Raw genomic sequence first — 111,671 nt, 5'->3', positions numbered from 1 at the left:
CCCGGTTCGCCGCGGGCGAAGTTGTTGTTGTTCAGCACCACCGGCAGGCTGGGCGTGCCGTCGGCGCTGTTGCGGTGCTGCACCGCCAGCGTGCTCATCCAGGCGCCGCTGCGCTTGGCCGGGCGGGAGAAGTTGTCCTGCAGGAACAGCCCGATCGGCGTGCCGGCCGCGTCATCGACCTGGTAGACCGCCACATCCGGGTGGTAGCCGGCCAGGTCGGTGCGCGGGGTGAAGCGCAGGCCGAACAGCCGCTGCGCGCATTCCAGCGCCGCGGCCACCATCGCCGGCAGCGGGAAGTAGGGCTTGAGCTCGGCATCGTCCAGCGCAAAGCGGGCCTGGCGGACCTGCTCGGACCAGTAGCGCCAGTCCCAGGCTTCCAGCGGCTCGGTGGCGCCGGCGGCGGCCATGGCCTCGCGCAGCATCGCGCGCTCCTTGTCCAGCGCGGGCAGGGCGCGCTGCCAGACGTCGTCCAGCAGCGCCCACACCCGGTCGGGCGTGCCGGCCATGGTGTCGCCCAGCTTGAAATCGGCATAGCTGGCGCAGCCCATCAGCGCCGCCTGGCGCTGGCGCAGTGCCAGGATCTGCCGGGCCAGCGGCCGGTTGTCGTGCGCGCCGGCATGGGCGCCGCGGCTGACCCAGGCCCGCCAGGCCTGCTCGCGCAGGTCGCGCCGGCGCGAGAAGCCCAGGAACGACAGGATCAGCGAGCGGCCCAGCGTGATCACCGGCTGCGGCAGGCCGCGCTCGGCCGCGGCCTGGCGGGCGGCGGCGCGCACGAACTCCGGCAGACCGTCCATCGCCGCCTCGTCGGGCAGCGGCAGGGTGAAGGCGTTCTCGTCGTGCAGCAGGTTCTGCGCGAACCGGGTGTTCAGCTCGGCCAGCTGGCCCAGGATGGTGGCGTACTCGGCCCGCGCCGCGGGCGCCAGCTGCGCGCCGTGGGTGGTGAAGTCGCGGTGGGTGCGTTCGACCAGGCGCACCTGCTCGGCGCTCAGCCCCTGCTGGTGGCGGGCCTGGTGCACGGCGTCGATGCGCTGGAACAGCGCCGCATCCTGGTAGACCGCGCTGAAGTGCGCCGCCAGGGGGGCGGCCAGTTCACGCTGCAGCGCCTGCAGCGCCGGCGTGGTGGCCGAGGCCGCCAGGTTGTAGAACACCGGCAGCACCCGGCCGAGCAGGCGGCCGCAGCGGTCGAAGGCGGCCACGGTGTTGTGGAAATCGGGCGCGGCGGGCTGGGCAGCCAGGATGGCCAGCTCGTCGCGGTGCAGCTGCATGCCACGCTCGATGGCCGGACGGAAGTCATCCACCCCGATGCGGGCGAAGTCGGGCAGCGTCAACGGCTGGTCGCCGTCGATCAGCAGGGCGTTGGTGGTGGCATCCATCGGTGGGGGCGGCGCTTGGCGGGTGCAGGGGCGCCGATGATGCCACCACGCCGCAGGCATGGAATTGCAAGCAGACGTTTCCGCAGCCGCTGCCAGCGGCCCGCATGCTGCCGCGGCTTCGGGTTCGCCCGCATACTTCGCTCCCATACAAGAACAACGCCCGAAGCGGGCCGGCGTCGCGGCGGAGGCCGGGCGCGCTGCCCCCCGTCTGCTGCAGGGAGCTGCACTGTCATGTTGCGATCACTCTGGTCAGGCCAGTCCGTCCTCGAGCGCGCCGCGCACGAGATCGGCCTGCGCCTGCAACCCGCGCACCGCGTGCAGATCGCGCATGAGCAGACCCGCATGGTGCTGCTGCACACCCGCCTGGGCACGCTGGCAGCCACCGCCTTCGCCCTGGTGCTGGCCTGGTACCTGCACGGCAAGCTGCAGCCCGGGCTGCCGCAGGAGCTGCTGACCGCCTGGGTGGCGGTGAAGCTGCTGGTGGCCGGCGCGCGCATGGTGCTGGCCGCGGCCTGGTCGGCACATGGCGGCGGGGGTGACTCGGCCGGCCGCTGGCAGGCGGCGATGTTGGGCCTGCTGGCGCTGGACGGTGCGGTCTGGGGCGCCCTCGGCTGGGCCATGATGGGCCAGAGCGTGCCGATGGTGGCGCTGATGGTGGCCGTGCTCGACGGCGTCAGCTGCATCGCCACCTTCGGCCTGCAGGTGCGGCTGGCGGCCACCGCGGCCTATGTGCTGCCGATCCTGCTGCCGCTGGTGGTGGGCCTGGCGCAGCGCGACGACGACATCGCCCACATGGCCGCCGCCGGCCAGCTGGTGCTGGCGGTGCTGCTGCTGGCCACCGCCCGCGCCACGTCGCAGCGCCTGACCACCGGCATGCTGCTGCGCCTGCAGGCCGATGCACTGGCCGCCGAGAAGGATGCGGCGCTGCGCCTGGCGCATGAGCAGAGCGCCGAGCGCAAGCGCTTCCTGGCCAAGGTCAGCCATGAGCTGCGCACGCCGCTGCACGGCATGCTGGGCCTCACCCGCCTGCTGCACCTGGAGGCGCGCGACCCCACGCTGAGCCACCGGCTGGAGCTGATCGAGAGCTCCGGCACCCAGCTGCTGGGGCTGATCAACGACCTGCTGGAGGTCTCGCGCATCGATGCTGGGCACTTCGCGCTGAAGGTCGACAGCTTCGACCTGGCCGCGCTGCTGGACCAGCAGGCCGAGCTGTTCGCGCTGCGTGCCGCTGACAAGGGCCTGCACTTCTCGCTGCAGATGCAGCTGCCGAGGCCCTGCTGGGTGCGTGGCGACGCCGCTCGGCTGCGCCAGGTGCTGAACAACCTGCTGGGCAATGCGGTGAAGTTCACCCGCAGCGGGTCGATCACGCTGCAGGCCTGGCCCGGCTCCCGGCCGGAATGGGTGGGCCTGTCGGTGGCCGACACCGGCGAGGGCATCGGCCCGGCCGAGCTGGCCCGCATCTTCCAGCCCTTCCACCAGGTGGCGTCCAGCGGCGCGCCGGGCACCGGCAGCGCTGCGGCCACCACCGACGGTGTCGGCCTGGGGCTGACCATCGCCCGCGAGATCGCCATCGCCATGGGCAGCGACATCCGCGTGCGCAGCGTGCCGGGCCAGGGCTCGGTGTTCAGCTTCGAGGCGCTGCTGCCGCCGGTGTCCGCCAGCACGGATGCCCGGGCCGCGCCGCCGGTGGCGCAGCGCCTGCCGCGCCTGGTGCTGGTGGCCGAGGACGACGAGGTGAATGCGCTGATCGTCGGCGCCTACCTCGACAGCCTGGGCGTGCGCTACGAGCGGGTGGCCGACGGCAAGCAGGCGGTGAGCCGCGCGCTGCGCGAGACCGACCGGCCCGAGCTGGTGCTGATGGACTGCCGCATGCCGGTGATGGACGGCCTGGCCGCCACCGCCGACATCCGCCGCCAGGAGCGCACCCTGGGCCTGCTGCGCCTGCCCATCGTGGCGCTGACCGCCACCGCCACCGACACCGACCGCCAGGCCTGCCTGGACGTGGGCATGGACGACGTCATCGCCAAGCCCTTCACGCCGGTGCAGCTGGCCGACGCACTGCGCCAGGCCGGCCGCGCAGCCTGACGCCGCGGCTCAGGCGGCCAGGGCCAGCGCAGCGGGCGCCGGCGCCGGCTCGGCCAGCAGCTGCAGATCGGGGTGCCAGGTCTCGACCATGAAGCTGTAGAGCGCATGGCGGGCGCTGTGCCAGCGGCGCTCGGCCCCCACCACGTCGAAGGCCAGCACATGGTGCGGCAGGTTGCCGGCATGGGCCAGCGGCACCGGGCCGCTGTCGTCCAGCGCGTCGGTGAAGCCCAGGCCGCGGTAGATGCGCACCAGCGCTGGGCTGCGCGCGCCGATCACCAGCAGCCGCACCTGGCTGGCCACGGCGGCCAGGTAGCAGGCCTTGACCAGCATCGGCCGCACCAGGCTGGAGGCACCCGGGGCGATGGCCAGGCGGGTGATCTCGGCCCGCGGCAGCGCCGCCAGCGCCGGCGGCAGCGCCAGGCTGGTTTCGATCGGCAGCTGGCGCGGGTGGTTGCGCTGGATGCGGGCGCTGCCGATGGCGCGGCCGCTGGCCTTGTCGCGGCACAGCAGCACGGTGGTGCCGGGCGCGGTGTCGGCCGCATCGGGCAGGGCCATGGTCTGCGCCAGGCCGGGCAGGTGGTGGCCGTAGGCCTCGGCGCGCAGCGTGGCCAGGTCGGCCAGGTCGGTGGCCGGGTTGGCGATGCGGACGGTGAAATCGAGGTGGGCGGTGGTCATGGCGGCAGTGGGTGGAACAGCGATTTCCCAGCGTGCCGCGTGTGCGGCCAGCATGATCGGCGGAACAAGCGGCGTTTTGTCGACAGAAGCGCACCGCTACCATTGGCGCCCCTGCACCCACCAAGCCCTTGCATGCCCGCTGCCAAGTCGTCCACCCGCGCCGCCGTGCGGCCCGCCCCCGCCCGCGGCCGCGCCGCGGCGCCGTCGATGGGCCTGTGGCTGGGCCTGGCCCTGCTCATCATCGTGGCCGACCAGCTCACCAAGACGCTGGTGGCCAGCCGCTTTGCGCTGGGCGACAGCGTCACCATCACCGGCTGGTTCAACCTGGTGCGGGCGCACAACCCGGGCGCGGCCTTCTCCTTTTTGGCCGATGCCTCGGGCTGGCAGCGCTGGTTCTTCGTCGGTCTGGGCGCGGTGGCCTCGGCCTTCATCGTCTGGATGCTGCGCCGCCATCCCGGCGAGCGGCTGTTCTGCCTGGCCATCAGCCTGATCCTGGGCGGTGCGGTGGGCAATGTGATCGACCGCCTGCTGCACGGCCATGTGATCGACTTTCTGCAGTTCCACTGGCCGTTCCTGGCGCCGCTGTTCCCCGGCGGCTACTTCCCCAGCTTCAACATCGCCGATGCGGCCATCACCGCCGGCGCCATCGGCCTGATCCTGGACGAGCTGCTGCGGGTGCGCCGCGCGCGCTGAGCGCCGCGGGACTGCCCGCATGGCGCCGCCACCCGGCTGGCGCTACCCTGGCAGGCCATGCAACCCTCGTCGCCTGAATCCGCCACGCTGGCCGAGCCCAGCCCGACCGAGGGCAGCCCGGCCGGCACCGAGGCCGAGCGCAGCACCTTGCTGCTGCCGCTGCGGCCGCTGGGCTTCGCCGATCCGCTGCGCTGGCTGGCCGCCGGCTGGCGGGATTTCATCCGCTGCCCGGGCATCGGCCTGTTCTACGGCGGCTGCTTCATGGCCATGGGCTGGCTGCTGATGACGGTGTTCCAGCATGCGCCGGCCTATGTGCTGGCGCTGTCGGCCGGCTTCCTGCTGACCGGCCCGTTCTTCTGCCTGGGTCTCTACCAGGCCAGCCGCCACCTCGAGCGCGGCGAGACGCCCGACCTGGGCGATTCCCTGCTGGCCTGGGACCAGCGCACCGGCACGCTGGCGATCTTCGGCTTCGTGCTGCTGGTGCTGGAGATGCTGTGGGGCCGCGCCTCGCTGATCGTCTTCGCCGTCAGCTTCGACGGCATGCCCGATTTCAAGGGCTCGCTGGTGGCCCTGCTCGACCCCGAGAACCTGCAGTTCATCATCGCCTACCTGCTGGTGGGCGGCTTCTTCGCCGGGCTGATCTTCGCCGTCAGCGTGGTGTCGATCCCGATGATCCTCGACCGCCCGGTCGACGCCATCACCGCCGGGCTGACCAGCCTGCGCCTGGTGCTGACCCAGCCGGCGGTGCTGCTGTGGTGGGGCGCGCTGATCACCGCCATCGTGGTGCTGGCGATGCTGCCGTGGTTCGCCGGCCTGCTGGTGGCCGGTCCGGTGGTCGGCCATGCCTCGTGGCATGCCTACCGGGCGGCAGTGGGCGACTAGCGCCTGCCACCATGGCGGCGGCCGCCTTGCTGTCCTGGGGCGATCTGCGCCACTACGCCTGGCTGCAGGTGCCGATGTGGGTGTTCGACGTCGACCGCATGCGGGTGCCCTGGGCCAACGAGGCCGGCGTGGCCTTCTGGCGCGCGTCGGATCTGCAGCGCCTGCAGGCGCGCGACTTCGCCGATGCGTCCACCGCCACCCGCGCCCGGCTGCAGGCCAGCATGCAGCAGCATGCCGCCGGCCGCGTGCTGCGCGAGACCTGGACGCTCTACCCGCTGGGCCAGCCCCTGAGCACCGCGCTGCTGTCGCGCGGGCTGCACCTGGCCGACGGGCGCCAGGCCATCCTGTTCTGCTCGGAGCCGCTGGCGGCCAGCTATGACGCCGACATGCTGCGCGGCATCGAGGCGCTGCAGCACACGCCGGTGCGGGTGCTGCTCCACCAGCTCGACAGCACCGACGCGGTGATGCGCAACCCGGCCGCCATCGAGGCCTTCGGCCCGCTCGACGACCGCCCCGGCGCCAGCCCGCTGGCCGCGCTGTTTGCCGATGCAGCCGACGCCGAGGCGCTGCTGGCCGCCGTGCGTGCCGGCCACACCCATGCCGGCGATGCCCTGCTGCTGACCAGCCAGGGGCCCTGCTGGCATGCGCTGGACGCCCGCAGCGCGCGCGACCCGGTCAGCGGCGATGTGCTGCTGCTGGTCAATGCCCGCGACATCAGCGACCTGAAGGCCGCCCACACCGCGCTGGAGCTGGCCCGCGATGCCGCCGAGGCGGCCAACCGCGCCAAGACCACCTTCCTGGCCAACATGAGCCACGAGATCCGCACGCCGATGAACGGCGTGCTGGGCCTCACCGAGATCCTGCTGGCCAGCCGGCTGGACGAGCGCCAGCGCCACCACCTGCAGCTGGTGCAGCAGTCGGCCCAGACGCTGATGCAGATCATCAACGACCTGCTCGACATCTCCCGCATCGAGGCCGACAAGATGACGCTGCGGCCCGCGCCGCTGCGCCTGCGCGATGCCCTGCACGACAGCCTGGCGCCGCTGCAGCTGCAGGCCGGGCAGCGCGGCCTGGCGCTGGACTGGCAGGTGGCGCCCGAGGTGCCCGACACCGTGCTGGCCGATGGCCTGCGCTGGTGCCAGGTGCTGCTGAACCTGGCCGGCAATGCGCTGAAGTTCACCCATGCCGGCCGCATCGACGTGCACCTGGCCTGTGCCGGCGAGGACAGCGCCGGCCTGCAGCTGGCCTGCCGCGTCACCGACACCGGCATCGGCATGACCGACGCCGAGCTGTCGCAGGTGTTCGAGCCCTTCGTGCAGGCCGACGACAGCATCACCCGCCGCTACGGCGGCACCGGCCTGGGCCTGTCGATCGCCCGCCACCTGGTGCGGCTGATGGGCGGCGAGCTGGAGGCCGGCAGCCAGCCGGGGCAGGGCAGCTGCTTCCGCTTCACCGTGCCGGTGCAGCGCGTTGCCGCGCCCCCGGCACCGCAGCAGGCACACTGAGCCACCCGCCACCCGAGCCGCCCACACCGTGCCACTGCCAACTGTCCATCTTCCCGCGCGCCGCGCGTTGCTGCTGGCCGGCCTGGCCTGGGCCACGGCCACGGCGCCGGCCCGCGCCGGCCTGCCCGAAGTGGTGGCCGCCGCCCGGCCGGCGGTGGTGGCCATCGGCGTGTTCGATCCGCTGGCCAGTCCGCGCTTCACGTTCCGCGGCACCGGCTTCGGCGTGGGCGACGGCCGGCTGGTGGCCACCAACGCCCACGTGCTGCCCGACGATCCGCAGGCGCTGGCTCAACTGGCCCTGCTGCCCGCCGGCGCCCCGCGCACCGGCAACGAGGCGCAGCTGCCGGTGCGCAAGCTGGTGGTGGTGTCGGTCGACCGCCTGCGGGACCTCGCCGTGCTGCGGCTGGAGGGCCCGCCGCTGCCCACGCTGACGCTGGCCACGCAGCCGGCGCGCGAAGGCCAGGCGGTGGCGCTGATCGGCTTCCCGCTGGGCGGGCTGCTGGGCTTTTCGCCGGTCACCCACCGCGGCATCGTCGCGTCGATCGCGCCGTTTGCGCTGCCGCCGCCCGATGCCGCCCGGCTGGATGCGGCTGCCGTGGCCCGGCTGCGCCAGCCGCCGTTCGACATCTACCAGCTCGATGCGACCGCCTATCCCGGCAACAGCGGCGGCCCGCTGCTCGATGCCGAGACCGGCCAGGTGCTGGGCCTGGTGAACATGGTGCTGGTGAAGAACGGGCGCGAGAGCCTGCTCAGTTCCCCCTCGGGCATCAGCTACGCCATCCCGGTCAGCCACCTGCGCGCGCTGATCGACCGCCCCTGACGCCACCCCCGCCGGAGACCCGCCGATGCCCACCGCCAGCCGCTTTGCCGTCAGCCATGCCCGCGATGCCCGGTTCACCCGCGGGCTGCGGGCGTTCTTCGAGTACCGCGATCTGGGCATCCACGCCGCCACCGATGGCCGGGTGGTGGCGCATGTGATCCGCGCCGCCGACGGCGCCGACTTCGCCAGCCAGCCGCACCTGCACCGCACCAGCTTCCAGCTGGTCTATGTGCTGCAGGGCTGGATCGCGTTCGAATACGAAGGCCAGGGTGCCGTGCGGCTGGAGGCCGGCAGCTGCGTGCACCAGCCGCCCGGCATCCGCCACCGCGAGCTGGGCCACAGCGACGACCTGGAACTGCTGGAGATCGTGATGCCGGGCGACTTCGCGACCGAGCTGGTCGACAGCGTTGAAGAAGGTGATGCCGCTCAGGCCACGGGGTAGGTGCCCGGCAGCAGGATGCGGGTGTCGACGTTCTGGATGTCGGTGTGGCCGCAGAAGGCCATGGTGATGTCCAGCTCCTTGTGCAGGATCTGCAGCGCCTTGGTGACACCGGCCTCGCCCATCGCGCCCAGGCCGTAGACCATCGCGCGGCCGATCATCGTGCCGCGGGCGCCCAGGGCCCAGGCCTTCAGCACGTCCTGGCCCATGCGGATGCCGCCGTCCATCCACACCTCGATCTGGCTGCCCACCGCCGCCACGATGGCCGGCAGCGCGCTGATGCTGCTGGGCGCGCCGTCGAGCTGGCGGCCGCCGTGGTTGCTGACGACGATGGCATCGGCACCGCTCTGCACCGCCAGCTGCGCGTCTTCCACGTCCATGATGCCCTTGAGGATCAGCTTGCCGCCCCACTGCTGCTTGACCCACTTCACATCGTCCCAGTTCAGCCGCGGGTCGAACTGCTCGTTGGTCCAGGCGGCCAGGCTGCTCATGTCGGACACGCCCTTCACATGGCCCACCAGGTTGCCGAAGCTGCGCCGGCGCGTGCCGGCCATGCCTAGGCACCAGCGCGGCTTGGTCATCAGGTTGACGATGTTCTTCAGCGTCGGCCGCGGTGGCGCGGTCAGGCCGTTCTTCAGATCCTTGTGGCGCTGGCCGATCACCTGCAGGTCCAGCGTCAGCACCAGGGCGCTGCACTTGGCGGCCTTGCAGCGGTCGATCATGCGGGCCATGGCCTCGCGGTCGCGCATCATGTAGAGCTGGAAGATGAACGGCGCGCTGGTGTGTTGAGCGATGTCCTCGATCGAGCAGATGCTCATCGTGCTCAGCGTGAACGGGATGCCGAACTTCTCGGCCGCGCGGGCGGCGTGGATCTCGCCGTCGGCATGCTGCATGCCGGTCAGACCCACCGGGGCGATGACCACCGGCATCTTGGCCGGGATGCTGCCCACCAGGGTGGTGGCGGTGCTGCGGTTCTCCATGTTCACCGCCACCCGCTGGCGCAGCTGGATGCCCTGGAAGTCGGCGGCGTTGGCGCGGTAGGTGCCTTCGGTCCAGCTGCCAGAGTCGGCATAGTCGTAGAACATGCGCGGCACGCGCTTCTCGGCCAGCTGGCGCAGGTCTTCGATGGTGGTGATCACGGGCACGGGGGTCTCCTGGTGTTCTGACGGCCGGCGCATCGTAGCGGCCCGCCTGCCGCGCCGGGGAGGTGACGCCGGAAAGCTGGGCCGGCCTGGGCGGAAGCTTGTTCCGGCCGGCAGCATCAGCGCCGCAGCGCCGCCAGGCCCTCGGTGGCCGCGGCCTGGCCCACGTCCACCAGCCAGCGGCCGAACTCGGCCGCCAGGCCGCCGCCGGCCACCGGCAGGTGCAGGTACTGGTGGGCCGGCCGGGCCGTCAGCGCGAACAGCGGCACCAGGCTGCCGTCCGCCAGCCAGCGCCGGGCCAGCGCCGGCCGCGCCAGGGCCACACCCTGGCCGCCCAGCGCGGCCTCCAGCGTCAGGCCCAGGTCGACCAGGCGTGGGCCCTGGTCGGGCTCCGGCCAGGGCAGGCCGGCGGCACGGAACCACGGCGCCCAGGGTTCCACCGGCGTGCGAAGCAGCGGCAGGCGGGCCAGATCGGCCGGCGTGGCCGCGGCGGCGGGCCAGTCCAGCCGCTGCAGCAGGGCGGGCGCGGCCACCGGCAGCACCACGTCGTGCATCAGCACCGTGCCGCCCAGGGCCTGCGGGTCGCCATGGCGCACCGCCACATCGGCCTGGGCGGCGCTGTGGTCGGGGTTGTCCAGGAAGGGGATGGACAGCACCACCTCCAGGTCGACGCCGGGGTGGGCACGGCTGAAGTCCTCCAGCGCCGGCACCAGCACCAGGCGGGCGAAGGTGGGCGGTGCGCTGATGCGCAGCCGGCGGGCGCGGGCATGGGGCCGCTGGTGCTGCGGCATCTGCGCCAGCAGGGCCAGCGCCGCCCGCACCGGCGGCAGGTAATCCAGGCAGGCGGGCGTGGGCTGCAGCGCGCGGCCGTTGCGGATGAACAGCGGTGTGCCCAGCAGGTCTTCCACCGCCGCCACGCGCTTGGCCACCGCGCTGGCGGTGATGGCCAGCACTGCGGCGGCACGCTCGAAGCTGCCCAGGCGGGCGGCGGCGTCGACCGCGCGCAGGCCGTCCAGGCTGGGCAGGCGCAGATCGCTGGCGCGGTCTGCCATCGGCAGCTGTGGCGGCTGGTGGCTGGTCAGCTGCAGCTGCTGCCGCCGCAGCCGCTCTGGGCCTCGGCCGGCAGGGCGCGGGCGCACTGGCCGGTGGCGGGGTCGAACTGCAGGCTTTCCAGGTGCTGTGCCAGGGCGGCATCCATGCTCTGCGCGTGCTGCGGGAACCAGGTCGCCAGCTCGCCCACCGCCAGGCGCAGCGGCTCGAAATCACCACCTTCGCGGGCCCGCTTGACACATTCCTGCATCACCGCCAGCACGGCCTGGTGCTGGTAGGCATGGCAGTTGGCCGGGGCGAAGCCGGTGGCAGCCATCCAGCGGTCTTCCTGCGCGAAATGCTCCACCGTGTGCAGCGTGAGCAGGTCGAACGCCTGCAGCAGGTCGGCATCGGGGCCGGGCAGGGCGGTGGCGCAGGCGGCCAGCAGGTCCACGAACTCTTCATGGGTGCGGTCCATCTGGGCGTTGTTCAGCGCGAGGGATTCGTTCCAGGTCAGCGCGGTCATGGCGTTGTCGGGGTCAGTCTCGGAAGGCTGGAGCGTAACCCGGCCGCGCGTGGCGGGTCTGCGCGAGGTCAAAGCGTGGCGGGCCGCGCAGCTAGCATGCAGGCGATGCACCGGCCCGATGACGCCTTCCCTGCGCCTGCGCGCCCGCTGTGGCAGCGCATGCTGTGGGGCACGGCCGGTGTGCTGGCGTTGGCCGCTGGCATTGTCGGCATCTTCCTGCCGCTGCTGCCCACCACGCCCTTCGTGCTGCTGGCGGCGTTCTGCTTCTCGCGTGGCAGCGCCCGGCTGGACGCCTGGCTGCTGGCGCATCCGCGCTTCGGCCCGCTGATCGCCGACTGGCGCAGCCGCCACGCCATGCCGCTGCGGGCCAAGCAGCTGGCATGGGTCATGATGGCCGTGGGCAGCGCCTGGGCGGCCTGGGTGCTGCCGCTGCGCTGGTGCTGGCTGCCGGCGCTGTGCTGCCTGGCGGTGGGCCTCTGGATGTGGCGCTTGCCCACGTCAGCGCCGCGGCGCTGACGCTTGCAACCCTCCAGCGCCGCGGCGCTGACCGCGCTGGTCAGGTCAGCCCCGGCGCCCGCTGCAGCGTGCCCACCCGCACGCCCAGCAGGCGGATGCGCCGCGTCAGATCCACCCGCTTCAGGCACAGGCCGGCGGCCAGGCGGATGGTGGCGGCCTCGGCGGTGGGCAGGTCCACCGTCATGTCGCGGGTCACCGTCTTGAAGTCCTCGAAGCGCAGCTTGATGCCGATGGTGCGGCCCTGGTAGCCCTTGCGCTGCAGGTCGGCGGCCACCTGTTCGGCCAGCCGGGTGAAGATCGTGCCCAGCTCGGCCTTGTCGCGGCGGGCATGCAGGTCGCGGTCGAAGGTGGTTTCGCGGCTCATGCTGACCGGCTCGCTGTGGGTCACCACCGGGCGGTCGTCGACGCCGTGGCTGGCATCGTGCAGCCAAACGCCGTGGTGCGCGCCGAAGTGCTGCACCAGCCAGGCGCGGTCTTTCGCCGCGATGTCGCCGATGGTGCTGATGCCCAGCGCCTCCAGCCTGGCGCCGGCCTTGGGGCCGATGCCGTTGATGCGCCGCGCCGGCAGCGGCCAGATGCGCTGCGGGATGTCGGCCCGGGTCAGCAGGGTCAGGCCGTCGGGCTTGTCCAGGTCGCTGGCGATCTTGGAGAGCAGCTTGTTCGGCGTCACGCCGATGCTGCAGCTCAGCCCGGTGGCGCGCCGCACGTTGTTCTTCAGGTCCAGCGCGATGGCGCGCACGCCGCCGTTGGGATCGTGCGCCACCGCTTCCTGCGCACCGGGCAGCTCGCTCAGGTCGATGTAGATCTCGTCGATGCCGCGGTCCTCGATCAGCGGCGCCAGCTCGGCCACCGCGGCCTTGAAGCGGCGTGAGTAGGCCCGGTACTGCTCGAAGTCGGTGGGCAGCAGCACGGCCTGCGGCGCCCGCAGCGCCGCCTTCATCAGGCCCATGCCGCTGTGCACGCCGAGATCACGCGCCGGGTAGGTGGCGGTGGTGATGACGCCGCGGCCGGCATAGCCGGCCAGTGTGGCGAAGCGGCGCGTGCCATCGGCCAGCTGCTCGGGCTGGTGGCGCCGGCCGCCGCCGATGACCACCGGCATGCCCTTCAGTTCCGGGTAACGCAGCAGCTCCACCGAGGCATAGAACGCATCCATGTCCAGGTGGGCGATCCAGCGGCGCGGCGGCATCGTCAGTCCCGCGCGGCCGTTCCGGAAGGACTGACAGCCCCCTCGGGGGGCAGCGAGCGCAGAGAGCGTGGGGACGCCATGCCCGGATTGTGCGGCGCCGCAAGACGGCGCCCGGTCCGCAGGCCGCGCTTGCGAATCGTCACACATCGCTGTTTCATAAAATGTGCAAGTTGCACATATGATGCAAACACACGGGCTTCACGCCCGGTTGACGGAGACCCACCATGCACCCCATTCACCACCTGTTTGCCCCCCACCGCGGCCTGCTCGCTGCGGCCTTGTCGGCCCTGCTGCTGGTCACCGCCTGCGGCGGCGGCGGCGATGCCAGCACCGCATCCGACACCACGCCGTCCACCACCACGCCGTCCACCACCACGGCGGCCTTCACCCAGGGCACGATCACCGGCTTCGGCTCGGTGATCGTCAACGGCGTGCGCTTCGACGACAGCGCCAGCACCGTCACCGACGACAGCGGCACCGTGCGGACCGTGAGCGCGCTGCGCCTGGGCATGCGGGTGGAGATCGACAGCAGCGCGATCGACAGCGCCAGCGCCACCGCCCGCGCCCATGCGGTGCGCTTCGGCGGCGAGGTCACCGGCCCGGTGGAGGCGGTGGACGCCGCCGCCGGCACGCTGACGGTGCTGGGCCAGGGCGTGGACGTGACCGGCACCACGGTGTTCGACGACAGCCTGGCCGGCGGCCTGGCGGCGGTGGTCAGCGGCGCGGTGGTGGAGGTGCACGGCCTGCTCGACAGCGCCACCGGCCGCATCGTGGCCACCCGCATCGAGCGGGAAGACAGCCCCACCAGCTACAAGCTGCGCGGCACGGTCAGCGCGCTGGACAGCACGGCCAGGACCTTCCGCATCGGCGGCGCCAGCATCAGCTACGCCGCCGTCACCACCGTGCCCGCCACGCTGGCCGATGGCGTGAGCCTGCGGGTCACGCTGGCCACCACGGCGGTGGCCGGCGTCTGGCAGGCGCAGTCGCTGGGCGCCAAGGTGCGCAGCACCACCACCGCGGCCCAGGCCCATGTGCGCGGCGCCATCACCGCCTTCACCTCGGCCACCGCCTTCAGCATCGACGGCATTCCGGTCGATGCCAGCGCCGCCAGCTTCCCCGACGGCAGCGCCGGCCTGGCCCTGGGCGTGCAGGTGGAAGTGCAGGGCACGCTGACCAACGGCACGCTGGTCGCCAGCAAGGTGGCGCTGGAGAGCCGCCACCGCGGTGACGACGACCGCCAGTTCCGCCTGCACGGCAGCATCACGTCGGTGGATGCCACGGCCAGGACCTTCGTGCTGCGTGGCATCACCGTCAGCTTCGGCGACGGCGTCATCTTCTCCAATGGCACTGCCGCCGGCCTGGTGGTGGGCGCCAAGGTGGAAGTGCGCGGCACGGTGGGCAGCAGCCGCACCACGCTGGCGGCGGTGCGGATCAAGTTCGAGTCCTGACCGGCCGCCGAGCCCGGGTCCGCCGCCGGCGGCCCGGGCCTGCCGCGTACCATCCAGCCCGCATGTTGCGCCGCCCCACGTGAGCACCGACCCCGCATCGCCGGACGCCCTGGCCACTGCCATGCGCCAGCTGCTGGCGCCGCTGGCACGTCTGGCGCTGGCGCAGGGCGTCACCCATGCCACGCTGGACGAGCTGATGAAGCAGGCGCTGGTGGACGCCGCCGACCAGGCGCATGCGGCGCTGCCGCCGCACCGGCGGGTCAGCCGCATCACCACCGCCACCGGCATCCACCGCCGCGAGGTGACGCGCCTGGTGACGGCGCTGCGCGACGGCGCCGCGCAGCAGCCACCGCCGGCACGCAGCCATGCCAGCGAGCTGTTCGCCCACTGGCGCAGCCAGCCGCCCTATCTGGGCACCGATGGCGCGCCCGCCGCGCTGCCGCGCCAGGGCCCGGCGCCCAGCTTCGAGAGCCTGGCCCAGGCCATCACCCGTGATGTGCACCCGCGCAGCCTGCTCGATGAACTGCTGCGCCTGGGACTGGCCCAGCTGGATGCCGAGGCCGACACCGTGCGCCTGGTGCGCGACGGCTTCGTGCCGCTGGGCGACCAGGCGCGCATGCTGCAGGTGCTGGGCCGCAACGTCGGCGCCCACCTGGACGGCGCAGTCGACAACCTGCTGCACGATGCCGGCGTGCCTGGCACGCCACGCCACTTCGAGCAGGCGATCTTTGCCGGCGGCCTCAGCGAGGCCTCGCTGGCCACGTTCCGCCAGCTGGTCACCGCGCAGTGGCAGGCCACGCTGCAGGCCCTGGTGCCGGCGCTGGAAGACCTGATCGCCCGCGATGCCGCAGAGGCCGCCGACCCACCGTCTGCCCCGGGGCCGCATCCGGAAGACCGGTTGGCGCGTACACCAGTGCGCCATCAGGTGCGCCTGGGCCTCTACACCCACACCCGACCCCAACACCTGCCCGCGGCCCCTGCGCCCGCGGCCCCCCCGGAGAGCTCCGATGACACCGACGCTGCATCCTGATTCGCGCCCGCCGCGCTGGCGCTGGCTGCGGCCGCTGCTGGCCTGGCTGCCCGATGTGGGCGCCTTCTGCGGCGCCCTGGTCTGCGCGGTGCTGGCCGCCCTGCTGGTGGGCAGCATCGGCGGCTGCGGTGGCGGCGTGGGCACCGAAGGCACCGGCACCTTCACCTCGGTGGGCAGCGGGCCGATCACCGGCCTGGGCTCCATCGTGGTCAGTGGCGTGCGCTACGACGACAGCAGCGCCACCGTCAGCGACGACGATGGCAACGGCAGTGACCGCAGCAAGTTGGCGCTGGGCCTGGTGGTGGATGTGGAAGGCGGCGCCGTGGCCACCGCCAGCGATGGCGTCACCCTGACTGCCACCGCCACCCGGGTGCGCACCCGGCGCGCGCTGCTGGGCCCAGCGGCCGGCATCGACCTGGCGTCCGGCAGCCTGCGGGTGCTGGGCCAGCTGGTGCTGGTGACCGGCGACACCGCCTTCGACAGCAGCCTGGCCGGCGGCCTGGCTGCGGTGGCCGATGGCCAGCTGCTGGAGGTGTGGGGCCTGTACGACGCCAGCCGCACCGGCTGGGTGGCCACCCGCGTTGCGCCGGCGGCGGCCGGCAGCACCTACAGCGTCAGCGGCCCGGTGGCCTCGGTCGACGGCAGCCAGAGCTTCACCGTGGGCAGCCAGCGCTTTGCCGGCAGCACCGCGGGGCTGGCGGCCGGCACCATCGTGCAGCTGAAGCTGCAGAGCGCCAAGGACGCCAGCGACCGCTGGCAGGTGAGCACCCAGCGCGCCGACGACCGCCTGCCCAGCCAGAGCGACGGCGCCGGCCTGGAGGGCCTGGTGTCGGCGGTGGCCTCGGCCACCCGCTTCACCGTCAACGGCACCCTGGTGGACAGCAGCGCTGCGCGGGTGGACGGCACGGTGGCCGTGGGCGCGCGGGTGCAGGTGCGCGGCAGCCTGCAGGCCGGCGTGCTGGTGGCGACCCGGGTGCAGGCCAGCGCGCCGGAGACGGTGCGCGGCTTCGAGCTGAAGGGCACGCCCAGCGCGCTGGACACCGCGGCCCGGCGCTTCCTGCTGCGCGGCGTGACGGTGGCCTATGCCGGTGCCGTCTTCGACGGCGGCAGCGCCGCCGCCCTGGTGGGCTACACCGGCACGCTGGAGGTCAAGGGCCGTCTGTCGGCCGACCGCCAGGTGCTGGAGGCGACCAGCATCCGGTTCAAGGACTGACCGGCCGGCTAGTTGTTGGTGGCCTGCACCTGGCGGCGTGCCTCGGCATAGCCGCTGCGCACCGCGGCGGTGGCATCGGGGCAGTTGCCGCCGCTGTTGCAGGCCACCGCGTCGATGGTGAACAGGCGCACCGTGCGGTTGGCGCCGGTGCTGTCCAGGCCCTCGTTGTAGAGGGTGGAGCTGCAGCTCACGGTGACCCGCATGCCGCCATCGGCGGCCAGGTCCAGCGTCTGGCTGGTGGCGCTGCAGCTGGTCCAGCTGCCCTTGAGCGCCTGGAACAGGCCCCATTCGATGCCGGCGCGTGCGGCGGCGCTGGCGCGCAGGGACTGCACATCCTGCTGCACCATGGTCTGCCCCTGCTGGCCGAAGCGCACCACCGCCGCGGCCACCGCGGCCAGCAGCACCAGCACCACGATGACGGCCACGGCGCCAAGACCGCGTGCGGGAAGGGACAACCGGGGCGGCGTCATGGCACGTTGCTCACATGCGCCCCCAGCACCAGGCTGGCGGTCTCGTTGCTGCGGGTCAGCTCGATCTGCAGCGAGACGAAGCCGCTCTGCTGGGTGGCGCCCTGGTTGGCGTCGTAGAGAAAGCGGCAGCTGCGCACGCCGGTGGCCAGCACATCGGCGCCGGCCACCGACGGGCAGCTGGCCGGTGCGCCGGCGTTGAAGCCGTAGTTCTTCAGCCGGTAGAGCACGCCCGGCGCGTCGCCGCTGCCATCCAGCGTGCTGCTGGCGCCGCTGCAGACATAGAACACTGCCTTCTGGCTGTCGGGCACCCAGGTGAAGCGGCCGCCGTCGTAGCCCAGCGGGAACTGCAGCGCGTTGATCGACAGGCGGTGCCGGCCATGCGCCGCCGCCGGCGTGGACAGCGCGGTGATGGCGCTGCGGTTGCTGCCGCTGTAGACATCGCCCGGGTTCTGGTTGTCGACCACCACCCAGTCGCCCACCGCCGGCAGCGGGGCCAGGGTGTTGAACACGTCGAACTGGCTGGTGGCGGCCTGCGGGTCGACCGCGGCGCTGCCGGCGGTGACGGCATCGGCCGCGGTGCGGTAGCGGCCGCCGCCACCGGTGGGCACCAGCTCGAAGCACTGCGTGCCCGGCGTGCGGATGGAGTTGGGCACCGCGGCGCGCACGTCGCGCAGCATGCGGCGCAGCGCATGGTCGGCGTCCGAGGCGAGGGCGGCGCGGGTGCGCACCGCCAGCCAGCTGTCGATCGCCGGCTTGAGGAACACCACCAGCGTGGCCGCCATCAGGCCGAACAGCACCAGGGTGACGATCAGCTCCACCAGGGTGAAGCCAAGGGGCGGCGGGCGGCGGCTGCGGGTCATGAGGCGTAGTCGGTGCGCCAGCCCACCAGGGTCAGCGTCTGGCCGGCGCTCTGCACGGTGACGGTGATCTTCAATGCCGCCGCCACGCCGCCCAGCGTGCCGCTGGCCACGGTCACGCTGACGCCCAGGCCGGCCAGCGCCGGGATGGCCACGCCGTCGACGGTGCACACGCCGGTGCTGCCGTAGCCGTTGTAGTCGCGCACGTCGTTGAAGGTGTCGCGGGCGCAGCCGGCCGGCGCGGTGTGGGCCGCCACCGCATAGGGCTTGAGCTGGATCTCCTCCAGCAGCTCCTGCGCCACCGCCACCATCTGCTTGTGCACCACCGGGTCGGCACTGTTGCGGGTGACGCTGCCGAAGGCTGCCAGCACGCCGGTGAGCCCGACGCCGATGACCACGATGGCCAGCAGCGCCTCGGGCAGGGTGAAACCACGGCGGGGGCGGGGGCGGCGGCGGCGCTCAGCGCACATGGCCGGTCTCCCCGGTGATCTGCAGCGTGGTCTCGCCGGCGATGGCCACGCTGGCGTTGACCGCCGTCAGGCCGGCGCCGTCGCTGGTGATGCGGCCATCGGGCTGCACGAACAGCGTGCCCGCCGGGCTGACGGTGACGGCCAGCGACTGCGGGTCCACCGCCCAGCGGGCATCGCCGTCGGGGCCGGGCAGGGTGGTGTTGCAGCTGCTGGCCGGGTTGGCGCTGGCCATGGCCAGGCGCACCGCGCCGATGGTCACCGTCACGCACACCAGGCGGCGGTGGCCGGTGGCCAGGCTGCGGGCCTGCAGCAGGCCGGCCTGGACCTGGTCGCGCCAGGCGGTGCCACGCAGGCCCAGGCTGCCGTCCAGGCGCGGCAGCGCCACCACCGCCAGCACGCCCACCAGCAGCAGCACCGCGATCAGCTCGACCATGGTGAAACCGCGGTGGCGGTGGTGGCCGGAGCCGCGGGCCGGACGCTCAGAAGAGGTCGCGCACATGGATGGTCTTCCGGGTTTCCGGCGCAAAGATGCCGAAGCTGGCGCGGGCGGCGGGGTCGCGGTCGGCGGTGGCCGCGCAGCTGCCGTTCTGTGCCCGCAGCCAGGGCAGGCCGGCGCCGGTGCTGGCCGGGCGCAGGCTGTTGCAGGACTGGTCGGCGCCGGTGCTGCCCAGGTTGACGGCGATGTCCAGGCTCAGCGTGCTGCCGGCCGGGCTGGGCGCGGCCAGGGTCAGCAGCCCGCTGCCGCTGCTGATGGCCACCGCGCCGGCGCTGCTGGTGGCGGTGCTGGCCGCGCCGGTGGCGCCGCGCGGGTTGCTCAGCACCACGCTGCTGGCGGCCAGGGCGGTGCAGCTGTCGGCGCTGTTCAGCAGCCAGGCGCTGCCGCTCCAGTGGTCGACCGCCACCGGCATCTGCAGCGCGGACGTGGCCCGGCCGAAGGCATTGCCCAGCCGCAGGCGGCCGCTGCGCAGCGGCAGCGTGGGCTCGGCGTGGCCCTGCGAGCTGATCAGGCTGCTGCCGCTGCCACCGTTGGTGGCGCGCAGCACCAGGCTCTGCGGCGCGGTGGTCTTGCTGGTGAAGGCGTAGCTGGGCGTGGCGCTGGCCACGCCGGCGCTGAAGCCGCTGGCCGCGATGGTGTGGCCCGACAGCGTGCCGGTGCCCAGGCCGGCGGCATCGGCCAGCGTCACCGCCTGGGCGAAGGCCGGCGTGGTGGTGGCCGTGCCATTGAAGTTGACCGTGGTGTTGCCGGCCGCGTTGCGTGCCGTCACCGTGGTGGCCATGGGTTGGCCGGCATAGCTGAAGCTGCCGCAGGCGTTGCTGGCCGCCACGGTGAAGCGGTGGGGGATGACATCGCCCACCGAGCCGTTGGTGGCGCTGGTGGCCACGTACACGCACTTCTTGGGCACGCCCGGCAGCGGATCGCCGAAGTTGCCGTTGGTGCAGGACACGGTGCCGGTCTGGCCGGTCTTGGCCGCCCAGGTGCTGCGCTCGCCGTAGTACACCGTGGCGGTGGTGCCGCCGGGCAGCACGCAGTTGACGTTCTCGTTGGAGCAGACCACCGCCTGCCCGGCGCTGCTGCCATAGGCCAACAGGCCGCTGCCCAGGTAGCCGGCGGCATTGAAGCTGCGCAGCACCAGGTCGCCCCGCCCCACCTCGGTCCAGGTCAGGTTGCTGGCGCTGGCGCTGCCGCCGCTGAAGCTGCCGAAGCTGCCGCTGAAGCTGCCGTTGATCGCGCCGCTGCCGGTCGGCTGGATGCGTGTCCAGCCGACGTACAGCGTCTCGGCGCTGGTCTCGCGGCCGAAGTTGGGCGTGGCGTTGCCGGCGCTGTTGCGGGCGGTGGCGGTGGCGGCGAATGCGCTGCCGGCGCGGATCGGCCCGCTGGTGACGCCGGACACGGTGAGGGTGGAAGGGGCGGCGATGAAGCTGTCGCTGCCGGTCATCACCAGGCCGGCCTCGCTGCTGCCGGCGGCGCCGGCATAGCGGGCCGACAGCAGCAGCTGGCCCACGTCGGCGTACTGCACCGTGGTGCTGGCCACGCCGTTGGCGTTGAAGGCCAGCGTCACTGCGCGGCCGGTGCTGTCGCAGGCGGCTGCGGCGTTGTTGCCGCTGTTCAGCGCCGCGCCGCCCACCCGCACGGGCAGCGTGCCGGTGGCGGGGTTGGTGTAGCCGCAGGTGAAGGTGACCGCCTTGCTGGTGCTGGCGAAGGCCGGCGTGCAGATGGTGCTGCCATCGCTCCGGCGCACGGCGCTCACGTTCACCGTCTGCGAGGCCTCGCTGCGGTGGTCGGGCACGTTGAACACGAAGCCGGCATCGGCCGCGGTGAAGGTGCACACTGGGCTGCCGAAGTTGCAGGTGGCGGCATTGCTGGCCGCCGGGCTGCTGCTGGCCACGCCCAGCACGGTGGCGGTGGTGGTGGTCGGCTGCACCCGCACGGTGGCCGTGCTGCTGCCCGCGGCGATGCTGAAGCTGGCGCCATCCGGCCAGTTGACGCTGCCGCCGGTGCTGTTCAGCGTGCCGGTGACGGCGCCGCTGGTGTAGTTGCTGCTGCAGTCGGCGCTGGCGCAGGCGCGCACGGTCAGCGTGCTGGGCGTGCAGGTCAGTCCGCTGCCGCTGGCATGCTCGATGCGGATGCGCGCCGGACCGGTGACGCAGGTGCTGGGGGTCTCGGCCAGCAGGCTGGCCACCTGCGACGGCGACGGTGCGCCGTTGTAGAGGCGTACCGAGTCCACATCGCCGATGTAGCGGTGGTTGGTGTCGGCGGTGTAGCCCGACACCTGGAACGAGGTGCTGGTGACCATGTTGCCGCTGTTCGGCGTGCCCAGGCGCTGCGTCAGCCGCTGCCGCACACCGTCCACATACAGCTCGTTGGCGGTGATGTCGCCGTTGACGAACACCGCCACCACATGCTTCCACACGCCCGACAGCCCGGTGCTGGCGATGCCGTACACATCCGAGGCGTTGGTGTTGAAGCCGAAGTGGCCGCCCAGGAAGCCGAGGTCATAGGGCCCGAAGCTCACCACGATGTTGTCGTCGGTGCCGCTCCACTTCATCCAGAACGCCACCGTGGTCTTGGCCCCGGCCGTGGTGGTGGTGGGCAGACCGGTGGCCAGCAGGCCCGGGCCGTTGGCGGTGGGGCCGGCAAAGCTGGCATAGCGGCAGGTGCCCGGGCTGCCGGTGCGTGCCGGGCTGGCCGTGGCCGTGCCGGGCATGCTGGCGCCCACGCCGCGGCCGTGGAAGCTGGCGGTGCTGTCGCGCCACTCGCCGACGGTGCCGGCGTAGCTGGTCTCGTCGAAGTTGTAGCTGGCGCGCAGCGTGCCGCCGCAGCTGCTGCCGAGCTGGCGCACCGCGTCGATCTGGGCTGCGCTCAGCACGCTCTCGTACACCCGCACCTCGTCGATGTTGCCGGCGAAGCCGAAGCTGGCATTGGCTTCGCCTCCCGCGGCGCTGGCGGTCTCGCCGCCGATGGAGGCGCGGCCGCTGTCGCTGCCGATGCTGGCCTGGCTGTAGCCGACGCTGATGTTGGCCACCACCGTGCCGGCCGCATCGGTCAGCCGCAGGAACTTCGTGCGGGTGGCGACGTTCACGCCGAAGGCGACGTGGTACCAGGTGTTGTTGGCCACCACCGCGCTGGTGATCAGCTCGTCGGTGCTGAAGGTGGTGCCGCGGGTCAGGAAGGTGAGGGTGCCGGTGCCCCGGTCACCCAGCGACAGGATGAAACCGTTGTTGGAGGTGGCATGGCCGTTCTCGTCGTCGGCGAAGATGCGCTGGTTGGGCTGGGTGTTGTCGGTGGTGCGGAACCAGGCCGTCAACGTGAAGCTGGCTGACGCGCCCAGGTTGCCGAACGATGCCGGCAGCAGCACATGCTGCAGGTTGCTGCGGTTGAACACGCCATAGCCGCAGGTGCCGGTGCTGGTGCCCAGCGCCGGGGTGGCATCGGCCACGCTGGCAGTGGTGGACGACAGGCCCGCCGCCTGCGCATGGAAGCTGCCGCTGCTGTCGCGCACCTCGCCGGCGCCGCCGCCCCAGCCTGCCTCGTTGAACAGCCAGCTGGCGATCGGCGTGGGCACGCTCGCCGCGCTGGTGCACGCCGCCGGCAACGTGCGCCCGCTGCTGTTGGAGACGCAGCTGCGGCTGCAGCTGCCATTGGTGGCCGTGCCGCAGCACACCGCACCGATGCGGGCATTGGTGCCCAGCGTGATGCGGTCGGTGTCCACCGAGCGCACGCAGCCGCCGGCCACGCTGTCCTGGAGGAAATCGACGGTGCCGTTGGTGGTGGTGATGTCGCCCGTCACCTGCGCGGCATAGCCGATGCTGATGTCGCCGATGTCCGACAGCAGCGCGCCGGCGGCGGCATTCTGGGCCAGCGTGATCGATTCCTGGGCGTACACCGTGCCGCCCACGATGGCGGCGTAGCCCAGGTTGATGTCGTCATCCCGGCTGCTCAGGTTGCCGTCGATGCGGGACTCCTGCGCCATGTTCACGGTGAAGTCGATGTCGGCCGAGCCTCGGATGCGGCTGCGGAAGGCCATCTCCAGGTTGTTGTCGGCGTTGTAGACGTTGCCGCCGACAGTGGCCTCCTGGTTCAGGGTGATGGTGCTGGCGGCGCTGAGGTTGCCGCCCACGTTCACGTAGTTGCCCAGGGTCAGCGTCGATGCCGAGCTGATGCTGCCGCTGACGCTGCCGAACTGCCCGACCGTCACCGCGCCGACGGTGCTGGTGATGTTGCCGGTGACGGTGGCATAGCCTTCGGCATCGGTCACCGTGCGGGCCTGGATCGTCGCGGTGATGCGGCTGTTCATGCGCAGCGTGAGCGTGCCGTTGACCACCAGCGTCAGGTCGCTGGCGCTGCCCGCGGCATTGATCACCGTGCCCTGGCCCACGTCCACGTTGCCGTTGATGGTGATCGTGGCCGGCCTCGGGCTGTTGATCACCACCGCCGTGTTGTTGGGCAGCGCACCGGCCGCGCAGCTGTAGTTGGGCCCGCTGCCGCTGCAGCCCGGTGGCAGGCTGCCCGGGAAGGTGTAGGTGACCGACTGGGCCCGCAGTGCCAGCGGCCACAGCAGCAGCAGCAGGCAGGCGCAGGCCAGCGTGTGCCGCCACAGCCGCAGCGCCGGCGTACTGTGCAGCCCGCTGCAGGCATGCCGCAGCCATGCAGTGGGCGCAGCGGCGGGTGGCGTGGGACAGACGGCGCGCATCGGCTGGTATGTTGCCGCTGCGGCCCGGGTGGCCACCGCGTGAAAAGCGCCGCCGCTGCGGCCTTGTTCCCGTCAGTAGAGGTCGCGCACATGCACCGTCTTGCGGGTCTCCGGCGCAAAGATGCCGAAGCTGGCGCGGGCGGCGGGGTCGCGGTCGGCGGTGGCCGCGCAGCTGCCGTTCTGCGCCCGCAGCCAGGGCAGGCCGGCGCCGGTGCTGGCCGGGCGCAGGCTGTTGCAGGACTGGTCGGTGCCGGTGCTGCCCAGGTTGACGGCGATGTCCAGGCTCAGCGTGCTGCCGGCCGGGCTGGGCGCCGTCAGTGTCAGCAGCCCGCTGCCGCTGCTGATGGCCACCTCGCCGGCGCTGCTGGTGGCGGTGCTGGCCGCGCCGGTGGCGCCGCGCGGGTTGCTCAGCGCCACGCTGCTGGCGGCCAGGGCGGTGCAGCTGTCGGCGCTGTTGAGCTGCCAGAGGCTGCCGTTCCAGTAGTCGGTGGTGGCAGCCAGCTGCAGCGCGGCCGTGGCCTGGCCGAAGGCGTTGGCCAGCCGCAGCCGGCCGCTGCGCAACGGCATCGCCGGTTCGGCGTGGCCGCTGGAACTGGTGCTGTCGGTGTCGGTGGCGCGCAGCACCAGGCTCTGCGGCGCGGTGGTCTTGCTGCTGAAGCTGTAGGCCGGCAGGCCACTGCCCACGCCGGCACGGAAGACGCTGGCCGCGAGGCTGCTGCCCGACAGACTGCCCAGGCCCAGGGCGGGCACATTGGCCAGGGTCACCAGCTTGGCGTGGTTGGGGCTGGTGGTGCTGCCGCCGTCGTAGTTGACCGTGGTGTCGTTGAAGGCGTTGCGGGCGGTCACCGTGGCGGTGAAGGGCTGGCCGGCGTAGCTGAAGGCGCCGCAGGCCGGCGTCAGTGCCACATCGAAGTGGTGCGGGATGAAGCGGCCCACCGCCCCGCTGCTGCCGGTGCTGCCGGTCACGGCCATGCCGGTGCCCAGGTAGCTGCCGCTGACCAGCGCGGCGCTCAGGTCGAGGCTGCCCACCTCGGTCCAGGCCAGATCGCTGGCTGTCGCGCTGCCGCCGGAGAAGCTGCCCAGGTTGCCGCTGAAGCTGCCGTCGCTGGCGCCGCTGCCGGTGGGCTGGAAGCGGCTGAAGCCCAGCAGCACCTCCTGCGGCGGTGTCTCGCGGCCGAAGTTGGGCGTGGTGCTGCCGGTGCTGTTGCGCGCCGTCACGTTGGCGGCGAAGGCATTGCCGGCGCGGATCGGCCCGGCCGTGATGCCGCTGAAGCCAAAGCTGGCCGGTGCGGTGATGAAGCGGTCGGAGCCGGTCATCGTCAGACCGATGTCGGCGGTGGCGAGACTGCCGGTGTAGGTGGCGTTCAGCTGCACCTGCCCGGCATCGGCATACAGCAGCGTCGCATTGGCCACGCCGCTGGCGTCGAAGGCCAGGCTCACGTCGCGGCCCGTGCCGTCGCAGGCCAGGGCGCTGTTGTTGCCGCTGTTCAGTGCCGTGCCACCCACCCGCACCGGCAGCGTGCCGGTGCCTGGATTGACGTAGCTGCACCGCAGCCGCAGCGTGCGGGTGGACGAGGCGAAGGCCGCGTTGCAACTGCCGCCCGACGAGCCCACGGCGCTGACGCTGAACGGCTGCGCGCTCTCGGCGCGGTGGTCGGGCACGTCGAAGCGCAGCGCGGCTGCGGCGGCGCTGAAAGTGCACTGCGGGCTGCCGAAGTTGCAGGTGGTGGTGCGGGTGGGGGCCGGCGCCAGTCCGTTGGCGCCCACCACCACGCTGCCGGCGGTGGTGAGCTGCATGCGCAGCGTGGTGCTGCCGCTGCCCGCCGGGATGCGGAAGCTCTGGCCATCGGGCCAGGCCACGCTCATGCCGGCGCCGGTGGCGGTCAGGCTGCCGGTGAGGCCGCCGTCGTACAGGGCGCTGCAGCTGGCATCCTTGCAGGCCACCACCGTCAGCGTCGCCGGTGCGCAGGTCAGGCCGGTGCCGCTCTCGAGCCGGATCTCGAGGTGGTCCGGCGCGGTGAAGCAGGGGCGGGTGCGCTGGTACAGGCTGGTGACCTCGCCCGCCGACAGCGCGCCGTTGTAGACCACCACCTCGTCGATGCGGCCGGTGAACCGGTAGTTGGTGTTGTTGCCGTAGCCGCCGATGGTGAGGTTGCTGGTGACCACCGCATTCGCGTTGACTGGCGTACCGGCCACCTGGCTGAGCGACCGCAGCGAGCCGTTGATATAGAGCCTGTTGGCGGTGACGCCACCGTTGGTGAAGACGGCCACCACATGGTGCCAGCCATTGGCCAGGCCGCTGGCCGACGTGCCGTAGAGATCGCCGTTGTCGGTGTTGAAGCCGATCAGGTTGGACGCCATGCCCACCAGGTAGCGGTTCCAGCCCACCGCCACGTTGCTGTCGATGCCGTTCCAGTACATCCAGAAGCCGATGGTGGTCTGCGCGCCGGCGGTGGTCACCACCGGCAGGCTGTTGACGACGAAGCTGCCGCCGCCGCTGGTCGGGCCCGGCAGGGTGGCGTAGCCGCAGGTGCCCGGGTTGCCGGTGCGCGCCGGGCTGGTGGTGGCCGGGCTGGGCAGGCCGCTGCCCTGGGCGCGGCCGTTGTACGGACCGCCGCTGGCGAGCCCGCTGTCCTTGAGTTCGCCGGCCGTGCCGTTCCAGGCCGACTCCTCGAAGCGGTACTCCGCCACCAGCGTGGCGGGCGTGCAGTTCGTGGTCAGCAGCCGCACGGCGTCGAGCTGGGTGGTGCTCAGCGCCGCACCGAAGATCCGCACCTCGTCGATGTTGCCGCCGAAGCCGAAGGCATTCGAGGCCTCGGTGGCCGCGTTGTTCTCGCCGCCGACCGACATGTCGCCCGCATCGCTGCCGAAGCTGGCCTCGGTGTAGGTGGCGCTGACCGCTGCCAGCTGGCTGCCGGCGCTGTTGTAGACCAGGAGCCGCTTGGTCCTGGTGGCGGTGTCCACGCTGGCGGCGACGAAGTACCAGGTGTTGCTGGCGATCACCGAGGGGGAGTCCAGGACCACCTGGGAGGGTGTGCCGCGGCTCAGGAAGCGCAGGGTGCCGGCACCGCCGTCGCCCAGCGACAGGCCGTAGCCGCCGTTGTTGTTCTGGTCATCGACCACGATGCGCTGGGCGGGCAGGCTGGCGTCGGTGGCGCGGATCCAGGCGCTGATGGTGAAGCTGCCGCCGGCACCATGGTTGGGTGCGTCCGCGGGCACGGCCACATGGTCCTTGTTGCTGCGGTTGAACACGCCATAGCCGCAGGTGCCGGTGGCACCGCCGAGCGCCGGCGTGGCCGAGGCGGTGGTGGGCTTGGTGGCCGACAGGCTGGCCGCCGTGCCGTGCAGGCCGCTGCCCGAGGTGTCGCGCACCTCGCCGCTGCTGCCGTTCCAGCTGGCCTCGTTGAACAGGTACTCCAGCACCGGCGCGCCCGGGTCGCGCGACCACAGGATGGTGGTGCCCGAGGGCACGGCCGCGGTCTGTCGGGCGTATTGCACGAAGTCGCTGTTGCTGACCTCCAGGCCCACCACCGCGCCGCGCGGGTTGCTCATGCTGCCGGCGGGGCTGTGGGCGCCGCCGCTGCCGTCCACGGCGCCGTAGCGGTAGACGATCTGGCCCTGCTCGTGCAACTGCACCTGGAAGGTGGCCCGCTGCGCATTGCCGCCACCGTAGTACGGCACGTTGATCCAGGACACGATGAACACCCGTGCCGGTGCCGTGCCCTGGGTGCGGTAGCGCACCTGGCCGCTGCCGGGCAGCAGGTCGTCCCACAGCGGCAGCAGCACCGCGTCGATGTTGGGCTTGCCGGACGTGCCGTCCAGCGGCAGCGTGGTGTTGGTGAAGACGCTGGTGGCGCTGGCGAACTGCAGCGTGCCGTTGCTGTCCACCCGCAACGTGGTATAGCTGCGGTTGCCGAGGGCGAAGCTGAAGCCGATGGGGATGCTGCCGGAGACCGCATCGTCCCCCAGGTTCAGCGCGGTGCCGGTGGTGGCGATGTCGATCCACGGGTAGGCGCTGGCGGTGTTGGCCGATGCCGTGGGGATGTAGCTGGCGGCCAGCGCGGCCGGGCCTTGCAGCAGCACCAGCAGCAGCCAGATCCAGCGCCAAACCACCGCCCCGCCGGCGGCGCCCCGCCTGGCTGTTGCCGTCGACAGCAGGTGTCGCGGTCGGGGTGGGTTGCACAGGACCATCCCGCTGGATGGTGCCCGGTGCGCCGCCGGATCAGGGGCCGAAATGAACCGGACCGCGCGGCCTGTTCCCAGGCACTGGCGCGGTCCGGTGGGGGATCAGAGGCCGTTGCCTGCCGCGATGCCGGTGAAGGTGCCGGTGGCGCTGCCTTCGGTCTGGGTGATGGTGCAGGTGGCTTCCACGCCGTTGCTGCCGGCGGCGCCGGTGCCCAGCGCGCCATCGGCCACGGTGTAGCCGGCGGGCAGGCCGCCCTGCATGATGGTGCCCAGGTCGTTGCAGTTGTCCACCTTCACGCACTTGCCGCTGGTCGCGGCCTGTGCCGCCACGGCGCAGCCGCTGTAGTTGATCGTCATCGCGCTGGCCGCAGCGCCGACCACACCCTTGAGCGCCGCGCTCTTGGCGTCGCTGTTCATGTCGATGAACTTGGGCAGGGCGGTGGCGGCCAGAACGCCCAGGATGACGATGACGACGATCAGCTCGATCATCGTGAAGCCTTGGGGACGGAATTTCATGGGGGGACTCCAGGGGTGTGGCAGGGCTGAGGTTTCGGGGGACATCCCGCAGCCACAGGGCATTGGGTTCAAGGGGTTATCGGTGCGGTGCGCTCACTTCTTGAGGGTGACCCGGCCCAGGTCCCACAGCGGCAGGAACACGCCCAGGGCCAGCACCAGCACCAGCACGCCGAGGAAGACGATCAGGATCGGCTCGATCTGCTGCGACAGCGTCTTCAGTTCGTACTGCACGTCGCTGCCGTAGAGCTCGGCCACCTCTTCCATCAGCTCGTCGATGGCGCCGGTCTCCTCGCCCACGGCGATCATCTGCAGCACCACCGGGGTGAACACGCCGCTGGCCACCGCGGCGCGCAGGATGGTGTCGCCGCGTTCCACCGCTTCGCGCATGCCGTCGATCTGGTGGCTGATCCAGGCGTTGTCCACCGTCTGCGCCACCACGCTCAGTGCCTGCTCGATGGGCACGCCGCTCTTCAGGGCCAGCGCGAAGCTGCGCGCAAACCGCGACAGCGTGGCTTTCTGCACGATCCGCCCGGCCAGCGGCAGGCGCAGCAGCAGCCGGTCCCACACCCGGCGGCCGGATGGTTGCGCAATCCATTGGCGCAGCGTGAAGAATGCCGCGACCGCGCCGCCCAGCAGCAGCCAGCCGTAGGCCAGCGTGAAGTTGCTGCTGGCCACCAGGATGCGGGTGGCCAGCGGCAGCTCGGCGCCGAAGCTCTTGAACACGTTGGCGAAGGCGGGCACCACCAGCGCATTGATCACGCCGATGGCCACCATCATCGCCAGCAGCACGAAGCCGGGGTAGCGCAGCGCGCTCTTGACCTGCTGGCGCATGAACTGCTCGAACTCGATGTGCTTGAACAGCCGCATGAACACATCGTCCAGCCGGCCGGTCATCTCGCCCACGCGCACCATCGACACATAGAAGTTGTCGAACACGCCGCCCTGCTGGGCAAAGCAGATCGACAGCTCGATGCCCGATTCCAGGCTGCGACGCACGTCGCCCAGCACCTGCCGGAAGCGCTGGTTGACCGCCGATTCCTGCAGCCCCGCCAGTGCCCGCAGGATGGGCACGCCGGCGCGCAGCAGGGTGTGCAGCTGGCGCGAGAACAGCATCAGGTCGGCCGGCTGCACCTTGGGCTGGAACAGCGCCAGTGCGCCGCCGCCGGCCGCCGCGTCGGCGCTGCCGCCGTCGCCGCTGGCGGCGATCTGCAGCGGCGTGACGCCGCGCGACATCAGCAGCGTGGCCACCGCGTTGGCGTCGGCGCCATCCAGTTCGCCCTGGACGGCACCGCTGGCACCGCGGCCGGTGTAGGCAAAGCGTGGCATGGCTCAGGCGCTCACAGCGGTTCAGTCATCGGCCAGCTGTGAGCCCACACGCAGCGCCTCGTCCAGCGTGGTGCGGCCTTCCAGCGCCAGGCGCAGGGCATCGCGCCGCAGGGTGCGGCCCGCCATCTGGCGGCGCCCGGCCTGGGTGAAGCGGATCGGGTCGCCGTCGTTCATGGCTTCCACCAGCTCCTGCGTCATCTCGATGAATTCATAGACGCCGGTGCGGCCGCTGTAGCCGGTGTGGTTGCAGGACGGGCAGCCGCGGCCGCGCCGCAGCGGGCGGCCGGCCAGCGTGGTGTCGAAGGCCTCGCCCAGCGCCTCGCGCAGCCAGCCCAGGTGGTGGTCGTCGGGCGCGCAGGGTTCGGCGCAGTCGGCGCACACGGTGCGCACCAGGCGCTGGGCCAGCACCAGGTGCAGGCTCAGCGCCACCATGTAGCGCGGCACGCCCATGTCGATCAGCCGCAGCGGGGTGGACAGCGCATCGTTGGTGTGCAGCGTGCTCAGCACCAGGTGGCCGGTCAGCGCGGCGCGCAGGCCGATCTCGGCGGTGGTCTGGTCGCGCATCTCGCCGATCAGGATCACGTCCGGGTCCTGCCGCAGCGCGGCGCGCAGCACCCGCTGGAAGCTGAGGTCGATCTTGTCGAGCACCTGCACCTGGTTCAGGCCCGGCAGGCGGTATTCGATCGGGTCCTCGACGGTGATGATCTTGCGCTCGGTGTCGTTCAGCGCGTTCAGCGCGGCGTACAGCGTGGTGGTCTTGCCGCTGCCGGTGGGGCCGGTGACGACGAACATGCCGTTGGGCCGCTGCAGGCAGCGGTCCACCGCGGCGGCCACGTCGGCCGGCAGGCCCAGGTTGTCGAGCTTGAGCAGGCCGGCGCTCTGGTTCAACAGCCGCATCACCACCGATTCGCCATGCTGGGTGGGCAGGGTGCTGATGCGCACGTCCACGCTGCCGTGCTTGAGCTTGACGTGGAAGCGGCCGTCCTGCGGCAGACGCTTCTCGCTGATGTCGAGGCCGCTCATCAACTTCAGGCGCAGCGCCACCGCGCCGGCGATCTTGGGGTCGGCCTCGGTCTGCACATGCAGCATGCCGTCGATGCGGAAGCGCACCCGCAGGTGCCGCTCCTGCGGCTCGATGTGGATGTCCGACGCGCGTGAGCGCAGCGCCTGCTCGAACATCGTGCTCAGCAGGCGCACCACCGGCGCGTCTTCGGTGGTCACGGCGCCCAGGCCCAGCAGGTCGCCGATCTCGTCCTCGACGTTGGCGATGTCGGCCGTCAGCTCGCGGGCCAGGCCGGCCATGGCGTCGCCGCCGCGGTACACCCGGTCCAGCGCGGCCAGCAGGTGGCTCTCGGCCACCACCGCCAGGTCGATCTCGCGGCGGGTCAGCCGCGCCACCTCGTCGTAGGCGTTCAGGTCGGTGGGGTCGGCCATCGCCACCCGCAGCGGCGCGCCGGCGGTGTTCTCGATCGGCAGCGCCCGCAGGCGGCGGGCATGCGTCTCGGGCAGCAGCCCGGCCACCTCGGGCCGCAGGTTGCGGCTGGTCAGGTCGATGAAGGGCGCGCGCAGCTGCCGCGCCACCGCCTTGGCGATCTGCACCTCGGTCACCCACTGGCGGTCGATGAAGATGCGGCCGAGCTTGCGGCCGGTCTTCTTCTGGTCGACCAGGGCCTCGTCCAGTTGCGCCGGCGTGAGCAGCGCTTCCTGGATCAGCAGGTCGCCGAGGCGGATGCGTTCAGGACGGGCCATGGCAAGACAACAGCGGACGCATCAGCGCTGCGCAGGCGCGGGCGCCGGCAGACCGCCCAGGGTGGGGCCGTCCGGCCAGGCGGCGCCGTCCTGGATGACGGTGGGCTTGAGCATGATCACCAGCTCGCGCTTGTTCACCACCGTGCCGGTCTGGCGGAACAGCCCGCCCACCACCGGCGCTTCGCTGACCACCGGCAGGCCGGTGCGCTCGTCGCGCAGCTCCTGCTTCATCAGGCCGCCGATGGCGACGATCTGGCCGTCGCGCACCCGCACGATGGAATCCGTCTCGTTGACCGCGCTGGCCGCCAGCGGCAGCTTGAAGGCGCCCAGCGAGCCGAGGTCGATGTTCTTGTTCTTCTCGGTCACCGTGCTGATGGTGGGGTGCACATGCAGCATCACGTTGCCGGCGTCGTCGATCTGCGGCGTCACGTCCAGCGAGATGCCGCTGAAGAACGGCTGCAGCGTCAGCGACGGCGAGCTGTTGCTGCTGGTGCCGTTGCTGGTGGTGGTGGTGGTGACGCCGGTCACGTACAGCTCGTCCGAGCCCACCTTCAGCACCGCCTTCTGGTTGTTCAGCGTCGCGATGCGCGGGCTGGACAGCACCTGCACATCGCCCTGGGTCTGCAGGAAGTTCAGCAGCGCGGCGAAGTTGCTGGCCTGGAAGGCCAGGCCGTAGAAGCCACGGCCGAGCGCGCCGGTGGCCACATCCACCCCCGGGGCGATGCTGGTGCCGTCGGCGGTGCTCAGGCTGCCGGTGGTGCCCAGCCGGCTGCCCGGCGCGGCGCTGCCGATCGACAGCTGGCCGCTGCCCAGCTTGCCGAAGGCGCCCCAGTTGATGCCGGTCTGGGCGTCCTTGCTGAGGCTGACCTCGACGATCTTGGCCTCCAGCATCACCTGCCGCTCGATCGACAGCTGCACCGCCTTCAGGTACTGCTCGACCTGGCGCAGCTCGCCCGGCGTGGCCTTGACCACCACCACGCCGGCGGCCGGGTTGAGCACCACCTGGCGGCCGCCGGCACCGCCCACCAGCGCGGCCAGCGAGGCCTGCACCTCGCGCCAGAAGTCGGCATCGGAGGTGGTGCGCACATGGGCGTTGTCGTCGGGGCGGTTGCCCACGCTGCTGTTGCCGCCACCACCGCCCTGGGTGGTGTTGCCGCTGGTGCCGTTGGCGGTGGTGGCGCCGCTGGTCATGGCGCTGCTGCTCACCCGGATGTCGCTGGCGCCCTGGCGGCGGCCGGGCAGGTAGTTCACCCGGAACAGCCGCGTCTGCACCGTGTTGGGGTAGACGAAGATGCGGTTGCCGGTGATGCGGTATTCATAGCCGAACAGCTCGCGCAGCGTGTCCAGGGCCTCGGGCACGGTGGTGTCCTTCAGCGCGATCGACAGCGTGCCGGTCACCTCGGGCGAGACCAGCATGTTCCAGGCTGTGCCCTGGGCCAGCTGCAGGTACACCTGCGCGGCCGGCGCGTTGTTGATGGCCAGGTCGAAGCGGGCATCGGGCGCGCCGCTGCGGGCGGCGGCCGGGGCCGCTGCGGCCGGCGTGGCGGCGGCGACCAGGGTGACGGGCAGGGCGGCGGGCGCGGGTGCCAGGACGGGTGCGGGTGCCAGGACTGGGGCTGCTGCCGGGGCCGGTGCCGGCATCACCGCGGCCACGGCGCTGACCGGCAGCGCGGCTGCGGCGGTGTCGACCGTGGCCGAGGGCGCGGCCAGGGCCAGGCGCAGCGTCTCGGGCTGGCGGTCGCGGCGCTGCTGCGGCCGCATCAGCGTGCCCAGCGGCGGCAGCAGGTTGCTGCCATCCTGGGCGGCCGGGCGGTCGTCGGCAGGCCGGGCCTGCAGGGATGGCAGGCCCAGCAGCAGGGCAGCCAGCAGGGCGGCCAGCGGGGGCGTCGCGCGGCGGAGGCGGGGGGTCATGGTGCGGTCCTTCCGGCCAGCGACAGGGCGGCTGGCGGATTGGTCAGGGTGGCGGGATCGGCCGGCGGTGCCGGCTGGTAGCGCGCGCTGGCGGTGCCTGTGAGGCTGCCGGCGGCCTGCTTGGGCGTGCCGGCCAGCAGCCACAGGCGCTCGGGTCCGCGCGGGCCCTTCAGCAGCAGGCCCTGGGCGTCGATGGCCAGCACGGCGCGGCCGTCCACCGCATCGCCCACCTTCACCGCACGGCCATCGACCAGGGCCATGGCCGCGCCCTGGGCGGGCAGCTGCACCGCCTGCACCACCGCGGGCGCCGACGGTGGCGGCGGCTCGGCCGCGCGCGCAGCGGCGGCAATGGCGCGGGCGGTGTCGGCATTGGCACGGTGCGGCAGCGCCGCGGCCGCCAGGCCGCCCGGGGCCATCAGGGCGGCCGGCGGGCGGGTGGGATCGGCCAGCGGCCCGGCGGTGGCGGCGCCAGCCAGGCCCAGCAGGGCCAGGGCGGCCGGGTAGGGATGCAGGCGGGTCATGGTCAGATCTCCAGCCACGTGCGGTCGCGGCTCAGGGTGTAGACACGCAGGGTCAGCACCGACCGGGGGTGCTGATCCACCTTCAGGCTGACGGCGCCCCACAGCACCCGCTGCGGCAGCGCCTCCATCGCCTGCAGGTAGGCCAGCAGGTCGGCGTAGCCGCCTTCGAGCACCAGCTCCAGGCCGTGGCGGTAGAGGCCGCCGGCGGGGTTGTCGGTGCTGCTGTCCGTGCGGGCGGCGCTGGCAGCGGTGGCCGGCGTGCCAGCGGCGCCCGGGGTCAGCAGGTCGCTGCGGCCCAGCGAGCGCACCGCCCGCACCCGCACCTCGCCGTGGCGGGCCAGCAGCTGGCCCAGCAGGTCGCGCATCGCCTCCGGGCCCACCAGGCTGTCGGCATGGCCGCGCAGCGCGGTGTCGCCATCGCGCAGGCGCTGGCGCCACTGCTGCAGGTCGGCCTGCTGCTGCCGCACCTGTGCCGCGCCCTGGCTCTGCAGCTGCTGGATGTCGTTCAGCAGCCCCTGCTGCTGCTGCAGGGCCATGGCCCGGGCGCTGCGGGCGGCCTGGAAGCTGCGCCAGGCAGGCGACAGCCACAGCTGGTCGGCCAGCACCAGCAGCACGGCCAGTGCGGCGGCGATCAGCAGCAGCCGCTCGCGCGGCGGGCGCTGGTGGAACTGGCGCAGCAGCACCCGGCCCCGCGTGGCCAGCTGGGCCAGCGCTGCGGCAGGTGCGGCGGCGGTGTTGGTGGATGTCATGGCGAGGTGCTGGTGCCGGTGGCCGGGGTGGAGCGCAGCGCGAACTCGGTGTAGGGCAGGGCAGCGCCGTTGTTGTCCACCGCGCGCAGGGTCAGCTGCGCGAAGGGGCGGCCCTTGAAGCGCGGCTCGTCGTTGAGCCGGCGCAGGTAGTCGGCCAGCACGCTGCTGCTGGTCATGCGGCCTTCCAGGTCGATGGCGCTGCCGTCGTCGGACACGCCCAGGCCGGTGATCCAGAGCTGGCCGGAGGCCTGGCGGGCCAGTGCCAGCAGCACCTCCGCATGGCCCTCGCGGGCGCCGGCGGCGCCGGCTTCCAGCGCAGCGCGCACCCGGCGCTGGGTGGCCTCGGCGGCTTGCAGGCGGGCCAGTTCGCCGGCGGTGCCGGGATCGCGGCGGGCCGCCAGCGTGCCCACCTGGGCACGCAGCGGCGACATGCCGGCCTGGATGGCCTGGGCCTCGGCCTCGGCGCGGCTGGCGGCCAGCGTCAGCGCCTGCGCGCCACCCCAGGCCAGCACCACCACGGCGGCCATGGCCAGGCCGGCCTGGCGCGCCGACCAGCGCAGTGGCACCGGCGCGAAACGCGCATCGAAGAGATTGAGCTGCTGGGCCATGGTGAGGTGGCGGTGGTGGTGTTCAGTGCGGGCGCAGCGCCGCGCCGATGGCGCAGAGCTGCTGGTTGAGCAGCACCGGGTCGTCCAGCAGGCCGGGCACGGCGCTCCAGTCCAGCGCCTCGGTCAGGTCCAGCGGTGCCACCGGCACGTACAGCAGCGGGCCGAGGTGGTCGCACAGCGCATGCAGGCCGGGCATCGGCGTGACCAGCAGGCGGGCCAGCGTCACCTGGCCGAAGGCACGCTCCACGCCGTCCAGCGTGCGCTGCAGCTCCAGCCCGGCCTGTTCATGGCCGGCGCTGCGCAGGTCGGGATCGGCGTCGTCGTCGAGCAGCAGGTCCAGCTCCATCTGCCGGCTCGACAGCAGCTCGCCGCCGTGGGTGACCACCAGCGTGGCATGGCCGCGCTGGCAGTGCAGCAGGGCCTGGGCGCGGCCCTCGGGCTCGACCAGGGCGCTGAGGTTGCGCAGCGCGGTCTCGGTGATGTCGATGGCCTGCCAGGGTGCGCCGGCGTCCACCGCGCATTCCACCAGTGGCCGCACCTGGGCCTCGGCTGCGGCCACCGCGATCAGCTGCTGCTGGGCGCGGTAGCTGGTGCCCTCGGGCACGGCCAGCACGTCGACGGCGGCGCTGTCGACCGGAAAGTCCACCGTGTCCTTGAGCTGCCAGCGCACCGCGGCGGCCCAGTCGGCGCGCGGCACGTCGGCCGGCGCATCCATGGTGATGCACTGGTACTGGTGGCGCTGCAGCACGGCCACGCAGCGGTGGCGGTGCAGTGCATGCTGGCGGCGCAGCCGCTGCAGCGCGGCCAGCGGCCGCGCCCAGGGCGCGGTGGCCGTCCAGCGCACCGCCGGCCGGCCCTCGGCACCGCCCGGCTGCACCAGCGCGAAGGTCGCGTCGGCGCCGGCCGGCGCGCAGGCGATCCAGCCTGGCTGCAGTCCACCACGAGAAAGTCCGAACACCCGTTGCCCCCAGAGATGTGCTGCGACATCGTTGCATGGGGGGGTGTCCGGCAATGGCCGGAAAAGCCGGTGGAAATGGCCGCTCGTCCGGCCCGCGCGGGGGGGCCGTCCTACTCGTGCCGCAGCGCCTCGATCGGGTCCATCCGCGCGGCGCGGCGCGCCGGGAAGTAGCCGAACAGCACGCCGATGGCGGCCGAGAACAGCAGCGACAGCAGGTTGATGCCGGGATCGAAGGCGTAGGGCACGTCCATCAGCGCCGACAGCCCCCAGGAGGCCACGGTGGCGATGGCGATGCCCACCAGCCCGCCCAGGGCCGACAGCACCACCGATTCGATCAGGAACTGCAGCAGCACCTCGCGCTCCAGCGCGCCCACCGCCAGGCGCAGACCGATCTCGCGGGTGCGCTCGGTCACGCTGACCAGCATGATGTTCATGATGCCGATGCCGCCCACCAGCAGGCTGACCGCGGCCACCGCGCCCAGCAGCGTGGTCATCACGCCCATGGTGCCCGACAGGGTCTCGGCCAGCTGCTGGGTGTCGAAGATGCTGAAGTTGTCGTCGTCGGCGGGAGCCAGCTTGCGCCGTTCACGCAGCAGGCTGCGCAGGCTGGCCTTCAGCGGCGCGCTGTCGCTGGCCTCGGCCATGGCCACGGAGATGGTGTTGACCCGCCGGTTGCCGCTGACGCGGCGCTGCAGCGTCTGCAGCGGCACGATCACCGCATCGTCCTGGTCGCCCATGCCGCTCTGGCCCTTGGCCGCCAGGATGCCGACGATGGTGCAGGAGAACTGCTTGATGCGCAGGGCCTGGCCCAGCCCCGGTGGTGCACTGGCGCCTGCCTGGACCGTGCCGCCGAACAACTCGCGCCGCACCGTCTCGCCGACCACGCACACCGCGGCGCCGGCGGTCTGCTCGTCGGGTTCGAAGATGCGGCCCTGGGCCAGCTTCCAGTTGCCCACCTCGAACCAGGCATTGGTGCTGCCGGTCACGCTGGTGGACCAGTTGCGGCCATTGGCCACCACGGTGGCGGCCGCCCGCGCCTGTGGCGCCACCGCCGCCACGCCGCCGATCTGGCTGGCGATGGCCTCGGCATCGGCCGGCGTGAACTGCGGCACGCCGCCACCACCGCCGCCACCGCCGCCGGGCAGGCGCTGGCCTGGCATCACCAGCAGCAGGTTGCTGCCCAGGCCGGCGATCTGGTTGCGGATCGACTGCGTGGCGCCGTTGCCCAGCGTCACCATGGTGATCACCGCGCTGACGCCGATCACGATGCCCAGGATGGTGAGGAAGCTGCGCAGCAGATTGCGCCGCACCGAGCGCAGCGCCAGCAGGAACACGCTCAGCAGCATCAGCCCGCCTCGCTGCTGGTGGGCTGTGGCGCTGCCTCGGGCGCCGATGTGCTGGGGTGCTGGTTCACCCGGTCGCTGGCGATGCGGCCGTCGACGAAGGTGACCACCCGGCGCGCATAGGCGGCCATGTCGGGCTCGTGGGTGACCATCAGCACGGTGATGCCGTGGTCGCGGTTCAGCCCCAGCAGCAGGCCCATGATCTCGTGGCTGCGGGCGGTGTCGAGGTTGCCGGTGGGCTCGTCGGCCAGCACCACCGCCGGCTCGGTGACGATGGCGCGGGCGATGGCCACCCGCTGCTGCTGGCCGCCCGACAGCTCGGCCGGCGTGTGGCGCTCGCGCCCGGCCAGGCCCACGGCCTGCAGCGCCTGGGCGGCGGCACGGCGGCGCTGGGCCGGCGGGTCGCCGCGGTAGAGCAGGGGCAGCTCCACGTTCTCGAGTGCCGAGGTGCGCGCCAGCAGGTTGAAGCCCTGGAACACGAAGCCGAGATACCGCCGCCGCAGCCGGGCGCGCTGGTCACGGCTCAAGCGCTGCACCGGCTGGCCCTTGAACAGGTACTGGCCGTCGCTGGGCGTGTCCAGGCAGCCCAGGATGTTCATCGCCGTGCTCTTGCCCGAGCCGCTGGGGCCCATGATGGCGATGAACTCGCCGGCTTCGATCTCGAGGTCGATGCCTTTCAGCGCCAGCAGTTCGGTCGCCCCGCTGCCGTAGCGCTTGGTCACCTGGTGCAGGCGAATGAGCGGCTCGGTCACTTCGCCACCGCCAGCTTCTGGTCGGTGATCACGCGCATGCCCGCCTTCAGGCCGCCGCCGCCGGTTGTCTGGAGAATCTCGGTCATCTGCCCGTCGCTGATGCCGGGCTCCACCGGCACCGCCAACGGCGTGTTGCTGCCGTCGTCGGGCAGCACCCACACCTGGCGGGCGCCGGCGGTGCTGCCGGGCGTGGCCGAGGCCGGCCGGCGGCTGCCACCGGGCATGCGCGGCGCCAGGCTGGTCAGCACGCCGCCCTTGGCCGCCGCTGGCGCGGCGGTGCCGGGCGTGAAGCGCAGCGCGGTGTTGGGCACCAGCAGCACATCGTCCTTGCGCATGGCGGTGATGGTGGCGGTGGCTGTCATGCCCGGGCGCAGGCTCAGGTCGGTGTTGTCCACGTCCAGGTCCGTCAGGTAGGTGACCACGTTCTCGGTGATCGTCGAGCCGAAGCCCACCCGGGTGATGCGCGCCGGAAAACTGCGCCGCGGAAACGCCGCCACGGTGAAGCTGGCCTGCTGGCCCAGCTGCACGTTGCCCACGTCGGCCTCGTCCACATAGACCCACAGCCGGAGTTTGGACAGATCCTCGGCGATGGTGAACAGCGTCACCGCCTGCAGCGAGGCCGCTACGGCGTTGCCGGGGTCGACGCTGCGGGTCAGCACGATGCCGTCGGCCGGCGCCACGATCGAGGCCTTGCCCAGGTTGGTCTGGTCGGTGGACAGCGCGGCCTGCGCATCCTGCACGCCGGCGCGGGCCGATGCGGCGTCAGCCTGGGCGCGGGCCAGGGCGGCGCGGGCGGTGTCCAGCTCGGCGGCCGACGGCACCTTGCCGCCGCTGAGCCGCGCCACCTCCTCCAGCCGGCCGAGGTTGGCCTGGGCCTCGGCGATGGTGGCGGTGGTCTGCGCCAGCTTGGCCTGGGCCGAGGCCAGCGACGCCTGCGCGCGGCGCACCTGGTCGCGCAGCTTGGCGGTGTCCAGTTCCACCAGCACCTGGCCTTTCTTGACCCGGTCGTTGACGTCGACGTTGACCTTCAGCACCGTGCCCGACAGCTCGCTGCCGATGTTGATGGTGCGGGTGGGCTGCACCGTGCCGTTGGCGGTGACCTTGAGCACCAGGTTGCCGCGGCCCACCGGTTCGGTGCTGTAGACCGGCGCGGCGCGTTCGGCGGCACCGGCCTGCCACCACCACCAGAGCCCGCCGGCGGCCAGCACCGCGGCCAGCAGCAACCAGGGCCACAGGCGCCGGGTCCAGGGGCGGGCGGCGCTGTCGCCCAGCAAGGCGTTCAGCGCGTCGGTGTCGGGCGGGGCGTTGGTCATGGCGTGGGGGTGTTGGCAGCAGCGGGCATGTCGGTTGGTGAACCGGCCCAGCCACCGCCCAGGGATTTGTAGAGCCGCACATGGCCGGCGGCGACATCGGCGCCGGCGCTGGCCAGGCTGTCCTGCGCGCCGAGCTGGCTGCGCTGGGTGTCGAGCACGGTCTGGAAGTCGACCAGGCCGCTGCGGAAGCGCTGGTTGGCCAGGGTGGCGGCATTGGTGGCGGCGGCCGCGGCGGCCTGCAGGCGCTGCACCCGCGCGCGGTCGCCGCGCAGCGCCACCAGGGCATCTTCCACCTCCTGCAGCGCGGTCAGCACGCTGGCGCGCCAGGCCTCCTGTGCCTGCTCGACAGCCGCCTGCTGGGCGCGCTGCTGGCTGCGCAGCGCGCCACCGTCGAACACCGGCAGGCTGATGCCGGCCAGCAGCGCGCCGGCCACCGCGCTGCCGCTGGTCAGGCTGCCCAGCGTCAGCGCGGACAGCCCCAGCGAGCCCGACAGCCGCAGCGACGGCCGCAGCGCGGCATCGGCCTGCGCCAGCGTGGCCCAGGCCGCCGCCAGGCGGCGCTCAGCGGCGCGCACATCGGGCCGCTGGCGCAGGGTGTCGGCCGGGCCGGCCAGGGCCAGCGTGGCGGCCGGCTGCGGCACCGGCGCGGTGGCGGCCAGCGCGGCATCCAGTGCCGCGGGCGGCTGGCCGGTCAGCACCGCCAGCGCATGGCGGGCCTGGGCCACCGCGGTCTGCAGCGGCGGCAGGCTGGCGCGGGTCTGCTCGGCGGCGGCTTGTGCCTGCTCGGCCGCCAGGCTGTCGACGAGGCCGGCCTGCAGCCGCCAGCGGGTGATCTGCAGCGTCTCCTGCTGGCTGGCGAGGTTGGCCTCGGCGATGGCCAGCCGGGCCTGACCGCTGCGCAGGTTGATGTAGGCCAGCGCCACCTCGGCGGCCAAGGACACCTGGGTGGCGCCCAGGCTGGCTTCGCTGGCCTCTGCGGTGGCGGTGCTGGCATCCAGCGCGCTGCGGCGGCCGCCGAACAGGTCGGCCTCCCAGCTGGCATCCAGGCTGGCGCCGAAGCGGTTGCTGCTGTTGTTGCTGGCACGGCTGCGCTGGGCATCGGCGCTTGCGGTCAGCGTGGGGCCCAGGCCGGCGGCGGCCACATCCTGCAGCGCTCGGGCCTGGCGCAGGGCGGCCTGGGCACTGCGCACGCCGGTGTTGGCCGCCAGCGCCTGGGTGACCAGGGCGCTCAGCTGCGGGTCATCGAACTGCTGCCACCAGGCCAGCAGGGCCTGGCGTTCAGCTGCCGCCAGCGGGGCGGACGGCGCGCCGGCCCAGGCGGTGGGCAGGTTGGCCAGCGTGGGGCCGGGTGCTGCGGTGGGCGGGCTGGCACACCCTGCCAGCAGCAGCGCACAGCCCAGCAGGGCGGCCGGCAATCGCCGGCGGGTCAGGGTATCCAGGGCACACCTCGCGGGAACCGCCGGCCGCCAGGCCGGCATGGCCGCATGGTGCGCCCCGCATGTCACTGCGGCATGTCTGCCAGCGCACAGAACGTGCGCGGCTTGCTCGGGATCAAGCCAGGCGCGCGCGGTGCCGGGCGATCTGCGCCAGCGCCTGGGCCGGCGCGGTGCCGCCGCGCACATTGCGCGCTTCCAGCGAGCCGCGCAGCGTCAGCACCTGCGGCGCGTCGTCGCCGACCAGCGGGTGCAGCGCCTTGAGTTCGTCCAGTGACAGCTCGGCCAGGTCCACGCCCTTCTGCAGGCCCAGCTTCACCGCATGGGCCACGACTTCGTGCGCGTCACGGAAGGGCAGGCCCTTCTTCACCAGGTGGTCGGCCAGGTCGGTGGCGGTGGCATAACCGCGTTTGGCAGCGGCCTCCATCGCCGCCGGCTTCACCGTGATGCCGGCCACCATCTCGGCCATGATGCGCAGCGTGGCGGCCAGGGTGTCCACCGTGTCGAACAGCGGCTCCTTGTCTTCCTGGTTGTCCTTGTTGTAGGCCAGCGGCTGGCCCTTCATCAGGGTGATCAGGCCCATCAGGTGGCCGACCACGCGGCCGCTCTTGCCGCGGGCCAGCTCGGCCACGTCGGGGTTGCGCTTCTGCGGCATGATCGACGAACCGGTGCAGTAGCGGTCGGCCAGGTCGATGAAGCCGAAGTTCTGGCTCATCCACAGCACCAGCTCCTCGGCCATGCGGCTGACATGCACCATGGTGATGCTGGCGAACGCCAGAAATTCAATGGCGAAGTCGCGGTCGCTCACCGCGTCCAGGCTGTTCTCGCAGACACCGTCGAAACCCAGTGCCGCGGCCACGGCTTCGCGGTCCAGCGGGTAGCTGGTGCCGGCCAGCGCGGCGGCGCCCAGCGGCAGGCGGTTCACCCGCTTGCGCACATCGGCCAGGCGCTCGGCATCGCGGGCGAACATCTCCACATAGGCCAGCAGGTGGTGGGCAAAGCTCACCGGCTGGGCCACCTGCAGGTGGGTGAAGCCGGGCATCACGGTGTCGGTGTTCTTCGCAGCCACCTCCACCAGCGCGCGCTGCATGTCGACGAGCAGCCCGGCCAGGGCGTCGATCTCGCCGCGCAGCCACAGGCGCACATCGGTGGCCACCTGGTCGTTGCGGCTGCGGCCGGTGTGCAGGCGCTTGCCGGCGTCGCCCACCAGCTGCGTCAGGCGGGCCTCGATGTTCAGGTGCACATCCTCCAGCTCCAGCTTCCACTGGAACGCACCGCTTTCGATCTCGGCAGTGATCTGGGCCATGCCGCGCTGGATGTCGGCCAGGTCCTGCGCGCCGATGATGCCCTGCGCGGCCAGCATGCCGGCATGGGCCAGGCTGCCCTGGATGTCGGCGCGCCACAGACGCTGGTCGAAATCGACGCTGGCGGTGTAGCGCTGCACCAGCGCGCTCATCGGCTCGGAGAACAGGGCCGACCACGCCTTGGATTTCTGGTCGAGTTGGTTGCCGGACATGGGCGGATCTTCTGGGTGGAGTGTGGGCCGGCCAGGGGCGGCGCGGCAGGCCCGTATTATCGGTTGGCCCCCTGCACCGCTGCCCATGGCCCCTGCCGACCATCCTGCCCAGCCCGACGCCGGCGACACCGGCAGCCGCGCGCCCAGCCTCTGGCCCGACACCGGGCGCCTGCGCGGCGCGGCCGGCAGCTCGCTGTTCAACGCCACCCGGTTCGACCCGCTGCAGGGCCAGGCCACGCAAGCCCGCCACCGGCTGGGCCTGCAGTTCCACCTGTGTCAGCCGGCGCTGGCGCTGCGGGTGCTGCTGGCGGTGCAGGCCGCCGTGCTGCTGGCCGGCGCGCCGCTGGCCCAGGGCTGGGTCGACGCGGCCAGCCGGGCCGCAGTGGGCGCTTTCGCCGGCCTGGCCGGCACGCTGCTGTGGCTGCCGGCGGTGTGCGCGCTGCGGCCCTGGCTGGCCAGCCGCCCGGCAATGCTGCGCGACGGCCTGCTGCTGGCGCTGGGTGGGCTGGCGGCGCTGGCCGGCTGGGCGCTGTGTGCCGCGCTGGGCCTGGTGCCCGGCGCGGCCAGCCGGGCGCTGGGCAGCGTGCTGGCCGGCGCGGCCCTGGCCGGCGGCGTGTGGCACTGGCTGGGCCTGCGTGCCGCGGCGGCGCAGCCGGTGGAGGCCAGTGCCCGCCTGGCCGAGCTGCAGTCGCGCATCCGGCCGCACTTCCTGTTCAATGCGCTGAACACCGCGCTGGCCCTGGTGCAGGTGGACCCGCAGCGCGCCGAGGCGGTGCTGGAGGATCTGGCCCAGCTGTTCCGCGTGGCCCTGGCCGAAACCGGCAGCGCTGTCACGCTGGACGAAGAGATCGACCTGGCCCAGCGCTACCTGGCCATCGAGCAGCTGCGCTTCGGCGAGCGGCTGCAGCTGGTCTGGGACCTGGACCCGGCCGCGGCGGGCGCCAGCGTGCCACCGCTGGTGCTGCAGCCGCTGGTGGAGAACGCGGTGCGCCATGGCGTGGAGCCGGCGGTGGGTGGTGGCCGCATCGTCGTCAGCACCCGGGCCCACCGCGGCATGGCCATCGTGCTGGTGACCAACACCCTGCCCGACACACCGGGCGCGGCCGGCAACGGCATCGCCCTGGCCAATGTGGCCGAGCGCCTGCGCCTGCTGCATGACGTGGCCGCCACGCTGCACTGCGGCGTGGAGCACGGCCTGTACAACGCCCGCATCGAGGTGCCGCTGTGAGCGAGGAATCCTCGCCGCTGCGGGTGCTGGTCGTCGACGACGAGCCGCTGGCCCGGCTGCGGCTGCGCGGCCTGGTCGAGGCCAATCCGCTGCCCGCCGCGCTGGTGGTGGGCGAGGCCGGCGATGCGCCGCAGGCCCAGGCCCTGCTGGCCCACACCGCCTGCGACCTGGTGCTGCTGGACATCGTGATGCCCGGCGGCAGCGGCCTGAAGCTGGCCGATGCGATCCGCCGCGCCGCGGTGGCGCCGGGCCAGCCGCAGCCGCCCATGGTGGTGTTCGTCACCGCCCATGCCGAGCATGCGCTGCGCGCCTTCGAGGTGGACGCGGCCGACTACATCACCAAGCCGGTGCGCCGCGAGCGGCTGCAGGCCGCGCTGCTGCGGGTGGCGCAGCGGCTGGCAGCGCCGGTGTTGGCGGAGCAGCCGGCGGTGCCGGTGCTGGTGGTCAGCGACCGCGGCCGAGTGCTGCGGGTGCCGTTGACCGAGGTGGTGTACCTGAAGGCCGAGCTGAAGTACGTGACCCTGCGCACCCGGCAGGCCGAGTGGCTGCTGGACGAGCCGCTGGCCGACCTGGCCCAGCGGCTGGGCGAGGGCTTCTTGCGGGTGCACCGCAATGCGCTGGTGGCGCGCAGCGCGGTGCGGGCGCTGGAGCGTGCACCCGCCGCCGGCGCCGGCCCGGGTGAAGCCGACGACAGCTGGGTGGTGCGCCTGGCCAATGGCGAGGCGCTGGCGGTGTCGCGCCGCCAGCTGCCCGCGGTGCGCGAGGCGCTGGCGTCAGGCTGAACTCAGACCTTGCGGCGGCGCGCCAGCGCGCCCACGGCCACCAGGCCGGCCAGCATCAGGGCGTAGGTCTGCGGCTCGGGCACGGCGCTGACGGTCAGGCCGGTCAGCGTGCCGTTGTAGTTGCCCAGCAGCGTGGCGCCGCCGGTGGCCAGGTTGATGCCGTACAGGCCGGTGCCCAACGTGCCGTCATCCAGGTTCAGCGCGGCATAGCCCATGCCGTTGGCGATCTCGAAGCCGTTGGCCCGCAGCGCGTCAACGCCCAGGGCGCCGACGGCGCTGATGGTCGGGTTGTTGAACGCACTGGGCGCCATCATCAGCATGTCGGTGCTGGTGTTGATGTAGTACAGCGCGGTGCTGGCCGGCGCCGCGGTGGGCATCGGCATGCTGTTGGTGTAGGCCACCGCGGTGTAGCCGGCGGCGATGGACGTGGCGGTGGTCACCCCGCCGGTGCCGGCGTTGACCGCGAAGTTGCCGCCGGCCGAGCTGACCAGGCGCAGCGAGGCGCCGGTGCCGAAATCGGCCACCGGGTTGAAGTCGATGCCGTAGCCCAGGCCGGCCTGCACCGCCGGCGTGGCCAGCATGGCCACCTGGGTGGCGGTGCCGGTCATCTCGTTGATGGTGTAGAGCTGGTTGGACAGCGAGATGCCGTAGATCTTGCCGTCCTTGGGACGCTGGTCGATGCCGACCAGGCGGTCGCCTGCGGCCAGGCCGGTGATGGCGGTGGTGGTGGCACCGGCGATGTTGCCGGTGTCGATGCGGGCCAGCTGGCCGGCGCTGGTCAGGCCGACCAGGGTGATGGCCTGGGCACCAGCGGTGGCCAGGGTCAGGGCGGCCGTGGCGAGGGCGGCGCGGGTGAAGCGGGTCATGGGTGCTCCTTGAAGCGGTTGGCGTTGGGAAACGCCAGCCCCGGGACCACAGGCACCAGGGCTGACCCTGAGCCCTACGCCGCCACGCCGCACCCGGATGCACCCGCGCACCGCACACCCCCCGATTTGCGGGGGGGGCAGGCGGATCAGGGAATCAGGATGCTGCAGCCGGTGGTGTCGCGCGCTTCCAGCGCGGTGTGGGCGCGGGCCACCTCGGCCAGCGGGTAGCGCTGGTCGATGCGGATCTTCACCGCGCCGCTGCGCACCACGGCAAACAGGTCGTCGGCCATGGCCTGGCAGCTCTCGCGGGTGGCGATGTGGGTGAACAGCGTCTGCCGCGTCATGTAGAGCGAGCCCTTGTTGCCCAGGATGCCGGGTGCGAACGGCGGCACCGGGCCCGAGGCATTGCCGAAGCTGGCCAGCAGGCCGAAGGGCCGCAGCACGTTCAGGCTGCCCTCGAAGGTGTCCTTGCCCACCGAGTCGTAGACCACCTTGACGCCCTGGCCGCCGGTGATCTCCTTGACCCGGGCGACGAAGTCCTCGCTGCGGTAGTTGATGGCATGCGCCGCGCCATGGTCCAGCGCCAGCTGGCACTTGGCGGCGCTGCCGGCGGTGGCGATCAGCTGCAGGCCCAGGGCCTTGGCCCACTGGCAGGCGATCAGGCCCACGCCGCCGGCGGCCGCATGGAACAGGATGTGGTCGCCGGCCTGCAGACCTTCCACCGGCAGCGTCTTCTTCAGCAGGTACTGGGCGGTCAGGCCCTTGAGCATCATCGCCGCGCCGGTGTCGAAGGAGATGTCGTCGGGCAGCTTGCAGACGGTGCGCGCCGGCATCACCCGCGCCTGGCTGTAGCTGCCGGGCGGGTTGCTGGCATAGGCGGCGCGGTCGCCCACGGCGAGGTGGGTGACGCCTGCGCCCACCGCCTCGACGATGCCGGCGCCCTCCATGCCCAGGCTCAGCGGCAGTGGGTTGGCGTACAGGCCGGTGCGCTGGTAGACGTCGATGTAGTTCAGGCCGATGGCATGGTGGCGGATGCGGATCTCGCCCGGGCCGGGCTCGCCGACGGGCAGGTCGACAAGCTGCATCTGCTCGGGGCCGCCGTACTGCTGGATCTGGATGGTCTGGGGCATGGGAAGTCTCCTGGTCATTGGGACGGGGCGCCAGCGTAACCGTTGCCAGCCGGCGCTGCCGCGGGGGCCGGGGATGCCCGGCCGCCCACGGTCTGTGCAGCCGTGCAGGCCGGGGCTGCAGCGGCCGCCGCCACAATCGCGCCCCATGCCGATCCACCACTTGCCTGCATGGCGCTGACCTCCCGCCTGGCGCTGATGCTCAGCGTGCCGCCGCTGCTGTGGGCCGGCAACGCGGTGGTCGGCCGCCTGGCCATCCAGTCGATCAGCCCGCTGTGGCTGAATGCGCTGCGCTGGGCCATCGCGCTGGCCATCCTGCTGCCGCTGGGCTGGCGGGCCTTCGGCACGCCGCAGCGGCGTGCCGAGCTGGCGGCAAGGGGGCCGCACCTGGCCCTGCTCAGCCTGACCGGCGTGGGGGCCTACAACGCGCTGCAGTACCTGGCGCTGAAGACCAGCACGCCGCTGAACGTGACGCTGATCGCCGCCAGCTCGCCGGTGTGGATGCTGGCCATCGGTGCGGCGGTGTACGGCGAGCGGCCGCGGCCGGCGCAGATCGGCGGCGCGGTGCTGTCGCTGCTGGGCGTGGCGGTGGTGCTGTCGCGCGGCGATCCGGCGGCACTGCTGCGGGTGCAGCTGGTGCCGGGTGATCTGCTGATGCTGGGCGCCATCGTCAGCTGGTGCATCTACAGCTGGCTGCTGGCCCGCCCGCCGGCGCTGATGCGCGCACCCGCGCGGCCCGACTGGCACTGGGCCGAATTCCTCTGCATCCAGATGGCGCCGGGCCTGCTGTGGGCCACCGCCTTCGCCGGCATCGGCGAGTGGCTGCAGCCCGGTGCGCACACCGTGGTGTGGAGCCCGGCCCTGCTGCTGGCCCTGGCCTATGTGGGCATCTTCCCGTCGCTGGTGGCCTACCGGCTGTGGGGCCTGGGCGTGGCCCAGGCCGGGCCCACGGTGGCGGCCTTCTTCGGCAACCTGACGCCGCTGTTCGCCGCGCTGCTGGGCGCCGCCCTGCTGGGCGAGTGGCCGCAGGCCTTCCATGCGCTGGCCTTCGGGCTGATCGTGGCCGGCATCGTGGTGTCGAGCCGGGTGCGATGAAGCGCCTGGCGCAGGCGCCCAACCTGGCCATCGCCACACTGTGGGCCGATGTGCTGAACAGCGCCGGCCTGGGCGTCAGCGTGCAGCGGGCCTTTGCCAGCGGCATCGCCGGCCAGATCCCGCCCGACCAGGCCCTGCCCGAGTTGTGGCTCACCGACGAAGCCCGCTGGGACGAGGCCCGGGCGCTGCTGCACGGCCTGCGGCATCCGGCCGAGCGGCGCTGGGCCTGCCGCGGCTGCGGCGAGGTGATCGACGGCCCGTTCGACCAGTGCTGGCAATGCGGCGCCACCATGCCGCCGCCGCCCTGATCCGGCCGGCCGCAGAATCGGCCATGGCTGCAGCTGACGACGCAACGGACGACGGCGCCGACCTGGCCGGCCTGGTGCTGGCGCTGATCGGCAGCCGCCAGTCGGTCATGCCCAAGCGCCTGCTGGCGCCGGGGCCGGACGATGCGCAGCTGCGCCAGATGGTCGACGCCGCCGCCTGCGCGCCCGACCACCGCGGCCTGCGGCCCTGGCGCCTGGTGCGCATCGCCGATGGCCAGCGCGCGGCCCTGGCCGATCTGTTCGAAGCCTGCACCCGCGAGCGCGACCCGGCCGCCACGCCCGACGACATCGCCCGCAGCCGCGAGAAGGCCCTCCGCGCGCCGGTGCTGCTGCTGGCGGTGTTGCGCGGCGAGCCGCCCGACGACGACGTGCCCTTGGTCGAACGCGCCATCACCCTGGGCGCCGCGCTGATGAACCTGCTGCTGGCCGCCCACGGCATGGGCCATGGCGCCATGCTGACCAGCGGGCGGGCGGTGCGCACGCCGCGCTTTGCGCAGGCCTTCGCGCTGGCACCGGGCGAGCAGGCGGTGTGCTTCGTGTCCATCGGCCGTGCACCTGCCGTGGCGCCGCGGCGTGCACGCGGCGCGGCGGCTGATTTCCTGGCCGATTGGGTGCCGCCGGCCGCTTGACGGCGCCACGGTGAAGTTTGCAAGCACCCGAATCGGGGGTGGGGACATTGACCGGGCCCCACCCGACCGTGCCGTAACGTCGAGGCGTTAGCCACCGGCGTGGTGGTGCACAGCCACCCGAACACGCCGGACCCGCAGACCAGCACCTTGACCACCAGGAGTGAGTGATGCTTGCAAGACAGCGCCTTTGGAAGGCGCCCAACAGGTTGGCCGGTGGCCTGGCGGCCGCGCTGTTGCTGGGCGCCGTGCCAGCGGCACAGGCCGCCGGCCCGGCGGTGGTCACCATCACCGGAACCGTGGGCGGCGTCGAGTCGCTCGGCGGTGCCACCGGGGATGTGGATTTCAGCGTCAGCGACTGGCTGAACCAGTCGTTCACGCTGGTCCTGCAGCCGGATCTCGCCGGCGTCAGCGCGGTGCACGAGACGCTCCCCGAGTTCCCGGGTGCAACGTTCAACTACTGGGCACCCGCCAACATCCGCTACAGCCTGACCGTCGGCGGTGTGCTCCGGGTCGCGGGCACCGACAGCCTGTTCTCGGAACTCGCCACCATCAACAACCTCACCGTCCCGCCAGACGTGGAGGTGTCGGAGGTGCCCATCGGCATCACCGCTGGCAGCACCTACGATGTGCTGGAGATGCGGTTCAGCGGCCTCGACCTCGGCTGTGTCGAGCGCGGCGCCGGCGACACCTGCGCGGTCTATGAGTACGGCACGGTCAATTTCTCCTACGCCTGGGACACGGCGATGGGCGACGGGCTGACCACCGACGGTGCGCCGGACCTGCTCAGCACCTCGTTTGCCGACGGGCTGGCCGGCGCCATGTTCGTCATCGGCCGGGCGACCGCCTCGGCGGGCGACGACATCGGCAACAACCTGGTCTTCCTGCCGCTCCAGGTGTCGGGTGTGGCCGTGACGGCCGTGCCGGAGCCGGCCAGCGTGGCCATGCTGCTGGCGGGTCTCGCGTCCCTCGGGGCGCTGCGGGCCAGGCGCCGCCACTGATCCCGGGCTGACCTGTGCAGGGCCGGCTGTGCCGGCCCTGGCACGTTCGCGACTGCGGCCGGCGCAGGCCGGCAACGACACTGCGCGCTCCCTGAACCTTGCAAGAGAGCGCCCGATGAACCGTGTCCTGGCCCACACCGGTGCCCGTTATCCGATCGTGCAGGCGCCGATGGGCTGGATCGCCCGCACGCCGCTGGCCAGCGCCGTCTCCCGTGCCGGCGGCCTGGGCATCATCGAGACCAGCAGCGCCGAGACGGCGGCCTGCCAGGACCACATCCGCCAGATGCTGGCCCTGGGCCTGCCCTTCGGCGTGAACCTGCCGATCCGCTTCCTGAAGGACGACGCGATGCTGCGCTTCGTCTGCGAGAGCGGCATCCGCTTCGTCACCACCTCGGCCGGCAGCCCGGCCAAGTTCATCCAGCCGCTGCACGATGCCGGCATCGTGGTCTACCACGCGGTGCCCACGCTGGACCTGGCGCTGAAGTGCGAGGACGCCGGCATCGACGGCCTGGTGGTCGAGGGCAGCGAGGGCGGCGGTTTCAAGAACCCCGAGGAGGTCAGCACCCTGGTGCTGCTGCAGGCCATCCGCGAGCGGGTGGCCGTGCCGCTGATCGCCGCCGGTGGCATCGTCGACGGGCGCGGCATGGCCGCCGCCTTCGCGCTGGGCGCCGAGGCCATCCAGATGGGCACCCGCTTCGTCGCCAGCGCCGAGAGCCCGGTGCATGCCAACTACAAGCAGTCCATCGTCGATGCGGCCGCCACCGGCACCTGGATGCTCAACACCAAGAGCACGCCCTGCATCCGCGCGCTCAAGACCGACTTCACCGCGGCGATCCACGAGACCGGCCTGATGGGCGCCGAGGCCTTCAAGGGCATCCGCGGCGTCTACTTCGACGGCGACATGAACGCCGCGCCGGCGCTGGCCGGGCAGTCGGCCGGGCTGGTGCATGCGGTCAAGCCGGTGCAGCAGATCATCGACGAGACGGTGGCCGAGTTCCACGCCATCACCGCCCGGCTGGGCGCGCTGGCCGCGGCCCGCAGCTTCTGAGCATGCCCGGCATGGCCGACACCGCTCCACGCTTCGGTGCCCGCAGCACCGCGCTGGACGTGGTGCAGGGCATCGACCTGCATGGCCGCAGCGCCATCGTCACCGGCGGCGCCAGTGGCCTGGGCCTGGAGACCAGCCGCGCCCTGGCCAGTGCCGGCGCCCGCGTGGTGCTGGCGGTGCGCAACCGCGCCCAGGGCGAAGCGGCGGTGGCCGCGCTGCGTGGCGAGCAGCCCGGTGCCGATGTGCAGGTGGGCGACCTCGATCTGGCCGACCTGGGCAGCGTGGCCGCCTTCGCCCGCGCCTGGGGCGGCCGGCCGCTGCACATGCTGATCAACAACGCGGCGATCATGGCCTGCCCGCTGGCGCGCACCGCGCAGGGCTGGGAACTGCAGTTCGCCGTCAACCACCTGGGCCACTTCGCGCTGACCACCGCGCTGCTGCCGGCGCTGCGTGCGGGCGCCCCGTCGCGCCTGGTGTGCCTGAGTTCCACCGGCCACAAGCTGGGCGGGGTGGACTTCGACGACATCCACTTCGACCGTCGCCCCTACAACAAGTGGCTGGCCTACGGCCAGGCCAAGAGCGCCAATGCGCTGCTGGCGCTGGGCGTGCACGGCCGCCATGCCGGTGATGGCATCACCGCCAATGCGGTGCATCCGGGCGGCATCATGACCGGGCTGCAGAAGTTCCTGCCGCACGAGGAGATGGCCGCGCTGGGCTGGCTGAAGCCCGACGGCACACCGCTGGACATCTTCAAGACCCCGGCCCAGGGCGCGGCCACCAGTGTGTGGGCCGCCACGGCGCCGGAACTGGCCGGACGCGGCGGCCTGTACCTGGAGGACTGCGGCATCGGCCAGCCGGCGCCGGCCAGCAACCGGGTGTGGGGCTTCTCGCCCCACATTGCCGACCCTGATGGCGCGGCAAGGCTGTGGGCCGTGTCCGAAGCGCTGCTGGCCCAGGCCTGATTTCCCTCCCTCACAACGTCTTCAGGAGACACCCATGCAAGCACTCTTTTCCCTTGCCGGCCGCGTGGCCCTGGTCACCGGGGGCTCGCGCGGCATCGGCCGCATGATTGCCGAGGGCTTTCTGAAGCAGGGCGCCACCGTCTACATCAGCGCCCGCAAGGCCGCGGCCTGCGATGCCACGGCGGCCGAGCTCAGCAAGATCGGCCCCTGTCACAGCATCCCGGGTGATGTGTCGACGATGGACGGCATCGCCCGCGTGGTGGCCGCGCTGAAGGACCGCACCAACCAGCTCGACATCCTGGTCAACAACGCCGGTGCCGCCTGGGGCGCGCCGTTCGACGAATTCCCCGAAAGCGGCTGGGACAAGGTGGTCGACCTGAACATGAAGGCGCCGTTTTTCCTGACCCAGGCGCTGCACGGCATGCTGACCGCCAGCGCAGCCGGCGGCCAGCGCGCCAAGGTGATCAACATCGCCAGCATCGACGGCCAGAGCGTCAACCCCTGGGAGACCTACAGCTACGCTGCCAGCAAGGCCGGCGTGATCCACCTGAGCAAGCGCATGGCGCTGCGGCTGATCCAGGACGGCATCGTCGTCAACGCCATCTGCCCCGGCCCGTTCGCCAGCGAGATGAACAAGGACGCCCGCGACAACGCCGAGCAGGTGGCCAAGCGGGTGCCCGCCGGCCGCGTGGGCGCCGACGACGACATGGCCGCTGCGGCCGTGTACCTGGCCAGCAGGGCGGGCGACTATGTGGTGGGCACGACGCTCACGGTGGATGGCGGGATCAACCTGACGCGCTGAATACAGCGTGTCAGCGCTCGGCCGCGCGGCGGATGTCGGCCAGGATGCGCCGGCGGATCAGGCCGCTCACCGGGCGGATCAGCAGCCAGTAGCCGGCCAGCCGGCGGCGCGCCGACTCGCTGCTGCAGAACACCCGGGTGCGGGTGGTCAGCGTGGTGCCGCCGGCGGCGCGCTGCGCCTCGAAGCCCAGCACCAGCTTGGCGGCGTCGGCCGGGGCGTGGGCATGCCAGGCGGCGGCGTCGGCCAACGGCTGCAGGCCGTAGCCTGGCTCCCAGAAGCGGCCGGCCAGACCGTAGGCCAGTGCTGCATCGCCGTCACGCCCCAGCCGCACGAAATCCGCCAGGCCGAAGCGCGGCCGCTGCGCCAGTGCGCTGCCGCTGCCCAGGCGCGCGCCCAGCCGCGACGGCGCCTCGCGCAGCGCCAGGGCGGCGTTGATCCAGGCATCGTGCGCCGGGTCGTAGGCCGCGGCGGCATCCAGCAGGGCACCCGGTGCGGCGCTGCTGCGGATGTGGTGAACTTCCTCGAACTGCCACTGCGGCAGCCAGTCATCGATCCAGGCCATTCCGGCACCCTAACACCGAGCCCTTCACCATGACCTTGCTGATCATCCGCCACGGCGAGACGCCGTTGAACGTGGCCCGCGTGATGCAGCCGGCCGACACGCCGCTGTCGGCCAACGGCCAGGCCCAGGCTGAGCTGCTGGCCCAGCGGCTGGCCGCCGGGCAGCCGCTGCGGCCGACCGGCATCGTCAGCAGCGATCTGCCGCGTGCGCTGCAGACGGCGCAGGCCATTGCTGCGGCGACCGGGCTGCCCATCACCACCAGCCCCTTGCTGCACGAGCGCAATTTCGGCGATCTGCGCGGTCGGCTCTATGACAGCCTGGGTTTTGATCCGCTGACACGCGAAGAGGCGCCACCCAACGGCGAATCCATCCCCCAGTTCGCCGCGCGCTGTGCGGCCGCCTGGGCCTGGGTGCTGCAGCAGCAGTCGGCGCTGGGCGGGCCGCTGGCGGTGGTGAGCCACGGCCTGGTGATCCGCCACTGGCTGCACCACGGGCCGCTGCAGGTGCCGGCGGCGCTGGCGCTGCCCGAGCGCATGTCCAACACCTCGCTCACCGTGGCCACCGCGGCCGCGCCGCATGCTGTCAGCCTGGTCGACTGCACCGCCCACCTGGGCGGCGCGGTGCTGGCCGACGCCAAGAGCCTGTCGGGCGGTTGAACCGCTGCCAACGCAGAAGGAGCACGTCATGACCCGCACCCCCACCATGCTGGTGACCGGCGGCGGCATCGGCATCGGCCGGGCCACCGCGCTGGCCTTTGCCCGCACCGGCCACCATGTGGTCGTCACCGACATCCTCGAAGCCGAAGGCCGGGCGGTGGTGGACGCCATCACCGCCGCGGGCGGCAGCGCCAGCTTTGCCGCGCTGGACGTGCGTTCCAGCACCCAGGTGGATGCCGTGGTGGCCGCCGCCATCGCCGCGCATGGCGCGATCGATGTGCTGGTGCTCAACGCCGGCATCGCGCACAAGGTGCCGCTGGCGCAGCTGGACGACGCGGCGTGGGACCACACCCTCGACATCGACCTGAAGGGCATGTTCCGCGTGGCACGCGCGACGCTGCCGGCGATGCGGGCACGGCGCAGCGGCGCCATCGTCTGCCTGACCTCGCTGATGGGCCTGGTCTGGGGCTGGTCCGAGCATGTGCACTACTCGGCGGCCAAGGCCGGCGTCATCGGCCTGGTGCGCGGCCTGGCGGCCGAGGTGGCGGGCGACGGCATCCGGGTGAATGCGGTGTCGCCCGGCTATGTGCGCACCGCCCAGCTGCTGTCGGAGGAGCATTCCCTGGGCCCACAGGGCGTGGCACAGGCGGCAGGCCGGGTGCCGCTGGGACGCGTGGGCGAGCCCGAGGACATCGCCGACGTGATCCTGTTCCTGGCCTCGCAGCAGGCGCGCTATGTCACCGGGCAGGTCATCGTGGCCGACGGCGGGCTGGCGATCAGCCCGCAGTAGCCGGGCTGCATTGCCCGCGGCTCACTTCCAGCCGGCGCGGTCGAACACCTTCTGCGCGGCCACCGTGGTCTTGGCCAGGTCGCCGATCGGCAGCGCATCGGGCTTGAACGTGCCCATCGCCACCAGCGTGGCATTGGCCTTGACGCTGCCCTTGACCACCGGCCACTCGTTGTTGCCGTCGGCAAAGTAGGCCTGGGCCTCGTCGCTGGCCAGGTACTCCATGAACCTCACCGCATTGGCCTTGTTGGGCGCGTGCTTCAGCACGCCGGCACCCGACACGTTCACATGCGTGCCCCAGCTGGCCTGGTTGGGCCAGACGATGCCCACCGCGTTCATCGCCTGCTGGTCGTCGGCCTTGGTGCCGCGCATCATGCGCGCCAGGTAGTAGGTGTTGCTGATGGTCACGCCGCATTCGCCGGCGGCCACGGCCTTGATCTGGTCGGTGTCGCCGCCCTTGGGGCCGCGGGCGAAGTTGGCCACCAGGCCCTTGGCCCAGGCCTCGGCCGCGGGTTCGCCCTCGTGGGCGATCACGGCGGCGCCCAGGCTCAGGTTGTACGGATGGCTGCCCGAACGCATGCACACCTGGCCCTTCATCGCCGGCTTGGCGAGGTCGGCATAGGTCTGCACCTGGGCCGGCTTGATGGCGGCCTTGTTGTAGACGATGACCCGGGCGCGGGTGGAGAAGGCCACCCAGGTGGGCGTGCGCAGGTTGGCGGGGATGCGCTCGTCCAGCAGCTTGCTCTGCAGCGGGGCGAACAGGCCCAGGCTGTCGGCCACCTCCAGCCGGGCGGCGTCCACCGTGACCAGGATGTCGGCCGGGCTGGCCGTGCCCTCGTTGCGGATGCGCTCGACCAGCTCGTCTTCCTTGCCGTCGAGCCGGTTGATCTTGATGCCGGTGGCCTTGGTGAAGTTGGCGTACAGCGCCTCGTCGGTCTGGTAGTGGCGGGCCGAATACAGGTTCAGCACCTGGGATTGCGCCACCGCCGGCAGCGGGCCCAGGCAGGCCAGGGCAGTCAGGCTGGCGGCAACCAGGGCGTTGCGGCGGGGCAGGGCAGGCAGGCGGGTGGACATGGCGTGGATCTGGGATCGGATGCGAAGGATTCAATCATAACAAGAACGATTCGCAATCAGATGATCCAGATCAAAGCCACAGACCCAGCCGGGTCACCACAGGCTCACAGCCAGCCCACGCGCCTGAAGCGCCAGTACATCAGCGCGCAGGTACCGCCGATCAGCCCCAGTGCCGCCGGGTAGCCCCAGGGCTGCTTCAGCTCGGGCATGAACTCGAAGTTCATGCCCCAGACGCCGACGAAGAAGGTGGCCACCGCGAAGATGCCGGCCCAGGCGGCCAGCCGCTTGGTCACCTCGTTGTCCTCGATGGCCACCATGGACAGGTTCACCTGGATGGCGGTGCCGATGGTGTCGCGGATGGTGTCGATGCTGGTCTGCAGCCGCGCCAGGTGGTCGGCGATGTCGCGGAAGTAGTCGGCGCTGGCCAGGCACACCGGTGGCACCCGGCCGCCGTAGAGCTTGCCCATCGCGTCCAGCAGCGGCGAGACCGCATGCCGCAGCGTCGTCACCTTGTGCTTGAGCTCGTACAGCCGCTCGATGTTGGCGCGGCCGGCGCCGCGGTCGAAGATCTGGCCCTCGATGGTCTCGAGCTCGGTCTCCAGTGCATCGACCAGCGGGAAGTAGCGGTCGACCACCGCGTCCATCAGCGCATACAGCACGAAGCTGGCGCCCTGGCTCAGCAGCTCGGGCTCGTGTTCGCAGCGCTCGCGCACGCCCAGAAAGCCCTGGGTGCTGCGGTTGCGCACCGACAGCACGAAGTTCGGCCCGGTGAACACGTTCACTTCACCCAGCCGCAGCTCGTCGGTGGGCGTGTACTCGATCAGGTGCAGCACGGTGAACACCGTCTTGCCGTACTCCTCGATCTTGGGCCGCTGGTGGCCGTGGCGGGCGTCTTCCACCGACAGGTCGTGCAGGTCGAACTCGTCCTGCATCAGCGCCAGTTCGGCGTCGCTGGCGTCGCGCAGCGCCACCCAGACGAAGCAGCCCGGCTGGGCCAGGTAGTCGCTGATCTGGTCGATGGAGATGTCGGCCAGCTTGGCGCCGGCGCGGTAGACAACGCAGTTGATCAGCATGGGGATCGATCCCGAACGGGCCATCGCGGGGCCTGCATCTTGGCATGGACTGCGCAGCGGCCTAGAGTGCGCACCAGGAATCCGCCCGATGACGCCCAGCAACAAGCCCATCTACTTCGTGAGTTACGCACACGAGGACCGCGACTGGCGCACGCTGCTGTTCGAGCGCAGCATCGGCACCACCGTTGGGGATTGCCTGGTGTGGAGCGACGACCAGCTGCGTGGCGGCGACCACTGGCGCGACGAGATCCGCCAGCAGCTGGGCCGCTGCAGCGTGGCGGTGCTGCTGGTCAGTCCGCACTTCCTGGCCTCGTCCTTCATCGCCCAGGACGAGCTGCCCGAGATCCTGGCGCGCGCGGCGCTGCCGGCCGGTGATGCGCGGCGGCTGCGGGTGGTGGCCATCCCGGTCGGTGACGGGCAGCAGGCGTTGGCCGCCAGCACCGATCCGCAGCACCGGCGCCTGGCCGAGCTGCAGTACGCGCTGGCCACCCACCCGGGCCTGCCGGCGCGCCCGCGTGATTGCCAGCCGGCCACGCTGGAGGCCGTGCGCCAGCTGGTGCAGCATGAGCTGCAGGCGGCGGTGGACCCGCTGGGTGCCGACCTGCAGCAGCGGCTGGCGCGCCGCTTCACCGGCCTGCAGTGGCTGGGCGAGGGCAGCCGCGCCCAGGTCTACCAGGCCCGCGACACGCAGCTCAACCGCACGGTGGCCATCAAGGCGCTGCGCGACCTGCGCCAGCGCGAAGCCTTCCGCGGCGATGTGCTGGCGGCGCTGCGCACCAGCGGCGAGCCGAGCTTCGTGATGGTGTACGACGCCGAGTTCGGTGCCAGCAGCAGCTGGTGCGTGGTGCAGCATGTGCAGGGCCAGTCGCTGCGCTCGCTGCTGCGCGCCTGGGCGCAGCCCGGCGCCAGCCAGCCCGATGCCGACCAGCTGCGGCAGCTGTTCATCAAGCTGGCGCGGGCCCTGGAGCGGGCCCACTGCCTGGGCCTGCGCTACGGCAACCTGAAGCCGTCGAACATCATGGTCGATGCGCAGTTCGAGCCCTTCATCCTGCCGGCGGGCCGCCAGCCCCAGCCCGGCCAGGTGGCGCAGGACCTGCCCGAGCTGCTGGCGCGCGTGGCGCTGGCGCAGCAGGCCGGCGCGCCGGCCGACGATGCTGCCGCCGAGGACCTGGCCTACCTGGTGCCCGAGCAGGCCGTGGGGCTGGAGCAGGCCGACGATGGTGAACTGGCCGATCAGTACATGCTGGGTCTGCTGGCCTGGGAAATGGCCACCGGTGCGCTGCCGCAGCGGCTGACCAACCCCCGGCGCCTGGCCGAGGACGGCCTCGACGCGTTTGCGCCGCTGCCACCGGTGCGCAGCCGGCGCCGGCTGTTCCCCGAACGCTTCGACACGCTGCTGCAGACCATGGCGCAGGCCGACCCGGCGGCACGCCTGCAGCCCGACCCGGCGCGGCGTGGCTCGGCCATGGCGGCGGTGCTGGCCGAGCCCGACCTGCATGACGACCTGTCGCTGGTGCTGGTGCGCGACAGCTGGCGCCGCTGCACCCGCGCGGCCGATTTCGACAGCCGCTTCTTCAGCGAGTTCTACGCCCGCCTGGTGCAGCGCAAGCGCGCGGCGGCCAAGCTGCTGGCCCGCATCCAGGGGCCCGACCGCTGGCAGCGCCAGCACCGCATGCTCAAGCAGGCGGTGTCGTTGCTGATCGCCTTCAGCCAGCGCCAGGCCGACCGCGACGAGCCCACGCTGCTGAGCCATGTGGCCGCCAGCCATGCCGGCATGCCGGCCGGGCTGTACGCGCCCTTCGGCGAGCTGCTGGTCGACATGGTCTGCGGCCATGCCGATGCCGATCCCGCCCAGTCCATCGCCGCCTGCGACCCGGTGTGCCAGCACCGCGACACCGCGCGCCGCCTGCGCGGCCACTGGCAGCGGGTGCTGGCGCCGGGCATCGACTACCTCACCCGCGCCGAACTGCTGCGCGATGCCGAGATGACCGCCAGCCTGCGGGCCCGCGAAGGGGTCGACCTGTACCTGGACCTGGGCGCCCGCGCACCGGGCGGCCCGGTCAACCGGCCGTGAGCAGGCCGCGCACCTCGATGAAGCGCACCACCGCGTCCAGGCCGGCGCGGGTCTTCAGGTTGCTCATCACATAGGGGCGGCGGCCGGCGTGGTCGGGCCGCATGCGCTGGGTGTCGGCCTCCATCACCGCCAGGTCGGCCCCCACATGCGGCGCCAGGTCGGTCTTGTTGATCACGAACAGGTCGCTCTTGGTGATGCCGGGGCCGCCCTTGCGCGGGATCTTCTCGCCGGCGGCGACGTCGATCACATAGATCGTCAGGTCGCTCAGCTCGGGGCTGAAGGTGGCGGCCAGGTTGTCGCCACCGCTCTCGATGAACACGATGTCGGCATCGGGGAACTTGCCCAGCATGCGGTCGACCGCCTCGAGGTTGATCGACGCGTCTTCCCGGATGGCGGTGTGCGGGCAGCCGCCGGTCTCCACGCCCATGATGCGTTCCGGGTCCAGCGCGCCGGCCACGGTGAGCAGGCGCTGGTCTTCCTTGGTGTAGATGTCGTTGGTGACCACCACCAGGTCCCAGCGCGCGCGCATGGTCTTGCAGAGCATCTCCACCAGGGTGGTCTTGCCCGAGCCCACCGGCCCGCCGACGCCCACGCGCAGCGGCGGAAGTTGCTTGGTGCGGCCGGGGATGCTGTGCAGTTGGGGCATGGTGGTCAGTCGATGGACAGGGAATCAGCTGCGGAACAGCCGGGAGTATTGGGCTTCATGCCGGGCCGACAGGATGGCCAGCATCGGCGCCAGGTTCTGGCGGGCGGCATCACCCGCCGTGGCGGTGGCCAGCGCCGCATCCACCGCCGCAGGCAAGGCCTGGGCCAGGGCGCCCAGCAGACGCTGGCCGGCGCTCTGGCCCAGCGGGACGGACTTGACCGCCGCGCCGACCTGGTTCTCGGCCCAGCCGAAGCCGAAGGCCAGCAGGGATTCGCGACGCGGCGCGCCGGTGGCCGTGGCGGCCAGCGCAAAGGCGATCGGCCAGGTGGGCGAGGGTTGCAGCGCGGCCAGCAGCGGCAGGCGGTCGTCGGACGGGTGGCGCTGGCGCAGCCAGTCCGCCAGCGAACGGCCCATCTGCTCGGTCTGCTGGCGCATCTCGAAAGTCTCGCGGGTCTGCAGCGCCCAGTCGTTCAGCGCCGTCAGCCGCTCGGCATCCCGCCGCTGCCAGGCATGCATGGCGCTGGCCAGCAGCGGCAGGTCGGCACGTTGCAGGCCCAGGTGCAGCTGGTCCAGCAGCCAGCGGCCGGCGCTGGCCTCGTCGGTGACCAGGCCCTGGTCGACCGCGGCCTCCAGCGCCTCGGAATAGCTGAAGCCGCCCACCGGCAGGGCCGGCGAGGCCAGCCACATCAGCTGCAGCAGGGCGGTGGCAGGCAGCGGCGGCGTGGCGGGGCGGACGCGGGGCATGCCGGGCAGCTTGTGGGGTCAGTGGCCGTGGTGGCCGTGGTCATGCCCATGGTCGTGGCCGCAGCCCGGGCCGTGCACATGCGGCGCCGGCGCGGCGGCCACCACCGGCACCGCCAGCGGCTTGCGGACGGGGGCGGCGGCCGGTGGGTGGGCATGGCCGTGGTCATGGGCATGGTCGTGCCCGTGGTCATGGCCGTGCCCGTGACCATGTCCGCCGCTGCCGTAGGCGCCACCCTCGGGCTCGAAGGCGGCCAGGGCCTCGGAGACGATCAGGTGCTGCTGGCGCAGCATGTCGGCCAGCACATGGTCGGGCTCCAGCTTCAGGTGGTCGGGCTTCAGCTCCAGCGCCACATGGCGGTTGCCCAGGTGGTAGGCGGCGCGCAGCAGGTCGAAGGGGCTGCCGTGCTGCGTGCAGTGGCGCACTTCCAGCACCGGCTGCGGGGCGGCCTGCACCTGCACCAGCGAGCCGTCCTCGGCCACCAGCACATCGCCGCCACGCACCAGGGTGCCGCGCGGCAGGAACACGCCCAGCGTGCGGCCCTGGCTGTCGGTGGCGTCGAAGCGGCTCTTCTGGCGCACGTCCCAGTCGAGTTGCACGGTGGCGGCGCGGCGCACCAGCACGGCGGCCAGGCCGCGGCCCTGGGGGATGAGTTTGTTGACGGTCAGCATGGGGCGGATTGTCGGCCAGCGGGCGCCAGCGCGCAGTGCTCAGGTGCGCCAGACCCGCGGCGGGTGGGCGGCCAGCCCCCAGTGCAGCTGGCGCCAGGCGCCGCGCACCGCCTGCAGCAGGGCCATCACCGGTTCCACCCGGTGGCCCAGGGCGCGCAGCACCAGCAGGCTGGGGTGCGGCGCGCTGACGCCGGCGGTGGTGGCCAGGTCGCTGCCATCGATCAGCGCACGGGCGGCATCCACCAGCGCCTCGGTGCGGGCGCGGTCCAGCGTCTGCCCCGGGCCGATGCCCTCGGCCAGCCACAGGCTGGCGCTCACCGTGTGGCCGGCCAGGCCCAGCGGGCTGTGCAGCAGCAGGCCATCGCTGCCATCGAACAGGCCGCGCTCCTGCCACACGCCGGGCAGGGTGATGTGCTGGCGGTAGCGGCCCGCGTCGAAGGCAGCGCCGGCGGCGGGCAGGCCCAGGGCCAGCACATCCCAGCCCAGCATCTGGGCTCCGGGCGCCAGGTCGAAGTGCAGGCTGTTGTGCACCTGGCAGCCGCGGTAGGCGATGGTCTCCATCGGCAGCCATTCCAGCCGGGCACCGGCTGCCAGGCTGGCCTGCACCGTCTGCTCGGCCAGCAGGCCGTCGCTGCGGTAGAAGCGGGTGGCGCCGGGCGTGGTGATCACCGCATGGCTGCCGGCGTCCAGCTCGGCCTGCAGCGACAGCACATCGCCGCCCACCACGCCGCCCGGCGGGTGCACCAGCACATGGTGGCAGATGGCCTCGCCCTCGGGGTACAGGCGCTGCAGCACCCGCAGCGGACCATGGTGCCGATCGAGCGCGCTGGTGCGCGCGCCGGTGCGGGTGTAGTGCAGGTGCAGGTGTCCGTGCCAGCCCATGGCGGTGTGGTGCGCGGCGGCCGCCGCCCGGTGCAAAGCCGTGGAGTTTATGGCGGGGTGCCGCCGCGCCGGCCGGCCGGCGCTCAAGTGCGGTTGCCGGTGGCCGAGAACAGGTCAGACGTGGCCGGGCGATGCTGCCCCTGCCGCCGTTGCACCGTCTTCCCTCCACCCTTGCGCAAGGATCTGCATCCCATGAACTTCCTCACCCAACTCAAGCGCCTGCTGGCTGCCACCGTCGCCGGTTTCCTGATGGCCGGCCCTGCGCTGGCGGCCGACCAGGGCACCGCGGCCGAGGCCGAGGCCATGGTCAAGAAGGCCGTGGCCTACATCAAGGCCAACGGCCCGGAGAAGGCGTACGAGGAGTTCACCAACGGCAAGAGCTTCAAGGACCGTGACCTGTACATCATCGTCTACGACCTGAACGGCAAGAACCTGGCCCAGGGCGCCAACCCCAAGCTGGTGGGCAAGGACCTGATCGGCCTGAAGGACCCGAACGGCCGCCTGATCATCAAGGAGTTCGTCGACACCGCCAAGGACAAGGGCAAGGGCTGGGTCGAGGGCTACAAGTTCCTGAATCCGGTGTCGCAGAAGATCGAAGGCAAGGCCATGTACCTGGAGCGCCATGGCGACACGCTGGTCGGCTGCGGCATCTACAAGGGCTGAAGCCAGGATCCGCGGACTGCTTCAAGCCCCGATGACCTGACCGGAGAATTCCTTGAACTTGCGTGAGCTTCGCATCGGCACCCGGCTGGGTGCCGGCTTTGCCTGCATCCTGCTGGCGGCCGGCGCCATGCTGGCGGTGGCCCTGCTGGGCAGTGCCGCCAGCCGCGACAGCCTGCAGTCCACCATGCAGACCACCTCGACCCGCCATGCCCAGGTGACGCAGATGCGCCAGTCGCTGCTGCTCAGCGCGCTGGCGGTTCGCAGCATGGGCCTGCAGAGCACGGTGGAAGGCGTGCAGAAGGACGAGGCCGAGGCCAAGCGCCAGCGCCAGCAGTACCTGGCCGAGCGCACCAAGCTGTCCGACGCCGGCCTGAACGCCGACGAGAAGGCCCTGTTCGCCAAGCTGGCCGAGCTGGACAAGGCCACCGAGGCCAGCTTCGTCGAGGCGGTGGAACTGTCGTCGCAGTTCAACAGCGAGCAGGCGGCCAAGGTCATCCTGACCCGCATCGACCCGCTGCTGGGCCAGTCGCTGGCCACGCTGGATGCCTTCGCCAAGCTGCAGCAGACGGCGTCCGAGGCCGGCATCGACGCCGCCAACAGCCGCCACCAGCAGACCGTGACCGGCATCGTCGGCACGGCCCTGGTGGTGCTGGGGCTGGCAGCGGTGCTGGCCTGGCGGCTGACGCTGAGCATCACCGTGCCGCTGCGCAGCGCGGTGGCCTCGGCCGCCCGCGTGGCCCAGGGCGACCTGGCCACCGACATCCCGGTCTCCGGCCGCGACGAGGCGGCGCAGCTGCAGGCCGCGCTGCGCGACATGCGCAGCAGCCTGGCCGGCATGGTGGCCCAGGTGCGCCAGGGCGCCGAGGCGATCGACGGCGCGTCCGACGAGATCGCCCAGGGCAATGCCGACCTGTCCAGCCGCACCGAGACCCAGGCCGGCGCGCTGCAGCAAACCACCTCCAGCATGGAGCAGCTCACCGGCACGGTGCAGCACAGCGCCGAGCGGGCGGCCCAGGCGCTGGCGCTGTCGCAGACGGCCGCCGGCCAGGCCGACAGCGGCCATGCGGTGGTGGCCCAGGTGATCGACACCATGGGTGCGATCAATGCGCACAGCCGCAAGATCGGCGAGATCACCTCGGTGATCAACAGCATCGCCTTCCAGACCAACATCCTGGCGCTGAACGCGGCGGTGGAAGCTGCCCGCGCCGGCGAGCAGGGCCGCGGCTTCGCGGTGGTGGCCAGCGAGGTGCGCACGCTGTCGCAGCGCACCACGCAGGCGGCGCGCGAGATCGAGGGCCTGATCCGCGCCGCGGCCGAGCAGACCGAATCGGGCTCCACCCTGGTCCACCAGGCCGGCAGCACGATGGACGAGGTGCGCCTGTCGGTGCGCCAGGTGGCCGAGCTGATCAACGAGATCAGCGCCGCCAGCCGGGCGCAGACCGGCGGCATGCAGTCGGTGAACCAGGCGATCAGCGACATCGACCGCAGCACGCAGCAGAACGCGGCGCTGGTGGAGCAGGCCGCCGCGGCGGCCGAGTCGATGCGCGAACAGACACGTCGCCTGACCGGGCTGGTGGCCGCCTTCCACGTCTGACAGGTCCCCATCGGCCCCGCCACGGCGCCCTGGGCGCCGTTGGCATTTGTGGGGGGCAGCGCGGCGCGACCGGCTTCTAGAATGTTCTGCAGAATCATTCCTGGGAGCCTTGATGTCCGCCATGCTTCGCCGCACCGCCGCCCGCCGCCCCGCCCTGGCGGCCCGTCTGGCCACCACCGCCGTGGTGGCCGCCATCCTGGCCGGTTGCGGCGGCGGTGGTGGTGGCGACGACAGCGGCGCGCCGGTGGTGCCCAGCGCGGCCACCATCACCGCCAGCAACTACGAGGGCGTGGCCCGCCAGACCCTGGTGGCCACCACCTACCTGGGCGATGCCACCGGCCTGGTCACCGGCGCCCAGGTGGCGCCCGGCGCGCAGACGCTGTTCGCTTACACCCGGTCGCAGATCGGCCGTCTGCCCGGCCTGTTCGCCAGCCGCACCCCGCTGGTGACCGGCGTGACCAGCACCGAGACCTTCAACTGCACCGGCGGCGGCTCCATCAGCGTGCAGACCACCGACAACAACGGCAACAACAGTGTCGACGTGGGCGACTCCGCCACCGTGACCGCCCGCAGCTGCGTCGAGGAAGGCGCCACGATCAGCGGCGCCATCACGCTGAGCTTCAGTGCTGTCAGCGGCAACCTGAACACCGACACCTATGCCGCCACCGTGGCGGTCTCGCTGCAGGAATTGCGGGCCAGCACCCAGGCGGGCAACGCCACCGGCTCCGGCCAGTTCACCCTGGCCATCAGCAGCACCAGCACCAGCACCAACCTGGATCTGTCGGTGCCCAACCTGTCGGTCACCGGCAGCTTCGGCGGCATCCAGGACACGGTGACGATGGCGGACTACCGCATGACCAGCACCGCGGGCCTCTCGGGCGGGCGCCAGCGGGTCAGCACCACCGTCAGCGGCGTGGTGGGCAGCACGGTGCTGGCCGGCGGCACGGTGAACCTGGCGACGGTGTCGCCGCTGGTGCAGTTCGAGGGCGACCTGCACCCGTCCGGCGGACAGATCACCGCCACCGGCGCAGCCGGCAGCCGGGTCCGGCTGACGGCACAGTCGCCCGTCACCGTGCTGCTGGAACTGGATGCCGACGGCAACGGCGCCTACGAGACCAGCCTGACCAAGACCTGGTCCAGCCTGGTCTGATGCCGCGGCGCCTGCGGCCGCTGGCCCTGCTGTGGGCCAGCCTGGCCGGTGCCGCACCTGTGCTGGCGGCCTGCGAGCCACCGGCCTGGGCCTGGCAGGCTGGCGCCGAGCACAGCCGCTGGCAGGAGCATGCCGACAACGGCCGGCGCCTGCTGACCGAGCAGGGCACGCTGACCACGGCCGAGACCCGCGCCACGCTGGATTGCAGCGGCCTGCAGTGGCAGGCCACGCTGGGCCTGGCCAGTGGCCGGCGCGGCTACCAGGGCGAGAGCAATGGCGGCCAGCCCATCAGCACCCACAGCGACATCCGCCGCCTGCACTGGCAGGCCGCCGCACTGTGGCCGCTGTCGGCCTGGGGCCCGGGCTGGCAGGCCGGTGCGGCGCTGGGCCAGGTGCGGCTGTGGCGCGACATCGCCTCGGCCGGGCCGGTGCTGGGCTACCCGGAGCGCTTCGACCAATGGCATGCCACGGCGCTGCTGGCGCACGGCCGCCTGCTGCGGCCCGGCCTGGGTCTGCAGGCCCGGCTGGCGCTGGGTGGCGGCACGCCGGGGCGGATGGCGCTCTGGCTGCCGACCGCCGACCCGGCGCGCCTGCGGCTGGGCAGCCACCAGGTCATGCAACTCGACCTGGCGCTGGTGGGCGGTGGTGCGGCCGAGGCCGCCGGCTGGCGCCTGGGCCTGCGCTGGCGCCACCAGCGCACCGCTGCCGGGCCGGCGGCCACGCTGTGGCGCGGCAACCTGCCGGTCGGCGCCGCGGCGCAGCCGGCCATCCGTCAGACAGACGCCGGATTGCAAGCCGGCTGGCAGTGGTAGCCGGGCTGGCTTGACCGGCCCGGCGGCCGCTCAGTGCCCGCCCTGCGAGCCGCGGTGGGCCCAGCCGGTGATGCGCTTTTCCAGCACCGAGAAGAACTCGTACATCGCCATCGCCATGGCACCAACGACGACGAGGCCGGCGAAGGCCAGGCCCATCTGCATGCTGCTGCCGGCACTGACCAGCAGGTAGCCGATGCCCTCGTTGCTGGCCGTCATCTCGCTGACGGTGGTGCCGACGAAGGCCAGGGTGATGGCCACCTTGAGCGAGCCGAAGAAGTAGGGCATCGACCGTGGCAGGCCGACCTTGACCAGCACGTCCCAGCGCTTGGCGCCCAGCACCCGCAGCACATCTTCCAGTTCGGGCTCCAGCGTGGCCAGGCCGGTGGCGATGTTCACCGTGATCGGGAAGAAGCTGATCAGGAAGGCGGTCAGCACCGCCGGCCCCACGCCGATGCCGAACCACACCACCAGGATCGGCACGAAGGCCGCCTTGGGCAGGGCGTTGAAGCCGGTCATCAGCGGGTAGATGGCGGCATAGGCGATGCGGCTGCTGCCGATCAGGAAGCCCAGCAGCACGCCCACCACGATGGCGATGCCGAAACCCACCATCGTCACCCAGAAGGTGCGCCAGGCATGCTTGGCGATCTCGCCGCGGAACTCCATCAGCTGGTCCCAGATGCGCACCGGGCTGGGGAAGATGAACTCGCTGACGTTGAAGGCGCTGCACACGGCCTGCCACAGCAGCAGCGTGGCCACCAGCAGGATCCAGGGCGACCAGCTTTCGAGCTTGCGCGAGGCCATCACTTCACCTCCGCGGCAGCCTTGCCGAAGCTGTTCCGCACGGCACCGATGTGGCTGCGCAGCTCATGCACGATGTCGGTGAACTGCGGCGTGTAGGTCACTTCCAGGTCGCGCGGGCGCGGCAGGTCGATCTCGCGCCGCACCACGAAGCGGCCCGGGCTCTTGCTCATCACGTACACCGTGTCGGCCAGGAACACGCTCTCGCGCAGATCGTGCGTGACCAGGATGACGTTGAACTTCTGCGCTGCCTGCAGGTCGCGCAGCGCGCACCACAGCTCCTCGCGGGTGAAGGCGTCCAGCGCGCCGAAGGGCTCGTCCAGCAGCAGCATCTTCGGCTCGTGCACCAGCGCGCGGCAGATGCTGGCGCGCTGCTGCATGCCGCCCGACAGCTGCCACGGGAACTTGTCCTCGTAGCCGCCCAGCCCCACGCTCTGCAGCAGCTTGCGCGCCTTGTCCTCGTACTCGGCCTTCTTCTGCTTGAAGCTGGACCGGTAGGGCTCGACGATCTCGAGGGGCAGCATCACGTTCTGCACCGTGGTGCGCCAGGGCAGCAGGCTCGGCGCCTGGAAGGCCATGCCGGTGATCTTCAGCGGGCCCTTCACCTGCTGGCCGCCGATGACGACCGTGCCCTTGCTCGGCATCTTCAGGCCGGTGGCCAGCTTCATGAAGGTGCTCTTGCCGCAGCCGCTGGGGCCGACGATGGCGATGAACTCGCCTTCATTCACCTTCAGGTTGATGTCTTCGACGGCGAACTGGCCCTTGGCCAGCAGCTCGTCGTTGTAGGCCAGCCAGACCTGGTCGAAATCGACAAACGCCGTCATGAGGACCTTTACTTCTTCGGTGCGGGCAGGATGTTCAGCTCGGCCTTGGCCGGCAGGAAGTTGCCGTTCCAGATCGCGTCGGGGTTGATGCGGCTCTTGGTGGCATAGGCATCAGCCACCTGGCTGGCCATCAGCGCCAGGCGCGGGCCGGCCACGGCGCCGAAGCCTTCGGCGCGGGCGTCGGGCGTGGCGATGGCCGAATCGATGGCCAGGCGCAGGCGGCGCTCCTCCAGCTCGGCGTTGACCAGGCCGTCACGCTCCTTGACGATGGCGGTGGCGGCCTTCGGGTCGGCCATCACCGCCTTGGCGCCCTTGGTGAAGGCGCGCAGGAAGGCCTTCACCGCCTCGGGGTTCTTCTTCAGGAACTCTTCGCCCACGATGATGGCGTTGCCGTAGAGCTTGACGCCGTGCTGCGGATAGAGCTGCACCGCGATGTCCTCGGCCTTGACGCCGCGCTGCTCCAGGTTGAGCAGGCTGGTGAAGTAGAAGCCGGTGATCGCGTCCACGTCGCCCTTGACCAGCATGGTCTCGCGCAGCGGCGGGTCCATGCTGACCCAGTTGACCGGGCCGATGCCGTTGGCTTTCTGGAAGATCGGGAAGCCGCGGCGGCCGGCGTCGAACACCGGCGCGCCCAGCTTCTTGCCGGCCAGGTCCGCCGGCCTGGTGATGCCGGTCTTCTTCAGGCTGAACACCGCCGCCGGCGTGTTGTTGTAGACCATCATCACCGCCACCGGCTTGTTCGGCGCGGTGGGGTTGTTGGCATGGAATTCCATCAACGCGGCCAGGTCGGCAAAGCCCATGTCGTAGGTGCCCGAGGCCACCCGGTTGACGGCATTGCCCGAGCCGTTGCCGGCGTCGATGGTGACGTTGAGCTTCTCGGCCTTGAACTGGCCCTGCGCCACCGGCAGCAGGAAGAAGGCGCTGGGGCCCTCGAAGCGCCAGTCGAGCTGGAACTTGATGGCGGTGTCCTGGGCCATCGCCGGGGCGGCGGCCAACAGCCCGAGGACAGGCGCTGCCACCAGGGTGGCGGCCAGCAGGGAGCGACGGAGCAGGCGGATCGGCTGGGTCATGGTGTCGGTTGCAATCGGTTGGTCAACGGCAGAGCATACTTTGGCACAGCCGTTGCAATGTCCGGGCCACGCCCGGCACCGTGTCTGGCGGCCCACTCCGACTGGATCCCGCCATGCCGTCTGCACCTTGCCGCTTCCCCTCTGCCCCGGCCCGCCGGACCCTGCTGCGCCGCTGGGCGGTGGCCGGCGCCGTGCTGGCCCTGGCTGCCGGACCGGCCGTGGCCTGGCCCGACAAGCCGGTGCGCATCGTCGTCACCTTCGCGGCCGGCGGTGCCAGCGACATCGTGGCACGCACCATTTCGGAGCCTCTGGCCAAGGCCTTGGGCCAGCCGGTGGTCGTCGACAACAAGCCCGGTGCCGGCGGCACCATCGGAGGCGCCGAAGTGGTGCGTGCCGCGCCCGATGGCTACACGCTGATGCTGAGCAACAGCACGCCGCTGTCGATCGGCCCCTGGACCGTGCCCAAGCCGCCCTATGACCCGGTCAAGCAGTTCACCCATGTGGCGATGCTGGGCATCGCGCCGGTGGCCATCCTGGCCAATCCCAAGACCGGCCCGGCCAGCCTGAAGGACTTTCCCAAGTTCTACGCCGGCGCCGGCAACAGCTTCGGCAGCGGCGGCCCGGGCTCGATCGGCCACATCGTCGGCGAGATGGTCAAGGACGCGCTGAAGTTCAACATGACCCACGTGCCCTACCGCGGCGGCGCGCCGATGACCACCGACCTGATCGCCGGCACCATCCCGGTGGGCATCGACGTGATCACCGCCTACGTGCCGATGATGAAGAGCGGGCAGCTCAAGGGCCTGGCGGTCACCTCGCGCAGCCGCTCGCCGCTGGCGCCCGACGTGCCCACGGTGGTGGAACTGGGCCTGCCGCAGCTGGTGGCCGAGAACTACTTCGGCGTCAGCGGCCCGGCGGGCCTGCCCAAGGACGTGAGCGACAAGCTCGCAGCCGCGCTGGCGGCCATCGTCAGCGATCCGGCGGTGGTCAAGCGCTTCGAGGAACTGGGCATCACGCCGCTGAAGCTGGCCGGCCCGCAGTTCAGCGACTACGTGGCCAAGCAGATCACCGACTGGACGCCGGCGATCAAGGCGGCCGACCTCAAGTGAGGCGGGCCGGCCCGGCGCCGGCGTTCAGACCGACTTGGTCGCCTTCGGCCGGCGCAGCACCAGCACGGTGCTGACCAGCGCCGCCAGCAGACCTGCAACCAGGCTCCAGGCCAGCGTGGGCAGCCAGGCCGGCATCGGCGCCGGCTGCGCCGTGGCCGGTGCCGGCACGATCAGCAGCTGGCCCAGGCGCTCGGTGCCCAGCGTCAGTTCGATCGCCTGGGCGTTGCGCTGGGTCTCCTCGGGCACCGGGTCGCCGATGCGCAGCTGGTCGGTGCGGCCCGACAGGGCCACCACCCGCTGGCGCACATTGACCACCGCCGCACCGTCGAAGTAGCCCAGCGACGAGTAGGACGACAGCACGGTCTGGACGTCGCCATAGTCGCCGGTGGCCATCGCCGTGCCGATGCCGCGCACCAGGGTCTTGTCGGCCAGGGCCTGCAGCTTGGCCACCTGCGCCTCGCGCACGCTGGTGCTGCGCTTCAGGTCGGGCAGGGCGGCGGCGGCCAGCCACAGCGCCAGCAGGGCGGCGCAGGCCACCAGCACCACCGACAGCCGCGCCGCCAGCCGCGGGACGGCCGGGGCCGCCGCCTCGGCGCCGGGCCACGACATCGTGGTGCCCGGCTCCACCATGCCCGGCAGCGCCGCCGGACCGGCCGGCCGCATCGCGGCGCTGCAGACCAGGCGCAGCAGGGTCTTGTCGGACTCGCTGATCGCATCGCGCCGCTCGTGGAACTGCGCCTCGGCCAGCACCACGTTGGGATCGTCCAGCCGCCAGGCGATGCCCCAGCGGCGCGGGCTCAGCTTGTGCAGCAGGGTCTCGTCGTCCGAGGCATGGGCCAGCAGGTTGATGGCCGCGGTGGCGGCGGGAAACGAGCTGTCCAGCGGACGGTCGACCTGGTTGTCGGTGACCTCGCCGGCCTCGGAGATCGTCCAGGCGGCCTGGAAGGTCATCGAGTCGACATTGACCACCGAGGCGCGGAACGAGGCCACGCCCAGCTGGCGCAGGCTGCGCGCGATGTCCTGCGACAGCGTCAGCGACATGGGCGCCGACGTCCGGCTGGTGGAATCCTCGAACGGGCCCTCGGAGTAGGCCTCGGAATTGGAAGGCGCGCCGAGTGTCGAGCGCCACAGGACTTTGGCCATCGTGCCGGACTCAGTTGGTGATGCCCATGGCGCGGCGGGTCGGCGCGACGTACGGGTCCAGCTCGCGCAGCACCGCGTCGTCGGCATCGACCATGCCGGTGATGCCGGTGGCCCGGACGAAGGCAGCGCCCTCGTCCTTGTCGGCGATGAAGGCCTTGAACTGGCCCTTCAACCGGTTGATGCGGGCTGCGCCCAGGCGCGGGTGCGCCACGATGATGAAGTTGGGGATGCGGGCGAAGGCCTCCACCGTGCGCAGGCGGGCAGCTTCATCCTGCGGCAGGGCGCGGAACTCGCCGTTGCTCATGATCGCGCCCGACACCTCGCCGGCCAGCAGCATGCGGCCCACGCCCATGTCGGTGCGGGCACCGCGCACCTCGAAATCCTTGGCCGGTTCCAGCCCGGCCTGGCGGAACCACTGCAGGCCGTACAGCGCCACCAGCGAGGTCGGGTTGGCGAAGCCCAGGGCCTTGCCGCGCATGTCGGCCGGGCCGTTGATGCCGTCGTCGGGCTTGCCGATGAACAGCGCATTGATGCGCGGCTCGTACATCACCACCGGCACCATGCTGCGGTCGACCTGGGCCACGCGGGCAAAGTGCGGCGCAGCCACCGACAGGTCGTAGTCGCCGCGCATGGTGTTCTCGAAGAACACCTTGAAGTTGGCCGGCACGGTGATGCGCAACTTGGTGCCCTGGGTGCGTTCCATCCAGGCCTTCAGGTTCTCGTACTGCGCCTGCAGCGCGGCGGTGCCGATGTTGGGCAGCACGCCGATCGTCAGGGTGTCGTCGGCAGACGGTGCCGGTGCAGCGGCCACCGGGGCGGCCGCGGGTGCGGGTGGCGGCGCAGCCGGGGCGGGTGCCGGGGCAGGTGCTGGCGCGGCGGCCACGGCCGGTGCCGGTGCCGGGGCCGCGGCTGGTGCGGGTGCGGGTGCCGGGGCTGCGGCGGCCGCCACCGGCTTGCTGCCCACCAGGCGCAGGTAGCGGCCGCTGGCCGGGTCGGTCGCCAGCTCGAAGCGCTGGCCCACCAGCACCAGGTTGGGGTCGGACAGGCCCGACATGCGCGCGTTGTACAGCTTGGACCACTGCCGGGGCGAGCCCAGCACCTGGGCGGCGATGGCCGAGAACGAGCCACCGGGCTTGACCTCGTACACGGTGCCGTCGGCGGCGGTCGGCGTCTGGGCCAGTGCCGGTGCCGTGGCCAGGGCGCTGGCCAGCGCCACGCACGACAGGCCCAGCGTCCAGGCGCTGCGGGGCGCCTTGTTGTTGTCGATCATGTAGTCCTCCTGGTCGTCACGGCTGTGCCGACGGGACGACGCTGCAACCGCCGCAGCCCGCCCACCGGCATCAAGATCTCCGGACTATAGGTGGGGAGGGCTTAACAACTCGTCACAGATGTCCGCCTGCGTGCGCATTCCTTGCCCCCGCGGTTGAGGGGGTCAGCCGATCACCTCGGGCCAGGCGGTGTGGAACCACTGGCCGGCCGGCTTGTCGATCCGCTCATAGGTGTGGGCGCCGAAGAAGTCGCGCTGGGCCTGCAGCAGGTTGGCCGGCAGGCGGGCGCTGCGCAGGCTGTCGAAGTAGGCCAGCGAGGCGCCGAAGGCAGGCACCGGGATGCCGGCTGACACGGCCTGCGCCACCACCTGGCGCCAGGCCGCCTGGCTGCGGTTGAGCACCGTCTGGAAGTAGGGCGCCAGCATCAGGTTCTGCAGCCCGGGATCGGCCTGGTAGGCGGCGGTGATGTGGCGCAGGAACTGCGCGCGGATGATGCAGCCGCCACGCCAGATGCCGGCGATGGCGCCCAGGTCCAGCCCCCAGCCCTTCTTCGCGCCCATGGTCCGCATCAGGTCCAGGCCCTGGGCATAGCTGACGATCTTGCTGGCGAACAGCGCATCGTGCACCTGGGTGATCAGCCGCTCGGCGTCGACCTCCAGCCGGCCGGCCGGGCCCTGCAGCTGGCCGCTGGCGGCCACCCGCTGGTCCTTCTGCGACGACAGCACGCGCGCCTCGACCGCGGCATTGATGGTGCTGATGACCACCGCGTTCTCGGCGGCGTTGAGCTGGGTCCACTGGCCGGTGCCTTTCTGGCCGGCCTTGTCCAGGATCAGGTCGACCACATGCCGGCCGGTCTCGGCATCGACCTGTTCCAGCGCGCGGGCGGTGATCTGGATCAGGTAGCTCTGCAGTTCGCCCTGGTTCCACTGGTCGAACACCGCGGCCATGCGGGCGTTCGACAGGCCGGCGGCCTGCAGCAGCGCATAGGCCTCGCAGATCAGCTGCATGTCGCCGTACTCGATGCCGTTGTGGATCATCTTGACGTAGTGGCCCGCGCCGCCGGGGCCGATGTGCACCACGCAGGGCTGGCCGTCGACCTGGGCGGCGATGGCCTCGAACACCGGGCGCATCGCCGCCCAGGTGCTGGCCGGCCCGCCGGGCATGATGGACGGGCCCTTCCGCGCACCTTCCTCGCCGCCGGACACGCCGGCGCCGATGAAGCGCAGGCCCAGCGGCGTGAGCCAGGCGTCACGCCGTTCGGTGTCGGTGTAGAGGCTGTTGCCGCCGTCGATGATGATGTCGTCCTGCTCCAGCAGCGGGATCAGCTGCTCGATGACGGCGTCCACGGCGGCGCCGGCCTTGACCATCAGCATCACCCGCCGCGGCCGCGACAGGCTCTGCACGAAGGCCGTCAGGCTGGCATGGCCGGTGATGCGCTTGCCCGGATGCGCGGCCACGAAGGCCTCGGTGGCCGCGGGCGTGCGGTTGTAGACGCTGACCGCGAAGCCCCGGCTCTCGACATTGAGCACCAGGTTCTGGCCCATCACGGCCAGGCCGATCAGGCCGAAGTCGCTCGGCGCTGCCGTCATGCTGCGGCGCCCTCACGGCCTTCGGCGGCGATGTGGCGCAGCGCCCGCTCGAACAGCTCCACCGGCTGGCCGCCGCTGATCAGGTGGCGGTCGTTGATGATGATGGCCGGCACCGAGCTGATGCCCTGCTGGTGGTAGAAGCCCTCGGCCTCGCGCACCTCGGCGGCGTAGGTGTCGCTGGACAGGATGCGGGCGGCCTCGTCGGCATCCAGCCCGGCGGTGCTGGCAGCGGCCACCAGCACACCATGGTCGCCGGGGCTCAGGCCGTCGGTGAAGTAGGCCTTGAACAGCGCATGCTTCAGCGCCCGCTGCTTGTCCGCATCCACCATCCCGGCCCAGTGCAGCAGGCGGTGCGCGTCGAAGGTGTTGTAGATGCGCTTGCGCTGGCCCTGGCCGAAGGTGAAGCCCACGCCGGCGCCGCGCTGGCGGATGGCCTCGGCATTGGCGGCGATCTGCGCCGCGTCGATGCCGTACTTCTGCGACAGGTGCTCGACCGTGTCCTGGCCTTCGGCCGGCATCGTCGGGTTCAGCTCGAAGGGCTGGAAGTGCAGCGTGGCCTGGATGTCGGGCGCGACGCGTTCCAGCGCCTGTTCCAGCGCGTTCAGGCCGATGGCGCACCAGGGGCAGGACACGTCGGACACGAAATCGATCTTCATGGTGGGGCTCCAGGTCAGGGGTTCAGGGCCACAGCGTGGTGAGGATCTGGGCCAGCCGGGCACCGGCCTTCACCATCTGCGCCTGCTGCAGATTCTCGCGGGCGCGGCGGTAGGCGGGTTCCTCGGTGCTGGCCGGCCACTGGTCGCCGTGGCCCAGGTTGACCTTGGCGCCGATCTTCAGGCCCTGGAAGGCCAGCGGCGCGGCCTGCAGGGTGTCGGTGGCCCAGGCCATGGGCCAGGTGCCGATCGGGCCGGTGGCCGGGGGCACATCGCGCGCCAGCGTGGCGCCGGCGCCGGCCAGCAGGTTGGTGGTGATCTTGCCCGGCACGTCGTCCCACAGCCCGTGCAGCTTGGACTTGGCCAGCACGATGCCGTTGCCGCCGGCGTTGTCGTGGGCCTTGGCCTCGTGCTCGTCCTTCGGCAGCATGGGCTTGCCGTCCTCGGTGAGGTAGATCGAGCCCACGTGCAGCGGCTGGTGCAGGTCGCCGACGAAGTGCACCAGCAGGCGCAGCGCCTCGCGCCGGCTGGCGATGTTGAAGGCGGCCGGCGGCTTGCCGCCCTGCAGCACGGTGATGGACGCGGCCACCGCCTGCACCAGGTCGTTGGGTGCGGCGCCGGGCAGGTCGGCGCCGTAGGCCTTCAGCTGGATCGGGATGTCGGTGAAGTGCCAGGCCTTGTGCCGGCATTGGGTGTACGAGGCCATGAAGCCGCAGCGGGTGGCGTTGCGCTTGACGAAGGCCACCAGCGCCGCCTGGCTGGCGGGGTTCTCGTAGACCGCGCAATCCTTGAAGCTGCCAGGATTCGTGTAGGACCACTGGCCGGCTTTCGACTCGACCGAGCGGGCGCAATCGGCCCACACCGAGGCCATCTGCAGGTTGCTGCCGAGGATGGCGCGCACCTTCTTGGCCGTGGGCGTGCCGGCGATCAGCTGGTCGGCGATGCCGCCCACCGTCTGGTGGCCGTGCGGGCCCCAGGCCAGGGCCGGCGCCGCCAGCAGCGGGAGCAGCGCGACGAGGGCGCGGACCTGGGTGGGCAGGCTGGGCATGGACTTCCCCTGGGGGCGCCTGGCGGCGGAAGGACCATCGTAGGCGCGCGGCGCCGGCCTGTCAGCCGGGCGCACCCTCGGCCTCGCCTGGGTCAGCCGCCGGCCAGCTGGCGGGCCAGGCGGTTGTGCCGCTCCAGCAGCGGGCCCAGGTCCACCGTGGCCAGCTGGCCCTGGCGCACCACCACCCGGCCGTTGACGATGGTGTAGGCGGCCTGCGCCGGGGCGCACAGCAGCAGGGCGGCCACCGGGTCGTGCACCGCGCCGCCGGCAAAGCCCAGCGTGCGCAGGTCGAACAAGGCCAGGTCGGCGGCCATGCCCGGCGCCAGGTGGCCGATGTCGTCGCGGCCCAGCACGCGGGCGCCGCCACGGGTGGCCACCTCCAGCATCGCGCGGGCGGTCATCTCCGCCGGGCCGGTGTCGCAGCCGAAGGGGTCCAGCGCCTTGCCCACGCGGGCCAGCAGCATCGCGGTGCGGGCCTCGCCCAGCAGGTGGGCGCCGTCGTTGCTGGCGCTGCCGTCCACGCCCAGGCCCACCGGCACGCCGGCATCCAGCATGCGCCGCACCGGGGCAATGCCCGAGGCCAGGCGCATGTTGCTGCAGGGGCAGTGGGCCACGCCGGTGCCGCTGGCGGCGAAGGCGGCGATGCCGGCGGCATCGAGCTTGACGCAGTGCGCATGCCAGACGTCGTCGCCCAGCCAGCCCACGCTCTCGGCGTATTCCGTCGGCGTCATGCCGAACCGGGCGCGGCTGTAGGCCACGTCGTGGTCGTTCTCGGCCAGGTGGGTGTGCAGCCGGGTGCCCAGGCTGCGCGCCAGCGCGGCGCTGTCCTTCATCAGCCCGGGGCTGACCGAGAACGGCGAGCAGGGCGCGGCCACCACCCGCAGCATGGCGTAGCGGCCATGGTCATGGTGCTGCTCGATCAGCCGCTGGGTGTCGGCGAGGATGGCGGCCTCGTCCTCGACCAGGCGGTCCGGCGGCAGGCCGCCGGCCGACTCACCCACGCTCATGCTGCCGCGGGCGGCGTGGAAGCGCATGCCGATCTGCGCCGCGCCGTCGATGCTGTCGTCCAGCCGCACGCCGTTGGGGTAGAGGTAGAGGTGGTCGCTGCTGGTGGTGCAGCCCGACAGCAGCAGCTCGGCCATGGCCACCTGGGTGCTGACCCGCACCATCTCCGGCGTCAGGCCGGCCCAGATCGGGTACAGCGTCTTCAGCCAGCTGAACAGCTCGGCATCCTGCGCCGCCAGGATGGCCCGGGTCAGCGACTGGTACATGTGGTGGTGGGTGTTCACCAGGCCGGGCAGCACGGCGTGGCCGGTGGCGTCGATGGTGGCGTCGGCGGTGGTGCCGGGCGGCAGCTGGCCGGCGGGCCAGACGGCCTCGATGCGCGGGCCGCGCAGCAGCAGGCTGCCGCCGCGCAGTTCGCGCCGCTGGTCGTCCATGGTCACGATCACCTCGGCGTTGGTGATCAGCAGGCTGGCTTCAGGCGTGGCTTGGGACATGTGGAAACTGCTTGCAGGAAGGGTGCGCGGCAGGCCGAATAATCATCACATGAATGCACCGACCACCCTTGCCGATCCCCAGGCCCTGCTGCGTGCCTTGTACGCCCGCGCCGTCTCGCGCGCGCTGCCGGCCGATGTGACGGCCGCCCACCTGCCGCCGCCGCCGAAGGGCCGCACCCTGGTGCTGGGCGCCGGCAAGGCCGGTGGCGCGATGGCTGCGGCGGTGGATGCGCTGTGGCCGGCCGACGCGCCGCTCAGCGGCCTGGTCGTCACCCGCTACGACCATGTGCCACCGGCCTACAAGGCCCGGCCCGGCCGCATCGCCGTGGTGGAAGCCCGCCACCCGGTGCCCGACGAGGCCGGCCGCCAGGCGGCGCAGCGCATCGCCGACCTGGCCCGCGGACTCACCGCCGACGACCTGGTGCTGTGCCTCATCAGCGGCGGCGGCTCGGCCCTGCTGAGCCTGCCGGCGCCGGGGCTGGACTTCGCCGACAAGCAGGCGATCAACAGCGCGTTGCTCAAGAGCGGCGCGGCCATCGACGAGATGAACACCGTGCGCAAGCACCTGTCGGCCATCAAGGGCGGCCGCCTGGCGGCGCTGTGCGCGCCGGCGCGGGTGGTCACGCTGCTGATCAGCGACGTGCCGGGCGACGACCCGCAGGTGATCGCCAGCGGCCCCACCGTGCCCGATGCCAGCACCTGTGCCGATGCGCTGGCCATCCTGCGGCGCTACGGCATCGCCATCCCCGATGCCGCCCGCGCCGGGCTGGAGAGCGGCGCCTTCGAGACGCCCAAGCCCGGCAACCCGCTCTTCGCCGGCCACCAGGTGCGCATGATCGCCACGCCGCAGGACAGCCTGGAGGCCGCTGCCGCCTTGGCACGCGAGCACGGCCTGGCCGCCCACATCCTCAGCGATGCCATCGAGGGCGAGAGCCGCGAGGTGGGCAAGGTGCATGCGGCGCTGGCGCGGGCGGTGGCGCAGCGCGGCCAGCCGTTCCAGGCACCCTGCGTACTCCTCTCGGGCGGCGAGACCACGGTGACGGTGCGTGGCAAGGGTGGCCGCGGTGGCCGGGCCAGCGAATTCCTGCTGGGCTGCGCCATCGCCCTGCAGGGCCAGGCCCATGTGTGGGGCCTGTCGGCGGACACCGACGGCATCGACGGCATCGAGGACAACGCCGGCGCGGTGCTGGCGCCAGACACGCTGGCGCGGGCGGCGGCGCTGGGTCTGAAGCCGGCCGAGTTCCTCGACCGCAACGATGCCTACAGCTTCTTCAGCGCACTGGGCGACCTGGTGGTGCCGGGGCCCACCTTCACCAACGTCAACGACTTCCGGGCGCTGCTGGTGCTGTAAGGCGGCGGGCCCGGGTCTACTGCGGCACCAGCCCCGCCGCCTTCACCAGCTCGGCATGCAGCCGGATGTCGTGGGCGATCAGCTGCTGCAGCTCCTCTGGCGTGCTGGGCGCCACCTCGATGCCGCTCTCGGCCAGCTTGGCGCGCAGTTCGGCATCGAAGGCGGTGGCCACCGCGCGGTTCAGCTGGTCGATGATGGCGCGCGGCGTCTTGGCCGGCGCCAGCAGCGCCATCCAGGCCGACAGGTTCAGGTCGGCCACGCCGGCTTCGGCCATCGTGGGCACCTGCGGCATCACCGGTGAGCGGCGCGGGCTCATCACGCCTAGCGCATGCAGCCGGCCCGACTGCACATGCGGCACGGCCTCGGGCATCACCGCGAACATCGCCTCCACCTGGCCGCCGATGGTGTCGTTGATGGCCAGCGCGCCGCCGCGGTAGGGCACATGCAGCAGCTTGGTCTGGGTGCGGGTCTCGAACATCAGGCCGCCCAGGTGCTGCGGGCTGCCGTCGCCCGACGAGGCATAGGTCAGGCCACCCGGTGCGGCCTTGGCAGCGGCCACCAGGGCGGCCACGGTGGGGTACTTCTGCTTGTCCTTGACCACCAGCACCATCGGCTGGTTGACCAGGCGCGAGACCGGCGCGAAGTCGGCCTCGGGGTCGTAGGGCAGCTTCTTGAAGACGCTCTTGTTGGTCGTCAGGAACGAGGCGGGCGACACGGTCAGCGTGTAGCCGTCGGGCGCCGCGCGGGCCACCACCGGCAGGCCGATCTGGCCCGAGCCGCCGGCGCGGTTGTCGACGATCCAGGGCTGGCCCCAGGCCGCGGCCAGGCGCTGCGCCAGGGCGCGGGCCACCATGTCGACGCTGCCGCCGGCGGGCAGGGCCACCAGCAGCTTCACCGGCTGGTCCGGGTACTTGACTTGGGCCACGGCCGGCAGGCTGGCCGCGGCGCCCAGGGCGCCCAGCCAGTGCAGCGCCTGGCGCCGGGAGGTGGGGTGGAAGTCGGCCATGGGTGCGTCTCCTGCAGTGCTGGGTTGTGGTCGCACCGTTTGCAAGCTTTGTACCACCCGGGTTGGCTACAGGCTGGCGGTGATGCCCCCGTCCACGTACAGGATGTGCCCGCTGACGAAGCTGCTGGCCGCACTGGCCAGGAAGATGGCCGCGCCGCCCAGCTCCTGCACCTCGCCCCAGCGGCCGGCGGGCGTGCGCTTGCACAGCCAGGCGCTGAAGGTCTCGTCGGCCACCAGGGCCTGGTTCAGTTCGGTCTTGAAGTAACCCGGGCCCAGCCCGTTGACCTGGATGCCGTGCTGGCCCAGGTCGATGGCCATGCCCTTGGTCAGCATCTTCACCGCCCCCTTGGTGGCGGCATACGGCGCGATGCCGGGGCGGCCCAGCTCGCTCTGCACCGAGCAGATGTTGATGATCTTGCCGGCCTTGCGCGGGATCATGCGCTGCGCCACCGCGCGGCCGACGAAGAACACGCTGTCGAGGTTGGTGGTGGTGATCTTGTGCCAGGCGTCGGTGGGGAACTCGGCGAACGGCCCGCGGTGCTGCATGCCGGCGTTGTTGATCAGGATGTCGATCGGCCCGATGTCCGCCTCGATCGCGGCCACTGCGGCGTCCACTGCCGTGGCGTCGGTCACGTCGAAGGGCGCGGCCTCGGCGGCGATGCCCTTGGCGCGCAGCGCATCCCGCGCGGTGGTCAGCGCCTCGGCGCCGCGGGCATTCAGCACCACGCGGGCACCGGCCTGGCCCAGGGCGGTGGCCAGCGCCAGGCCGATGCCCTTGCTGGCGCCGGTGATCAGGGCGGTGCGGCCGGTCAGGTCGAACAAGTGCATGCGTGTCTCCTTCCCCAGGTCGGGTGCTGTCGTCGAATCGCCATATCATCACACCAAAACAACCCGCCGACGACTTGGCCGACGAAGGAGACGACGATGCGACTGCGCTGCATGTGCCTGGTAATCCATGCCCCCGACGACCTGCGGGTGGACGCCCAGGAGACTGCCGAGCCCGGCCCTGGCGAAGTGCTGGTGGCGGTGGGCTTCGGCGGCATCTGCGGCTCCGACCTGCACTACTTCCACCACGGCGGCTTCGGCACGGTGCGCATCAAGCGGCCGATGGTGCTGGGCCATGAGGTGGCCGGCACGGTGCGGGCGGTGGGCCCGGGCGTGACGGCGGTGCAGCCGGGCGACCGGGTGGCCGTCAACCCCAGCCGGCCCTGCGGTGCCTGCGTGCATTGCCTGGAAGGCCTGCCCAACCAGTGCCTGGACATGCGCTTCTACGGCAGCGCGATGCGCGACCCGCATGTCGAAGGCGCCTTCCGCAACCTGCTGCTGTGCGACGCGGTGCAGTGCGAAAAGGTCGCGCCCGGCGTGCTGCTGCAGCATGCGGCGCTGGCCGAGCCGTTCTCGGTGGCGCTGCACGGCGTGCAGCGGGCCGGTCCGCTGCTGGGCAAGCGGGTGCTGGTGTCGGGTTGCGGGCCGATCGGTGCGCTCAGCGTGGCAGCGGCGCGCATCCACGGCGCGGCCGAGATCACCGCGGTCGACCTGACCGACGAGACCCTGGCCATCGCCCGTGCGATGGGCGCCGATGTGACGATCAACGTGGCGCAGGACACCGGCTGGCTGCAGCGCTACGCCGCCGACGGCGCCACCCGCAAGGGCACCTTCGACGTGATGCTGGAATGCAGCGGCAACGAGCGGGCGCTGCGCGCCGGCCTGGAGGCCATGCGCCCGCGCGGCGTGGTGGTGCAACTGGGCCTGGGGGGTGATGTCAGCATCCCGCAGAACATGGTGGTGGCCAAGGAGCTGAGCATCTGCGGCAGCTTCCGCTTCCATGCCGAGTTCAAGCTGGCGGTGCAGCTGATCAACGGCGGCCGGGTGGACATGGCGCCGATGGTGACCGGCGCCTTCCCGCTGAGCCAGGCGCGCCAGGCCTTCGAGCTGGCCAGCGACCGCACCAAGGCGATGAAGGTGCTGCTGGACTTCGCCGACGCCTGAGCGCCGGCCCGGGCCTCACAGCGCCAGCATGTGGCCCAGGCGCGGGTCGCCGCGGCCGGCCAGCACCTGGGCATAGGCGGCCTGCACCGCGGCAGCGCCCTGGTGCCGCTGCACCACCAGCCACGGGGGATCGCTGGCCGCCACCTGCTGCCGGAAGCCGTGCCAGGCGGTCACCAGGCGGCGGCCGAACTCGGCCGGGCCCCATTCGGTGCTGCGTTTCTTCACCTGCGCCGGCGCAAAGAACAGTGTGGCCTTGGGGCCGGGCAGGTCCTTCGCGCCGCGCAGCTCGTCCACATGCGTGCCGCCGATCGAGCAGCTGTAGGCCAGCCGGTTGAAGCGGGTGTGGATGGCCTGCCGCAGCGGGCCGCTGCCGGCGAAGTCGACGTACACACAGGGCGTGTCGGCCGGCAGGGCATCGAGCTGCTCGTAGGTCAGCACGCGGCTGTAGCAGCCCAGGCTCTCGCAGTAGGCCACGTTGCCCGCTGAGGTGAGGCCCACCACCTCCACCTCGGGCCGCTGTGCCAGCTGGGCCGCGGTGGCGCTGGCCGTCTTGCTGCTGGCCGAGCTGAGCAGCAGCACGCCGCGTTGGCCGGGTGTGCTGGTGCCGAAGAAGGCGTTGTCGGCCAGGAAATCGTCGATCAGCCAGGCGGTGAGGAACAGCGGCCGCAGCAGGGCCTGCACATCTTCGCTGTCGGCGGTGTAGAACGGGTCGCTGGTGATGCGCTGGTAGCTGTTGTAGACCGCATGCAGCGCCGCCCGGCGCGGCGCGCCGTCGCTGAAGCTGCCGGCCGACAGCTTCACCGGCTGCAGCACTGCATGGCTGGCCATCGGCCAATAGCCGTACAGCCGCTCTGCCACCGCCACGCCCGGATGCAGGCTCTGCACCACCGTGCCGAAGCCCCAGACCGGGATGCAGCCCCAGGCCGTGCCATCAGCGTCCGCCGGCACCGGGTAGAACTGCCAGTACTGCATCGCGTTGCCAAAGGCGGCGTAGGTGATGTTGTTGGACGTGAAGGCGAAGCGGTCGACGCGCACCCGCACCTGGCCATCGCCCAGCGGCGTGTCGGCGGCCTCGACGAGGCGGGTGGTGGCCAGCTGGTCTTGGCGGACCTGGAAGGTGGTGGTGGTCATGCGGCGGATCCTTGCACGTTGACGCTGAGGGCGTAGAGCGAATGGCTGGCGGCCATGAACAGGCGGTTGCGGTGCGGCCCGCCAAAGCACAGGTTGGCGCAGCGCTCGGGCAGGTGGATGTGACCGATGGGGCGGCCGTCGCGGTCGTGGACACGCACACCGTCCAGGCCGTCGGCCGCCGCGCCCGGCCGGCCATCGCTGCCGAACCCGGCCCACAGGTTGCCCAGGGCATCCACGGCGATGCCGTCCAGCGCACCGGCGCCATCGGCGTCGATGTGCAGGCGCTTGCCGCGCAGCGTGCCGTCGGCGGCCACGTCATAGGCCCAGATCTTCCGGCTGGGCGTGGCGCGGCTCTCCACGATGTACAGCACCCGTTCGTCGGGCGAGAAGGCCAGGCCGTTGGGTGCATCCAGATCGTCGGCCACGCAGTGCAGCGTGCCGGTCTGGCCGTCGATGCGGTAGACCGCATGCGGCCGTTCCTGCGCCGCTGGTGCACCCTCCCACCAGCCCTGTATGCCGAAGCTGGGGTCGGTGAACCAGATGTCGCCGTTGCGCTGGCACACGATGTCGTTGGGCGAGTTCAGCCGGGCGCCGTCGAACTGATCGGCCAGCACGGTGAGCGTGCCATCGGGCTCGGTGCGGGTGACGCGGCGGCCCAGGTGCTCGCAGGCCAGCAGCCGGCCCTGGCGGTCGCGTGCCAGGCCGTTGGCATGGTTCGACGGCTGGCGGAAGGGCGTGACGTTGCCGGTGGCCGCATCCCAGCGCAGGATGCGGTTGTTCGGGATGTCGCTCCACAGCAGGCAGCCATGGTCGGCGAACCACTGCGGCCCCTCGGCCCAGCGGCAGCCGCTGGCCAGCTGCTCGACGCTGGCCGAGTAGAGACGCAGCGCCGCAAAGCTGGGGTGCAGCAGCTCCACCGCCGGATCGGGATAGCGGGCAGCGGTCTGGAACGGGATGTGGGGGCCGTCGCCCGGCAGTGGCAGATGCATGCCGCGGATGCTAACCAAGCCGGCTCACAGCCCCATGGCGCGTGGCAGCCACAGGCTCAGGGCGGGCAGGTAGGTCACCATCATCAGCACGATGAACAGCGCCACGAAGAACGGCGACATCGCCCGCGTGACCACGCCGATCTTCAGCTTGCTGACCGCCGCGCCAACGTACAGCACCGTGCCCACCGGCGGGGTGATCAGGCCGATGCCCAGGTTCACCATCATGATCATGCCGAAGTGCACCGGATCGACCCCCAGCAGCTTGACCACCGGCAGCAGGATGGGCGTGAGGATCAGGATCAGCGGGCTCATGTCCATCAGGCAGCCCAGCACCAGCAGCATGATGTTGATCAGGCCGAGGATGACGTACTTGTTGTCACTGAGGCTGGTGAAGAAGGCGGTCACCTGCGCCGGGATCTGCATCAGCGTCATCAGGTAGCCGAAGCAGGCGGCAAAGCCGATCAGGATCATCACCACCGTCACCGTCTTCACCGTGCGGTGCACCAGCTTGGGCAGGTCGCGCCATTTGTAGTCGCGGTAGACGAACATGGTGACGCCGAAGGCCCACAGCACCGCGATGCTGGCGCTCTCGTTGGCGGTGAACACGCCGGAGAGGATGCCGCCGAGGATGATGACCATGGTCATCAGGCCCCACAGGGCGTCGACGCAGATCTTCAGCGCCTGCTTCAGCGGGATGACCTCGCCCTTGGGATAGTTCTCGCGCTTGGCGATCACCAGGCACAGCGCGGCCAGGGTCAGGCCCAGCAGCAGGCCGGGCACCACGCCGGCCATGAACAGCGCGGCGATGCTGACCGAGCCGCCGGCCGCCAGTGAATAGATCACCGCGTTGTGGCTGGGCGGGATCAGGATGGCCTGCACGCTGCCGCTGCAGGTGACGGCCGTGGCAAACGGCTTCGGGTAGCCCTTCTTCACCATCTCGGGGATCAGCACGCTGCCGATGCTGGCGGTGTCGGCCACGCTGCTGCCGCTGATGGCGCCGAAGAAGGTGCTGGCCAGGATGTTGACAAGGCTCAGGCCGCCACGGATGAAGCCCACCAGCACGCCGGCAAAGGCCACCAGGCGGCGGGCCATGCCGCCCTCGGCCATGATGGCGCCGGCCAGCACGAAGAACGGGATGGCCAGCAGGCTGAACTTGTTGACGCCCGAGGCCAGCTGGATCATCACCGCGTCCAGCGGCAGGTCGATCCACAGCGCGCCGACCAGGGCCGACAGGCCCAGCGCATAGGCCACCGGCATGCCGATGATCATCAGCACGAAGAAGCTGCCGAGCAGCACCAGGGCATCCATCGCTCAGCCCTCGCCGAAGGCCACCACCGGCCGGTGCTTCTGCGGCCCGGCCAGCAGGTGCTCCAGCACGAAGATGGCGGTGGCCAGCGCGCCCAGCGGGATCGGCAGGTAGGTCACACCCACCGGCAGGATGGGCAGTTCGGCGATGCTCTGGCCCATGGTGTCGCGACACAGCCGCGCGCCATACAGCAGCACGAAGCCGCACACCCCCAGCATCAGCCCGTGCACCAGCCTGGCCAGCGTGGCCTGCAGCGGCGCGGGCAGCACGTCGACCAGCATGCCCACGGCGATGTGGCCGCCGGCCCGGTAGGCCGCCGCCGCGCCGATGAAGGTGAACACCATCATCAGCAGGATGGCGATGGGCTCGGGCCATTGCGCGCCGGCGCCCAGCACGTAGCGCATGAACACGCCGGCCGGGATGATCAGCGACATCAGGAAGATGGCGATGCCGGCCAGCCAGATGCAGGCCAGGTACAGCCGGTCCAGCGCCGGCGCCAGCCGGTGCGCGTCAGCCACCGGCATGTCACTTCACCGCGGCGATGCGGGCCATCAGCTCGGTGAACTGCGCACCGTACTTGGCCCGCACCGGGGCGGTGGCGTCGAAGAAGGCCTTGTTGTCCATCTCGATGAACTCCACGCCGTCGGCCTTGAGCTTGGCCGTGCTCTCGCCCACGGCGGTGTCCCACAGCGCGCGCTGCTCCATCTGTGCCTCACGCGCCGTCTTCTTCACCAGCGCCTGGTCGGCGGGGCTCAGCTTGTCCCAGGCCACCTTCGACATGACCAGGATCTCCGGGATGATCAGGTGGTTGGTCTGGGTGTAGAACCTGGCGCCGGCCTTGTGGTGGTTGGTGCTGAAGAACGACGGCGGGTTGTTCTCGGCGCCATCGACCACGCCGGTCTGGATGGCGGTGAACACCTCGCCAAAGCCCATGGCGATGCCGTTGCCGCCCATCGCGTTCATGGTGTCGACGAACAGCGGGTTGCCCATCATGCGGATCTTCTGGCCCTTCAGGTCTTCGGGCTTGCGCACAGGCTTCTTGGTGTAGAGGCTGCGGCTGCCGCCGTCCATCCAGGCCAGGCCGACCAGGCGCGCCGGGCTGGCGCTGATCTTGTCGAGCAGTTCCTGCCCGATCGGCCCGTCAATCACCGCGCGCATGTGCGCCACGTTGCGGAACACGAAGGGCATGTTGAACACATTCACCTCGGGCACCACCGGGCCCACCGGGCCCAGGCTGGTGCGCAGGATCTGGATCGCGCCGACCTGGGTCTGCTCGATCATCTCCTTCTCGCCGCCCAGCACGCTGCCGGGGAACATCTGGAACTTGATGCGGCCCTGGGTGGCCGCCTCCAGCTTCTTGCCCATGGCATCGACCGCCACCACCGTGGGGTAGCCGGCCGGGTGCACGTCGGCGGCCTTCATGGTCTGGGCGGCGGCGGTGGTGGCCAGCAGGGCGGTCAGGGCGGCGGCGAGCAGGGTGCGGTGCAGTGTCATCGGAGTCTCCGGCGGGTGGATTCAGGAAGGGTCGTGGGGACCTGTGTCGATGAAGATGCCGCCCCGCAACGCGCGCTGCGATCCGGCGGGCTGCAGCCGGCTCGCAGCGCGGTGAGCGGTGTCGTCGAACCGCACGACGGCGATGCCGGCGGCACCGGTCGGCAGCCAGGTCTGGAAGGGTGGGGCCATGGTGGCAGGGTCAGCCCGGATCGGCGTTTCGGCACGGGGTTCATAGAATATCGAAACGACGTTCCACAAATAGGCAGGGGATTCCATGAGCCCGCCCGGCCGCCCGATGGGCGAATTCCGCAGTGCGCAGCACGGAGGCTCCCCATGAGCCGGCCGCTGCGGGTGGTGTGCTTCGGCGAGTGCATGCTGGAACTGCAGGGCCAGGCCTTTGGCACGCTGCAGCAGACCTACGGCGGCGACACGTTGAACACGGCCGTCTACCTGGCCCGTTGCGGCGCCGGCCAAGGCCTGCTGGTCGACTACGCCACGGCCCTGGGCGACGACCCGCTGAGCGACGGCCTGCTGCAGCGCTGGCAAGCCGAGGGCCTGCTGACCGGCCTGGTGCGGCGCCTGCCCGGCCGGCTGCCGGGGCTGTACCTGATCGAGGTGGATGCGGCCGGCGAGCGCCGCTTCAGCTACTGGCGCGACCAGGCCGCCGCGCGCGCCTACTTCGACACGCCCGACGGCGACACACCGCTGGAGCAGCAGGCCGGCCAGATCGATGCGCTGTACTTCAGCGGCATCAGCCTGGCCATCCTGCCAGCCGCCGGCCGGCAGCGCCTGCTGGCGCTGGCCGCGCGGGTGCGCGCCAGCGGCGGCCTGGTGGCCTTCGACAACAACTTCCGTCCGCGGCTGTGGCCCGATCTGCAGGCCGCCCGCAGCGCCTTTTCCGCGGCCACGGCGGTGGCCAGCCTGGCGCTGATGACACTGGACGACGAGCAGGCGCTGTGGGGCGAGCCCGATGCCGGGCGCCAGCTGCAGCGCACGCTGGAACTGGCCACCGCCGAGGTGGTGGTCAAGCGCGGCAGTGCGCCGACCCTGGTGCGCGGGCCCGACCGCCTGGTGCAGACCGTGCCCACCGTGCCGGTGGCGCAGGTGGTGGACACCACCGCGGCGGGCGACTCGTTCGCCGGCGCCTACCTGGCCGCGCGGCTGCGTGGCAACACGGTCGTGGCCGCTGCCGCTTGTGGCAACACCCTGGCTGCCCGCGTGGTGCAGCACCGCGGCGCCCTGCTGCCGGCCGCTGCCATGGCCGACCTGCTGCCCGCGCCGGGCTGACACCGCCCCCGATCCCCCACCACGACGAAGGAGACACCGATGACCACCCACCTCAACCGCCGCCAGGCCCTGCTCGGCGCTGCCGCTGCCCTGTCCGCATGGCCCGCCAGCGTGCTGGCCCAGGCTGGCAGCTACCCCAGCCGGCCGATCGAACTGCTGGTGCCCGCCGGCGCCGGTGGCGGCACCGACGTGCTGGCCCGCGCCTTTGCCGAGGCGGCGCGCAAGCACCTGCCGCAGCAGCCGTTCACCGTGGTCAACCGGCCGGGGGCGTCCGGCATGATCGGCCACGGCGAGATGATCAATGCCAAGCCCGATGGCTACAAGCTGGCGGTGGTGTTCGCCGAGATCGTCATCGTGCCGCACCTGGGCCTGAGCAAGTTGAGCCACGAGGACTTCACGCCGATCGCCCGCCTCAATGCCGACCCCGCGGCGGTGACGGTGCGTGCCGACGCCCCCTGGGCCACCATCGAGGACTTCCTGGCCGCCAGCCGCGCCAAGCCTGGCGAGATCAAGATGGGCAACTCCGGCAACGGCTCGATCTGGCACCTGGCCCATGCCGCGCTGGAGCAGAAGACCGGCGTGCGCTACAACCCGATTCCGTTTGGCGGCGCCGCGCCGGCCGTGCTGGCGCTGATGGGCGGCCATGTGGACGCGGTGGCGGTGAGCCCCGGCGAGGTGGCCACCCATGTGGCCAGCGGCAAGCTGAAGACGCTGGCGGTGATGGCCGACAAGCGGCTGAAGGGCTTCGACAGCGTGCCCACGCTGAAGGAGCGTGGCATCGACCTGTCCATCGGCACCTGGCGCGGCCTGGCCGCGCCCAAGGGCACGCCGGCCGAGGTGCTGGCGGTGCTGGCCGAGTGCGCCCGCCGCTGTGCCGAGGATGCCACCGTGCGCGACACGCTGGACCGCCTCAGCATGGGCCAGGCCTATGCCGACGCCGAGACCTTCCGCGCCCAGATGCAGCGCGACAACGCGCTGTTCAAGGCGCTGGTCACCCAGCTGGGCATCAAGGGTTGACCGGCGCTGCAGACGTGCAGCAGATCGGCGGTGCACGCAGCGGCTGACAGCAGCGTGGCATGGCGGGCGCGGCTCGGCTGCAGAGGCCGCCGTCTTCGGCTTGAGGGCCTCTGCCGAACGGTGGACAATCCAGCTGAAACACCATCCCGAAACAATCAGAACAATGCGCGACGGCAGCGACGACCCACGCCAGCCCGAATCGGTGGCGGCGGTGCTGAAGGTGTTCGCCATCCTGCAGGCGCTGTCCGAACGGGACGAGACCGGCATCTCCGACCTGTCGGTGCGCCTGGCCATGCCCAAGGCCACGGTCTACCGCTTCCTGCAGACGATGAAGACGCTCGGCTATGTGCGCCAGGAGAGCGACAGCGAGCGCTACGGCCTGGCGATGAAGACCTTCGAGCTCGGCACCAAGGCACTGCCGCACCCCGACCTGGTCGACCTGAGCAAGCACCACATGCAGATGCTGGCCGACCAGACCGGCGAGACGGTGCACCTGGGCACGCTGATCGACAGCGAGATCATCTATGTGCACAAGGTCGATTCGCGCCACATGCTGGGCATGTATTCGCGGGTGGGCCGGCGTGCGCCGCTGCACTGCACCGCCATCGGCAAGGTGCTGATGGCCTGGGAGCACCCGGCCCGCCGCGACCGCGTGCTGGCCGGCTCCGAGTTCAAGCGCTTCCGCGAGAAGACCATCGTCGACCCGGCGGTCTTCCTGGACGAGCTGGCGCGGGTCAAGGCCCAGGGCTTTGGCGAGGACCGGGAAGAGTTCGACGAGCACATCCGCTGCATCGGCATCCCGATCTTCGATCGGCTGAACCAGCCGGTGGCCGGCCTGAGCGTGAGCTTCCCCACCTTCCGCTACGACGACAGCAAGGCGCCGCAGGTGGTGGCCATGCTGCGCGACGCCAGCCGCGACATCAGCACCCGGCTGGGCTGCACCCGATTCCCGCTCGACCCGCCGGCCCCTGACAACCCGCGCCGCTGAATCCGCCAGGCCCCGCCGTGGTGCGCGGCGCCCTGCAACAGCGCAGCGGCGGTCTGTTGCGTCCGACTGACACTGGCAACCGACAGTTGCAGCCTGCGGCATGCGCTTTGCTAGCCTGCATCGTTCAAAAAATCCACAACCAGGAGTTTCGATGCTTCGCTTCCCATCGCCCGCCCGTTCCCTCGCCCTGGCCGCCCTGGTGGCCCTGGGCGCCACGGCCGCCCAGGCCCAGTCGGCCGTCACCCTCTACGGCCTGATCGACGTGTCCGTCGGCCAGGCGCAGGCGCCCGGCGCCGCTGCGAACAAGGGCGTCGACAGCGGCAACATGACCACCAGCTTCTGGGGCGTGAAGGGCTCGGAAGACCTCGGTGGCGGCCTGAGCGCGGTGTTTGCGCTCGAGAGCTTCCTGCGTGCCGACGTGGCCGCAGCCGGCCGCTTTGGTGCCGACACCTTCTGGGCGCGCAGCGCCTATGTGGGCCTGAGCAGCGGCGCCGGCACGGTCACCCTGGGCCGCAACACCACCTCGCTGTTCGTCAACACGCTGATCTTCAACGCCTTCGGCGATTCCTTCGGCTTCTCGCCGGCCATCCGCCAGACCTTCACCAGCGGCAACAACTTCCAGGTGTCGGGCGACACCGGCTGGAGCGATTCGGTCAAGTACGCCAGCCCCAGGTTCGGCGGCCTCACCTTCACGGCCCACGCCGCGCTGGGCGAGGGCAATGGCGGCCGCAACTTCGGCCTCAGCGCGCTGTACTTCGGCGGCCCGTTGGGCGCCGGCTTTGCCTGGCAGAAGGTCGAGAAAGGTGGCACCACGCCCGACACCACCGCCTGGCAGCTGGGCGCGTCGTTCAACATGGCGCCGGTCAAGTTCTACGCCCAGTACGGCACCAGCGACAACAAGACCATCGACAACACCACCAAGGTGCTGGGCCTGGGTGCCGACTGGACCATCGGCAACGGCAAGGCCCTGCTGCAGTGGGGCAAGCTCAGCCCCGACGCCGGCGCCGACCGCAAGACCCTGAGCTTCGGCTATGACTACCTGATGTCCAAGCGCACCGACCTGTACGCGGTGTACATGCACGACAAGCTCGACGGCCTGAGCGCCGGCAAGAGCTACGGCCTGGGCATCCGCCACCGGTTCTGATCCCGCCTGGCCGGGCGCCTGCCCGGCCCGCCTCCTCCAACGGCCACCCCGGCAACGCGGTGGCCGTTGTCATGGGGCAGCGCCGGCGGCGGGTGTGCGTGCGGCGGTTGATCCAGCGCAATCCGCAGCGGGCCGGCCTGCGGGAGCATGGCCGCCATGGTCAGGCAGCGGCGGTCGCCGTGGCCGGCACCGCCAGCACAACAGGCCCGATCCGCATGGAACACAGCTACGCCACCGCACCCGGTCCCGCCGGCCTGACCGAGCGCCGGCCCGGCACGGCGGCCCCGCCCGATGCGCCCAAGCCCCTGCGGGGCCTGAGCCTGCCCGCTGGTGGCTCGGCCGAGGCGGTGCTGTGGGGCCACCTGCTGGGCGCCCCGGCGCTGGCCGCCGAGGAACTGCAGACGCTGGCCCAGCTGGCCAGCCTGCGGCATGTGGCTGCCGGCCAGCACATCCTCAGCCGCCAAAGCGCGGCCAGCCACCTGGTGGCGCTGCGCAGCGGCGAGGTGGCGCTGGGCCTGCGCACCGCCGACGGCGTGTTCCGCACCGAGCGCATCGTGCGCGGCCCGGCCTGGCTCGATCTCAGCTCGGCCTGGCTGTCCGGCCCGCATGCGATGGACGCCCAGGCCATGGGCGCGGCCAGCATCGTCGAGCTGCCCTGCGACGCGCTGGAGACCCGGCTCGCGACCCATCCCGGGTTGGCCCAGCGGCTGATCCACGGCCTGGCGCGTGAGGTGCAGGCGCTCGCCGTCAACACCCATGAGCTGATGCACAAGGATGCCCCCGGCCGTCTGGCGCAGTGGCTGCACCAGCGCTGCGTGCCGCTGCCCGGCGGCACCGGCCAGGCCATGGTGCGGCTGGCCGACCGCAAGCGCGACGTGGCCTCGCAGCTGGCGATCACGCCCGAGACGCTGTCGCGCCTGATGCGCAGCTTCAGCCGCCAGGGTCTGATCGAGGTGGCCGGCTACAACGTGCGGGTGCTCGACCCCGAGGCACTGGCGCGCCTGGCCCAAGCCTAGGGCTTGGCCACCACGGGCCGCCCCTCGGCGGCCCAGGCAGTGATGCCGCCGCGCAGGAAGCGCGCATCGCCGCCGGCCGCGCGCAGCGCCAGCACCGCGCCGCGGCTCACCGCATGGCCGTGCACGCAGTACACCACCAGCGGCTGGCCGGGCGGATGGGCGCGGGCCAGCGCCGGGCCCCAATCGGCCACGGTGGCCGGGTCGCGCCACGTCGCGCCGGGCAGCATGGTCGTGGCCTCCGCATGCACTGCGGCGCGGCGCACGTCCAGGCAGGGCAGGTCGCCCACGTCGGCGGGGTGGATGCCGAAGGGCTCGGTGTCGTGGTCCAGGCTGTCGGTCATGGCCGCTCCGTGGGTGGATGGGGGATGCGGGGTCAGGCCAGCCACTGCAGCAACAGGCCGGCGGCGGCGCAGCTGCCCAGCAGCGGCAGCACGCCCACCTGGAAGCGGAACAGCGCCAGCGCCGCCGCCACCGCGATGCCGGCCGACGGCCAGGCGAACGGCCCCGACCAGCCCTGCGGCCACAGCGTGTGCCAGGCAAAGAACAGCGCCAGCTGCAGGATCACGCCCACCACCGCGGCGGTGATGGCCGTGAGTGGCGCGGTGAAGCCCAGCCTGCCGTGGGTGGCCTCCACCAGCGGGCCGCCGGCCAGGATGAAGATGAACGACGGCAGGAAGGTGAAGAAGGTGACCACGCATGCCGCCAGCGCCGCGCCGGCGAACGGTGCATCCGGCCCCAGCACCTGCTGCCCCCAGCCGCCGACGAAGCCGACGAAGGCCACCACCATGATCAGCGGGCCGGGCGTGGTCTCGCCCAGCGCCAGGCCGTCGATCATCTGGGCGCCGGTCAGCCACTGGTGCTGTTCCACCGCACCCTGGTAGACATAGGGCAGCACGGCATAGGCGCCGCCGAACGTCAGCAGTGCCGCCTTGGTGAAGAACCAGGCCATGGTGGCCAGCGTGCCCTGCCAGCCCTGGGTGGCCACCAGCAGCGCCATGCCACCGGCCCACAGGCCCAGGCCGATGGCCAGCACCCGCAGCAGGCCGCCACGGCGGAAGCGGGCATGCGCCGGCGTGGGCGTGAGGTCATCGATCAGCGCCGGGCCATGGGAGGTGGAGGCCGCTGCATGGCCGCCGCCACCCGCGGCGAACACTTGCGGCGCCCAGCGGGCGCCGGCCGCGCCCACGGCGGCCGCGGCCAGCACGATGGCAGGGAAGGGCAGGTCCAGCGCGAAGATGGCGATGAAGGACGCCACGGCGATGGCCAGCAGCCAGCGGTTCTTCAGCGTCCGCCTGCCGATGCGCCAGGCCGCATGCAGCACCAGCGCGGTGACCGCCGGCTTCAACCCGAGGAAGATGCCGGCCACCAGCGGCTGCTGGCCGAAGCGCAGGTAGATCCACGACAGCCCGATCAGGATGGCGAGTGACGGCAGCACGAACAGCGCCCCCGCCAGCACCCCGCCCAGGCTGCGGTGCATCAGCCAGCCCAGGTAGGTGGCCAGTTGCTGGGCCTCGGGGCCGGGCAGCAGCATGCAGTAGTTCAGCGCATGCAGGAAGCGCTGCTCGCTGATCCAGCGGCGCCGCTCCACCAGTTCGGCATGCATGATGGCGATCTGCCCGGCCGGCCCGCCGAAGCTGATGAAGCCCAGCTTGCACCAGAAGCGCAGGGCCTCGGGCAGCGAGACGGGTGCGGGCGCAGTGTCGGTGAGGCTGTCGGGCGTGGCCATGGCGGTGATCAGGCGGGTCGGCTTGCCGGTGCGGCCAGCAGCGCGTCGAACACCGCGGCGGCGGCAAGCACCAGGGCGTCGTCGTCGGTGTGCAGCTGGCGCAGTCCGCCCAGCACCGCGGCCAGGCCGGCGGTCTCGGGCAGCGGCAGGCCGCCGGTGTCCAGCCCATGCACCAGCTGCGCCAGGCGCTGCAGGGCCGGGTCGCCGTCCAGGCCGAACTGCCGGGCCAGCACCTCGAAGGTGACCCAGGGCCCGACATGGCTGAAGCGTGCACCGTCGTAGTCGAAGCCGACGGCGCCCCGCGGCGTGCGCAGCGGCCGGCCATCGTCGGGCAGCCAGATCCAGCGTGCCTGGGGGTCGATGAAGCGGCGGATCAGCCAGGCGCTGGCCAGCCGGTCGGCCCAGGGCCGGGCCCGGGTGGCCCAGCGCCGGGCCTGGAAGTCGGCCCGGTCGAGCCGGGGCAGGGCCTGCGCCTGGGCGGCGCCGGGCTCGCCCCGCGAGCAGCGGGCATCGATGGCCTGGTGCAACCTCGCCAGGCTCTGCTGCGCCTGGGCGGCCGCCGTGCCGGGGTAGTGGTCCGTGCGCTGCAGGCTGGCCAGCGCTTCGGCCAGCTGCTGCCAGCTGCGGCGCAGTGCCGTCTCGCCGGCGTCGGCCACGGTGGCCAGTTGCGCCTGCAGGGACAGCGCAGCCTCGCCCCAGGCGGCATAGGCCTCGCTGCGGTCGAACAGGCGCAGCACGGCATCGCGCTGGCTGTCGTTGCGCGGCGCCAGCAGCAGCACATGGGCGCTGCCGCCATGGGCCGACACCTCCGCGGCCACCGCATCCAGCGTGGCAGCATGGGTCTCGGGCAGCAGGTAGGCGCCGTCCCGCAGACTGGCGCAGCCGGCGGCCTTCAGCGCCCGCCAAACCCGCAGACGCACGGCGTTGGGCTGGGTCGGCAGGGTGGTCAGCAGCAAGGCCCACATGGCCTGTAGCATATCCTACGGCTTGCGAATCACCTATTTCACAGCCTGTGGGCGGTCAGTTCGCCTGCCGCATGCACCGCCACGCCGGCATGGCGATCAACACATGGGCGCCGAGCCGGTCTTGCCCGCCCAGGCAGCGGGTGCCGTCAGGCAGGCCGGTGGGGCAGGGCAGGCGGGGCGGCGCCTGGGGTGGGCAGGGTCAGCCCGTGGAGGCCGCCTGTTGCAGCAGCTGGGCCACCACGGCCACCGCGATCTGTTCGGGTTGCTTGCCGGGAATGCCTGGCACGCCGATCGGGCAGGTCAGCCGGTCCAGCGCGGCATCGGCCACGCCGCGCTGGCGGAAGCGGGCCAGGAAGCGCGCCCGCTTGGTGGCCGAGCCGATCAGCCCGAGGTAGCCGAAGTCGCCGCGCTGCAGGATGGCTTCGGTGATGCGCAGATCCAGATCATGGCTGTGGGTCAGCACCAGGTGGAACGCGCCGGGCGGGGCCAGCGGCACCTCGGCCTCGACCGGCTCCACACACAGCCGGCGGATGTGCGGCGGGCCGGGCTCGGCGGGGAATTCGGCCTCGCGTTCGTCGATCCAGTCGACCTCGCAGGGCAAGGTGGCCAGCAGCTGGGCGATGGCCCGGCCCACATGGCCGGCGCCGTAGAGCTGCAGGTGGAACAGCGGCACCTCATCGGGCCAGGCCACCAGCGCAGCGGCATCCAGCGGTGCGGTGCGCAGCGTCAGCGCGCCGCCGCAGCACTGGCCCAGCGTCGGGCCCAGGGCGATGGGCTGGTCGTGCGGCGTGGTGACATGGTCAGCCAGCAACGCGCGGGCGCGGGCGATGGCCTGCAACTCCAGGTGGCCGCCGCCGATGGTGCCGGCCACCGCGTCGGCGCTGACCAGCATGCGGGTGCCGGCCTCGCGTGGCACCGAGCCGCGCGCTTCCAGCACCTGCACCAGCATCGCCGGGCGGCCGGCATCCAGCCAGGCGCGGCCGGTGGCCTTCAGTGCGCCGTGCATTCAGGCAGCGGCGCCGGCCTGCGCGCGCACCGCATCCAGCGCGTCCAGCACCGCCTCGGGCGTGGCCGGCGCGCGCAGCGGTGGGTCGGCCTGGTGGCCGCCGGTGGCGCTGATCGCATCGCGGATCGCCAGGAACACGCTGAACGGCAGCAGCAGCGGCGGCTCGCCCACCGCCTTGCTGCGGTGGATGGTGTCGGCGGGGTTGTCCGCGTCGTACAGCCGCACTTCGAAGTGCGCCGGGCAGTCGTTGGCGGTGGGGATCTTGTAGGTGCTGGGCGCATGCGTCAGCAGCTTGCCGGCGTTCTTCGAGCCGTCGGCGGGATGCCAGTGCAGCTCTTCCATCGTCAACCAACCCATGCCCTGGATGAAGGCGCCTTCCACCTGGCCGATGTCGATGGCCGGGTTCAGGCTGCGGCCCACGTCGTGCAACACATCGGCGCGCAGCACCTTGTGCTCGCCGGTCAGCGTGTCGATGATGACCTCGGCACAGGCCGCGCCGTAGGCGAAGTAGTAGAACGGCTTGCCCTTGAGCGTTTCGCGGTTCCAGTGCAGGCCGGGCGTGGCATAGAAGCCGTCGCTCCACAGCTGCACCCGCGCGGTGTAGGCCTGGGCCACCAGGGCGTCGAAAGCAATCTGCAGGCCGCCGCCGCTGGCCTGGCCGTTGGCGAAGCGCACCGTGGTGGCATCGACGCCGATCTGCGCCGCCCAGTGCGCGGCCAGCCGCTGGCGCACCTGGCGGGCGGCGTCCTGCGCAGCCTTGCCGTTCAGGTCGGCACCGGTGCTGGCCGCGGTGGCCGAGGTGTTGGCCACCTTCTGGGTGTCGGTCGCGGTCACCCGCACCCGGTCGAAGCCGATGCCCAGTTCATGGGCCACCACCTGCGCCACCTTGGTGTTCAGGCCCTGGCCCATCTCGGTGCCGCCGTGGTTCACCAGCACCGAGCCGTCGGCGTACACATGCACCAGCGCGCCGGCCTGGTTGAAGTGGGCGACGTTGAACGAGATGCCGAACTTGATCGGCGTGAGCGCCAGCCCGCGCTTGAGCACCGGGCTGCCGGCATTGAAGGCGGTGATGGCCGCGCGGCGGCTGCTGTAGTCGCAGCGCTGGGCCAGTTGGGCGACCAGCGGATGGATGATGTTGTCCTCGACCACCTGCTCGTACGGCGTCACGTTGTTGCTGGTGGTGCCGTAGAAGTTGGCCTGGCGCACCGCCAGCGCATCCTGGCCCAGGCGGCGGGCGATGCTGTCGAGGATGACCTCGATGGCCAGCGCGCCCTGCGGCCCGCCGAAGCCGCGGAAGGCGGTGTTGCTCTGCGTGTTGGTCCTGGCGCAGTAGCCGGCCATGGCCACGTGCGGCAGCCAGTAGGCGTTGTCGAAGTGGCACAGCGCGCGGGTCAGTACCGGCGGGCTCAGGTCGGCCGAGTGGCCGGCGTTGGTCAGCATCTCCACCGTCACGCCCAGCACCCGGCCGGCACCGTCGAAGCCGACGTCGTAGGTGAAGTCGAAACCGTGGCGCCGGCCGGTGATGAGCATGTCGTCATCGCGGTCGGGCCGCAGCTTCACCGGCCGCTGCAGCGCGCGCGCGGCCAGCGCGGCCACGCAGGCGAACAGCGCGCTCTGGCTCTCCTTGCCGCCGAAGCCGCCACCCATGCGCCGGCACTGCACCTGCACCCGGTGGCTGGCCAGGCCCAGGGCGTGGGCGACGACATGCTGCATCTCGCTGGGGTGCTGGGTGCTGCAGTGCACCAGCAGGCCGCCGTCTTCCTGCGGGATGGCGTAGCTGATCTGGCCTTCCAGGTAGAACTGCTCCTGGCCGCCGAGGCGGAAGCTGCCCTGCATGCGGTGCGGTGCGCTGGCCAGCGCTGTTGCGGCGTCGCCCCGGGCCAGGCGCATCGGCGGCACCACGTACTGCGCTCGGGCATGGGCTTCCTGCGCGGTCAGCACCGGGGGCAGGGCGTCGATCTGCAGCACCTGCCTGGCCAGCGCCGCGGCGCGGCGGGCGGCGTCGCGGCTGGTGGCGATGACGGCGAAGACCGGCTGGCCGACATGACGCACGGTGCCGTCGGCCAGGATCGGGTCGTCATGGATGATCGGCCCGCAGTCGTTGGGGCCGGGGATGTCGGCGGCGGTGAACACGCCCACCACGCCGGGCTGGGCGCGCAGGGTGGCCAGGTCGATGGACAGCAGCGTGCCGTGGGCCACCGGGCTCAGGCCCAGCGCCGCATGCAGGGTGCCGGCCAGCTCGGGCAGATCGTCGATGTAGGGCGCGGCGCCGGCCACATGCAGGTGGGCCGATTCATGCGGGCGGCTGATGCCCACGCGCTGGCCCTGCTGCAGCTTCAGCTGCTCGCCGGCATCGGCGGCCAGGAAGGATTCGACGGGTTGGTTCATGCCACGCTCCACACGCTGAGCTGGTCCTCCGCCAGCGGTGCATCCGCCCGGGTGGCCAGCCACAACCGCTGCAGCAGGTTGCGTGCCGCCCGCTGGCGGTAGCCGGCGCTGGCGCGCTGGTCGCTCATCGGCGTGTAGTCGGCATCCAGCGCGGCCATGGCGGCCTGCACCGTCGGCAGCGTCCATGGCTGGCCGCGCACCGCCGCCTCGGCGCCAGCGGCGCGCTTGACGATGCCGGCCAGCCCGCCGAAGGCAAAGCGTGCATCCGCCACCACGCCGCCCTGCAGCCGCAGCCACAGCCCGGCGGAGAGACCCGAGATGTCGCAGTCGTAGCGCTTGCTCAGCTTGTCGACCCGCAGCAGTTCGTCCGGCCCCGGCAGCGGCACGGTGATGGCTTCGACGAATTCGCCCGGCTGCAGCTGGTTCTTCATGTAGTCGAGGTAGAAGTCCTGCAGCGGCATCGTGCGCTGCTGGGTGCCGTGGCGCAGCACGATGCTGGCGCCCAGCGCGATCAGCACCGGCGCGCTGTCGCCGATCGGTGAGCCGTTGGCCACGTTGCCGCCCATGGTGCCCGCCTCGCGCACCGGCAGCGAGGCGAAGCGCAGGCCCATCTCGCGTGTGGCCGGCCAGTGGGAGGCCAGCGCGGCCCAGGCCGCCTGCAGCGAGGCGCCGGCGCCGATGGTCAGCACGCCGTCGGCGGTGGTGATGGCCTTCAGTTCGGCCACCTCGCCCAGGTAAATCACCTCGCCCAGGTCGCGGAACTGCTTGTTCACCCACAGGCCGATGTCGGTGCTGCCTGCCAGCAGCCGGGCCTGCGGCCTGGCGGCACGCCATGCCGCCAGGTCGGCCAGCGTGCGGGGCGCATGGAAGGGCGTGGCGGCGGCGTAGTGCAGCGGCGGGTCGGCCTGCAGGCTGGCCAGCGCGGCAGCGGTGCCCGGGTGGCCCAGTGCCGGTGCGGGCTGCCGGAACATCTGCTCGCCGGCATCCAGGATCGGCCGGTAGCCGGTGCAGCGGCACAGGTTGCCCGACAGGTCATCGGCGATCTGCTGGCGGGTGGCGGGTGTCTCGCCATGCCGCGCGCGGCAGGCCGCCAGCGACATCACGAAGCCCGGCGTGCAGAAGCCGCACTGCGAGCCGTGGCAGGCCACCATGGCCTGTTGCGCCGGATGCTGCCCGCCCAGGTCTTCCACCGTCAGCAGCGCATGGCCGTCCAGCGTGGGCAGGAACTGGATGCAGCTGTTGATCGGCTTCCAGTCCACCTGGCCGCCTTCTTGCAAGCTGCCAACCAGCACGGTGCAGGCGCCACAGTCGCCCTCGTTGCAGCCTTCCTTGGTGCCGGTGCAGTGGGCGTGCTCGCGCAGCCAGCCCAGCACCGAGGTGGTGGACTCCACACCACTGACCGTGACGATGGCGCCGCGGTGCACGAAGCGGATGGGGCGGGCGGGGAAGTCGGCAGCTTGGGACATACCCGCAAGATAGCCGCTCGCACGGGGTGCGGTATACGGTGAAGTGAATAACCTCTATAAGATGCAAGGGATGACGTCCGGCGTGGCCTTCGACAAGATCGACCTTTCCCTCATCCGCGCCTTCCACACCGTGATCACCGAGCGCAGCGTGTCGCGTGCCGCCCTGCGGCTGTCCACCAGCCAGCCCGCCGTGTCGGGTCAGCTGAAGCGCCTGCGTGGGCTGATCGGCGATCCGCTGCTGGTGCGCGCCGGCGCCGGCATGGCGCCCACCGCGGTGGCGCTGTCGCTGCTGCCGGCGGCGGCCCAGGTGCTGCAGGGTGCGCAGCTGCTGTTCGGCGGCCTGGCGGCCACGCAGGCCTTTGCGCCGCAGGCGGCGGAACAGACCTTCCGCATCGCCGTCAGCGACTACCTCGATCCGCTGTTCCTGCCCGAGCTGGTGGCGCGGGTGCGGGCTCAGGCGCCCGGCGTCACGCTGGACCTGCTGCCACTGACCCGCGAGTACGACTACCGCGGCCAGCTGGCCCGCGGCGAGGTCGATCTGGTCATCGGCAACTGGCTCTCGCCGCCGGCCGAGCTGCACCTGGGCCGGCTGGTCAGCGACGAGCTGGTGTGTCTGGTGGCCAAGGACCACCCGGCCGTGCGCAGCCCGCGGCAGTGGACGGTGGAGCGCTACCTGGCCAGCGAGCACATCGCGCCCACGCCGCTGCATGCCGGCGGGGTGGGCGTGGTGGATGAACTGCTGCAGGCCCAGGGGCTGCAGCGCCGCATCGTGGTGCGCAGCCCGCACTTCGGGCTGGCGCCGGCGATGGTGGCGCGCTCACCCTTGGTGCTGACCACCGGCCGGCAGTTCTGCGCCCGCTACATCGGCACCCTGCCGGTGCGCATCGTGCGCTGCCCGGTGGACTTTCCGCCACTCACCTACTACCAGCTCTGGCATGACATGACCCATGCCTCTGCCGCCGTGCGCTGGCTGCGTGAACAGGTGCGGGACGTGGCCCGCAACCTGTTGGAGCTGAAGGCATGAAGACGGCCATCCTGGCGGACCTGCTGGACTTCACCGGCGACCCCGGCCTGGCCGACCGCGCCAGCCCCCATGTGCGCTGGCGCCCGGCGCACTGGCTGCTGATCGATGACGACGGCCGCATCGCCGCGGTGCAGGCCGAGGCGCCGGGTGACGACTGGCAGAAGATCGACCACAGCGGCCGCCTGCTGATGCCCGGCTTCATCGACACCCATGTGCACTGTCCGCAGGTGGACGTGATCGCCAGCTGGGGCACCGAGCTGCTCGACTGGCTGAACACCTACACCTTCCCGGCCGAGGCCCGCCATGCCGACCCGGCCGTGGCCCAGGTGGCGGCCGACTTGTTCACCGATGCGCTGCTGGCCCACGGCACGACGGCGGCAGTGGTCTTTCCCACGGTGCATGTGGCCAGCGTCGAGGCGCTGTTCACCGCTGCCAGCCAGCGCGGCATGCAGATGGTCGCCGGCAAGGTGCTGATGGACCGCCACGCGCCCGACAACCTGCGCGACGACGTGGCGGGCGCCGAGGTGGACTGCCGGGCGCTGATCGCGCGCTGGCATGGGCGCGGCCGCAATCGGTATGCGGTGACACCGCGCTTCGCCGCCACCAGCACGCCCGAACAGCTGGCCATGGCCGGCCGCCTGCTGGCCGACCACCCTGGCGTCTACATGCAGACCCACGTGGCCGAGAACCGGGCCGAGGTGGCGTGGATCGCCGAGCTGTTTCCGCAGGCCCGCAGCTACCTCGATGTCTACGCCCATCACGGGTTGCTGACCGAGCGGGCGGTGCTGGCCCACGGCATCTGGCTGGACGACACCGACCGCGCGCTGCTGCACGACAGCGGCGCGCAGATCGCGTTCTGCCCCTCGTCCAACCTGTTCCTCGGCAGCGGGCTGTTCGGCTGGCAGCAGGCGGTGGCGGCGGGGGTCCACGTCAGCATGGCCAGCGATGTGGGCGGGGGCACGTCATTGAGCATGCTGCGCACGCTGCTGGACGGCTACAAGGTGCAGGCCCTGGCCGGCAACCGCCTCACCGCCTGGGCGCTGCTGCATGCCGCCACCCGCGGCGCGGCGCAAGCGCTGCGGCTGGGCGGGCAGATCGGCACGCTGGACGTCGGCGCCATGGCCGACCTCTGCCTGTGGGACGTGGCCGTCGGTCCGGTGGCGCAGCGCCGCGACGCGCTGGCCCGCGAGTTGCATGAACGCCTGTTCGCCTGGGTGACACTGGGCGACGAGCGCAACCTGGCCGAGACCTGGGTGGCCGGCGTGCGGCGGTACCGCCGCGGTGCCGATCCACGCGCCTGACCCGAACCGACGTCCACCGCATGCTCCGACTCGAACTCTCCGGCATCAGCAAGCAGTACCCGGCCGTGCGCGCCAACGATGGTGTCAGCCTGCAGGTGGCGCCGGGCCAGATCCATGCCGTGCTGGGCGAGAACGGCGCCGGCAAGAGCACGCTGATGAAGATCATCTACGGCGCGGTGCGGCCCGACGAGGGCACGGTGCGCTGGAATGGTCAGCCAGTGCAGATCGCCAACCCGCAGCAGGCGCGGGCGCTGGGCATCTCGATGGTGTTCCAGCATTTCTCGCTGTTCGACACCCTGACGGCGGCCGAGAACGTCTGGCTGGGCCTGGACAAATCCTTCAAGCTGGCCGACGTGACCGAGCGCATCCGTGCCGTGTCCAAGGGCTACGGCCTGGACGTCGACCCGCTGCGCCCGGTGCACACGCTGAGCGTGGGCGAGCGCCAGCGCGTGGAGATCGTCCGCGCGCTGCTCACCAAGCCCCAGCTGCTGATCCTCGACGAGCCCACGTCGGTGCTGACGCCGCAGGCAGTGGACAAGCTCTTCGTCACCCTGCGCCAGCTGGCGGCCGAGGGCTGCAGCATCCTCTACATCAGCCACAAGCTCGACGAGATCCGCGCGCTGTGCCACCACTGCACCGTGCTGCGCGGCGGCAAGGTGACCGGCGAGGTCGACCCGACGCAGGAGACCAATGCCAGCCTGAGCAAGCTGATGATCGGCAGCGCCCCGCCCGAGCTGGCCCACCGGCCGGCCAAGCCCGGCGCGGTGGCGCTGGCGGTGCGCGGCCTGAGCCTGCCCAAGCTCAACCCCTTCGGCACCACGCTGGCCGACATCGCGCTGGAGGTGCGCGCCGGCGAGATCGTCGGCATCGCCGGTGTCTCGGGCAATGGCCAGCAGGAGCTGATGGCCGCGCTGTCGGGCGAAGACCCGCGGTCGCCGCCCGGTAGCGTGCAGCTGTTCGGGCAGGACATCGCTGCCCTGTCGCCGCGCCACCGCCGCCACCTGGGCCTGCACTTCGTGCCCGAGGAACGGCTGGGCCGCGGCGCGGTGCCGGTGATGAGCCTGGCCGACAACACCCTGCTCACCCGCACCGAGGCGGTGTCGAAGCGCGGCTGGATTCACACCGCCGCCGTGCGGGCGCTGGCCGAACGGCTGATCGGCGCCTACAACGTCAAGGCCGGCGGGCCGGGCGCGCCGGCCAAGAGCCTGTCGGGCGGCAACCTGCAGAAGTTCATCGTCGGCCGCGAGATCGATGCGGCGCCGAAGCTGCTGATCGTCAGCCAGCCCACCTGGGGCGTGGACGTGGGCGCGGCCGCGCAGATCCGCGGTGCGCTGCTGAAGCTGCGCGACGAAGGCTGTGCCGTGCTGGTGGTCAGCGAGGAGCTGGACGAGCTGTTCGAGATCAGCGACCGGCTGCAGGTCATCGCTGCCGGCCGGCTGTCGCCCAGTGTGGCGGTGGCCGATGCCAGCGTGCCGATGGTCGGCGAGTGGATGTCGGGCCTGTGGCCGGGGCGCGGTGCGCCAGCGGCCTCTGCCGCGATCGGACTGCAGGGGGTGGCCCATGCTGCGGCTTGAGCCCCGTCCCGCGCCGTCGCGGCTGTTCGCCTGGGCGTCGCCTGTGATTTCCCTGGCCATCACCATCGTGGTGGCCACCATCCTGTTCAGCGCGCTGGGCAAGGATCCGGTCAAGAGCCTGTCGGTCTTCCTGCTCGAGCCGTTCAACGGCCTGCGCTCCCTCACCGAGCTGGGCCTGAAGGCCACGCCGCTGATCCTGTGCAGCCTGGGCCTGGCGCTGTGTTTCCGCAGCAACGTGTGGAACATCGGCGCCGAGGGCCAGTTCCTGGTCGGCGGCATCGCCGCCGGCGGCCTGGCGCTGTGGATCACCGAGGGCCAGATCGGCATGAACCGCTGGGCCTTCGTGCCGCTGGCGGTGATCGCCGGTGCGCTGGGTGGGGCGCTGTGGGCGGCCATCGTGGCGCTGCTGCGCGACCGCTTCAATGCCAACGAGATCCTGGTCAGCCTGATGCTGGTCTACGTGGCCAACCTGCTGCTCAGCTGGCTGGTGTTCGGGCCCTGGAAGGACCCGAAGGGCTTCAACTTTCCGCAGAGCATGTCCTTTGCCGACGGTGCCGCCATGCCGCGCATCCTGACCGGCATGCGGCTGCACTGGGGCTTTGTGCTGGCGCTGCTGGCGGCAGTGGGCATGTGGCTGTTCATGTCGCGCATCTACCTGGGCTGGCAGATGCAGGTGGGCGGGCTGGCGCCGGCGGCGGCGCGCTACGCCGGCTTCTCCACCCGCCGGGCGCTGTGGACAGCGCTGCTGACATCGGGCGCGCTGGCCGGCGTGGCCGGCGCCTTCGAGGTCACCGGCCCGATGGGCCAGCTGACGCCGTATGTCTCCAACAACTACGGCTTCACCGCCATCATCGTGGCCTTCGTCGGTCGGCTGCACCCGCTGGGCTGCGTGTTCGGCAGCCTGCTGCTGTCCACCTTCCTGATCGGCGGTGAGCTGGCGCAGAGCCGGGTCGGCCTGCCGTCGGCGCTGTCGGGCGTGTTCCAGGGGGTGCTGCTGTTCTCGCTGCTGGCCTGCGACACGCTGATCCACTACCGGCTGCGCTGGGCCTCGGGCACCACGCGCACTGCAGGAGCGTCTGCATGAACGAGACCGCACTGCTGATTGCCGCGATGCTGGCCGCCGGCACGCCGCTGGCCATCGCCGGCCTGGGCCTGCTGATCAACGAGAAGGCCGGCGTGCTGAACCTGGGCGCCGAGGGCATGCTGCTGATGGGTGCGGTCAGCGGCTTTGCGGTGGCCTTCCACGCCGGCAGCACCACGCTGGCGCTGCTGGGCGGCGCAGCGGCGGCGGCGCTGCTGGCCGTGGTGTTCGGCTGGCTGGTCATCTGGATCAATGCCAACCAGTACGCCACCGGCCTGGCGGTCAGCCTGTTCGGCGGTGGCTTCTCGGCCTTCGTCGGCGTGCGCTATGTCGGCCAGAAGCTGGGCGAGCCCGTCAACCATGCCATCCCGTTCCTGGCCGACATCCCGTTCATCGGCCCGGCGCTGTTCCGCCACCATCCGATGGTCTACCTCACCCTGTTGGCGGTGGTGGCGCTGGCCTGGTTCTTCGACCGCACGCGTGCCGGGCTGGTGATCCGCGCGGTGGGTGAATCGCCCGAGTCGGCCCATGCGCTGGGCTACAAGGTGCGCTGGCTGCGGCTGGGCGCCGTGGCCTGCGGCGGCGCGCTGTGCGGCGTGGCCGGTGCCTACCTGTCCACCGTCTACACCCCGCTGTGGGTGGAGGGCATGGTGGCCGGCCGCGGCTGGATCGCGCTGGCGCTGACCGTGTTCGCCACCTGGCGGCCGCTGCGCATCCTGGCCGGTGCCTACCTGTTCGGTGGTGTCACCATGCTGCAATTGCACCTGCAGGGCCTGGGGGTGCAGATTCCCAGCCAGTTCCTCAGCATGCTGCCCTATGTCGCCACCATCCTGGTGCTGGTGCTGATCTCGCGCAACCCGCTGTGGCTGCGTGCGAACATGCCGGCCTCGCTGGGCAAGCCCTTCTTCCCGGGTGGCTGAATGCCCGCCGCCTGATGTTCCCGCTCGCCAACCCATTGTTCAACCAGGAGTCGAGATGACCGACCAATCCAAGCGCCGGCTGATGCAGCTGGCTGCCCTGTCCACCCTGAGCGTGGCCGCGCTGATGGCCGGCTGCGGCAAGAAGGAAGAGCCGCCCGCGCCGGCCGCCGCCGCACCCGCGTCGGCCCCGCCGCCCAAGCCCGAGCCGCTGAAGATCGGCTTCATCTACGTCGGCCCGGTGGGCGACGCCGGCTGGACGTTTGCGCACGACAACGGCCGCAAGGCCATCGAGGCCAAGTTCGGCGACAAGATCAAGACCACCTTCGTCGAGAAGGTGCCCGAGGGCCCGGACGCCGAGCGGGTGATCCGCGACCTGGTGGCCCAGGGCAACAAGCTGATCTTCGCCACCAGCTTCGGCTACGGGGATGCGATGGAGAAGGTGGCCAAGGACCACCCCGACGTCAAGTTTGAGCACGCCACCGGCTTCAAGACCGCGCCCAACCTGGCGGTGTACGAGGCACGCTTCTACGAAGACGCCTACATGGCCGGCATCGTGGCCGGCGGCATGACCAAGTCCAACACCCTGGGCTTCGTCGGCAGCTTCCCCATCCCCGAGGTGATGCGCAACCTCAACGCCTACCTGCTGGGCGCGCAGAGCGTGAACCCCAAGGCCAAGCTCAAGGTGGTGTGGGTCAACACCTGGTTTGATCCGCCGAAGGAGAGCGAGGCCGCCACCACGCTGATGAACGGTGGCGCCGACGTGCTGCTGCAGAACACCGACTCCACCGCGGTGCTGCAGGCCGCCGAGAAGGCTGGCAAGTTTGCCTTCGGCTGGGACAGCGACATGAGCGCGGCCGCGCCCAAGGCGCACCTGGGCTCGGCGGTGCTGAACTGGGGCGTGTACTACGAGAAGGTCGTCAACGACGTGCTCGAGAACAAGTGGGCCACCGGCGTGACCAAGTGGGGCACCAAGGAGGGCATGAACGACTTCATCAAGACGCCCGACACCGTGCCCGAGCCCATCCGCGCCAAGGTCGACGCCGTCAAGGCCGGCCTGAAGGATGGCAGCTTCGCCGTCTTCAAGGGCCCGCTGGTCGACAACACCGGCAAGGAAGTGCTGGCCAAGGACGTGGTCGGCGACGACGCCTGGAAGGGCGGCGTCAACTTCTTCCTGAAGGGCGTGGAAGGCAAGCCGCCGGCGGGCAAGTGATGGCCGTGCCGGTTGAACACCGGCACTGGCATCCGGTGGCCTTGGCCACCGCCGTTGGCACGGCGCCGCTGGCGGTGCAGCTGCTGGACCAGGCGCTGGTGCTGTGGCGTGACGCAGCCGGCGCCGTGCAGGCCTGGGCTGACCGCTGCCCGCACCGCGGCGCAGCGCTCAGCCTGGGCTGCGTGCGCGGTGGTCAGCTGGAGTGCCCGTACCACGGCTGGCGCTTTGCCGGCAGCGGCCAGGTGGTGGTGGTGCCGGCCCTGCCGGACTTCACCCCACCGGCCAGCCACCGCGCCACCGTCTTCAGTTGCACCGAGCGCCACGGCCTGGTGTGGGTGCGGCTGGCCGATGATGGCGAGGCCCAGCCGCCAGCCTTCGCCGCCGAAGACGAGCCCCGCCTGCGCAAGGTCACCTGCGGCCCGTACGACGTGGCCACCAGCGCGCCGCGCATCGTCGAGAACTTCCTCGACATGGCGCACTTCGGCACGGTGCATGAAGACTGGCTGGGCGACCGCGACCACATGGCCGTGCCGCCCTACCAGGTGCAGGCCACGCCCACCGGCTTCCTCGCCACCCAGTGTCTGGCCTGGCAGCCCAAGAGCAGCCTGCATGCCCAGACCGGCGCCATGGTCGAGTACACCTACGAGGTCAACGCGCCCTACACCGCGGTGCTGACCAAGGTGCCTGACCCCGCCACCGTCGCCTTGGCCGACTTCCGCGAATCGATCGCGCTGTTCGTCTGCCCCGTCACGCCCGAGAGCAGCCGCGTCTGGTTCCGCCTGGCGATGAACGACTTCGAATCGCCTGACAGCAGCCTGCAGGCCTTCCAGTACACCATCTTCACCCAGGACCAGCCGGTGCTGGAATCCCAGCGCCCCAGGCGCCTGCCGATCAGCGACAGTGCGCCGGTGCAGGAACTGCACTGTGCCGCCGACCGCAGTGCCACCGCCTACCGGCGCCACCTGCGCGCCCTGGGCATCACCCACGGCGTGTGCTGACCCCACGCGCAACCACCATGCCCCAGCCCACCCTGCCTGCCCATCTGCCCGCCACCCTGCCGCGTGAGCGTTTGCGCGCCCTGCTGCAGGCCGCGCCCAAGGCCGAGCTGCACATCCACATCGAGGGCTCGCTGGAGCCCGAGCTGATCTTCCAGCTGGCGCAGCGCAACGGCGTGGCCCTGGCCCATCCCAGTGTGGACGCGCTGCGCGCGGCCTATGCCTTCACCGACCTGCAGAGCTTCCTGGACATCTACTACGCCGGTGCCAGCGTGCTGCTGCAGGAGGCGGATTTCTTCGACATGGCCTGGGCCTACTTCCTGCGCGCCCAGGCCGACAACGTCGTCCATGCCGAGCTGTTCTTCGACCCGCAGACCCACACCGAGCGCGGCGTGGACATCGGCGTGGTGATCGCCGGCCTGCACCGCGCCTGCCAGCAGGCACAAGCCCAGCTGGGCATCAGCGCCAGCCTGATCCTGTGCTTCCTGCGCCATTTGGATGAAGCCAGCGCCATCGCCACGCTGAATGCCGCCATGCCGTACCGGGACCAATTCATCGGCGTCGGCCTGGACAGCAGCGAGCGCGGCCACCCGCCGGAGAAGTTCGCCCGTGTCTTCGCCCAGGCCAAGGCGGCCGGCCTGCGCCTGGTGGCCCATGCGGGTGAAGAGGGCCCGCCGGCCTACATCGAGAGCGCGCTGGATGTGCTGCAGGTCGAACGCATCGACCACGGCGTGCGCTGCACCGACAGCCCGGCCCTGGTGCAGCGCCTGGCGGCCAGCCGCATGCCGCTGACCGTCTGTCCGCTGTCCAACGTCAAGCTGTGCGTCCATCCCACCATGGCCGACCACAACCTGCCGGCGCTGCTGGCGGCCGGCCTGTGCGCGATGGTCAACAGCGACGACCCGGCCTACTTCGGCGGCTACCTCAACACCAACCTGCTGGCCACCTTCGACGCGCTGCCCCAGCTGGGCGTGGCCGAGGCCTGGGCCCTGCTGCACAACAGCTTCACCGCCAGCTTTGCCACGAAGGCCCAGCAGGCGGCGTGGGTGGCGCAGCTCGACGCCGCCTTCGCGGCGGCCTGAGCACCGGCCCGCGCCGGCCTACCGGCGTTCTCCCGTTGGCAGGCCGGCCCGGCTTGACCACAATCAGCCGCCATGGTCGCCACGTTGTCTGCCGGTCCCGGCTTCGCCCTCACCAAGATCCAGCCGCCGCGGTCACGTGCCCGGCTCATGGCCCGACCGGCGCTGGAGCAGCGCCTGGCCCAGGCCCTGGCCAGCGTGCCGCTGGTGCTGGTCAGCGCGCCGGCCGGCTTTGGCAAGACGGCGGCGCTGACCCGCCAGCTGGCCCAGCTGCCGGCCGGCACCGCGGTGGCCTGGGTGGCTGCCGACGAGGACGACGACCTCGGCCGCCTGGCCGCCTGCCTGGTGGCGGCGCTGGAGCCGCTCGACCTGCCCTGGCGCACCTCGCCCGAGGCCCTGGTGGCGATGCAGGACGGCCAGCGCGCCGCCTGGTCGGTGCTGGCCACCGAGCTGCTGAACGCGCTGGCCGCCACCGAGGTGCCACGCGGCCTGATCGTGCTGGACGATGCCCACCGCCTGGCCGATCCGGCCATCTTCCAGTGGCTGGATGCGTTGCTGCAGCACCTGCCGGCGCACTGGGGCCTGCTGGTGGCCGGCCGCACCGATCCGCCACTGGCCCTGCCGCGGCTGCGTGCCCGCGGCGAGCTGGCCGAGTTCCGCCAGGATGACCTGCGCTTCTCCGGTGACGAGGTGGCGGCGCTGGTGCAGCAGCGTGCCGATGCCGGCGCGCCCGCGCCCACCACCGCCCAGGCCGCCGCGCTGCTCGACCGCACCCAGGGCTGGCCGGCCGGCCTGAACCTGGCGCTGGCCCATGCCGGTCGAGGCAGCGGTGCCGCCGGCAACCTGCATGAGCGCCATGTCTTCGACTACCTCACCACCGAGGTGCTGGACAACCTGGCGCCGGCGCTGCGCGATTTCCTGCTGTGCTGCGCGGTGCTGCCCGAGCTGGACGTGGCCCGCTGTGCCACCGTGGCCGGCTGCAGCCCGCCGCAGGCGGCGCTGCTGCTGGAGGAGATCGAGCGCCAGGGCCTGTTCGTCTCGGTGCGCGGCGAGGCCGGCGAGTGGGGGGCGGCGGTGCTGTGCCTGCACGACCTGTTCCGCGACTGCCTGCTGCAGCGCCTGGCCAGCGAGCGCCCGGCTGAGCTGCCCCGCCTGCTGCGCCTGGCCGCCGACACCGAGCCCGACCTGGTGCGCCGTGTCGGCTACCTGGCCCGGGCCGGCGCCTGGGCCGAGGCCGAGTCGGTGCTGTGCAGCCAGGGCCCGGCGCTGCTGGCGCGTGGCCAGGTCGGACCGCTGCTCAAGCTGATCGACCAGCTGCCGGCGGCGCAGCGCAGCCAGTCGGCGCCGCTGCTGCACCTGCGCGGGTTCTGCGCCTGGGCGCACTGGGACATCCTGACCATGGTGCAGAGCCTGGGCCGCGCGGCCGAGGCCTACCAGCGCGACGGCCACAGCGTGGGTGCGCAGCGGGCCCAGGCGCTGCAGGTGCTGGGCCTGTCGGCTGGCGGCCGTGTGCCCGACGCCGAGGCCCTGCTGGCCCGGCTGCAGCAGCAGCCGCTGGAGCCGCAGGCCGAGATCACCGCCTGGCAGGCGCGTTGCTGGCATGCGCTGGCCGGCTCGCGCATGGACGACATCGCCGCGCCGCTGGCGCGCATGCTCGACCTGCTGGAGCGTTTCGACGACCCGGCGCTGTGGCTGCCGGCGGTGCCGCTGACCTCGTTCATCGGCCTGCGCGGCACCGCGCCGCTGGTGCAGCGCTACATCGACGGTGCGCTGCGCCGCACGCCCGACGAGACGGTGTCGACGGTGCGGGTGCTGTCGCAGACCCTGCAGGCTGGCCTGTGGCTGTGGCAGGGCCGGGTGGAGGCGGCCGAGACCCTGCTGGCCCAGGTCGACACCGACCGCCGCTGGCTCAACCGCCCGCCCAACCTCAACGGTTACTTCCACTTGTTCCAGGGCCTGCTGCAGGCGGTGCGTGGCCGCCATGGGCCCGCGCTGGCGGCCACCCAGGCCCGGCTGGACGGTCTGGACGACGACCGCACCAGCGGCCGGCGCGAGACCTGGCTGAGCCACTTCCTCTATGCCCAGCTGCGCCTGGCGCTGATGCTGGACGACAGCGCGATGGTGCGGCAGATGGCCGCCCAGCTGGCCCAGCGCCTGCGGCCGGAGGAGGAGCCGTTCTTCGTGCGTGAGCGCCTGCCGTTGCCCGGCCACCTGGCGGCCCTGGACGGCCGCTGGGCCGACGCCGCCCGCGCCTACGCCCATGCGCTGGACGATCCGCTGGGCATCGACCTGTATGGCCAGCTGCAGGAGACCCGGCTGCGCGCCGCCCATGCCTGGTGCCAGGCCGGCGAGCCGGCGGCCGCCGCGCAGGTGCTCGGGGCGGTGTTCCAGGCCGTGGCCGCCAGTGGCGAGCCCGGCCCGGTGCTGTTCGCCGGCCCGCGGGTGCTGGGCGTGCTGGCCGATGCCCGCTGGGCCGGCCGGTTGACCGAGGACGCGGTGCTGCAGCTGCGGCAGTGGGCAGACCGCGCACAGGCCCTGCGGGTGGAGGCGCCAGCGGCCGACGCCGCGCCCGCGGCGCAGGCGGCACCAGCCGGCCAGGCGCTGGCCGCGCTGAGCCCGCGCGAGGCCGAGGTGCTGGCCCGCATCGCCGCCGGCGACAGCAACAAGCTGATCGCCCGCCGCTTCGACCTGAGCCCGCACACGGTGAAGCGCCACGTCGCCAACATCCTGGACAAGCTGGGCCTGGACTCACGCGGCCAGGCAGCGGCCCGCTACCGCGTCGGCTAGGTCAGGCCGGCGGCGCCGGCAGTCTTGCTCAGGCCGGCGGTGCCGGCCACAGCGCCGCGGCCTGCCCGCGGGTCTGCACCGCCAGCTTGTCCAGGATGTTGGCCACATGCCGCTTCACGGTGTGCGGGCTCAGGTCCAGCTGGCGGGCGATCAACTTGTTGCTGGCACCCGCGGCCAGGCAGGCCAGCACCTCGCGCTCGCGCTCGCTGAGCGCGGCCAGCGCGGCGTCGGTGTCCGCCGTGCGGTGCACCACCGCCACCGCGGGCGCCGTGGGCGCGGGGTCGGCGGCGGCCTCGCCGGGTGGTGGCATCCGCTGCGCCAGCCGGGCCAGCAGGGCCACGCCGTCGGCGGGCAGCTGGCCGGCCCAATCTGCGCCGGCCAGGGCAGCCAGCACCGGCTGGCCGGCCAGCATCGCGCCGCCCACGTCGCCGCCGGCCAGCGCGGCCTGCAGCCAGGGTGCCAGCGTGGCTGCCGCCTGCGCGGTGTGGCCGCGCTGCAGCTGCACGGCGGCCCGCATCACCCGGGCCTGGGCCGCCGGAAAGAAGCAGGACCGCTCCACGCCGGTGTCCAGCGCCGCCAGGTCGGCCTCGGCCCGGGCCAGGTCGCCATCGCGCCACGCCACCATCGCGCCAGCGAAGCGGCGGCTGTCGGGCGCCGCGGCCCATTCGTTGCGGTTGCCGGTGCGTGCCAGCTGGGCCTGCAGCCGGTGCAGCAGGGCATCGTCGCCCAGCAGCCAGGCGGCGCGCACGA

The 111,671-nt window shown here is 71.9% G+C and carries 101 protein-coding genes (2 of these 101 cut by a window edge); 43 read left to right on the top strand and 58 right to left on the bottom strand.

Translation table 11 applies throughout. From position 1 onward, the window contains the following. Nucleotides 1-1,373, bottom strand: partial view of a M3 family metallopeptidase gene (locus FFT10_RS06560; RefSeq protein WP_137731967.1) — the 5' portion only. 679 nt of this gene lie to the left of the window's left edge; 1,373 of the gene's 2,052 nt are visible here — the first part of the coding sequence; its start codon is at nt 1,371-1,373; the stop codon falls past the left edge of the window. A gap of 231 nt (nt 1,374-1,604) precedes the next feature. Here FFT10_RS06560 and FFT10_RS06555 point away from each other — a divergent pair, with 231 nt between their 5' ends. Then, nucleotides 1,605-3,458: a hybrid sensor histidine kinase/response regulator gene (locus FFT10_RS06555; RefSeq protein ID WP_162520708.1), complete on the top strand. Its 1,854-nt coding sequence runs from the start codon at nt 1,605-1,607 to the stop codon at nt 3,456-3,458. A gap of 9 nt (nt 3,459-3,467) precedes the next feature. Here the strand turns inward: FFT10_RS06555 and FFT10_RS06550 are convergent, their stop codons facing one another. After that, entirely contained in the window at nt 3,468-4,133 is a 666-nt protein-coding gene (locus FFT10_RS06550) for an N-acyl amino acid synthase FeeM domain-containing protein (protein ID WP_137731965.1), read from the bottom strand. Nucleotides 4,134-4,265: 132 nt separating this feature from the next. Between FFT10_RS06550 and lspA the strand changes: the two genes are divergently transcribed. From lspA to FFT10_RS06525, 5 genes are read left to right on the top strand one after another with little or no spacing between them, the layout of a single operon-like run. Further along, entirely contained in the window at nt 4,266-4,826 is a 561-nt protein-coding gene (gene lspA / locus FFT10_RS06545; protein WP_174246082.1) for a signal peptidase II, read from the top strand. Between the two features lie 57 nt (nt 4,827-4,883). Continuing rightward, the gene (locus FFT10_RS06540) at nt 4,884-5,708 is read left to right on the top strand and encodes a DUF2189 domain-containing protein (RefSeq protein WP_137731964.1); all 825 of its coding nucleotides are present in this window, start codon (nt 4,884-4,886) and stop codon (nt 5,706-5,708) included. Between the two features lie 11 nt (nt 5,709-5,719). Beyond that, a complete protein-coding gene (locus FFT10_RS06535) occupies nt 5,720-7,213 on the top strand; it encodes a hybrid sensor histidine kinase/response regulator (protein WP_137731963.1) in 1,494 nt (497 codons plus the stop codon). 28 nt (nt 7,214-7,241) lie between these two features. After that, nucleotides 7,242-8,033, top strand: coding sequence for a S1 family peptidase (locus FFT10_RS06530; RefSeq protein WP_228026977.1), 792 nt, complete (start codon nt 7,242-7,244; stop codon nt 8,031-8,033). Between the two features lie 25 nt (nt 8,034-8,058). Beyond that, nucleotides 8,059-8,475 (top strand): cupin domain-containing protein, encoded by a 417-nt coding sequence (locus FFT10_RS06525; RefSeq protein WP_137731962.1) that lies wholly within the window; start codon nt 8,059-8,061, stop codon nt 8,473-8,475. Here FFT10_RS06525 and FFT10_RS06520 read toward each other — a convergent pair. The 3 genes from FFT10_RS06520 to FFT10_RS06510 all read right to left on the bottom strand — a co-directional run bounded on the left by FFT10_RS06520 (nt 8,460) and on the right by FFT10_RS06510 (nt 11,169). Beyond that, complete coding sequence (locus FFT10_RS06520) at nt 8,460-9,617, bottom strand: alpha-hydroxy acid oxidase (RefSeq protein ID WP_174246081.1); 1,158 nt, start codon at nt 9,615-9,617, stop codon at nt 8,460-8,462. The genes FFT10_RS06525 and FFT10_RS06520 overlap by 16 nt on opposite strands. Before the next feature lie 116 nt (nt 9,618-9,733). Next, nucleotides 9,734-10,666: a LysR substrate-binding domain-containing protein gene (locus tag FFT10_RS06515; protein WP_137731960.1), complete on the bottom strand. Its 933-nt coding sequence runs from the start codon at nt 10,664-10,666 to the stop codon at nt 9,734-9,736. 26 nt (nt 10,667-10,692) lie between these two features. Continuing rightward, complete coding sequence (locus FFT10_RS06510) at nt 10,693-11,169, bottom strand: hemerythrin domain-containing protein (protein WP_137731959.1); 477 nt, start codon at nt 11,167-11,169, stop codon at nt 10,693-10,695. A 105-nt stretch (nt 11,170-11,274) separates the two neighbouring features. Here FFT10_RS06510 and FFT10_RS06505 point away from each other — a divergent pair, with 105 nt between their 5' ends. Next, nucleotides 11,275-11,685 (top strand): YbaN family protein, encoded by a 411-nt coding sequence (locus FFT10_RS06505; protein WP_162854848.1) that lies wholly within the window; start codon nt 11,275-11,277, stop codon nt 11,683-11,685. 40 nt (nt 11,686-11,725) lie between these two features. On the opposite strand, the gene dinB is transcribed toward FFT10_RS06505, so the two are convergent. After that, entirely contained in the window at nt 11,726-12,871 is a 1,146-nt protein-coding gene (gene dinB, locus FFT10_RS06500; RefSeq protein WP_137731958.1) for a DNA polymerase IV, read from the bottom strand. Nucleotides 12,872-13,095: 224 nt separating this feature from the next. Here dinB and FFT10_RS06495 point away from each other — a divergent pair, with 224 nt between their 5' ends. The 3 genes from FFT10_RS06495 (at nt 13,096) to FFT10_RS06485 (ending at nt 16,562) form a co-directional block, all read left to right on the top strand. Beyond that, complete coding sequence (locus tag FFT10_RS06495; RefSeq protein ID WP_137731957.1) at nt 13,096-14,319, top strand: DUF5666 domain-containing protein; 1,224 nt, start codon at nt 13,096-13,098, stop codon at nt 14,317-14,319. A gap of 79 nt (nt 14,320-14,398) precedes the next feature. After that, nucleotides 14,399-15,349, top strand: a complete 951-nt coding sequence (locus FFT10_RS06490; protein WP_137731956.1) for a DUF6502 family protein — start codon at nt 14,399-14,401, stop codon at nt 15,347-15,349. Further along, nucleotides 15,327-16,562, top strand: a complete 1,236-nt coding sequence (locus FFT10_RS06485) for a DUF5666 domain-containing protein (RefSeq protein ID WP_137731955.1) — start codon at nt 15,327-15,329, stop codon at nt 16,560-16,562. Before FFT10_RS06490 ends, FFT10_RS06485 begins: the two co-directional genes overlap by 23 nt. 8 nt (nt 16,563-16,570) lie before the next feature. On the opposite strand, the gene FFT10_RS06480 is transcribed toward FFT10_RS06485, so the two are convergent. The 19 genes from FFT10_RS06480 to argH form a co-directional block, all read right to left on the bottom strand. Further along, complete coding sequence (locus FFT10_RS06480) at nt 16,571-17,032, bottom strand: MSHA biogenesis protein MshP (RefSeq protein WP_137731954.1); 462 nt, start codon at nt 17,030-17,032, stop codon at nt 16,571-16,573. After that, nucleotides 17,029-17,892 carry a type II secretion system protein gene (locus FFT10_RS06475; RefSeq protein WP_137731953.1) on the bottom strand — a complete coding sequence of 288 codons (864 nt, stop codon included), beginning with the start codon at nt 17,890-17,892 and terminating at the stop codon, nt 17,029-17,031. The genes FFT10_RS06480 and FFT10_RS06475 overlap by 4 nt, the downstream gene beginning before the upstream one ends. Further along, the gene (locus FFT10_RS06470; protein WP_137731952.1) at nt 17,889-18,359 is read right to left on the bottom strand and encodes a type IV pilus modification PilV family protein; all 471 of its coding nucleotides are present in this window, start codon (nt 18,357-18,359) and stop codon (nt 17,889-17,891) included. The genes FFT10_RS06475 and FFT10_RS06470 overlap by 4 nt, the downstream gene beginning before the upstream one ends. Further along, entirely contained in the window at nt 18,349-18,858 is a 510-nt protein-coding gene (locus tag FFT10_RS06465; RefSeq protein ID WP_137731951.1) for a prepilin-type N-terminal cleavage/methylation domain-containing protein, read from the bottom strand. Before FFT10_RS06465 ends, FFT10_RS06470 begins: the two co-directional genes overlap by 11 nt. Further along, nucleotides 18,839-23,551 carry a laminin G domain-containing protein gene (locus FFT10_RS06460; protein WP_137731950.1) on the bottom strand — a complete coding sequence of 1,571 codons (4,713 nt, stop codon included), beginning with the start codon at nt 23,549-23,551 and terminating at the stop codon, nt 18,839-18,841. The genes FFT10_RS06465 and FFT10_RS06460 overlap by 20 nt, the downstream gene beginning before the upstream one ends. Before the next feature lie 72 nt (nt 23,552-23,623). Then, on the bottom strand, nt 23,624-27,664 hold the full coding sequence (locus FFT10_RS28565; RefSeq protein ID WP_162520707.1) for a LamG domain-containing protein: 4,041 nt from the start codon (nt 27,662-27,664) through the stop codon (nt 23,624-23,626). A 174-nt stretch (nt 27,665-27,838) separates the two neighbouring features. Further along, complete coding sequence (locus tag FFT10_RS06450; protein ID WP_137731948.1) at nt 27,839-28,252, bottom strand: type II secretion system protein; 414 nt, start codon at nt 28,250-28,252, stop codon at nt 27,839-27,841. A 93-nt stretch (nt 28,253-28,345) separates the two neighbouring features. Next, nucleotides 28,346-29,578, bottom strand: a complete 1,233-nt coding sequence (locus tag FFT10_RS06445; RefSeq protein ID WP_137731947.1) for a type II secretion system F family protein — start codon at nt 29,576-29,578, stop codon at nt 28,346-28,348. A 21-nt stretch (nt 29,579-29,599) separates the two neighbouring features. Next, nucleotides 29,600-31,327 (bottom strand): GspE/PulE family protein, encoded by a 1,728-nt coding sequence (locus tag FFT10_RS06440; RefSeq protein ID WP_137731946.1) that lies wholly within the window; start codon nt 31,325-31,327, stop codon nt 29,600-29,602. A 21-nt stretch (nt 31,328-31,348) separates the two neighbouring features. Then, nucleotides 31,349-33,238, bottom strand: coding sequence for a pilus (MSHA type) biogenesis protein MshL (gene mshL / locus FFT10_RS06435; RefSeq protein WP_228026976.1), 1,890 nt, complete (start codon nt 33,236-33,238; stop codon nt 31,349-31,351). Then, nucleotides 33,235-33,759, bottom strand: coding sequence for a hypothetical protein (locus FFT10_RS06430; protein WP_137731945.1), 525 nt, complete (start codon nt 33,757-33,759; stop codon nt 33,235-33,237). Before FFT10_RS06430 ends, mshL begins: the two co-directional genes overlap by 4 nt. Nucleotides 33,760-33,761: 2 nt before the next feature. After that, complete coding sequence (locus tag FFT10_RS06425) at nt 33,762-34,508, bottom strand: hypothetical protein (RefSeq protein ID WP_137731944.1); 747 nt, start codon at nt 34,506-34,508, stop codon at nt 33,762-33,764. Then, the gene (locus tag FFT10_RS06420) at nt 34,505-35,116 is read right to left on the bottom strand and encodes a PilN domain-containing protein (protein ID WP_137731943.1); all 612 of its coding nucleotides are present in this window, start codon (nt 35,114-35,116) and stop codon (nt 34,505-34,507) included. Before FFT10_RS06420 ends, FFT10_RS06425 begins: the two co-directional genes overlap by 4 nt. A 22-nt stretch (nt 35,117-35,138) precedes the next feature. Then, entirely contained in the window at nt 35,139-36,074 is a 936-nt protein-coding gene (locus tag FFT10_RS06415) for a type IV pilus biogenesis protein PilM (RefSeq protein WP_137731942.1), read from the bottom strand. 110 nt (nt 36,075-36,184) lie between these two features. Beyond that, the gene (locus tag FFT10_RS06410; RefSeq protein ID WP_137731941.1) at nt 36,185-37,420 is read right to left on the bottom strand and encodes an ABC transporter permease; all 1,236 of its coding nucleotides are present in this window, start codon (nt 37,418-37,420) and stop codon (nt 36,185-36,187) included. Continuing rightward, nucleotides 37,420-38,169, bottom strand: coding sequence for an ABC transporter ATP-binding protein (locus tag FFT10_RS06405; protein ID WP_137731940.1), 750 nt, complete (start codon nt 38,167-38,169; stop codon nt 37,420-37,422). Before FFT10_RS06405 ends, FFT10_RS06410 begins: the two co-directional genes overlap by 1 nt. Next, nucleotides 38,166-39,482 carry an efflux RND transporter periplasmic adaptor subunit gene (locus FFT10_RS06400; protein WP_137731939.1) on the bottom strand — a complete coding sequence of 439 codons (1,317 nt, stop codon included), beginning with the start codon at nt 39,480-39,482 and terminating at the stop codon, nt 38,166-38,168. The genes FFT10_RS06405 and FFT10_RS06400 overlap by 4 nt, the downstream gene beginning before the upstream one ends. After that, nucleotides 39,479-40,897 (bottom strand): efflux transporter outer membrane subunit, encoded by a 1,419-nt coding sequence (locus FFT10_RS06395; protein ID WP_228026975.1) that lies wholly within the window; start codon nt 40,895-40,897, stop codon nt 39,479-39,481. Before FFT10_RS06395 ends, FFT10_RS06400 begins: the two co-directional genes overlap by 4 nt. Nucleotides 40,898-41,033: 136 nt before the next feature. Beyond that, a complete protein-coding gene (argH, locus tag FFT10_RS06390) occupies nt 41,034-42,431 on the bottom strand; it encodes an argininosuccinate lyase (RefSeq protein ID WP_137731937.1) in 1,398 nt (465 codons plus the stop codon). 85 nt (nt 42,432-42,516) lie between these two features. Here argH and FFT10_RS06385 point away from each other — a divergent pair, with 85 nt between their 5' ends. Together FFT10_RS06385 and FFT10_RS06380 are read left to right on the top strand one after the other, a co-directional pair. Next, nucleotides 42,517-43,659: a sensor histidine kinase gene (locus tag FFT10_RS06385; RefSeq protein ID WP_137731936.1), complete on the top strand. Its 1,143-nt coding sequence runs from the start codon at nt 42,517-42,519 to the stop codon at nt 43,657-43,659. Beyond that, on the top strand, nt 43,656-44,441 hold the full coding sequence (locus tag FFT10_RS06380; protein WP_137731935.1) for a LytR/AlgR family response regulator transcription factor: 786 nt from the start codon (nt 43,656-43,658) through the stop codon (nt 44,439-44,441). Before FFT10_RS06385 ends, FFT10_RS06380 begins: the two co-directional genes overlap by 4 nt. 2 nt (nt 44,442-44,443) lie before the next feature. Here the strand turns inward: FFT10_RS06380 and FFT10_RS06375 are convergent, their stop codons facing one another. Together FFT10_RS06375 and FFT10_RS06370 are read right to left on the bottom strand one after the other, a co-directional pair. Then, nucleotides 44,444-45,307 carry a DUF4394 domain-containing protein gene (locus FFT10_RS06375; RefSeq protein ID WP_137731934.1) on the bottom strand — a complete coding sequence of 288 codons (864 nt, stop codon included), beginning with the start codon at nt 45,305-45,307 and terminating at the stop codon, nt 44,444-44,446. 146 nt (nt 45,308-45,453) lie between these two features. Continuing rightward, nucleotides 45,454-46,437, bottom strand: coding sequence for a quinone oxidoreductase family protein (locus FFT10_RS06370; protein WP_137731933.1), 984 nt, complete (start codon nt 46,435-46,437; stop codon nt 45,454-45,456). Nucleotides 46,438-46,605: 168 nt separating this feature from the next. Between FFT10_RS06370 and FFT10_RS06365 the strand changes: the two genes are divergently transcribed. The 7 genes from FFT10_RS06365 to FFT10_RS06335 all read left to right on the top strand — a co-directional run bounded on the left by FFT10_RS06365 (nt 46,606) and on the right by FFT10_RS06335 (nt 52,294). Then, nucleotides 46,606-47,529 carry a DMT family transporter gene (locus tag FFT10_RS06365; protein ID WP_137731932.1) on the top strand — a complete coding sequence of 308 codons (924 nt, stop codon included), beginning with the start codon at nt 46,606-46,608 and terminating at the stop codon, nt 47,527-47,529. Then, nucleotides 47,526-47,837: a putative signal transducing protein gene (locus FFT10_RS06360; protein WP_137731931.1), complete on the top strand. Its 312-nt coding sequence runs from the start codon at nt 47,526-47,528 to the stop codon at nt 47,835-47,837. The genes FFT10_RS06365 and FFT10_RS06360 overlap by 4 nt, the downstream gene beginning before the upstream one ends. A gap of 23 nt (nt 47,838-47,860) precedes the next feature. Next, on the top strand, nt 47,861-48,484 hold the full coding sequence (locus tag FFT10_RS06355) for a nitroreductase family protein (protein ID WP_137731930.1): 624 nt from the start codon (nt 47,861-47,863) through the stop codon (nt 48,482-48,484). Nucleotides 48,485-48,690: 206 nt separating this feature from the next. Then, on the top strand, nt 48,691-49,482 hold the full coding sequence (locus FFT10_RS27980) for a PEP-CTERM sorting domain-containing protein (protein ID WP_228026974.1): 792 nt from the start codon (nt 48,691-48,693) through the stop codon (nt 49,480-49,482). Nucleotides 49,483-49,597: 115 nt separating this feature from the next. Beyond that, nucleotides 49,598-50,530, top strand: a complete 933-nt coding sequence (locus tag FFT10_RS06345; protein ID WP_137731929.1) for an NAD(P)H-dependent flavin oxidoreductase — start codon at nt 49,598-49,600, stop codon at nt 50,528-50,530. Nucleotides 50,531-50,541: 11 nt separating this feature from the next. Then, nucleotides 50,542-51,492 (top strand): oxidoreductase, encoded by a 951-nt coding sequence (locus tag FFT10_RS06340; RefSeq protein ID WP_137731928.1) that lies wholly within the window; start codon nt 50,542-50,544, stop codon nt 51,490-51,492. Between the two features lie 34 nt (nt 51,493-51,526). Next, on the top strand, nt 51,527-52,294 hold the full coding sequence (locus FFT10_RS06335) for an SDR family oxidoreductase (RefSeq protein ID WP_137731927.1): 768 nt from the start codon (nt 51,527-51,529) through the stop codon (nt 52,292-52,294). A 10-nt stretch (nt 52,295-52,304) separates the two neighbouring features. On the opposite strand, the gene FFT10_RS06330 is transcribed toward FFT10_RS06335, so the two are convergent. Continuing rightward, nucleotides 52,305-52,856, bottom strand: coding sequence for a hypothetical protein (locus FFT10_RS06330; RefSeq protein WP_137731926.1), 552 nt, complete (start codon nt 52,854-52,856; stop codon nt 52,305-52,307). A gap of 29 nt (nt 52,857-52,885) precedes the next feature. On the opposite strand from FFT10_RS06330, the gene FFT10_RS06325 reads away from it, so the two are divergent. Next, nucleotides 52,886-53,512 carry a histidine phosphatase family protein gene (locus FFT10_RS06325; protein ID WP_137731925.1) on the top strand — a complete coding sequence of 209 codons (627 nt, stop codon included), beginning with the start codon at nt 52,886-52,888 and terminating at the stop codon, nt 53,510-53,512. Between the two features lie 28 nt (nt 53,513-53,540). Beyond that, nucleotides 53,541-54,302: an SDR family NAD(P)-dependent oxidoreductase gene (locus FFT10_RS06320; RefSeq protein ID WP_137731924.1), complete on the top strand. Its 762-nt coding sequence runs from the start codon at nt 53,541-53,543 to the stop codon at nt 54,300-54,302. A 21-nt stretch (nt 54,303-54,323) separates the two neighbouring features. Here FFT10_RS06320 and FFT10_RS06315 read toward each other — a convergent pair whose 3' ends face one another. Beyond that, complete coding sequence (locus FFT10_RS06315; RefSeq protein WP_137731923.1) at nt 54,324-55,373, bottom strand: extracellular solute-binding protein; 1,050 nt, start codon at nt 55,371-55,373, stop codon at nt 54,324-54,326. Nucleotides 55,374-55,477: 104 nt separating this feature from the next. After that, nucleotides 55,478-56,446, bottom strand: coding sequence for a magnesium and cobalt transport protein CorA (locus FFT10_RS06310; RefSeq protein ID WP_137732076.1), 969 nt, complete (start codon nt 56,444-56,446; stop codon nt 55,478-55,480). An 88-nt stretch (nt 56,447-56,534) separates the two neighbouring features. Between FFT10_RS06310 and FFT10_RS06305 the strand changes: the two genes are divergently transcribed. After that, complete coding sequence (locus FFT10_RS06305; protein WP_162520706.1) at nt 56,535-58,520, top strand: protein kinase domain-containing protein; 1,986 nt, start codon at nt 56,535-56,537, stop codon at nt 58,518-58,520. Here the strand turns inward: FFT10_RS06305 and ureG are convergent. From ureG to FFT10_RS06285, 4 genes are read right to left on the bottom strand one after another with little or no spacing between them, the layout of a single operon-like run. Then, on the bottom strand, nt 58,507-59,166 hold the full coding sequence (ureG, locus tag FFT10_RS06300) for an urease accessory protein UreG (protein WP_137731921.1): 660 nt from the start codon (nt 59,164-59,166) through the stop codon (nt 58,507-58,509). The genes FFT10_RS06305 and ureG overlap by 14 nt on opposite strands. A 24-nt stretch (nt 59,167-59,190) precedes the next feature. Then, nucleotides 59,191-59,910, bottom strand: a complete 720-nt coding sequence (locus FFT10_RS06295) for an urease accessory protein UreF (protein WP_137731920.1) — start codon at nt 59,908-59,910, stop codon at nt 59,191-59,193. Between the two features lie 18 nt (nt 59,911-59,928). Beyond that, nucleotides 59,929-60,579, bottom strand: coding sequence for an urease accessory protein UreE (gene ureE / locus FFT10_RS06290; protein ID WP_137731919.1), 651 nt, complete (start codon nt 60,577-60,579; stop codon nt 59,929-59,931). Between the two features lie 39 nt (nt 60,580-60,618). Then, entirely contained in the window at nt 60,619-61,461 is an 843-nt protein-coding gene (locus FFT10_RS06285) for an urease accessory protein UreD (protein WP_137731918.1), read from the bottom strand. A gap of 192 nt (nt 61,462-61,653) precedes the next feature. On the opposite strand from FFT10_RS06285, the gene FFT10_RS06280 reads away from it, so the two are divergent. The 4 genes from FFT10_RS06280 (at nt 61,654) to FFT10_RS06265 (ending at nt 65,680) form a co-directional block, all read left to right on the top strand. After that, on the top strand, nt 61,654-62,124 hold the full coding sequence (locus FFT10_RS06280) for a cache domain-containing protein (protein WP_228026973.1): 471 nt from the start codon (nt 61,654-61,656) through the stop codon (nt 62,122-62,124). 52 nt (nt 62,125-62,176) lie between these two features. After that, a complete protein-coding gene (locus tag FFT10_RS06275) occupies nt 62,177-63,718 on the top strand; it encodes a methyl-accepting chemotaxis protein (protein ID WP_137731917.1) in 1,542 nt (513 codons plus the stop codon). Between the two features lie 112 nt (nt 63,719-63,830). Beyond that, a complete protein-coding gene (locus FFT10_RS06270; RefSeq protein ID WP_137731916.1) occupies nt 63,831-64,868 on the top strand; it encodes a hypothetical protein in 1,038 nt (345 codons plus the stop codon). Next, nucleotides 64,868-65,680, top strand: coding sequence for a hypothetical protein (locus tag FFT10_RS06265; RefSeq protein WP_137731915.1), 813 nt, complete (start codon nt 64,868-64,870; stop codon nt 65,678-65,680). The genes FFT10_RS06270 and FFT10_RS06265 overlap by 1 nt, the downstream gene beginning before the upstream one ends. A 30-nt stretch (nt 65,681-65,710) precedes the next feature. On the opposite strand, the gene FFT10_RS06260 is transcribed toward FFT10_RS06265, so the two are convergent. From FFT10_RS06260 to FFT10_RS06250, 3 genes are read right to left on the bottom strand one after another with little or no spacing between them, the layout of a single operon-like run. After that, nucleotides 65,711-66,481 carry an ABC transporter permease gene (locus FFT10_RS06260; RefSeq protein ID WP_137731914.1) on the bottom strand — a complete coding sequence of 257 codons (771 nt, stop codon included), beginning with the start codon at nt 66,479-66,481 and terminating at the stop codon, nt 65,711-65,713. After that, complete coding sequence (locus FFT10_RS06255) at nt 66,481-67,302, bottom strand: ABC transporter ATP-binding protein (protein WP_137731913.1); 822 nt, start codon at nt 67,300-67,302, stop codon at nt 66,481-66,483. The genes FFT10_RS06260 and FFT10_RS06255 overlap by 1 nt, the downstream gene beginning before the upstream one ends. Nucleotides 67,303-67,310: 8 nt before the next feature. Then, nucleotides 67,311-68,372, bottom strand: coding sequence for an ABC transporter substrate-binding protein (locus FFT10_RS06250; RefSeq protein WP_137731912.1), 1,062 nt, complete (start codon nt 68,370-68,372; stop codon nt 67,311-67,313). A 113-nt stretch (nt 68,373-68,485) separates the two neighbouring features. Here FFT10_RS06250 and FFT10_RS06245 point away from each other — a divergent pair, with 113 nt between their 5' ends. Then, nucleotides 68,486-69,481 carry a Bug family tripartite tricarboxylate transporter substrate binding protein gene (locus tag FFT10_RS06245; RefSeq protein ID WP_137731911.1) on the top strand — a complete coding sequence of 332 codons (996 nt, stop codon included), beginning with the start codon at nt 68,486-68,488 and terminating at the stop codon, nt 69,479-69,481. A gap of 24 nt (nt 69,482-69,505) precedes the next feature. Here the strand turns inward: FFT10_RS06245 and FFT10_RS06240 are convergent, their stop codons facing one another. From FFT10_RS06240 to FFT10_RS06215, 6 genes are all read right to left on the bottom strand, one after another. Then, the gene (locus tag FFT10_RS06240; protein WP_137731910.1) at nt 69,506-70,624 is read right to left on the bottom strand and encodes a hypothetical protein; all 1,119 of its coding nucleotides are present in this window, start codon (nt 70,622-70,624) and stop codon (nt 69,506-69,508) included. Between the two features lie 10 nt (nt 70,625-70,634). Then, the gene (locus FFT10_RS27765) at nt 70,635-71,894 is read right to left on the bottom strand and encodes a PhnD/SsuA/transferrin family substrate-binding protein (RefSeq protein ID WP_162520705.1); all 1,260 of its coding nucleotides are present in this window, start codon (nt 71,892-71,894) and stop codon (nt 70,635-70,637) included. 162 nt (nt 71,895-72,056) lie between these two features. After that, complete coding sequence (gnd, locus tag FFT10_RS06230) at nt 72,057-73,481, bottom strand: decarboxylating NADP(+)-dependent phosphogluconate dehydrogenase (RefSeq protein WP_137731909.1); 1,425 nt, start codon at nt 73,479-73,481, stop codon at nt 72,057-72,059. Continuing rightward, nucleotides 73,478-74,137: a DsbA family oxidoreductase gene (locus FFT10_RS06225; protein WP_137731908.1), complete on the bottom strand. Its 660-nt coding sequence runs from the start codon at nt 74,135-74,137 to the stop codon at nt 73,478-73,480. Before FFT10_RS06225 ends, gnd begins: the two co-directional genes overlap by 4 nt. A 22-nt stretch (nt 74,138-74,159) precedes the next feature. Further along, the gene (locus FFT10_RS06220) at nt 74,160-75,182 is read right to left on the bottom strand and encodes a S1/P1 nuclease (protein ID WP_137731907.1); all 1,023 of its coding nucleotides are present in this window, start codon (nt 75,180-75,182) and stop codon (nt 74,160-74,162) included. A 92-nt stretch (nt 75,183-75,274) separates the two neighbouring features. Next, complete coding sequence (locus tag FFT10_RS06215) at nt 75,275-76,681, bottom strand: 8-oxoguanine deaminase (protein WP_137731906.1); 1,407 nt, start codon at nt 76,679-76,681, stop codon at nt 75,275-75,277. A gap of 49 nt (nt 76,682-76,730) precedes the next feature. Here FFT10_RS06215 and FFT10_RS06210 point away from each other — a divergent pair, with 49 nt between their 5' ends. After that, complete coding sequence (locus tag FFT10_RS06210) at nt 76,731-78,032, top strand: glycerate kinase type-2 family protein (RefSeq protein WP_137731905.1); 1,302 nt, start codon at nt 76,731-76,733, stop codon at nt 78,030-78,032. Nucleotides 78,033-78,048: 16 nt separating this feature from the next. Here FFT10_RS06210 and FFT10_RS06205 read toward each other — a convergent pair whose 3' ends face one another. Both FFT10_RS06205 and FFT10_RS06200 read right to left on the bottom strand, forming a co-directional pair. Continuing rightward, nucleotides 78,049-79,038, bottom strand: coding sequence for a Bug family tripartite tricarboxylate transporter substrate binding protein (locus FFT10_RS06205; RefSeq protein ID WP_137731904.1), 990 nt, complete (start codon nt 79,036-79,038; stop codon nt 78,049-78,051). Between the two features lie 66 nt (nt 79,039-79,104). Continuing rightward, nucleotides 79,105-79,866: an SDR family NAD(P)-dependent oxidoreductase gene (locus tag FFT10_RS06200; RefSeq protein ID WP_137731903.1), complete on the bottom strand. Its 762-nt coding sequence runs from the start codon at nt 79,864-79,866 to the stop codon at nt 79,105-79,107. Nucleotides 79,867-79,962: 96 nt separating this feature from the next. Here FFT10_RS06200 and FFT10_RS06195 point away from each other — a divergent pair, with 96 nt between their 5' ends. Beyond that, on the top strand, nt 79,963-81,027 hold the full coding sequence (locus FFT10_RS06195; RefSeq protein WP_137731902.1) for an L-idonate 5-dehydrogenase: 1,065 nt from the start codon (nt 79,963-79,965) through the stop codon (nt 81,025-81,027). 15 nt (nt 81,028-81,042) lie between these two features. Here the strand turns inward: FFT10_RS06195 and FFT10_RS06190 are convergent, their stop codons facing one another. The 6 genes from FFT10_RS06190 to FFT10_RS27635 are packed head-to-tail and all read right to left on the bottom strand — an operon-like array spanning nt 81,043 to nt 86,136. Further along, nucleotides 81,043-82,158, bottom strand: a complete 1,116-nt coding sequence (locus tag FFT10_RS06190; protein ID WP_137731901.1) for a DUF2855 family protein — start codon at nt 82,156-82,158, stop codon at nt 81,043-81,045. Continuing rightward, the gene (locus tag FFT10_RS06185; protein ID WP_137731900.1) at nt 82,155-83,147 is read right to left on the bottom strand and encodes an SMP-30/gluconolactonase/LRE family protein; all 993 of its coding nucleotides are present in this window, start codon (nt 83,145-83,147) and stop codon (nt 82,155-82,157) included. The genes FFT10_RS06190 and FFT10_RS06185 overlap by 4 nt, the downstream gene beginning before the upstream one ends. Before the next feature lie 24 nt (nt 83,148-83,171). Continuing rightward, on the bottom strand, nt 83,172-84,455 hold the full coding sequence (locus FFT10_RS06180) for a TRAP transporter large permease (protein ID WP_137731899.1): 1,284 nt from the start codon (nt 84,453-84,455) through the stop codon (nt 83,172-83,174). Nucleotides 84,456-84,458: 3 nt separating this feature from the next. After that, complete coding sequence (locus FFT10_RS06175; protein ID WP_228026972.1) at nt 84,459-84,971, bottom strand: TRAP transporter small permease; 513 nt, start codon at nt 84,969-84,971, stop codon at nt 84,459-84,461. 7 nt (nt 84,972-84,978) lie between these two features. Then, the gene (locus FFT10_RS06170) at nt 84,979-85,947 is read right to left on the bottom strand and encodes a TRAP transporter substrate-binding protein (protein ID WP_137731897.1); all 969 of its coding nucleotides are present in this window, start codon (nt 85,945-85,947) and stop codon (nt 84,979-84,981) included. Between the two features lie 21 nt (nt 85,948-85,968). After that, on the bottom strand, nt 85,969-86,136 hold the full coding sequence (locus FFT10_RS27635) for a hypothetical protein (RefSeq protein ID WP_154694080.1): 168 nt from the start codon (nt 86,134-86,136) through the stop codon (nt 85,969-85,971). Nucleotides 86,137-86,280: 144 nt separating this feature from the next. Between FFT10_RS27635 and FFT10_RS06165 the strand changes: the two genes are divergently transcribed. The 5 genes from FFT10_RS06165 to FFT10_RS06145 all read left to right on the top strand — a co-directional run bounded on the left by FFT10_RS06165 (nt 86,281) and on the right by FFT10_RS06145 (nt 91,399). Continuing rightward, nucleotides 86,281-87,234 carry a sugar kinase gene (locus FFT10_RS06165; RefSeq protein WP_137731896.1) on the top strand — a complete coding sequence of 318 codons (954 nt, stop codon included), beginning with the start codon at nt 86,281-86,283 and terminating at the stop codon, nt 87,232-87,234. A gap of 39 nt (nt 87,235-87,273) precedes the next feature. Beyond that, nucleotides 87,274-88,251, top strand: a complete 978-nt coding sequence (locus FFT10_RS06160; RefSeq protein ID WP_137731895.1) for a tripartite tricarboxylate transporter substrate binding protein — start codon at nt 87,274-87,276, stop codon at nt 88,249-88,251. Nucleotides 88,252-88,414: 163 nt separating this feature from the next. After that, a complete protein-coding gene (gene kdgR / locus FFT10_RS06155) occupies nt 88,415-89,239 on the top strand; it encodes a DNA-binding transcriptional regulator KdgR (RefSeq protein ID WP_137731894.1) in 825 nt (274 codons plus the stop codon). Nucleotides 89,240-89,390: 151 nt separating this feature from the next. Beyond that, complete coding sequence (locus tag FFT10_RS06150; RefSeq protein WP_162520704.1) at nt 89,391-90,383, top strand: porin; 993 nt, start codon at nt 89,391-89,393, stop codon at nt 90,381-90,383. A 215-nt stretch (nt 90,384-90,598) separates the two neighbouring features. Further along, on the top strand, nt 90,599-91,399 hold the full coding sequence (locus tag FFT10_RS06145) for a Crp/Fnr family transcriptional regulator (protein ID WP_137731892.1): 801 nt from the start codon (nt 90,599-90,601) through the stop codon (nt 91,397-91,399). Here FFT10_RS06145 and FFT10_RS06140 read toward each other — a convergent pair. The 6 genes from FFT10_RS06140 to xdhA all read right to left on the bottom strand — a co-directional run bounded on the left by FFT10_RS06140 (nt 91,396) and on the right by xdhA (nt 98,950). Beyond that, nucleotides 91,396-91,740, bottom strand: a complete 345-nt coding sequence (locus tag FFT10_RS06140; RefSeq protein ID WP_137731891.1) for a rhodanese-like domain-containing protein — start codon at nt 91,738-91,740, stop codon at nt 91,396-91,398. The genes FFT10_RS06145 and FFT10_RS06140 overlap by 4 nt on opposite strands. 32 nt (nt 91,741-91,772) lie before the next feature. Then, on the bottom strand, nt 91,773-93,125 hold the full coding sequence (chrA, locus tag FFT10_RS06135) for a chromate efflux transporter (protein WP_137731890.1): 1,353 nt from the start codon (nt 93,123-93,125) through the stop codon (nt 91,773-91,775). 8 nt (nt 93,126-93,133) lie between these two features. Further along, nucleotides 93,134-94,090, bottom strand: a complete 957-nt coding sequence (locus FFT10_RS06130; RefSeq protein WP_137731889.1) for a chromate resistance protein ChrB domain-containing protein — start codon at nt 94,088-94,090, stop codon at nt 93,134-93,136. Nucleotides 94,091-94,289: 199 nt separating this feature from the next. Continuing rightward, nucleotides 94,290-95,096 carry a xanthine dehydrogenase accessory protein XdhC gene (gene xdhC, locus FFT10_RS06125; protein WP_137731888.1) on the bottom strand — a complete coding sequence of 269 codons (807 nt, stop codon included), beginning with the start codon at nt 95,094-95,096 and terminating at the stop codon, nt 94,290-94,292. Then, nucleotides 95,097-97,484: a xanthine dehydrogenase molybdopterin binding subunit gene (gene xdhB, locus FFT10_RS06120; protein WP_137731887.1), complete on the bottom strand. Its 2,388-nt coding sequence runs from the start codon at nt 97,482-97,484 to the stop codon at nt 95,097-95,099. It abuts the gene before it with no gap. Then, nucleotides 97,481-98,950, bottom strand: coding sequence for a xanthine dehydrogenase small subunit (gene xdhA, locus FFT10_RS06115; protein WP_137731886.1), 1,470 nt, complete (start codon nt 98,948-98,950; stop codon nt 97,481-97,483). The genes xdhB and xdhA overlap by 4 nt, the downstream gene beginning before the upstream one ends. Before the next feature lie 70 nt (nt 98,951-99,020). Here xdhA and FFT10_RS06110 point away from each other — a divergent pair, with 70 nt between their 5' ends. From FFT10_RS06110 to FFT10_RS06070, 9 genes are all read left to right on the top strand, one after another. Continuing rightward, on the top strand, nt 99,021-99,974 hold the full coding sequence (locus FFT10_RS06110; protein ID WP_137731885.1) for a LysR family transcriptional regulator: 954 nt from the start codon (nt 99,021-99,023) through the stop codon (nt 99,972-99,974). Then, nucleotides 99,971-101,275 carry a guanine deaminase gene (gene guaD / locus FFT10_RS06105; protein ID WP_137731884.1) on the top strand — a complete coding sequence of 435 codons (1,305 nt, stop codon included), beginning with the start codon at nt 99,971-99,973 and terminating at the stop codon, nt 101,273-101,275. The genes FFT10_RS06110 and guaD overlap by 4 nt, the downstream gene beginning before the upstream one ends. Nucleotides 101,276-101,295: 20 nt before the next feature. Beyond that, the gene (locus tag FFT10_RS06100) at nt 101,296-102,849 is read left to right on the top strand and encodes an ABC transporter ATP-binding protein (RefSeq protein ID WP_137731883.1); all 1,554 of its coding nucleotides are present in this window, start codon (nt 101,296-101,298) and stop codon (nt 102,847-102,849) included. Further along, the gene (locus tag FFT10_RS06095; RefSeq protein ID WP_137731882.1) at nt 102,836-103,933 is read left to right on the top strand and encodes an ABC transporter permease; all 1,098 of its coding nucleotides are present in this window, start codon (nt 102,836-102,838) and stop codon (nt 103,931-103,933) included. Before FFT10_RS06100 ends, FFT10_RS06095 begins: the two co-directional genes overlap by 14 nt. Next, the gene (locus FFT10_RS06090; protein WP_137731881.1) at nt 103,930-104,850 is read left to right on the top strand and encodes an ABC transporter permease; all 921 of its coding nucleotides are present in this window, start codon (nt 103,930-103,932) and stop codon (nt 104,848-104,850) included. The genes FFT10_RS06095 and FFT10_RS06090 overlap by 4 nt, the downstream gene beginning before the upstream one ends. A 55-nt stretch (nt 104,851-104,905) precedes the next feature. Beyond that, complete coding sequence (locus FFT10_RS06085) at nt 104,906-106,060, top strand: BMP family ABC transporter substrate-binding protein (protein ID WP_137731880.1); 1,155 nt, start codon at nt 104,906-104,908, stop codon at nt 106,058-106,060. After that, nucleotides 106,060-107,058, top strand: a complete 999-nt coding sequence (locus tag FFT10_RS06080; RefSeq protein ID WP_137731879.1) for an aromatic ring-hydroxylating dioxygenase subunit alpha — start codon at nt 106,060-106,062, stop codon at nt 107,056-107,058. The genes FFT10_RS06085 and FFT10_RS06080 overlap by 1 nt, the downstream gene beginning before the upstream one ends. A 17-nt stretch (nt 107,059-107,075) precedes the next feature. Beyond that, the gene (locus FFT10_RS06075; protein WP_137731878.1) at nt 107,076-108,137 is read left to right on the top strand and encodes an adenosine deaminase; all 1,062 of its coding nucleotides are present in this window, start codon (nt 107,076-107,078) and stop codon (nt 108,135-108,137) included. Between the two features lie 72 nt (nt 108,138-108,209). After that, nucleotides 108,210-110,921: a winged helix-turn-helix domain-containing protein gene (locus tag FFT10_RS06070; RefSeq protein WP_162520703.1), complete on the top strand. Its 2,712-nt coding sequence runs from the start codon at nt 108,210-108,212 to the stop codon at nt 110,919-110,921. Between the two features lie 28 nt (nt 110,922-110,949). On the opposite strand, the gene FFT10_RS28560 is transcribed toward FFT10_RS06070, so the two are convergent. Further along, nucleotides 110,950-111,671, bottom strand: the 3' portion of a protein-coding gene (locus FFT10_RS28560) for a helix-turn-helix transcriptional regulator (RefSeq protein ID WP_137731876.1). 1,984 nt of this gene lie beyond the right edge of the window; 722 of the gene's 2,706 nt are visible here — the last part of the coding sequence; its start codon lies off the right edge, out of view; it ends in the stop codon at nt 110,950-110,952.

The organism is Pseudaquabacterium pictum (genome assembly GCF_005403045.1).
GTDB lineage: Bacteria > Pseudomonadota > Gammaproteobacteria > Burkholderiales > Burkholderiaceae_C > Pseudaquabacterium > Pseudaquabacterium pictum.
Note: the sequence above shows the minus strand (reverse complement) of the source record. Positions and strands in the feature narration are given on the sequence as shown.

Bases quoted from the DNA above. Each gene is read 5' to 3' on its own strand.
- FFT10_RS06555 (WP_162520708.1), top strand. From the start codon at position 1,605: ATGTTGCGATCACTCTGGTCAGGCCAGTCCGTCCTCGAGCGCGCCGCG.
- FFT10_RS06550 (WP_137731965.1), bottom strand. From the start codon at position 4,133: ATGACCACCGCCCACCTCGATTTCACCGTCCGCATCGCCAACCCGGCC.
- lspA (WP_174246082.1), top strand. From the start codon at position 4,266: ATGCCCGCTGCCAAGTCGTCCACCCGCGCCGCCGTGCGGCCCGCCCCC.
- FFT10_RS06540 (WP_137731964.1), top strand. From the start codon at position 4,884: ATGCAACCCTCGTCGCCTGAATCCGCCACGCTGGCCGAGCCCAGCCCG.
- FFT10_RS06535 (WP_137731963.1), top strand. From the start codon at position 5,720: ATGGCGGCGGCCGCCTTGCTGTCCTGGGGCGATCTGCGCCACTACGCC.
- FFT10_RS06525 (WP_137731962.1), top strand. From the start codon at position 8,059: ATGCCCACCGCCAGCCGCTTTGCCGTCAGCCATGCCCGCGATGCCCGG.
- FFT10_RS06515 (WP_137731960.1), bottom strand. From the start codon at position 10,666: ATGGCAGACCGCGCCAGCGATCTGCGCCTGCCCAGCCTGGACGGCCTG.
- FFT10_RS06510 (WP_137731959.1), bottom strand. From the start codon at position 11,169: ATGACCGCGCTGACCTGGAACGAATCCCTCGCGCTGAACAACGCCCAG.
- FFT10_RS06505 (WP_162854848.1), top strand. From the start codon at position 11,275: ATGCACCGGCCCGATGACGCCTTCCCTGCGCCTGCGCGCCCGCTGTGG.
- dinB (WP_137731958.1), bottom strand. From the start codon at position 12,871: ATGCCGCCGCGCCGCTGGATCGCCCACCTGGACATGGATGCGTTCTAT.
- FFT10_RS06495 (WP_137731957.1), top strand. From the start codon at position 13,096: ATGCACCCCATTCACCACCTGTTTGCCCCCCACCGCGGCCTGCTCGCT.
- FFT10_RS06485 (WP_137731955.1), top strand. From the start codon at position 15,327: ATGACACCGACGCTGCATCCTGATTCGCGCCCGCCGCGCTGGCGCTGG.
- FFT10_RS06480 (WP_137731954.1), bottom strand. From the start codon at position 17,032: ATGACGCCGCCCCGGTTGTCCCTTCCCGCACGCGGTCTTGGCGCCGTG.
- FFT10_RS06475 (WP_137731953.1), bottom strand. From the start codon at position 17,892: ATGACCCGCAGCCGCCGCCCGCCGCCCCTTGGCTTCACCCTGGTGGAG.
- FFT10_RS06470 (WP_137731952.1), bottom strand. From the start codon at position 18,359: ATGTGCGCTGAGCGCCGCCGCCGCCCCCGCCCCCGCCGTGGTTTCACC.
- FFT10_RS06465 (WP_137731951.1), bottom strand. From the start codon at position 18,858: ATGTGCGCGACCTCTTCTGAGCGTCCGGCCCGCGGCTCCGGCCACCAC.
- FFT10_RS06460 (WP_137731950.1), bottom strand. From the start codon at position 23,551: ATGCGCGCCGTCTGTCCCACGCCACCCGCCGCTGCGCCCACTGCATGG.
- FFT10_RS06450 (WP_137731948.1), bottom strand. From the start codon at position 28,252: ATGAAATTCCGTCCCCAAGGCTTCACGATGATCGAGCTGATCGTCGTC.
- FFT10_RS06445 (WP_137731947.1), bottom strand. From the start codon at position 29,578: ATGCCACGCTTTGCCTACACCGGCCGCGGTGCCAGCGGTGCCGTCCAG.
- FFT10_RS06440 (WP_137731946.1), bottom strand. From the start codon at position 31,327: ATGGCCCGTCCTGAACGCATCCGCCTCGGCGACCTGCTGATCCAGGAA.
- mshL (WP_228026976.1), bottom strand. From the start codon at position 33,238: ATGACCCCCCGCCTCCGCCGCGCGACGCCCCCGCTGGCCGCCCTGCTG.
- FFT10_RS06430 (WP_137731945.1), bottom strand. From the start codon at position 33,759: ATGACCCGCCTGCATCCCTACCCGGCCGCCCTGGCCCTGCTGGGCCTG.
- FFT10_RS06425 (WP_137731944.1), bottom strand. From the start codon at position 34,508: ATGACATCCACCAACACCGCCGCCGCACCTGCCGCAGCGCTGGCCCAG.
- FFT10_RS06420 (WP_137731943.1), bottom strand. From the start codon at position 35,116: ATGGCCCAGCAGCTCAATCTCTTCGATGCGCGTTTCGCGCCGGTGCCA.
- FFT10_RS06410 (WP_137731941.1), bottom strand. From the start codon at position 37,420: ATGCTGCTGAGCGTGTTCCTGCTGGCGCTGCGCTCGGTGCGGCGCAAT.
- FFT10_RS06400 (WP_137731939.1), bottom strand. From the start codon at position 39,482: ATGACCAACGCCCCGCCCGACACCGACGCGCTGAACGCCTTGCTGGGC.
- argH (WP_137731937.1), bottom strand. From the start codon at position 42,431: ATGTCCGGCAACCAACTCGACCAGAAATCCAAGGCGTGGTCGGCCCTG.
- FFT10_RS06385 (WP_137731936.1), top strand. From the start codon at position 42,517: ATGGCCCCTGCCGACCATCCTGCCCAGCCCGACGCCGGCGACACCGGC.
- FFT10_RS06375 (WP_137731934.1), bottom strand. From the start codon at position 45,307: ATGACCCGCTTCACCCGCGCCGCCCTCGCCACGGCCGCCCTGACCCTG.
- FFT10_RS06370 (WP_137731933.1), bottom strand. From the start codon at position 46,437: ATGCCCCAGACCATCCAGATCCAGCAGTACGGCGGCCCCGAGCAGATG.
- FFT10_RS06365 (WP_137731932.1), top strand. From the start codon at position 46,606: ATGGCGCTGACCTCCCGCCTGGCGCTGATGCTCAGCGTGCCGCCGCTG.
- FFT10_RS06360 (WP_137731931.1), top strand. From the start codon at position 47,526: ATGAAGCGCCTGGCGCAGGCGCCCAACCTGGCCATCGCCACACTGTGG.
- FFT10_RS06355 (WP_137731930.1), top strand. From the start codon at position 47,861: ATGGCTGCAGCTGACGACGCAACGGACGACGGCGCCGACCTGGCCGGC.
- FFT10_RS06345 (WP_137731929.1), top strand. From the start codon at position 49,598: ATGAACCGTGTCCTGGCCCACACCGGTGCCCGTTATCCGATCGTGCAG.
- FFT10_RS06340 (WP_137731928.1), top strand. From the start codon at position 50,542: ATGGCCGACACCGCTCCACGCTTCGGTGCCCGCAGCACCGCGCTGGAC.
- FFT10_RS06335 (WP_137731927.1), top strand. From the start codon at position 51,527: ATGCAAGCACTCTTTTCCCTTGCCGGCCGCGTGGCCCTGGTCACCGGG.
- FFT10_RS06330 (WP_137731926.1), bottom strand. From the start codon at position 52,856: ATGGCCTGGATCGATGACTGGCTGCCGCAGTGGCAGTTCGAGGAAGTT.
- FFT10_RS06325 (WP_137731925.1), top strand. From the start codon at position 52,886: ATGACCTTGCTGATCATCCGCCACGGCGAGACGCCGTTGAACGTGGCC.
- FFT10_RS06320 (WP_137731924.1), top strand. From the start codon at position 53,541: ATGACCCGCACCCCCACCATGCTGGTGACCGGCGGCGGCATCGGCATC.
- FFT10_RS06315 (WP_137731923.1), bottom strand. From the start codon at position 55,373: ATGTCCACCCGCCTGCCTGCCCTGCCCCGCCGCAACGCCCTGGTTGCC.
- FFT10_RS06310 (WP_137732076.1), bottom strand. From the start codon at position 56,446: ATGCTGATCAACTGCGTTGTCTACCGCGCCGGCGCCAAGCTGGCCGAC.
- FFT10_RS06305 (WP_162520706.1), top strand. From the start codon at position 56,535: ATGACGCCCAGCAACAAGCCCATCTACTTCGTGAGTTACGCACACGAG.
- ureG (WP_137731921.1), bottom strand. From the start codon at position 59,166: ATGCCCCAACTGCACAGCATCCCCGGCCGCACCAAGCAACTTCCGCCG.
- FFT10_RS06295 (WP_137731920.1), bottom strand. From the start codon at position 59,910: ATGCCCCGCGTCCGCCCCGCCACGCCGCCGCTGCCTGCCACCGCCCTG.
- ureE (WP_137731919.1), bottom strand. From the start codon at position 60,579: ATGCTGACCGTCAACAAACTCATCCCCCAGGGCCGCGGCCTGGCCGCC.
- FFT10_RS06285 (WP_137731918.1), bottom strand. From the start codon at position 61,461: ATGGGCTGGCACGGACACCTGCACCTGCACTACACCCGCACCGGCGCG.
- FFT10_RS06280 (WP_228026973.1), top strand. From the start codon at position 61,654: ATGAACTTCCTCACCCAACTCAAGCGCCTGCTGGCTGCCACCGTCGCC.
- FFT10_RS06270 (WP_137731916.1), top strand. From the start codon at position 63,831: ATGTCCGCCATGCTTCGCCGCACCGCCGCCCGCCGCCCCGCCCTGGCG.
- FFT10_RS06265 (WP_137731915.1), top strand. From the start codon at position 64,868: ATGCCGCGGCGCCTGCGGCCGCTGGCCCTGCTGTGGGCCAGCCTGGCC.
- FFT10_RS06260 (WP_137731914.1), bottom strand. From the start codon at position 66,481: ATGGCCTCGCGCAAGCTCGAAAGCTGGTCGCCCTGGATCCTGCTGGTG.
- FFT10_RS06255 (WP_137731913.1), bottom strand. From the start codon at position 67,302: ATGACGGCGTTTGTCGATTTCGACCAGGTCTGGCTGGCCTACAACGAC.
- FFT10_RS06250 (WP_137731912.1), bottom strand. From the start codon at position 68,372: ATGACCCAGCCGATCCGCCTGCTCCGTCGCTCCCTGCTGGCCGCCACC.
- FFT10_RS06245 (WP_137731911.1), top strand. From the start codon at position 68,486: ATGCCGTCTGCACCTTGCCGCTTCCCCTCTGCCCCGGCCCGCCGGACC.
- FFT10_RS06240 (WP_137731910.1), bottom strand. From the start codon at position 70,624: ATGGCCAAAGTCCTGTGGCGCTCGACACTCGGCGCGCCTTCCAATTCC.
- FFT10_RS27765 (WP_162520705.1), bottom strand. From the start codon at position 71,894: ATGATCGACAACAACAAGGCGCCCCGCAGCGCCTGGACGCTGGGCCTG.
- gnd (WP_137731909.1), bottom strand. From the start codon at position 73,481: ATGACGGCAGCGCCGAGCGACTTCGGCCTGATCGGCCTGGCCGTGATG.
- FFT10_RS06225 (WP_137731908.1), bottom strand. From the start codon at position 74,137: ATGAAGATCGATTTCGTGTCCGACGTGTCCTGCCCCTGGTGCGCCATC.
- FFT10_RS06220 (WP_137731907.1), bottom strand. From the start codon at position 75,182: ATGCCCAGCCTGCCCACCCAGGTCCGCGCCCTCGTCGCGCTGCTCCCG.
- FFT10_RS06215 (WP_137731906.1), bottom strand. From the start codon at position 76,681: ATGTCCCAAGCCACGCCTGAAGCCAGCCTGCTGATCACCAACGCCGAG.
- FFT10_RS06210 (WP_137731905.1), top strand. From the start codon at position 76,731: ATGAATGCACCGACCACCCTTGCCGATCCCCAGGCCCTGCTGCGTGCC.
- FFT10_RS06205 (WP_137731904.1), bottom strand. From the start codon at position 79,038: ATGGCCGACTTCCACCCCACCTCCCGGCGCCAGGCGCTGCACTGGCTG.
- FFT10_RS06200 (WP_137731903.1), bottom strand. From the start codon at position 79,866: ATGCACTTGTTCGACCTGACCGGCCGCACCGCCCTGATCACCGGCGCC.
- FFT10_RS06195 (WP_137731902.1), top strand. From the start codon at position 79,963: ATGCGACTGCGCTGCATGTGCCTGGTAATCCATGCCCCCGACGACCTG.
- FFT10_RS06190 (WP_137731901.1), bottom strand. From the start codon at position 82,158: ATGACCACCACCACCTTCCAGGTCCGCCAAGACCAGCTGGCCACCACC.
- FFT10_RS06185 (WP_137731900.1), bottom strand. From the start codon at position 83,147: ATGCATCTGCCACTGCCGGGCGACGGCCCCCACATCCCGTTCCAGACC.
- FFT10_RS06180 (WP_137731899.1), bottom strand. From the start codon at position 84,455: ATGGATGCCCTGGTGCTGCTCGGCAGCTTCTTCGTGCTGATGATCATC.
- FFT10_RS06170 (WP_137731897.1), bottom strand. From the start codon at position 85,947: ATGACACTGCACCGCACCCTGCTCGCCGCCGCCCTGACCGCCCTGCTG.
- FFT10_RS27635 (WP_154694080.1), bottom strand. From the start codon at position 86,136: ATGGCCCCACCCTTCCAGACCTGGCTGCCGACCGGTGCCGCCGGCATC.
- FFT10_RS06165 (WP_137731896.1), top strand. From the start codon at position 86,281: ATGAGCCGGCCGCTGCGGGTGGTGTGCTTCGGCGAGTGCATGCTGGAA.
- FFT10_RS06160 (WP_137731895.1), top strand. From the start codon at position 87,274: ATGACCACCCACCTCAACCGCCGCCAGGCCCTGCTCGGCGCTGCCGCT.
- kdgR (WP_137731894.1), top strand. From the start codon at position 88,415: ATGCGCGACGGCAGCGACGACCCACGCCAGCCCGAATCGGTGGCGGCG.
- FFT10_RS06150 (WP_162520704.1), top strand. From the start codon at position 89,391: ATGCTTCGCTTCCCATCGCCCGCCCGTTCCCTCGCCCTGGCCGCCCTG.
- FFT10_RS06145 (WP_137731892.1), top strand. From the start codon at position 90,599: ATGGAACACAGCTACGCCACCGCACCCGGTCCCGCCGGCCTGACCGAG.
- FFT10_RS06140 (WP_137731891.1), bottom strand. From the start codon at position 91,740: ATGACCGACAGCCTGGACCACGACACCGAGCCCTTCGGCATCCACCCC.
- chrA (WP_137731890.1), bottom strand. From the start codon at position 93,125: ATGGCCACGCCCGACAGCCTCACCGACACTGCGCCCGCACCCGTCTCG.
- FFT10_RS06130 (WP_137731889.1), bottom strand. From the start codon at position 94,090: ATGTGGGCCTTGCTGCTGACCACCCTGCCGACCCAGCCCAACGCCGTG.
- xdhC (WP_137731888.1), bottom strand. From the start codon at position 95,096: ATGCACGGCGCACTGAAGGCCACCGGCCGCGCCTGGCTGGATGCCGGC.
- xdhB (WP_137731887.1), bottom strand. From the start codon at position 97,484: ATGAACCAACCCGTCGAATCCTTCCTGGCCGCCGATGCCGGCGAGCAG.
- xdhA (WP_137731886.1), bottom strand. From the start codon at position 98,950: ATGTCCCAAGCTGCCGACTTCCCCGCCCGCCCCATCCGCTTCGTGCAC.
- FFT10_RS06110 (WP_137731885.1), top strand. From the start codon at position 99,021: ATGACGTCCGGCGTGGCCTTCGACAAGATCGACCTTTCCCTCATCCGC.
- guaD (WP_137731884.1), top strand. From the start codon at position 99,971: ATGAAGACGGCCATCCTGGCGGACCTGCTGGACTTCACCGGCGACCCC.
- FFT10_RS06100 (WP_137731883.1), top strand. From the start codon at position 101,296: ATGCTCCGACTCGAACTCTCCGGCATCAGCAAGCAGTACCCGGCCGTG.
- FFT10_RS06095 (WP_137731882.1), top strand. From the start codon at position 102,836: ATGCTGCGGCTTGAGCCCCGTCCCGCGCCGTCGCGGCTGTTCGCCTGG.
- FFT10_RS06090 (WP_137731881.1), top strand. From the start codon at position 103,930: ATGAACGAGACCGCACTGCTGATTGCCGCGATGCTGGCCGCCGGCACG.
- FFT10_RS06085 (WP_137731880.1), top strand. From the start codon at position 104,906: ATGACCGACCAATCCAAGCGCCGGCTGATGCAGCTGGCTGCCCTGTCC.
- FFT10_RS06080 (WP_137731879.1), top strand. From the start codon at position 106,060: ATGGCCGTGCCGGTTGAACACCGGCACTGGCATCCGGTGGCCTTGGCC.
- FFT10_RS06075 (WP_137731878.1), top strand. From the start codon at position 107,076: ATGCCCCAGCCCACCCTGCCTGCCCATCTGCCCGCCACCCTGCCGCGT.
- FFT10_RS06070 (WP_162520703.1), top strand. From the start codon at position 108,210: ATGGTCGCCACGTTGTCTGCCGGTCCCGGCTTCGCCCTCACCAAGATC.